At 68.5% G+C, this 86,980-nt stretch carries 74 protein-coding genes; 31 read left to right on the forward strand and 43 right to left on the reverse strand.

Annotated features, from left to right (window positions below):
- Positions 1-247 (reverse strand): transposase (locus BUB76_RS14810; protein ID WP_073129576.1); only part of this gene is annotated, 247 nt, incomplete at its 3' end.
- Positions 248-262: 15 nt separating this feature from the next.
- Here BUB76_RS14810 and BUB76_RS17715 point away from each other — a divergent pair.
- Positions 263-580, forward strand: coding sequence for a hypothetical protein (locus BUB76_RS17715; protein WP_139250889.1), 318 nt, complete (start codon positions 263-265; stop codon positions 578-580).
- A gap of 304 nt (positions 581-884) precedes the next feature.
- Here BUB76_RS17715 and BUB76_RS14815 read toward each other — a convergent pair whose 3' ends face one another.
- The 6 genes from BUB76_RS14815 to BUB76_RS14840 all read right to left on the reverse strand — a co-directional run bounded on the left by BUB76_RS14815 (position 885) and on the right by BUB76_RS14840 (position 8,250).
- Positions 885-1,880, reverse strand: a complete 996-nt coding sequence (locus BUB76_RS14815) for an ABC transporter ATP-binding protein (RefSeq protein ID WP_073129577.1) — start codon at positions 1,878-1,880, stop codon at positions 885-887.
- Entirely contained in the window at positions 1,877-2,866 is a 990-nt protein-coding gene (locus BUB76_RS14820) for an ABC transporter ATP-binding protein (protein ID WP_073129578.1), read from the reverse strand. Before BUB76_RS14820 ends, BUB76_RS14815 begins: the two co-directional genes overlap by 4 nt.
- On the reverse strand, positions 2,863-3,840 hold the full coding sequence (locus tag BUB76_RS14825) for an ABC transporter permease (protein ID WP_073129579.1): 978 nt from the start codon (positions 3,838-3,840) through the stop codon (positions 2,863-2,865). The genes BUB76_RS14820 and BUB76_RS14825 overlap by 4 nt, the downstream gene beginning before the upstream one ends.
- A 1-nt stretch (position 3,841) precedes the next feature.
- On the reverse strand, positions 3,842-4,822 hold the full coding sequence (locus tag BUB76_RS14830) for an ABC transporter permease (RefSeq protein WP_073129580.1): 981 nt from the start codon (positions 4,820-4,822) through the stop codon (positions 3,842-3,844).
- A 102-nt stretch (positions 4,823-4,924) separates the two neighbouring features.
- Complete coding sequence (locus tag BUB76_RS14835; protein ID WP_236737932.1) at positions 4,925-6,466, reverse strand: ABC transporter substrate-binding protein; 1,542 nt, start codon at positions 6,464-6,466, stop codon at positions 4,925-4,927.
- 200 nt (positions 6,467-6,666) lie between these two features.
- Positions 6,667-8,250, reverse strand: a complete 1,584-nt coding sequence (locus BUB76_RS14840) for an ABC transporter substrate-binding protein (protein WP_073129582.1) — start codon at positions 8,248-8,250, stop codon at positions 6,667-6,669.
- 232 nt (positions 8,251-8,482) lie between these two features.
- Between BUB76_RS14840 and BUB76_RS14845 the strand changes: the two genes are divergently transcribed.
- From BUB76_RS14845 to xylB, 6 genes are all read left to right on the forward strand, one after another.
- On the forward strand, positions 8,483-9,613 hold the full coding sequence (locus BUB76_RS14845) for an ABC transporter substrate-binding protein (protein ID WP_073129583.1): 1,131 nt from the start codon (positions 8,483-8,485) through the stop codon (positions 9,611-9,613).
- A 48-nt stretch (positions 9,614-9,661) separates the two neighbouring features.
- Positions 9,662-10,588: a branched-chain amino acid ABC transporter permease gene (locus tag BUB76_RS14850; RefSeq protein WP_073129584.1), complete on the forward strand. Its 927-nt coding sequence runs from the start codon at positions 9,662-9,664 to the stop codon at positions 10,586-10,588.
- Positions 10,585-11,568 (forward strand): branched-chain amino acid ABC transporter permease, encoded by a 984-nt coding sequence (locus BUB76_RS14855; protein WP_073129585.1) that lies wholly within the window; start codon positions 10,585-10,587, stop codon positions 11,566-11,568. Before BUB76_RS14850 ends, BUB76_RS14855 begins: the two co-directional genes overlap by 4 nt.
- Positions 11,561-12,307, forward strand: a complete 747-nt coding sequence (locus BUB76_RS14860) for an ABC transporter ATP-binding protein (protein ID WP_073129586.1) — start codon at positions 11,561-11,563, stop codon at positions 12,305-12,307. The genes BUB76_RS14855 and BUB76_RS14860 overlap by 8 nt, the downstream gene beginning before the upstream one ends.
- Complete coding sequence (locus BUB76_RS14865; RefSeq protein ID WP_073129587.1) at positions 12,304-12,990, forward strand: ABC transporter ATP-binding protein; 687 nt, start codon at positions 12,304-12,306, stop codon at positions 12,988-12,990. Before BUB76_RS14860 ends, BUB76_RS14865 begins: the two co-directional genes overlap by 4 nt.
- Positions 12,991-13,057: 67 nt before the next feature.
- Positions 13,058-14,500 carry a xylulokinase gene (gene xylB / locus BUB76_RS14870; RefSeq protein WP_073129588.1) on the forward strand — a complete coding sequence of 481 codons (1,443 nt, stop codon included), beginning with the start codon at positions 13,058-13,060 and terminating at the stop codon, positions 14,498-14,500.
- Here xylB and BUB76_RS14875 read toward each other — a convergent pair.
- Positions 14,494-15,108 (reverse strand): response regulator transcription factor, encoded by a 615-nt coding sequence (locus BUB76_RS14875; protein ID WP_073129589.1) that lies wholly within the window; start codon positions 15,106-15,108, stop codon positions 14,494-14,496. The genes xylB and BUB76_RS14875 overlap by 7 nt on opposite strands.
- 235 nt (positions 15,109-15,343) lie before the next feature.
- Between BUB76_RS14875 and BUB76_RS14880 the strand changes: the two genes are divergently transcribed.
- Both BUB76_RS14880 and BUB76_RS14885 read left to right on the forward strand, forming a co-directional pair.
- Positions 15,344-15,856 (forward strand): putative pterin-binding protein, encoded by a 513-nt coding sequence (locus BUB76_RS14880; protein WP_073129590.1) that lies wholly within the window; start codon positions 15,344-15,346, stop codon positions 15,854-15,856.
- Between the two features lie 62 nt (positions 15,857-15,918).
- Positions 15,919-18,453, forward strand: coding sequence for an ATP-binding protein (locus BUB76_RS14885; RefSeq protein WP_073129591.1), 2,535 nt, complete (start codon positions 15,919-15,921; stop codon positions 18,451-18,453).
- On the opposite strand, the gene BUB76_RS14890 is transcribed toward BUB76_RS14885, so the two are convergent.
- Positions 18,450-19,331: a MurR/RpiR family transcriptional regulator gene (locus BUB76_RS14890; RefSeq protein ID WP_073129592.1), complete on the reverse strand. Its 882-nt coding sequence runs from the start codon at positions 19,329-19,331 to the stop codon at positions 18,450-18,452. The two genes, BUB76_RS14885 and BUB76_RS14890, sit on opposite strands and share 4 nt — an antisense overlap.
- A gap of 115 nt (positions 19,332-19,446) precedes the next feature.
- Here BUB76_RS14890 and BUB76_RS14895 point away from each other — a divergent pair, with 115 nt between their 5' ends.
- From BUB76_RS14895 to BUB76_RS14925, 7 genes are all read left to right on the forward strand, one after another.
- A complete protein-coding gene (locus BUB76_RS14895; protein ID WP_073129593.1) occupies positions 19,447-20,214 on the forward strand; it encodes an N-formylglutamate amidohydrolase in 768 nt (255 codons plus the stop codon).
- Positions 20,211-20,759, forward strand: coding sequence for a TRAP transporter small permease subunit (locus BUB76_RS14900; protein WP_073129594.1), 549 nt, complete (start codon positions 20,211-20,213; stop codon positions 20,757-20,759). Before BUB76_RS14895 ends, BUB76_RS14900 begins: the two co-directional genes overlap by 4 nt.
- Positions 20,749-22,077, forward strand: coding sequence for a TRAP transporter large permease (locus BUB76_RS14905; RefSeq protein ID WP_073129595.1), 1,329 nt, complete (start codon positions 20,749-20,751; stop codon positions 22,075-22,077). The genes BUB76_RS14900 and BUB76_RS14905 overlap by 11 nt, the downstream gene beginning before the upstream one ends.
- Before the next feature lie 70 nt (positions 22,078-22,147).
- Entirely contained in the window at positions 22,148-23,185 is a 1,038-nt protein-coding gene (locus BUB76_RS14910; protein ID WP_073129642.1) for a TRAP transporter substrate-binding protein, read from the forward strand.
- A 68-nt stretch (positions 23,186-23,253) separates the two neighbouring features.
- Positions 23,254-24,618: a glutamine synthetase family protein gene (locus BUB76_RS14915; protein ID WP_073129596.1), complete on the forward strand. Its 1,365-nt coding sequence runs from the start codon at positions 23,254-23,256 to the stop codon at positions 24,616-24,618.
- Positions 24,619-24,628: 10 nt separating this feature from the next.
- On the forward strand, positions 24,629-26,005 hold the full coding sequence (locus tag BUB76_RS14920; protein ID WP_073129597.1) for an aldehyde dehydrogenase family protein: 1,377 nt from the start codon (positions 24,629-24,631) through the stop codon (positions 26,003-26,005).
- 5 nt (positions 26,006-26,010) lie between these two features.
- Positions 26,011-27,156 carry an iron-containing alcohol dehydrogenase gene (locus tag BUB76_RS14925; protein ID WP_073129598.1) on the forward strand — a complete coding sequence of 382 codons (1,146 nt, stop codon included), beginning with the start codon at positions 26,011-26,013 and terminating at the stop codon, positions 27,154-27,156.
- Here BUB76_RS14925 and BUB76_RS14930 read toward each other — a convergent pair.
- From BUB76_RS14930 to BUB76_RS14980, 11 genes are all read right to left on the reverse strand, one after another.
- Positions 27,153-28,565 (reverse strand): serine aminopeptidase domain-containing protein, encoded by a 1,413-nt coding sequence (locus tag BUB76_RS14930; protein WP_073129599.1) that lies wholly within the window; start codon positions 28,563-28,565, stop codon positions 27,153-27,155. The two genes, BUB76_RS14925 and BUB76_RS14930, sit on opposite strands and share 4 nt — an antisense overlap.
- Positions 28,566-28,575: 10 nt before the next feature.
- Entirely contained in the window at positions 28,576-29,574 is a 999-nt protein-coding gene (locus BUB76_RS14935; protein WP_073129600.1) for an aldose epimerase family protein, read from the reverse strand.
- Positions 29,571-31,466, reverse strand: coding sequence for a beta-galactosidase (locus tag BUB76_RS14940; RefSeq protein WP_073129601.1), 1,896 nt, complete (start codon positions 31,464-31,466; stop codon positions 29,571-29,573). Before BUB76_RS14940 ends, BUB76_RS14935 begins: the two co-directional genes overlap by 4 nt.
- Positions 31,467-31,521: 55 nt before the next feature.
- Complete coding sequence (locus BUB76_RS14945; protein WP_073129602.1) at positions 31,522-32,394, reverse strand: SMP-30/gluconolactonase/LRE family protein; 873 nt, start codon at positions 32,392-32,394, stop codon at positions 31,522-31,524.
- A 4-nt stretch (positions 32,395-32,398) separates the two neighbouring features.
- Positions 32,399-33,004 carry a 2-dehydro-3-deoxy-6-phosphogalactonate aldolase gene (locus BUB76_RS14950; RefSeq protein WP_073129603.1) on the reverse strand — a complete coding sequence of 202 codons (606 nt, stop codon included), beginning with the start codon at positions 33,002-33,004 and terminating at the stop codon, positions 32,399-32,401.
- Positions 33,001-33,903 carry a 2-dehydro-3-deoxygalactonokinase gene (locus tag BUB76_RS14955; RefSeq protein WP_084140694.1) on the reverse strand — a complete coding sequence of 301 codons (903 nt, stop codon included), beginning with the start codon at positions 33,901-33,903 and terminating at the stop codon, positions 33,001-33,003. The genes BUB76_RS14950 and BUB76_RS14955 overlap by 4 nt, the downstream gene beginning before the upstream one ends.
- Positions 33,900-35,978 (reverse strand): alpha-galactosidase, encoded by a 2,079-nt coding sequence (locus BUB76_RS14960; protein ID WP_073129604.1) that lies wholly within the window; start codon positions 35,976-35,978, stop codon positions 33,900-33,902. Before BUB76_RS14960 ends, BUB76_RS14955 begins: the two co-directional genes overlap by 4 nt.
- Positions 35,978-36,826 carry a carbohydrate ABC transporter permease gene (locus tag BUB76_RS14965; RefSeq protein ID WP_073129605.1) on the reverse strand — a complete coding sequence of 283 codons (849 nt, stop codon included), beginning with the start codon at positions 36,824-36,826 and terminating at the stop codon, positions 35,978-35,980. The genes BUB76_RS14960 and BUB76_RS14965 overlap by 1 nt, the downstream gene beginning before the upstream one ends.
- The gene (locus tag BUB76_RS14970) at positions 36,826-37,194 is read right to left on the reverse strand and encodes an MmcQ/YjbR family DNA-binding protein (RefSeq protein WP_073129606.1); all 369 of its coding nucleotides are present in this window, start codon (positions 37,192-37,194) and stop codon (positions 36,826-36,828) included. Before BUB76_RS14970 ends, BUB76_RS14965 begins: the two co-directional genes overlap by 1 nt.
- Positions 37,194-38,111, reverse strand: a complete 918-nt coding sequence (locus BUB76_RS14975) for a carbohydrate ABC transporter permease (protein ID WP_073129607.1) — start codon at positions 38,109-38,111, stop codon at positions 37,194-37,196. Before BUB76_RS14975 ends, BUB76_RS14970 begins: the two co-directional genes overlap by 1 nt.
- A gap of 134 nt (positions 38,112-38,245) precedes the next feature.
- Positions 38,246-39,508 (reverse strand): ABC transporter substrate-binding protein, encoded by a 1,263-nt coding sequence (locus BUB76_RS14980; protein ID WP_175550321.1) that lies wholly within the window; start codon positions 39,506-39,508, stop codon positions 38,246-38,248.
- A gap of 134 nt (positions 39,509-39,642) precedes the next feature.
- Here BUB76_RS14980 and BUB76_RS14985 point away from each other — a divergent pair, with 134 nt between their 5' ends.
- On the forward strand, positions 39,643-40,446 hold the full coding sequence (locus tag BUB76_RS14985) for an IclR family transcriptional regulator (protein ID WP_073129608.1): 804 nt from the start codon (positions 39,643-39,645) through the stop codon (positions 40,444-40,446).
- 22 nt (positions 40,447-40,468) lie between these two features.
- Positions 40,469-41,524: an ABC transporter ATP-binding protein gene (locus BUB76_RS14990; RefSeq protein ID WP_073129609.1), complete on the forward strand. Its 1,056-nt coding sequence runs from the start codon at positions 40,469-40,471 to the stop codon at positions 41,522-41,524.
- 72 nt (positions 41,525-41,596) lie between these two features.
- Here BUB76_RS14990 and BUB76_RS14995 read toward each other — a convergent pair whose 3' ends face one another.
- The 8 genes from BUB76_RS14995 to BUB76_RS15030 all read right to left on the reverse strand — a co-directional run bounded on the left by BUB76_RS14995 (position 41,597) and on the right by BUB76_RS15030 (position 53,111).
- Complete coding sequence (locus BUB76_RS14995) at positions 41,597-42,472, reverse strand: dimethyl sulfoxide reductase anchor subunit family protein (protein WP_073129610.1); 876 nt, start codon at positions 42,470-42,472, stop codon at positions 41,597-41,599.
- A gap of 1 nt (position 42,473) precedes the next feature.
- Positions 42,474-43,211, reverse strand: a complete 738-nt coding sequence (locus tag BUB76_RS15000) for a 4Fe-4S dicluster domain-containing protein (RefSeq protein WP_073129611.1) — start codon at positions 43,209-43,211, stop codon at positions 42,474-42,476.
- Positions 43,208-46,045: a molybdopterin oxidoreductase family protein gene (locus BUB76_RS15005; protein WP_073129612.1), complete on the reverse strand. Its 2,838-nt coding sequence runs from the start codon at positions 46,043-46,045 to the stop codon at positions 43,208-43,210. Before BUB76_RS15005 ends, BUB76_RS15000 begins: the two co-directional genes overlap by 4 nt.
- 9 nt (positions 46,046-46,054) lie before the next feature.
- Entirely contained in the window at positions 46,055-47,107 is a 1,053-nt protein-coding gene (locus BUB76_RS15010) for an acetate/propionate family kinase (protein ID WP_073129613.1), read from the reverse strand.
- A gap of 74 nt (positions 47,108-47,181) precedes the next feature.
- Positions 47,182-48,945: a sulfoacetaldehyde acetyltransferase gene (gene xsc / locus BUB76_RS15015; RefSeq protein ID WP_073129614.1), complete on the reverse strand. Its 1,764-nt coding sequence runs from the start codon at positions 48,943-48,945 to the stop codon at positions 47,182-47,184.
- Between the two features lie 183 nt (positions 48,946-49,128).
- A complete protein-coding gene (gene pdxR, locus BUB76_RS15020; protein ID WP_073129615.1) occupies positions 49,129-50,592 on the reverse strand; it encodes a MocR-like pyridoxine biosynthesis transcription factor PdxR in 1,464 nt (487 codons plus the stop codon).
- Positions 50,593-50,650: 58 nt separating this feature from the next.
- Positions 50,651-51,583 carry an HNH endonuclease gene (locus tag BUB76_RS15025; protein WP_073129645.1) on the reverse strand — a complete coding sequence of 311 codons (933 nt, stop codon included), beginning with the start codon at positions 51,581-51,583 and terminating at the stop codon, positions 50,651-50,653.
- Between the two features lie 124 nt (positions 51,584-51,707).
- Positions 51,708-53,111 carry an aminotransferase family protein gene (locus BUB76_RS15030; protein WP_073129616.1) on the reverse strand — a complete coding sequence of 468 codons (1,404 nt, stop codon included), beginning with the start codon at positions 53,109-53,111 and terminating at the stop codon, positions 51,708-51,710.
- Between the two features lie 268 nt (positions 53,112-53,379).
- Here BUB76_RS15030 and BUB76_RS15035 point away from each other — a divergent pair, with 268 nt between their 5' ends.
- The 3 genes from BUB76_RS15035 (at position 53,380) to BUB76_RS15045 (ending at position 56,652) form a co-directional block, all read left to right on the forward strand.
- The gene (locus BUB76_RS15035; RefSeq protein WP_073129617.1) at positions 53,380-54,387 is read left to right on the forward strand and encodes a taurine ABC transporter substrate-binding protein; all 1,008 of its coding nucleotides are present in this window, start codon (positions 53,380-53,382) and stop codon (positions 54,385-54,387) included.
- Positions 54,388-54,514: 127 nt separating this feature from the next.
- On the forward strand, positions 54,515-55,315 hold the full coding sequence (locus BUB76_RS15040) for a taurine ABC transporter ATP-binding protein (RefSeq protein ID WP_073129618.1): 801 nt from the start codon (positions 54,515-54,517) through the stop codon (positions 55,313-55,315).
- Positions 55,312-56,652 (forward strand): ABC transporter permease, encoded by a 1,341-nt coding sequence (locus BUB76_RS15045; protein WP_084140696.1) that lies wholly within the window; start codon positions 55,312-55,314, stop codon positions 56,650-56,652. Before BUB76_RS15040 ends, BUB76_RS15045 begins: the two co-directional genes overlap by 4 nt.
- A 10-nt stretch (positions 56,653-56,662) precedes the next feature.
- Here BUB76_RS15045 and BUB76_RS15050 read toward each other — a convergent pair whose 3' ends face one another.
- On the reverse strand, positions 56,663-57,985 hold the full coding sequence (locus BUB76_RS15050; RefSeq protein WP_073129619.1) for a sulfatase-like hydrolase/transferase: 1,323 nt from the start codon (positions 57,983-57,985) through the stop codon (positions 56,663-56,665).
- Positions 57,986-58,132: 147 nt separating this feature from the next.
- Between BUB76_RS15050 and BUB76_RS15055 the strand changes: the two genes are divergently transcribed.
- The 4 genes from BUB76_RS15055 to BUB76_RS15070 all read left to right on the forward strand — a co-directional run bounded on the left by BUB76_RS15055 (position 58,133) and on the right by BUB76_RS15070 (position 63,261).
- Positions 58,133-59,068, forward strand: coding sequence for a formylglycine-generating enzyme family protein (locus BUB76_RS15055; protein ID WP_084140697.1), 936 nt, complete (start codon positions 58,133-58,135; stop codon positions 59,066-59,068).
- Positions 59,069-59,182: 114 nt separating this feature from the next.
- Positions 59,183-61,714, forward strand: coding sequence for a GcvT family protein (locus BUB76_RS15060; RefSeq protein ID WP_073129621.1), 2,532 nt, complete (start codon positions 59,183-59,185; stop codon positions 61,712-61,714).
- Positions 61,677-62,525, forward strand: coding sequence for a hypothetical protein (locus tag BUB76_RS15065; RefSeq protein ID WP_073129622.1), 849 nt, complete (start codon positions 61,677-61,679; stop codon positions 62,523-62,525). The genes BUB76_RS15060 and BUB76_RS15065 overlap by 38 nt, the downstream gene beginning before the upstream one ends.
- Positions 62,526-62,634: 109 nt before the next feature.
- Positions 62,635-63,261 (forward strand): Hint domain-containing protein, encoded by a 627-nt coding sequence (locus BUB76_RS15070; protein ID WP_073129623.1) that lies wholly within the window; start codon positions 62,635-62,637, stop codon positions 63,259-63,261.
- A 27-nt stretch (positions 63,262-63,288) separates the two neighbouring features.
- On the opposite strand, the gene BUB76_RS15075 is transcribed toward BUB76_RS15070, so the two are convergent.
- The 3 genes from BUB76_RS15075 to BUB76_RS15085 are packed head-to-tail and all read right to left on the reverse strand — an operon-like array spanning position 63,289 to position 65,770.
- Entirely contained in the window at positions 63,289-63,747 is a 459-nt protein-coding gene (locus tag BUB76_RS15075) for a hypothetical protein (protein WP_073129624.1), read from the reverse strand.
- Between the two features lie 14 nt (positions 63,748-63,761).
- Entirely contained in the window at positions 63,762-64,841 is a 1,080-nt protein-coding gene (locus BUB76_RS15080; protein ID WP_073129625.1) for an NAD(P)/FAD-dependent oxidoreductase, read from the reverse strand.
- Positions 64,838-65,770, reverse strand: a complete 933-nt coding sequence (locus BUB76_RS15085; protein WP_073129626.1) for an aldo/keto reductase — start codon at positions 65,768-65,770, stop codon at positions 64,838-64,840. The genes BUB76_RS15080 and BUB76_RS15085 overlap by 4 nt, the downstream gene beginning before the upstream one ends.
- 105 nt (positions 65,771-65,875) lie before the next feature.
- On the opposite strand from BUB76_RS15085, the gene BUB76_RS15090 reads away from it, so the two are divergent.
- On the forward strand, positions 65,876-66,589 hold the full coding sequence (locus tag BUB76_RS15090; protein WP_073129627.1) for a vWA domain-containing protein: 714 nt from the start codon (positions 65,876-65,878) through the stop codon (positions 66,587-66,589).
- A 36-nt stretch (positions 66,590-66,625) separates the two neighbouring features.
- On the opposite strand, the gene BUB76_RS15095 is transcribed toward BUB76_RS15090, so the two are convergent.
- From BUB76_RS15095 to xdhA, 8 genes are all read right to left on the reverse strand, one after another.
- Positions 66,626-67,714 (reverse strand): BMP family ABC transporter substrate-binding protein, encoded by a 1,089-nt coding sequence (locus BUB76_RS15095; RefSeq protein WP_073129628.1) that lies wholly within the window; start codon positions 67,712-67,714, stop codon positions 66,626-66,628.
- 140 nt (positions 67,715-67,854) lie between these two features.
- The gene (locus BUB76_RS15100) at positions 67,855-68,787 is read right to left on the reverse strand and encodes an ABC transporter permease (RefSeq protein WP_073129629.1); all 933 of its coding nucleotides are present in this window, start codon (positions 68,785-68,787) and stop codon (positions 67,855-67,857) included.
- 25 nt (positions 68,788-68,812) lie between these two features.
- Positions 68,813-69,106 carry a hypothetical protein gene (locus BUB76_RS15105; protein WP_073129630.1) on the reverse strand — a complete coding sequence of 98 codons (294 nt, stop codon included), beginning with the start codon at positions 69,104-69,106 and terminating at the stop codon, positions 68,813-68,815.
- Entirely contained in the window at positions 69,103-70,191 is a 1,089-nt protein-coding gene (locus BUB76_RS15110) for an ABC transporter permease (RefSeq protein ID WP_073129631.1), read from the reverse strand. The genes BUB76_RS15105 and BUB76_RS15110 overlap by 4 nt, the downstream gene beginning before the upstream one ends.
- The gene (locus tag BUB76_RS15115; protein WP_073129632.1) at positions 70,188-71,702 is read right to left on the reverse strand and encodes an ABC transporter ATP-binding protein; all 1,515 of its coding nucleotides are present in this window, start codon (positions 71,700-71,702) and stop codon (positions 70,188-70,190) included. Before BUB76_RS15115 ends, BUB76_RS15110 begins: the two co-directional genes overlap by 4 nt.
- A complete protein-coding gene (xdhC, locus tag BUB76_RS15120; RefSeq protein WP_073129633.1) occupies positions 71,699-72,460 on the reverse strand; it encodes a xanthine dehydrogenase accessory protein XdhC in 762 nt (253 codons plus the stop codon). Before xdhC ends, BUB76_RS15115 begins: the two co-directional genes overlap by 4 nt.
- Positions 72,457-74,913 (reverse strand): xanthine dehydrogenase molybdopterin binding subunit, encoded by a 2,457-nt coding sequence (locus BUB76_RS15125; RefSeq protein WP_073129634.1) that lies wholly within the window; start codon positions 74,911-74,913, stop codon positions 72,457-72,459. Before BUB76_RS15125 ends, xdhC begins: the two co-directional genes overlap by 4 nt.
- On the reverse strand, positions 74,910-76,385 hold the full coding sequence (gene xdhA, locus BUB76_RS15130) for a xanthine dehydrogenase small subunit (protein WP_073129635.1): 1,476 nt from the start codon (positions 76,383-76,385) through the stop codon (positions 74,910-74,912). The genes BUB76_RS15125 and xdhA overlap by 4 nt, the downstream gene beginning before the upstream one ends.
- A 197-nt stretch (positions 76,386-76,582) precedes the next feature.
- Here xdhA and dnaE point away from each other — a divergent pair, with 197 nt between their 5' ends.
- A complete protein-coding gene (dnaE, locus tag BUB76_RS15135; protein WP_073129636.1) occupies positions 76,583-80,179 on the forward strand; it encodes a DNA polymerase III subunit alpha in 3,597 nt (1,198 codons plus the stop codon).
- A 16-nt stretch (positions 80,180-80,195) separates the two neighbouring features.
- Here dnaE and BUB76_RS15140 read toward each other — a convergent pair whose 3' ends face one another.
- Positions 80,196-80,390, reverse strand: coding sequence for a SlyX family protein (locus BUB76_RS15140; protein WP_073129647.1), 195 nt, complete (start codon positions 80,388-80,390; stop codon positions 80,196-80,198).
- Positions 80,391-80,499: 109 nt separating this feature from the next.
- On the opposite strand from BUB76_RS15140, the gene hisS reads away from it, so the two are divergent.
- From hisS to hisG, 3 genes are read left to right on the forward strand one after another with little or no spacing between them, the layout of a single operon-like run.
- Positions 80,500-81,966: a histidine--tRNA ligase gene (gene hisS, locus BUB76_RS15145; RefSeq protein WP_073129637.1), complete on the forward strand. Its 1,467-nt coding sequence runs from the start codon at positions 80,500-80,502 to the stop codon at positions 81,964-81,966.
- Positions 81,963-83,042 (forward strand): ATP phosphoribosyltransferase regulatory subunit, encoded by a 1,080-nt coding sequence (locus tag BUB76_RS15150; protein ID WP_073129638.1) that lies wholly within the window; start codon positions 81,963-81,965, stop codon positions 83,040-83,042. The genes hisS and BUB76_RS15150 overlap by 4 nt, the downstream gene beginning before the upstream one ends.
- A complete protein-coding gene (gene hisG, locus BUB76_RS15155) occupies positions 83,039-83,725 on the forward strand; it encodes an ATP phosphoribosyltransferase (RefSeq protein WP_073129639.1) in 687 nt (228 codons plus the stop codon). The genes BUB76_RS15150 and hisG overlap by 4 nt, the downstream gene beginning before the upstream one ends.
- Positions 83,726-83,732: 7 nt before the next feature.
- Here hisG and BUB76_RS15160 read toward each other — a convergent pair whose 3' ends face one another.
- Positions 83,733-84,146: a DUF1489 family protein gene (locus tag BUB76_RS15160; RefSeq protein WP_236737934.1), complete on the reverse strand. Its 414-nt coding sequence runs from the start codon at positions 84,144-84,146 to the stop codon at positions 83,733-83,735.
- Positions 84,147-84,290: 144 nt separating this feature from the next.
- Between BUB76_RS15160 and BUB76_RS15165 the strand changes: the two genes are divergently transcribed.
- Positions 84,291-86,561 carry an adenosylcobalamin-dependent ribonucleoside-diphosphate reductase gene (locus BUB76_RS15165; protein WP_073129641.1) on the forward strand — a complete coding sequence of 757 codons (2,271 nt, stop codon included), beginning with the start codon at positions 84,291-84,293 and terminating at the stop codon, positions 86,559-86,561.
- 117 nt (positions 86,562-86,678) lie between these two features.
- On the opposite strand, the gene BUB76_RS15170 is transcribed toward BUB76_RS15165, so the two are convergent.
- Positions 86,679-86,980, reverse strand: a 302-nt coding sequence (locus BUB76_RS15170; RefSeq protein WP_139250892.1) for an integrase core domain-containing protein, incomplete at its 5' end; no start/stop codon positions are given.

Consider the following 86,980-nt stretch of genomic DNA (forward strand, 5'->3'; position numbering starts at 1 on the left):
TCATCTTGTCGAGGGTCAGGTCGGAGACAGCACGCCGGAGCCGCTGGTTCTCTGTCTCGAGCTCCTTGAGTCGCTTCAGCTGATCGCGGCTCATGCCGCCATACTGCCTGCGCCACCGGTAGTAGCTCTGCTGCGTGATGCCGACCTGGCGCACCGCATCACCGACCGACAGCCCTTGGCCTTGCAGCACCTCAACCTGCCGCAGCTTCAGAACGATGTCTTCGGGCTTCTCTCGCTTCCCAGCCATTCTCTGGTCCTCTCCATGACGGGATCATTCTATCCCAGTGGGCGGACCACTTCAGAGGGGGCATTTCACCCGACAAAGCTCACCTCCAATATTACACTTGTTGAAGCGTGGTCGGAGAGGTTCGAACTTGTCATGGTGTTTGACGTCGACACTTACGGACCGGGGATTCCGAGGGAATTCGTCAACGAGGTTGCCGACTACTGCGCAAATCCTGTTTCTCGTCTCTTCCTCGACAGAGGCGCGACTATTACCACCATCTATCGAAATAATTACGGCATGGACATGTGGTCGAACTCGGTTGACGGCATGAAGTGTCCTCTGACAACAAAATGACGCGCTACCCGCCTGCGTCAGCAGGCCGCTTTGTGCCAATATTTGTGCCAATACCTGTACCAAGCCTCATAGCGCAGATCATTAATTATCGTTATATTTCAGATACTTATGAGGCGTTGGTGTAGGTTCTGGAGATTTCAAATCTCTCCGGCAGCACCATCGGATTACCGGAAACCCAGGTTAACAGCCTTCGTGACGGCGAGGACACGCAGCGGCGTTGTCCTGAGCACGCGGTATTAACGTCCGGTCAGGGCGGTATTTTTCTTTCCAGCGTTAGTTTGTGCCGCTGCCGCCCGCGCGCCGCTCAGGACGCCTTTTCCATCCGCGCCACCACTTCTTCCGCGCGGTGGCAGGCGACGCGGCCCGTGCCGAAGGGGCGCAGTTGCGGACGTTCCTCGCGGCAGCGATCCACCACGAAAGGGCAGCGCGGGTTGTACGCACAGCCGGGCGGCGGGTTGATCGGGTCGGGGATCTCGCCCTTCGGCGGATCGACCTCGCGCCCGAACCCGTCCAGCTGCGGCGCGGCCTCGAGCAGCATCTGCGTGTAAGGATGCGCGGGCCGCGCGTTCAGGTCCCCGGGGGCGGCTTCCTCGACAAGGCGTCCCAGGTATAGCACGCCCACCGTGTCGGCCATGTGGCTGACCACCGTCAGGTCGTGGCTGATGAAAAGGTAGGTCAGCCCGTAATCGTCCTTCAGGTCCGACATCAGGTTCAGCACCTGCGCCTGAACGCTCACATCCAGCGCCGAGGTCGGCTCGTCGCAGACGATGAATTTCGGCTCGGACGCCAGCGCACGCGCGATGCAGATGCGCTGCCGCTGCCCGCCCGAGAACTCGTGCGGGAACTTTCCCGCGTCGTCGGCCGACAGGCCCACCTGTTTCAGAAGCCGCTCGGCCAGGCCTTGCGTCTTGCCGCCGCGCGCAGCCACCGGTTCGGCGATGATGTCGCGCACCTTCCAGCGGGGGTTCAGGCTGGCATAGGGATCCTGGAAGATCATCTGGATGTCGCTGCGGACCTTGTCGATCCGCGCGCGATCCGTCTCGGTATCCAGGTTCACGCCCTCGATCTCGACGGCGCCCTCGGACGGGTCCAGCAGGCCCACCAGCATCTTGCCGATGGTCGATTTGCCCGAGCCGCTTTCACCCACGAGCGCGTAGGTCGTGCCTTCTTCGATCTCGAAGGACACGTCGGACACGGCGACCAGCTTGCGCTTGGGCAGGCGTTCGATCACCCGGTTCAGCCAGGGTTTCGAGACGTCGAAACGGCGGGTCAGGTTCTTGACGGTGACAATGGCGGTCATTCGGCGGCCTCGGATTCGGGGCTGTTGACGGGGTGCCAGCAGGCGGCCCGCCCGTTGCAGGCGGCCAGGGTCGGCGCCGGGTCGGCGCGGCAATCGTCCTGCGCCTTGGGGCAGCGCGGATGGAAGGGGCAGCCGGGTGGAAGGTGGCCCAGCCGCGGCATGGAGCCGGGGATCTGGTGCAGCCGTGCGCGCCCCGCGCTGGCCGCGGGGGTCGAGCCCATCAGGCCTTCCGTGTAGGGATGGCGGGGGCGGCCCAGCACCTCGGCCACGGGGCCCAGCTCGGCCAGGCGGCCGGCATAGACCACCGCGACCCGGTCGGCCGTTTCGGCGATCACGCCCATGTCGTGGGTAATCAGCATCACCGACGTGTCCCGCTCACGACAGAGCCGCCGCAGCAGCGCGATGATCTGCGCCTGCACGCTCACGTCCAGCGCGGTGGTCGGCTCGTCCGCGATGACCAGCGACGGCTCGGCACAAAGCGCAAGGGCGATGACCACCCGCTGGCGCATGCCGCCCGAGAATTCGTGCGGATAGCTGTCGATGCGATCCGCCGCGCCGGGGATGCCGACCTCGTCCAGCGCTGCGATGGCGCGCTTGCGCGCCTCGGCCTGCGAGATGCCCAGGTGCTCGATCATCGTCTCCGAAAGCTGGTCGCCGATGGTCAGAAGCGGGTTCAGCGACGTCAGCGGATCCTGGAACACCATGCCGATCTCGGCCCCGCGCAGCTTGCGCATCCTGGCGTAGGGCAGGTTGTCGATCCGCTGGCCCTTCAGCAGGATCTCTCCGCCCGAGATATGGGCGGGCCGGTCCAGCAGGCCGATCACGGCGTTGCCGGTCATGGACTTGCCGGCGCCGGATTCGCCCACCACGCCCAGGATCTCGCCCGGCGCGATGTCGAAGCTGACGCCGTCCACGGGCTTCAGCACCGCGTGGCGGGTGGGAATCTCGACCACCAGGTCGCGGACGGACAGGACGGCGTCGGTCATTTCAGCCTCGGGTTCAGGGCGTCGCGCAGCCAGTCGCCCAGCAGGTTCACGGACAGTGCCAGGGCCAGCAGCGTCAGGGCGGGGAAGAACAGGATCCACCACTCGCCCGAGAACAGGAAACCCTGGCCGATGCGGATGAGCGTGCCCAGCGACGGCTGCGTCGGCGGCGCGCCCACGCCCAGGAAACTCAGCGTCGCCTCGGCGATGATGGCGAGCGCCAGGCTGATGGTGGCGATCACCAGAACCGGGCTCAGCACGTTGGGCAGGATGTGGCGCAGCATGATGGCGGGGCCCTTGCGCCCGATCAGCCGCGCCGCCTGGACGTATTCGCGCCCTGCCTGCACCAGCGTGGCGCCCCGCACCACCCGCGCGAACTGCACCCAGTCCGACAGGCCGATCGCAAGGATCAGCACCCAGATCGCCATCTGGTCACGGTATCCCACCGGGGTCACGCCCTTGGCGATCCCGAAGATCAGCATGGCCACCAGGATCGACGGGAAGGTCAGCTGGATGTCGGCGATGCGCATGATGATCGTGTCGACCCAGCCCCCGACATATCCCGCGATAAGCCCGAGCGTCACGCCCAGCACCATCGCGAACAGCACCGCCGAGACGCCGACGAACAGCGAGATGCGCAGCCCGTAGAGGATCGTCGAGAAGACGTCGCGCCCCTGGTCGTCGGTGCCCAGCAGGAATGTCTCGTTGGTGAAGGCGTTGGGCGTGCCGGGCGGGGTGAACCCGTTCATCAGGTTCAGCGCGCCGGGATCGAACGGATCCACCGGCGCGATGAGCGGCGCGAAGATCGCGGCCAGCACGATCAGCAACGCGACGGCGCTGGCGATGATCGCCACCGGCGAATGGCGGAACTTCCAGGCGAAGTCCGACTCCCACGCCCGGCCGAAGCGCGATCTGGGGGTCGGCTTCTCGGCGCTGGCATCGGTGTGGCGGCTGGCGCCCTGGCTCGCGTCGCTCATGTCAGTGTCCCTTGCCGCGGCCCGCCCGCAGGCGCGGGTCGATGGCGAAATAAAGAAGATCCACGATCAGGTTGATGCCCACGAACATGACCGAGATCAGCATGAGGTAGGCGGCCATGACCGGGATATCGACGAACTGGATGGCGTTGATGAACAGAAGGCCCACGCCCGGCCACTGGAACACCGTCTCGGTGATGATGGCGAAGGCGATGATCGCGCCCAGCTGCAGGCCCGTGACGGTGATGACCGGCACCAGCGTGTTCTTCAGCGCGTGGCGGAAGTTGACGGCGCGCTCGCGCAGCCCGCGGGCCCGGGCGAACCGGATGTAGTCCTGGCGCAGCACCTCCAGCATTTCCGACCGCACCAGCCGCATGATCAGCGTCATCTGGTACAGCCCCAGCGTGATCGCCGGCAGGATCAGCGCCTTCAGCCCCGAAGACGTCAGGAAGCCCGTGGACCAGCCGCCCACCTGCACCACCTCGCCCCGCCCGAAGGATGGCAGCCACGAAAGCTCGACCGCGAAGACCCAGATCAGCAGGATGCCGATCAGGAAGGTCGGCAGCGACACCCCGATCAGCGAGATCGACATGATCAGGTTCGAGGCCACGCCGTCGCGCCGGATGGCGGTGAAGACCCCCAGGCCGATGCCCAGCGCCATGGCGAAGAGCGCCGAGACCGCCGCCAGCTCCAGCGTCGCTGGCGCGCGTTCCAGCAGGATCTCGGATACCGGGCGGCCCTGCCGGTAGGACACGCCGAAATTGCCCTGCGCGGCGTTCTGCAGGAAATTCCAGTACTGCACGACGAAGGGCTGATCGAGCCCAAGCTGCTGGCGCAGCCGCTCGATATCGGCCTGGGTGCGTTCCTGCCCCAGCATGTTGTCGATGGGGTCGCCCACGAAGGTGAACATGGAAAACGCCACCAGCCCCACCACCAGCAGGACGATGATCGACTGGAACACCCGGCGCAGCACGAAAGCCAGCATCTCAGGCGGCCCCCGCCATCGGCGTGATCGTCGGGAAAATCGGCATCGGCTTCATCTTTCCAGAAATACCTCCGGGGGTCCGGGGGCTGGCCCCCGGCCGTTTCAGTTCACGCGCACCCAGCGCAGGATGAAGAAATCGTCGGGCCGCTGGACCAGCTCGATGCTCTCGCGCGCGCCCCAGACCAGCGGCTGCACGTAGAGCGGCACGTAGGCCACTTCGTCCTGGATGATCGCGGCGGCCTCGTCCAGCAGCTCCTGGCGGCGGGTGTCGTCGATCTCGGACTGGATCATCGGCAGGATCTCGTCGATCCGGTCGTTCGAGAAGCCGCCGAAGTTCCAGGTGCCCAGGTTGCCCTCGGGCGTGGCGACCAGGAACCGGATCGGGTGCTCGGCGTCGAAGGTGCCGGGCGACCAGCCCAGCAGGAACATGTCGAACGCGTCGTCGCGCAGCTCGGGCCAGTAGTTGCGCACCGGCATGGTTTCCAGCTCGGCCTCGAGTCCGACCTGCGCCAGCATCGACACGATGGCCTGGCAGACGGCTTCGTCGTTCAGGTAGCGGTCGTTGGGGCATTTCAGGCCGAACGAGAACCCGTCGCCGTAGCCGGCCTCGTCCAGCAGGGCGCGGGCTGACTCGACATCCTGGGTGACGCCTTCGGCGTTCGGCTCGGAAAAGCCGCGCATGGCGGGGCTGACCAGCTGGCTGGCCGGTTCGGCATTGCCGCGCATGATCGTCTGCAGGATCGCGGGGACGGAGATCGCCTGCGCCACCGCGCGGCGCACGCGCACGTCCTGGAACGGGTTCGGCGCACCGGCATCGGCGCCGAATTTCAGCTGCGCGTGGTCGTGGCCCACGCCCAGCATGATGACGCGCGCCTCGATCCCCTTGATGACCTTCACGCCCTCGCGGGCGTCCAGCCGCTCGGCGTCCTGGATGGGCACGGGGTTGATCATGTCCACGTCCCCCGAGATCAGCGCGGCCACGGCCGTCGCCGGGTTCTGGATCGGGGTGAAGATCGCCTCGGTGATGTTGTGCTCGGCCTCGCCCCACCAATCGTCGAAAGGCGCCAGCGTGGTCTCCAGACCCGGCTCGCGCCCGGTCACCCTGAAGGCGCCCGTGCCGTTGGCGTTCAGCGTCGCGTGGTTTCCCTGCTCCTTGTCGGGGCGGGCGGTGTTGTTCTCCTCGGCCCAGCCACTGTCCATCATCATCCAGTTTGCGATGCTGTCGGGAAAGATCGGGTTGGGCGCCGAGGTGAAGATGTCGACGGTGTACTGGTCCACCTTCTCGACGCGCGAGACGGGGGCGAACCACGACGACACGTCGGATTGCTCGGACGATGCACGCTCGTAGCTGAAGATCACGTCGTCGGCGTCGAAGGTCGCGCCGTCGTGGAACGTGACGCCCTCGCGCAGGGTGAACCGCCAGCCTTCGCCATCGCCGATGGGCTCCCATCCGGTGGCGAGCGCGGGTTCGATCGTCATGTCCTGCCCGCGCCGGACGAGGCCCTCGTAGACATTGTTCAGGAAGCCCAGCACGGGCGTCGAGCTGACCGCGTGCGGGTCGAGCGTCTGCGGGTCGGTCTGCCCCGCCCAGCGGAAGGTCTCGGCCGCGGCGGGCGCGCCGAGCGCGAGGGCGGTGAGGGTCATCGTTAGGAATCGCATGGCGGCAGCCTTTCGCATGGGGAACGGACGCGGTCGAGGGTAACGCCTTTGGCCAATCTGTCACGCATCTTGCGTCTACGCGTGTCGGGGCCCGGCCGTCGCATCGGCGCGAAACGCGCCCGATGGAAAAACGCGGGGGCGGCCGATCGTGGCGGCCGCCCCCGGAACTTCAGTCCCCGAGGGGATCAGTTCATGCTGAAGTACTTGAACTTCGGCTGGTCTTCCGGCTGGACTTCGGTGTCGACCGAACCCGACAGACCCCAGTTCAGCACCTGGTGGTGGACCGGCAGGTACAGCGTTTCCGACTGCACGGTGTCCCAGATCTCGGCGATGGTCGCGTTGCGCGCGTCCAGGTCGGTGGTCGAGGCCAGGCTCACGATCTTCTCGTCAAGCTCGGGGTTGGAATAGCCGGTGGCGTTCCAGGACCCCAGCTCGTCGCCACGGGTGTGCACGAGGAAGTTGAAGACGTATTCCGAATCGAAGGTCGGAACGCCCCAGCCCAGCATGTAGAAATCCGTGGTCCCGTTCGAGATCAGCGGGAAGTGCTGCGCCTTGGGCTTGCTGTCCAGGTTCACGGTGATGCCGGCCTGGGCCATCATGCCCACGACCGCCTGGCAGATCGCTTCGTCGTTGATGTAGCGGTCGTTGGGGCAGTCCAGCTGGATCGAGAACCCGTCGGGATAGCCCGCGTCGGCCAGCAGTTGCTTGGCGGCTTCCATGTCGCCTTCCGGCACGGCGTCCAGCTCTTCGGTCCAGCCGTTCACGAAGGGCGGCATGATGACGCCGGTGGGCTGGCTCTGGCCGCGCATGACGACCTGCTGGATGGCGTCGCGGTTGATCGCCATGTTCATGGCTTCACGCACGCGCACGTCCGACAGCGGGTTCGCGCCCTCGACATCGTCGTTCTCGATGTCGTCGGCGCCCACGTTCATGCCGAAGAAGATCGTCCGGTTCTGCGGCGCGTTCTTCACCTGCAGGCCGTCCGAGCTGTCCACGCGCTCGAGGTCCTGGACGGGCACGTCCTGGATGAAGTCGACTTCACCCGACAGCAGGGCGGCCACGCGGGTGGCGGCGTTCTGGATCGGGGTGAACTCGATCCGGGTCACGTCCATGGGGAATTCGTCCATGCCCCAGTAGTCCTCGTTCTGGACCAGCACGGTGCGGACGTCCGCCTCGCGGCTTTCCAGCATGTACGGGCCGGTGCCGTTGGCATTCGCCGCGGCAAAGGTGGTCTCGCCGCCTTCGTAGTCCTGCACGTCCACGGCGCCGTTGGCCTCGGCCCAGCCCTTGTCCATCATGAACAGGTTGGTGAGGTTGGACGGCAGGATCGGGTTCGGACCGTCGGTCACGAATTCCACGGTGTTGCCTTCGCCGGCGCGCACTTCGACGATCGAGTTCAGCAGCTCCTTCATGTCGCTGTCGGGCGACTTGGCGCGCTCGATCGAGAAGATCACGTCCTCGGCGTCGAAGGTCTCGCCGCCGTGGAAGGTTACGCCTTCGCGCAGGGTGAAGATCCAGACATTGGGATCGTCTTCGCTCACGGCCCAGTCGGTGGCCAGCGCGCCTTCCAACTCGCCCGCGGTGTCGCGCAGCAGCAGCGGCTCGTAGATCTGGTGGGCCAGCGTGTGGGTCGGGCCCTCGTTCTGGGCGTGCGGATCCAGCGTCAGGCTGTCGCCCGCGCGCGCCCAGCGCAGCGTTTCGGCCGAGGCGGCGCCGGCAAGAATGCCCAGCGCAGTCGTGGCCAGCAAAGCGGTTTTGGTGAGTTTCACTTGAGGTCTCCCTGGTTTGTTTTCCGGGGAAGGTAATCGGCGCGTGGCGCGAATGGCAAGCCTGCCACGCTTCACGTTGCGGCAACCGGCGGTCGGGCCGCGCCGCGTCGATGAAATCCCGCGCGCCCTGCGCCCTGCGCGGGCAAGGCGCGTCCCGTGTCGGGCTTTGGCGTTGCATATCCCGCGCGCCTGTCGAAAAGTCCGCCCCGGGACAAACACCGGGGAGACGAAGATGAAACACCTTCTGCTTGCGACGGCGGCCTGCGCGATCGGCGCCACGGCGGCGATGGCCGACGTGAAGGTCGGCATGATCACGACGCTGTCGGGCGGCGGCGCCGGCCTGGGCATCGACGTGCGCGACGGCTTCATGCTGGCCATCGAGCAATCGGGCCGCGACGACATCGAGGTCGTGATCGAGGACGACCAGCGCAAGCCCGACATCGCCGTGCAATTGGCCGACCGGATGATCCAGTCCGAAGAGGTCGACGTGCTGACCGGCATCATCTGGTCCAACCTCGCCATGGCGGTGGTGCCGTCGGCCACCGCGCAGGGCAAGTTCTACCTGTCGCCCAACGCGGGGCCGTCGCAGCTGGCCGGGCGGGGCTGCCACCCGAACTATTTCAACGTGGCCTGGCAGAACGACAACCTGCACGAGGCCGCTGGCGCATATGCGTCCGAGGTCGGCTATTCCAACAGCTTCATCCTCGCGCCGAACTACCCGGCCGGGCAGGACGCGCTGACCGGCTACAAGCGCCTGTTCGAGGGCGACATCGCGCAGGAGACCTTCACCCAGCTGGGCCAGACCGACTATGCCGCCGAGATCGCGGCCATCCGCGCCTCGGACGCGGACTCGGTCTATTTCTTCCTGCCCGGTGGCATGGGGATCTCGTTCCTCAAGCAATATGCGGACAGCGGCGTGGACAAGCCGGTGATCGGCCCCGCGTTCAGCTTCGACCAGGGTATCCTGCAAGCCGTGGGCGACGCCGCGCTGGGCGTCACCAACACGTCGCAGTGGTCGAAGGACCTGGACAACGCGGCCAACCAGGCCTTCGTCGAAAGCTTCGTCGCGGAATACGACCGGCTGCCGTCGCTTTACGCCAGCCAGGGCTTCGACACCGCGAACCTGCTGATCTCGGCCATGGAAAAGGCGGACGTGTCCGACCAGGACGCCTTCCGCGCCGCGCTGGAAGAGGCCGATTTCGATAGCGTCCGGGGCGATTTCCGCTTCGGCTCGAACCACCACCCGATCCAGACGATCTATGCCCGCGAGGTGATCGAGGAAGACGGTGTCTACACCAACCGCATCATCGGTACCGCGCTGGAAGACCACGCCGACGTCTACGCGGCCGAGTGCAACATGTAATGCGACCGCCCCGGCCCTGAGCCGGGGCGTGCCCACCCGAAAGACCCCATGTCCGCCATCCTACTGATCGAGCAGGTCCTGAACGGGCTGCAATTCGGCGTCATGCTGTTTCTCATGGCGGCCGGGCTGACGCTGATTTTCGGGGTGATGGGCCTGATCAACCTGGCCCACGGCTCGCTTTACATGGTGGGCGCCTTCGCGGCCGCCGCCGCGGCGGCCGCAACCGGGTCCTTCGCGCTGGCGCTGGTCGCCGCGCTGTCGGCCGCAGCGCTGGCCGGGGTGCTGATCGAGGTCGCGGTGATCCGCAGGCTCTACGACGCGCCGCATCTGGACCAGGTGCTGGCGACCTTCGCGCTGATCCTGGTCTTTTCCGAGGGCACGCGCTGGGTCTTCGGCTCGTTTCCCCTGTATCTCGACATTCCCGACGCGTTGTCGGGGCCGGTGACGCTGCCCGGCGGGATCCAGTATCCACTCTACCGCCTGGCGCTGATCGGCGTGGGGCTGGTGGTGGCGGCGGGATTGTGGTGGCTGACCCAGCGCACGCGGCTGGGCATGCAGATCCGCGCGGGCAAGGACGACCGCGAGATGATCGCGGCGCTGGGCGTCGACATCTCGAAGCTCTACACGCTGGTCTTCGCGCTGGGCGCCGCCCTTGCCGGTCTGGCCGGCGCGCTGGTGGGCGCGATCCAGTCGGTGCAGGTCGGCATGGGCGAGCCGGTCCTGATCCTGGCCTTCGTCACCATCGTCATCGGCGGCATCGGGTCCATCAAGGGCGCCTTCATCGGCGCGCTGCTGGTGGGGCTGACGGATACGCTTGGCGGCATCTTCCTGCCGCTGATCCTGACGGTCGCCATGGCGCCCGAGGCCGCCGCCCAGACCGGCGCGGCGCTGGCGTCGATGCTGATCTACATCCTCATGGGCGCCGTGCTGGTCTGGAAGCCCACGGGCCTGTTCGGCGGCGCGCGGCCCGCATGATCCCCGAGCGTCTGGTCACCATCGGCGCCGTCGCCGGGCTTTTGGCCGTCGCCCTGGGCGCGTGGGCGCTGGGTGAGATATTCACCATCACGCTGGCCACGCGCGCGGCGATCCTCGCGCTGGCCGCCACGGGCCTGAATATCGCGCTTGGGTACGGCGGGCTGGTCAGCCTGGGCCACGCGGCCTTCTTCGGCCTTGGCGGCTATGCCATGGGAATCCTCGCCTTCCACGCGCAGAGCTACACGCCGCTGGAGCTGGGGTCGCTGACCATCGAGGGCACCAAGTCCATGCCGGTCATCTGGCTGGTGGCCGTCTGCGTCTCGGCCCTTGCGGCCTGGGTGATCGGGCTTCTGTCGCTGCGCACGGGCGGGGTCTACTTCATCATGATCACGCTCGCCTTCGGGCAGATGTTCTACTATTTCGCGATCTCCTGGTCGGCCTACGGGGGCGAGGACGGCCTGCCGATCTACCTGCGCAACAGCTTTCCCGGCGTCGACACGCTGGTGCCGGTGCAGTTCTTCGGCCTGTGCTTCGCGGCGCTGGTGCTGGCGCTTCTGCTGTCGGCGCGGCTGCGATCGGCGCCGCTGGGTCTGGCGCTGAACGCCGCACGCCAAAGCCCGGCGCGGGTGGCGGCCGTGGGGATCTCGCCCACGCGGGTCAAGCTGGTTGCCTTCGTCATCTCGGGCGCGATCACCGGGCTGGCCGGTGCGCTGTACGCCGATCTGAACCGCTTCGTGTCGCCCGCGATGTTCAGCTGGCAGCTGTCGGGCGAGCTGATCGTTCTGGTGATCCTCGGCGGTGTCGGGCGGCTGGCGGGGCCGGTGATCGGCGCGTGCCTGTTCGTGACGCTGGAGCATTGGCTGGGGGGGCTGACTGATTTCTGGCACGTCTGGCTGGGCGCGATCCTGCTGGGCGTCGTGCTGTTCGCGCGCGGTGGTATCGTCGGGCTGCTGACCGGCAAGGCAGGGCCCCATGTCTGACGCGGTGCTCAGCACCCACGGGCTGCGCAAGTCCTTCGGCGCGCTGCTGGCCACCGACGGCGTGTCGCTGGATCTCCGGCCCGGCGAAATCCACGCCGTGATCGGGCCGAACGGCGCCGGCAAATCCACCCTGATCGCCCAGATCTGCGGCAGCCTCGCCCCAGATGCGGGGCAGGTGCGGCTGGACGGGATCGACGTGACCGCCGCAAAGCCGGCCCAGCGGGCGCGCCGGGGGCTGGCGCGGACCTTCCAGGTCTCGGCCCTGGCGATGGAAGATACGGTGCTGGAGAACGTGACGCTGGGCGCCACCGGGCGCGACGGCGGCGGGTATGGTCTGCTCCGCCGGGCGTTGGGGCGGGGCGACCGGCACGACCGCGCGCTGGCGGCCATCGACCGCGTCGGGCTGGGCGGCGTCGCCGACATGCCGGCCGCGGCGCTGTCCCACGGCCAGCGCCGCCTGCTCGAGGTCGCCATCGCGCTCAGCCTCGCGCCCCGGGCCTTCGTCATGGATGAACCCATGGCGGGGCTCGGAGGCGAAGGCTCGGCCGAGCTGACCCGATTGCTCGATGCCTTGCGGACCGAGGCGCCGATCCTGCTGGTGGAGCACGACATGGACGCGGTCTTTGCCCTTGCCGACCGGATCAGCGTGCTCGTGGCGGGCCGGGTCATCGCGTCGGGCCGCGTGGACGAGGTGCGCGCCGACCGCCAGGTGCGCCGCGCCTACCTGGGGGACCTGTGAGCCGGCTTCTGCATATCGAGGGCCTGCAGGCGGGCTATGGCGCGGTGCCGGTGCTGTTCGACGTGTCGCTGGACCTCGCGCCGGGGCAGGTGCTGGCGCTGATGGGCCGCAACGGCATGGGCAAGTCGACCACGATCAAGTCGATCTGCCGGATGATCCCGTCGCAGGGCACGCTGCGCTTCGACGGCCGCGACCTGCACGCGCTGCCCAGCCACCGCGCGGCGCGGCTGGGGCTGGGCCTTGTGCCCGAGGGGCGGCGCTGCTTCGCCGGCCTCACGGTGCTGGAAAACCTCGCCGCCGCCGCGCGGCCGGGACCCTGGAGCCGCGCCGCCGTGGGCCGCCTGTTCCCGCGCCTGACCGAGCGTGGCACCCAGTTGGCCGCTTCGCTGTCGGGCGGCGAGCAGCAGATGCTGGCGATCGGCCGCGCGCTGATGACCAACCCGCGGCTTCTGATCCTCGACGAGGCGACCGAGGGTCTGGCCCCGCTGGTCCGGGCCGAGATCTGGGATGCGATCGCCGAGCTGAAGGGGGCGGGCCAGTCGATCCTGATCGTCGACAAGTCCCTGCGCGACCTGCGCAAGCTGGCCGACAGCGCGGTGATCCTCGAACGGGGCCGCAGCGTCTGGTCCGGGCCGATGCGCGGGCTTGACGACGACACGGCGCACCGGCTGCTGGGGGTCTAGGCGACCGCTTGCATGCCCCGCGCTTTCCCCTGATCTTGGCGCTAACATGAAATGGGAAGGACGGCACATGTATCTGGGCATCGATCTTGGAACCTCGGGGGTGAAGACCCTGCTCATCGACGAGGCGGGCGCGCCGGTCGGCCAGGCCGACTCCGCCCTCACGGTGGAGCGGCCCCATGACGGGTGGTCCGAGCAGGACCCCGCCCAGTGGATCGGCGCGACCGAGGATTGCCTGTCGCAGCTTTCCCGGACCCACGACCTGTCGCGGGTGGCGGGGATCGGGCTGTCGGGCCAGATGCACGGTGCGGTTTGCCTCGACGCCGCCGATGCCGTCCTGCGCCCCGCGATCCTCTGGAACGACACCCGCGCCCACGCCGAGGCCGCGCGCATGGATGCCGAGGGGCCGTTCCGCGCGGTGACCGGCAACATCGTCTTCCCGGGCTTCACCGCGCCCAAGCTGGCCTGGATGCGCACCCACGAGACCGAGCTGTTCGACCGCACCGACTGCGTGTTGCTGCCCAAGGACTACCTGCGCCTGTGGCTGACGGGCGAGCGGGTGTCCGAGATGTCGGATGCCGCCGGGACCAGCTGGCTGGACATGGCCGCGCGCGACTGGTCCGACGCGTGCCTGAGCGCCACCGGCCTGTCACGCGATCACATGCCGCGCCTTGTCGAAGGCGCCGCGCGGGCGGGCGACCTGCGCGCCGACCTGGCAAGCCGCTTCGGCCTGCGGGCGGGGATCCCCGTCGCGGGCGGGGCAGGGGACAACGCCGCCACCGCCGTGGGCATGGGCGTTCTGGGCGAAGGCCAGGGCTTCGTGTCGCTGGGCACCTCGGGCGTGCTGTTCGCCGCGACCGAGGGGTATCGCCCCAACGCCGACAGCGCGGTGCACACCTTCTGCCACGCGCTGCCCGAGACGTGGCACCAGATGGGCGTGATGCTGTCGGCGGCCTCGGCGCTCGACTGGCTGGCCGGCATCCTCGGCGCGACGCCCGGCGACCTGGTGGCCGAGCTGGGCGACACGCCCGCGGCGCCCGGCCCCGTCACCTTCCTGCCCTACCTGTCGGGCGAGCGGACGCCGCACAACGACGCAAGCCTGCGCGGCCTGTTCCACGGGCTGGGGCACGCGACCGGCCGGGCGGACCTGACGCGCGCGGTGCTCGAGGGCGTGGCGCTGGGCCTGGGGGAATCGTCGGCCGCGCTCGCGGCGGCGGGCACCAAGCTGGACCGGATCGCGGCCACCGGGGGCGGCGCCCGGTCGCAGCACTGGCTGAAGATCATCGCATCGGCACTTGAGGTGGAAATCGACCTGCCGGAGGCGGGGGATCACGGCGCGGCGCTGGGGGCGGCGCGGCTTGGCGCCATGGCCGCCGGAGAGGACTCGGACGCGTTCCGCAGCCAGCCCACCGTCGCCAGCACCGTTTCGCCCGATGCCGCGCTGACAAGCGCGCTGCGTGAACGGGCCGAACGGTTTGCCGGTCTGCGCGACGCGGCGCGGCTGGATCAGTAAAGTCCGGCCTCGCGCGCGATCAGCGCCGCCTGGGTGCGGTTCGCCACGCCCAGCTTGCGGTAAAGCGTTTTCATGTGAAGCTTGACCGTCGGTTCCTGCACGTCGAGATCGCGCGCGATCTCCTTGTTGGCCTTGCCTTCGGTCAGGCCGCGCAGGACCTGCTGCTCGCGCTTGGTCAGGTTCCGGGTCAGCGGGTGGGTCGCCGCGCTGTCCATGGCGTTCAGGAACTCGACCGGGGCGTAGATCTCACCCAGGGCCATGAACTTGACCGCGTTGACCATGGACTTCGCCGACATGGTCTTTGGCACGACACCCGCCGCGCCAAGCTCGATCGCGCGTTCCGCGGTTTCGCGCGTGCAGCTGCCCGACATCAAGGCCACGCGCTGCCCGCCACGCGCGCCCAGCATCCGGGTCAGGCCGTTCAGCCCGTCCATCCCGGGCATCTTCAGGTCCAGAAGGATCAGGTCGAAGGGCGCGCTGCTTTCGACGAGAGCAAGGGCCGTGTCGAGGTCGCCCGCGCAGTCCACCTCGAATCCGCCCTGGCTTTGAAGATATTCCACCAGTGTGTCGCGCAGCAGATCGTGATCGTCCGCGATCAAGACTCTCATAAGCATAGTCCTTGGCCCACTCGCCATTTTACACACCGCATACGTGTGCAGAACCCGAAAAATGATAAATGATACTGTGCGGAGCGAACATAACACTTCGTGAAGGTTGGGTGAGTATGCATAATCCGCGGCATCGGCAAGGGCCTACCCGATCGGGCCCGACCCTATCCCTTTGCCCGAGGTGACCGCTCCCGGGTTTCGGATTTAGCAATTGATTGGCGTTATGGCGGTTTGAATGGTGCATCTATCGAAGAAAGTCGGTCTCGCCGCCCTGGGGGTCCTGCTGGCGTCGTCGCTTTGCGCGCAAGAGATCGACCAGGACGCCGACGACGTGATCCTCACCGTCACCGGCGCCCTGCACTCCGAAGATGGCGACGATATCGCGCGCTTCGATCTGGAGCGGCTGCGCGAGCTGGACGAGACCAGGATCGAGACATCCACGATCTGGACCGAAGGCACCCACGAGTTTCACGGCACCTCGCTCGCCGCGTTCGTCGAAGAGTTCGACATCACGGACGGGATCCTGAGGGCGCGTGCCATCAACGATTACGCCATCGACATCCCGGTCAGTGACGCGGTCGAGGGCGGCCCGATCATGGCCTGGCACCTGGACGGCGCGCCCATGTCGCTGCGGGAGAAGGGGCCGCTCTGGGTGATCTACCCCTACGACTCGGCACCGGAATACCGGTCGGAGCTGATCTATTCCCGGTCGATCTGGCAACTCGACCGAATCGAGGTCATCCGCTAACCCTTCACCGGCGGGCGCACGTCCCTGGTGCGGTCGCTTCATCTGCTGAAGGTCGGATAAAGGTGAAGCCCCTGAACCCCCTGCAATTGGCCCGGATCGCCATCGGGGCGTCGGTTTTCGCGGTGCTGGTGCTGATCCTGGGCGCGCTGACCCTGAATGTCCTGCGCGATCTGCAGGATCAACGCAGCGCCCGGCTGGACAACGTGCAATGGACCCTGTCGCAGGTCGAGATCGATTTCTTGCGGCTGCAACTGGCCGCCAATGCCCTGTCGCCGGGCGGCGCGAATCTGGGCGACGTCGAGCAGGTCACCCAGGCTTTCGACATCTTCTACAGCCGTGTGGATCTGCTGGGAAACGGGTCGGCCTATGCGCCCGTGCGCGACCTCGATGAGTTCGACTACGCCATGTCGCGGGTCGTGTCCTTCCTCGACGACACCGTGCCGCTGATCGACGGCCCCCCCGAGGACCTGCTGCAAGCGGCGCCCGCGCTCCAGGCCCGGATCGAGACGCTGCGGCCGGCGGTGCGGCAGCTCTCGGGAGCCGGGATCACCTTCTTTTCCCGCCTGAGCGATGAACGCCGCGCCGAGGTTCTGCGCACCCTGGTCCAGCTTGCGACGGTGGCGGGGGGACTGCTTCTTGCGCTGGTTCTGCTGGCCATTCGCCTCGGCTGGCTCAACGCCCAGAGCATGCGCCGCCGAGCCGAGGTCGCCGCCGCCTACGAACGGGTGCGCGTGGTGTCCGAAACCTCCCTCGACGCCGTGATCCTGAGTGACGAGACCGGGAAGATCCTCAGCTTCAATGCCGCGGCGGAACGCACGTTCGGTGTCTTCGCCGCCCAGGCTATCGGCAAGAACCTTTCGGAAGTGATCGTGCCGGAACACCTGCAGGACTGGCACCAGGAGGAGATGCGGACCTTCGAACGGACCGGCAAGCACGCCATCCTGGGAAAGGGCCGCGTCAAGGGCGTCGCCAGCCGGGCGGACGGCACCGTCTTCCCGGTGGAACTGTCGGTCCAGCGCGCGACCACCGTTGAGGGCGACATCTACGTGCTGGTCCTGCGCGACATCTCGCACCGCGTTCAGGCCGAGCGGGACCTGGTCGCCGCCCGCGACCGCGCGCTGGCCAGCGAACGCGCCAAGAGCGATTTTCTGGCCACCATGAGCCACGAGATCCGCACGCCGCTGAACGGTCTCATGGGCAACCTTGGCCTGCTGAGCGAAACGGTCCTGTCGGAACGCCAGCGCGACTACGTGCGCAACATGGAGACGTCCGGCCGGATGCTCCTGCGGCACGTGACCGACGTGCTGGACATCACCCGCTACGACGCGGGCAAACTGCGGCTGCGGGAACGTCCGATGCATGTCGGCCGGATGATCCAGGATATCGTCGACAACCAGAGCGGTGCGGCCCGCGCCAACGACACGCGGCTGTCCTGGGCGTGGGAGGGCGACAGGGTCGACTGGATCCTGGCCGACCGCGACCGGATCGAGGGCATCCTGCTGAACATCGTCGGCAACGCGGTGAAGTTCACCCATGGCGGTCAAATCGACATCACCGCGACGGTCGAGCCGGGGGCGGATCCGTCCGGCGACGACCGGCCCGAGCTGCACGTTGCCGTGCGCGACACGGGCGCGGGCATTGCGGAGGACATGCAGGCACGGATCTTCGAGGATTTCACCACAGGCGACACGACCTACGACCGGCAGGCCGGTGGCACGGGCCTTGGCCTGGGGCTCGCCCGCCGCTTCGCCGAGGCGCTGGGCGGCACCATAACCCTCAAAAGCGCGCCTGGACGCGGCAGCACGTTCTGCGTCCGCCTCCCGGTCGTGCCGACGGAGCCGCAGGAGGACGAGACGCCGCAAGCTGCCATCCAGCCCGTCGCGCCGGTGCGGCCGGCCCGCGTCTTGCTGGTCGAGGACAATGTCATCAACCGCACCATCGCGCGCGAAACGCTTGGGCGGGCCGGTCACGACGTGACCGAGGCCACCGACGGGGCCGAAGCGGTGCGCCTGGCTGCGCGCAGCCGGTTCGACGTGGTTCTCATGGACGTCCGCATGCCGAAGATGGACGGCCGCAAGGCCACGCGCCTGATCCGCGGGGGCAACGGCGCGTCGTCCGACGTGCCGATCATCGCGCTGACGGCGAACGCGCAGGCGGAAGAGCAGGCGGCTTTCCTGGCCGACGGCATGAACGACGTGATGGTCAAGCCCGTGCTGGGGGATGCCCTGCTGTGTGTCGTCGATCGATGGACATCGGGCGAAGGCAATCGCCCCGCCGATCCCGTCGAGGCCGAGCCGCTGGCCGATCTGCGCCAGGCACTGGGTCCCGAGCGGGTCGACGACCTTCTGGGCCGCTTCGCGCGCGAGGTGGATACGCTGATCTCGAAGGGCCCCGATGCAGACCCCGCCATCATCGCCGACGAGGCTCATCGCTCGGCCGGCAGCGCGGCGATGTTCGGGGCGACCGCGTTGCAGGGCGCGCTGGGCGCGCTGGAGCAGGCGGCGCGGGACGACCTGCGGGGCGGCGCGGATCTGACCGCCGCCCACCACGTCGCGCGGGCCGAGTGGGCGCGCAGCCGGACCGCGCTGGGGCTCTAGTCGGCCGCGCCCTGTCCCGAGCGGAAAATCCGGCTTTCCCCGATCATGTCTTCGAGCGCGGCGATGCGCTGGGCGCTGCTGTCGGAGCGCCGGGCCTGCACCTCGGCGATCAGCGCCTCGATCAGCAGGTTCAGCGCCAGGGTGCTGTCCCAGGCCGACGGCACCTCGACCATGGCGCGGAAGGTGTGGTCGGCGTGCCGTTCGATGGGCGATCCCCAGATGTCGGTGAACAGCACGATCTCGGCCCCCTGGCCGCGGGCGAGCGTGGCGAGCTTCTCCAGCCCCTTCTCGTAGCGGCGGATGTCGAAAACGATCAGCACCGCGCCGCCATCGATGTCCAGCAGCGCCTGCGGCCACACGCTGGGCGCGCTGTCCAGCAGCGTGACGCCGGGGCGGATGATCTGCAGGTGGTTGAAGAAATACGCCGCGTTCGACCGGGTGATGCGCCCGCCCAGCAGGTGCAGCCGCCGCGACGGGTCGGCCAGAACCCCGGCCACGCGGTCGAAGGCGGCGGTGTCCAGCCGTTCCAGCGTGCGGTTGATGTTGTCCGACACCGCCGTCACGAAGCGCGACAGCATGTGGTCGCCCCCCGGCATCGGCCCGCCGGGGTCGAGCTTGGCCAGCGGCTGCTTCATGGCGTCGGCCACGTCGCTGCGGATCGCGTCCTGCAGGTCGTTGAACCCGTCGAAGCCCAGCTTGCGGGCCAGCCGCACGATGGTGGGGGTCGAGACCTCGGCGCTTTCGGCCAGCTTGGTGATGGATTGCAGCCCCGGGACAAGCTGCCCGTCCTGCAGCACGGCGGCCAGCTTGCGCTCGGACGCGGTCAGGTCGGCCTGCTTTTCCCGCAGGAGATCGCGGACCAGCTTGCGTCTGCCCATGATCGTTCCTTTTCCTACAGCGCCCATCGGGCTGAAACAAAGATTACAGAAAAATCCTTGACTTGCCATCGGAATCCAGCGTCACTCGATCCCATCTGGCAAGGGGAAGTCCGGCTTGGACGATGATTGGCAAACGGTCGAGGTGATCGGGGCAGGGCGCGGCGCGCCGCTGGTCGTGGTCTGCGAACATGCCGCCAGTCACATTCCCGCCTCGCTGGACGGCCTGGGTCTGGACGCCGCGGCGCGCGCATCGCACGCGGCCTGGGATATCGGCGCGCTGGACGTTGCGGCGCCCCTGGCCCGGGCATTGGACGCGCCACTGGTCGCCGCCCGGATCTCGCGCCTGGTCTATGACCTGAACCGCCCGCTGGAGGCCGCAAGCGCCATCCCCGATCGGTCCGAGGTGTTCGACGTGCCCGGAAACCGCGGGCTGGACGCCGCCGCCCGGCAGGAGCGCCACGACCGCGTCGCGCAGCCCTTCCACGATCGCCTGGCCGAGGTCATGGCCGCGCAGGAGCGGCAGGCCGGGACCCCCGTCACCCTGCTGACCATCCACAGCTTCACGCCGGTCTTCGACGGCCAGCCCCGTGCCGTCGAACTGGGATTCCTGCACAACGCGGATGGCAACCTCGCCCGGTGCGCCTGCGCCATCGAGGCCGCGCGCGGCACCTACGACGCGCGGGTGAACGAACCCTACGGCCCGGCCGACGGGGTGGGCCACATGCTGAAGGTCCATGGCGACGACCACGGACGGCCCGCCCTGATGCTGGAGATCCGCAACGACCTGATCGACACGCCCGACCGCGCGGCCGCCATGGCCGACCACCTTCTGCCGATGCTGCGGCAGGCGCTGGCGGGACCTGACGCGAAGGCCGCCGAATGAACGTCTTGCGCCGCTATGTCAGGCTGGTGGACGGCTTCAACTACGGCCTCGGCCGGGTGATGATGTTCGGCATCTTCGTGCTGATGGGCATCCTGCTCTATTCCAGCATGAACAAGGCGTTCTTCACCCCCCGGCTCTGGACGCTGGAAATGGCGCAGTTCGTCATGGTCGGCTACTACATCCTCGGCGGCCCCTACGCGATGCAGATGGGGGCCAACGTGCGGATGGACCTGTTCTACGGCGAATGGTCCATGCGCAAGAAATCGTGGATCGACTGCTTCACGGTCTTCTTCCTGATCGTCTACCTCGTGATCCTGCTCTGGGGCGGGATCGAAAGCACGTCCTACAGCTTCAAGTACGGGGGCGAGCGCAGTTCCAGCCCGTGGCGGCCCTACATGTGGCCGATCAAGGTGACCATGTGCGTCGGCATCGCGCTGATGCTGCTGCAGGCGCTCAGCGAGCTGGCGAAGGACATCATCTTCCTGCGCACCGGCGAAAAGGTCGGGCGCTTCCATCACGGCGAAAGGCAGGGCGATGCCTTATGAGATGATCGCCCTTCTCATGTTCTCGTCGATGATGCTGCTGCTTCTCACCGGGCAGCGGGTCTTCGGCGCCATCGGCTTCGTCGCGGTGGTGGCGGCCGTCCTGCTCTGGGGCGACCGGGGCGGCTACGACATCGGATTCGCGGCGGCGATCAAGCTCATGCGCTGGTACCCGCTGCTGACGCTGCCGATGTTCATCTTCATGGGCTACGTCCTGTCCGATAGCAAAATCGCCGACGACCTCTATCGCATGTTCCACGTCTGGATGGGCGGTTTGCGCGGGGGGCTGGCCATCGGAACCATCGGGCTGATGGTGCTGATCTCGGCCATGAACGGGTTGTCGGTGGCGGGCATGGCGATCGGCGCGACCATCGCGCTGCCCGAGCTGTTGAAACGCAACTACGACAAGCTGATGGTCACGGGGGTGATCCAGGCGGGCTCGTCCCTTGGCATCCTCGTCCCGCCCTCGGTGGTGCTGGTGCTCTACGCGATGATCGCGCGGCAGCCGGTGGGCCAGCTCTGGCTCGCGGGGGCGGTGCCGGGGCTGATGATGGCGGCGCTGTTCATCATCTACATCGCCATCCGCTGCCGGATCTCGCCGAACCTGGGCCCGACCATCGACCGCAGCGAGCTGGACCAGATCACACGGGGTGAGAAATACCGCCTGCTGCTGGCGGGGCTTCTGCCCGTGGGCATCTTCGCGGTGATGATGGTGCCCTTCGTGAACGGCTGGACGTCGCTGGTGGAAAGCTCGGCCATCGGCGCGCTGGCGGCCTTTTTCGCCGCCGTCGCCAAGGGCCGGATGACCCGGCAGGTGTTCGAGACCTCGATCCGCCAGACCCTGGCCATCACCTGCATGTTCATGTGGATCATCCTGGCCGCGCTGGCCTTCGGCGCGGTGTTCGACGGGCTGGGCGCGGTGAAGGCGATCGAGAACCTGTTCACCACGCAATGGGGGCTGAACCCCTGGGTGATCCTGATCCTGATGCAGCTGTCGTTCCTTCTGATGGGCACGTTCCTGGACGATACCGCCATGCTGGTGATCGTCGCGCCGCTTTACGTGCCGCTGGTGGGCGCGCTGGGGTTCGACTTGATCTGGTACGGCGTGCTTTACACGATCACCTGCCAGATCGCCTACATGACGCCGCCCTTCGGCTATAACCTGTTCCTGATGCGGGCCATGGCGCCGCCCGAGATCACCATCACCGACATCTATCGCTCGATCATTCCCTTCGTGGGCGTGATGATCGTGGCGCTGATCCTGGTCATGGTGTTCCCGCAGATCGCGCTTTGGCTGCCGGGGCTGATCTACGATTACTGACATTCGCGCATAACCAAAGCGGGCGGCCCGAACCGCCCCGCCCTTTCCAACCAACAAGGAGTTCATGACCATGACCACGAGACGCAAGTTCTTGCAGGGTGCCGCCGTTGCCGCGCCCGCCACGCTCGCCGCGCCCGCCGTCCTGCACGCGCAGGAGCCCATCCGCTGGCGGTTCCAGACCTATGCCGGCGCCGCGCTGGGCGAGCAGGTGACCAAGCCCATCATCGACTACATCAACACCAACGCGAACGGAGAGCTCGAGATCGAGCTGTTCTACGCCGACCAGATCGTCCCCACGGGCGAGCTGTTCCAGGCGCTGCAGCGGGGCACCATCGACGGCGTCCACTCGGACGACGACTCCATGGCGTCGCCCACGCCCATGCGCGTCTTCGGCGGGTATTTCCCCTTTGCCACCAAGTCGATCCTCGACGTGCCGGTGCTGTTCAACCAGTACGGCCTGGCCGACATCTGGCGCGAGGAATATCAGAAGGTCGGCGTGCAGTGGCTGTCGGCGGCGGGGCAGGACCCGTGCAACTTCAACACCACGAAGGAAATCACGTCGGTCGCCGACCTCGACGGCCTGAAGCTCTATACCTTCCCCACGGCCGGGCGCTTCCTCACGCAGTTCGGCGTGGTGCCGGTGAACATCCCCTACGAGGATGCCGAGGTCGCGGTGCAGACCGGCGAGCTGGACGGCATGGCGTGGTCCGGCATCACCGAGGACTATACCGTGGGCTGGGCGGACGTGACCGACTACTTCCTGACCAACAACATCTCGGGCGCGTGGATCGGATCGTTCTTCGTGAACCAGGAACGCTGGGCCGACCTGCCGGATCACCTGAAATCCATCGTCATGGCGGGGATCGAGGCCGGTCACTTCTACCGCAACCAGTGGTACTGGGGCGGCGAGGCGCGGCTGCGCGCCCGCGGTGACAAGCTGGCCCTGCGCGAGGTGCCCGCCTCGGAATGGGCCGAGGTCGAGCAGGCCGCCGTGGCCTTCTGGGACGAGATCGCGCAGGAATCCGAGACGCACCAGCGCGTCGTCGACATCTTCCGCGAGTACAACCAGGTCATCAACACCGCAGGCGCACCCTACACCTTCGGCTGAGACCAACGCGCGGGGCGGCGCCTGTCCGGTGCCGCCCCGTTTTCACGAACGCAACAAGGACCGCACCCATGGCTGGCAATCTCTCGCTCGACACGCTCACCGAACTGGCCGCCACGGGTGAGATCGACACCGTCCTGGTGGCGCTTGTCGACATGCAGGGCCGGCTCCAGGGCAAGCGGTTCCACGTGCGCGACTTCCTCGACAACGCGATCGAGGAAACCCACTGCTGCAACTACCTGCTGGCCACCGACCTGATGATGGCGACGCCCGACGGCTACCGCGCCACCAGCTGGGAGGGCGGCTATGGCGATTATACCCTGCGCCCCGACCTGACCACGTTGCGCCATGTGCCGTGGCTGGAAAAGACCGCGCTGGTGCTGGGCGACGTGCTGGATCACCACAGCCACGAACCCGTGGCCCACAGCCCCCGCCAGATGCTGAAGCGGCAGGTCGCGCGGCTGGCCGACCTTGGCCTCGACGCCGCCATGGCGACCGAGCTTGAATTTTTCCTGTTCGAGGGCGCGCTGCGCAACCTTCAGAAATCCGGCTATCGCGACCTCGTGCCGCTGAACGGCTTCAACGAGGATTACGCGCTGTTCCAGACGACCAAGGAGGAAGGCCTGCTGCGGCCCCTGCGCAACCACCTCTACGCTGCGGGCATCCCCGTGGAGTGCACCAAGGGCGAGGCCGAGACCGGCCAGCAGGAGCTGAACATCCGCTACGCCGGTGCGCTGGACTGCGCCGATCACCACACCATCGGAAAGCACGCGGTGAAGGAGATCGCTTGGCAGCACGGCGTGTCGGCCTCGTTCCTGCCCAAGTGGCGCGCCGACAAGGTCGGGTCGTCCAGCCACGTCCACATGTCGCTGTGGCAGAACGGCGATCCGGCCTTCTTCGACGACAGCAACGAGCTGGGCATGTCCGAGCTGATGCAGAACTTCCTTGCCGGGCTGATCCACTACGCCCGCGACATCACCTTCTTCCTCGCGCCCTACGTCAACAGCTACAAGCGCTTCGCCAAGGGCACCTTCGCGCCGACGCGCACCGTGTGGTCGGTGGACAACCGAACCGCCGGGTTCCGCCTGTGCGGCGCGGGCACCAAGGGCGTGCGGGTCGAGTGCCGGATCGGCGGATCGGACCTGAATCCCTATCTGGCTCAGGCGGCCCTGCTGGCCGCGGGGCTGCGCGGCATCACCGACGAGATGGAGCTTCAGGCCCCGACCAGCGGCGATGTCTACGAATCCGCGGACACGCCCGAGATCCCCCGCACCCTGCGCGAGGCGACCGAGACCCTGCGCGAGAGCGACATGCTCCGCGCCGCCATGGGGGACGAGGTGGTCGACCACTACACCCGCGCCGCCGAGTGGGAGCAGGAAGAATACGACCGCGCCGTGACCGACTGGGAAATCGCCCGCGGGTTCGAGCAGGCCTGAAGGAACCACCATGACCAAGACCCTGAAATGCATCTCGCCCATCGACGGCTCGGTGTACCTGGAACGTGAGACCCTGGATATCGATGCCGCACGCTCCGCCTGCGACCGCGCCCGCGCCGCACAGGCAGACTGGGCCGCGCGCCCGCTGGAGGACCGCATCGCGCTGGTCCGCGCCGGCGTGGCCGAGGTGGGCAGGACCACCGACCGCATGGCGGTGGAGCTCGCCCACCAGATGGGCCGCCCGGTGCGCTATGGCGGCGAGTTCGGCGGCTTCGACGAGCGCGCCAGCCACATGGCCGACATCGCCAAGGACGCTCTGGCCCCCATGGTGGTCGAAGACAGCGACAAGGCGCTGCGCCAGATCACGCGCGAGCCGCGCGGCGTCGTGCTGGTCGTGGCGCCGTGGAACTATCCCTACATGACCGCGATCAACACCTTGGCCCCCGCGCTCATCGCCGGGAACACCGTGATGCTGAAGCACGCCACCCAGACACTGCAGGTGGGCGAGCGGCTGGCCGAGGCGTTCCACGCGGCGGGCGTGCCCGAGGACGTGTTCCAGAACGTCTTCCTCGACCACGACACGACCGCCCAGCTGATCGCCGAGCGCCGCTTCGGCTTCGTGAACTTCACTGGCTCGGTCGGTGGCGGCAAGGCGATGGAGATCGCGGCGGCCGGCACCTTCACCCCCGTGGCGACCGAGCTGGGCGGCAAGGATCCGGGCTATGTCCGCGCCGATGCCGATGTCGACGCCGCCGTCGACGGGCTGATGGACGGCGCGATCTTCAACGCGGGCCAGTGCTGCTGCGGGATCGAGCGGATCTACGTGCACGAAAGCCTGTACGACGCGTTCGTCGAGCGGGCCGTGGCGTGGGTCAAGGCGCTGAAGCTCGGCAACCCGCTGGACCCCGAGACCACCCTGGGCCCCATGGCGAACGTGCGCTTCGCCGACGAGGTTCGCGCCCAGACCCGCGAGGCGGTGGCGCAGGGCGCCCGCGCGCTGATCGAAACCGACCCGGCCGACGACGGGGGCGCTTACCTCACGCCGCAGATCCTGGTGGACGTGACCCACGACATGCGCGTGATGCGGGACGAGACCTTCGGCCCGCTGGTCTGCATCATGACGGTGAAGGACGACGAGGACGCCATCGCCAGGATGAACGACAGCCAGTTCGGCCTGACCGCCGCGATCTTCACCCGCGATATCGACGCGGCGCAGGCCATCGCCGCGCGGCTGGAAACCGGTACCGTCTTCATGAACCGCTGCGACTATCTCGACCCCGCGCTGTGCTGGACCGGCTGCAAGGATACCGGCCTTGGCGCGGGGCTGTCGGTGCTGGGCTACCACGCGCTGACCCGCCCGAAATCCTACCACCTGAAGAAAGCCTGACGCCCATGTCGATGACCGCCAACTGGTCCTATCCCACCGCCATCCGCTTCGGCGCGGGCCGCATCGACGAGATCGGCGCCGCCTGCATCGCCGCGGGCATCAGCAAGCCGCTGCTGGTCACCGACCGCGGCCTCGCGGCCATGGACATCACCCGCCGCACGCTGGACCTGATCGAGACCGCGGGGCTCGGCCGCGCGATCTTTTCCGACGTGGACCCCAACCCGAACGAGCGCAATCTCGAGGCCGGGCTGAAGGTCTACCGCGAGAACGACCATGACGGGGTGATCGCCTTCGGCGGCGGCTCGGGGCTGGACCTGGGGAAAATGATCGCCTTCATGGCTGGCCAGGTGCGCCCGGTCTGGGATTTCGAGGATATCGGCGACTGGTGGACCCGCGCCGACGCCGACGCCATCGCGCCGATCGTGGCGGTGCCGACCACCGCCGGGACGGGGTCCGAAGTGGGGCGGGCGTCGGTCATCACCGATTCCGAGACCCACGTGAAGAAGATCATCTTCCACCCCAAGGTGCTGCCGAGCGTGGTGATCTGCGATCCCGAGCTGACGGTGGGCATGCCGAAATCGATCACCGCCGGCACGGGCCTCGACGCCTTCGCCCATTGCGTCGAGGCGTTCTCGTCGCCCCATTATCACCCCATGAGCCAGGGCATCGCGCTGGAAGGCATGCGGCTGGTGATCGACAACCTGCCGCGCGCCTACGACGACGGCAGCGATATCGAAGCGCGCGCCAACATGATGAGCGCGGGGGCCATGGGCGCCGTGGCCTTCCAGAAGGGGCTGGGTGCGATCCACGCGCTGAGCCACCCGGTGGGCGCGGTCTACGGCACCCATCACGGCACGACGAACGCCGTCTGCATGCCCGCCGTGCTGGACCTGAACGCAAGCGCGATCCGCGACCGGTTCGACCGCGCGGCGTCCTACCTGGGCGTCGATGGCGGCTTCGACGGGTTCCGCGCCTTCGTGCAGGACTTCAACGACCGCTTCGACATCCCCCGCAAGCTCGGCGCCATGGGCGTGGGCGATGACCGCGTGGAAGAACTGGTCGAGATGGCGCTGAAAGACCCCAGCTGCGGTGGCAACCCGGTGGAGCTGACGAAGGACAACGTGCGCGGGCTGTTCGAAACCCTGATCTAGGCTGAGAAGAGCGGCGTGGACGCGGCGATGGACCATGCCAGCGCCGCGCCCAGTCCCAGACCCGCCGCCCCCGGTCGGCGACGGGCGATGGGGCGCGCGACCGTGCCGAAAACCAGCCAGAACAGCACCAGCACCGGCAGCACTGTGAAGGTCAGGCCGATCCGGGCGGGGGCTGCGAACATGAGCCCGCCCAGCAGCGCCAGCACCGCCAGGCGCAGGGCGACCCGCCGGACGATCCCGCTGCTCGCCAGCAGGACGGCCTCGCCCAGGGCATAGGCCAGCGTCGCCGGCAGCAGCGCGAGGGCCAGCGCGACGCGCGGCCCGGTGGGCAGGAACGACGCGCCGTAGCGGTCCAGCAGCAGGGCGAAGGCGAGCGACCAGAGAGCGAACAGCGCCAGCCCCGCGCCGGGCCTCCCCAGCCGAGACCATCCCACCACCAGCCACGCCATGCCGGGCACGGCCAGCGCAAGACCCAGCGGCGCGAAGCCCGCCATGCCGAACAGCGCCGCGTCCGATACCGCCAGCGCGCCGAGGCCGGCCAGCGGCAGTGGCAGAAGCCCGGCAAGCCAGAAGCTGCGGGCGGGCAGGGCCGGTGCCAGGTCGCCCTTGGCGGCCCAGCCGGTGGCGATCCGGCCCGCCGCCAGCATCGATCCCAGCAGAAGGACGATCCACGGCCCGGTCAGCGCGGGCGGCGTGGCGGCGCCGGTCAGCCAGTTGCGGGCGGCCCGCGCGGTGGTCGGCGACCACAGCACCCCGACGTGCCCCACCCAGGGCGCGACGGCGGTGCGGCGCCGGACCTCGCCTTCTTCCGCTGTCTCGCCCTCGAGAACGTCGGCCTCGACCATCCGTGCGGCGTCCAGCGCCACGTCCCTCAGTCGCGATTCCCACTGGCCCGAGACCACCAGCAGGGCGGGGGGCCAATCGGGCGACAGGGTCTCGGAATACATCGAGATGGCGACCAGCTGCCCGATCCCGGCCGCGCGCCCGGCGCGCAGGATGATGTCGGTCGCCATAGAATGCCCCAGCAGCGCCACGACCGGGCCGGGCGCTGCCGCGATCACCGGGCCCATCTGGTCGACCAGTTGCGCCGTGGTGCCTTCGATCCGCGTCACGTCAGGCGACAGCACCCCCGGATGTCGTCCGTGGCCGATGCTGTCGATGCTGATCACGCCCAGCCCCGTGCGCGCCAGGCTCAGCGACAGCGCGTGCATCATCTGCCGCGACCCGGCGAACCCGTGCGAGACGATGACCCAGCCCTCGGGCGTGCGACCGGTGCGGGTGAGGAACGTGGCGGGCGTGTCGCCAAGGCGGTCGTGACGGATGTCGAGCCCGCCCTCGGCCCGTTCCAGCTGCCACGCAGACAGCAGGAGCAAGCCCACGGCCAGCAGGAGGGACAGCACACGCACCATGTGCGGCAATTTAGCGCGCGGCGCGGTCGAAGCGATACTCGGTGGTCTGGGAATAGACGGCGCCCGGGCGCAGCTCGACCGAGGGGAAGCCGGGGTTGTTTGGCGCGTCGGGCCAGTGCTGCGGCTCGAACGCCATGGCGGCGCGGCGGGGGTAGGGCTGTCTGTGGTTCGTCTCTTCCTCCACCGCGAATTTATGCATGTCGAAGACCTGCATCCCCGGCGCGGTGGTCGCAATTTCCAGGGAGGGACCGTCCGGCGCCGACAGGCGCAGCGCCGGGGTCAGCGCGCGCGGCGCATCGGCGAGGCAGAAGTTGTGATCCAGCCGCGGTGTCGTGTCGAGGTCCAGCGTCACGCCCTCGCGGAAGTCGTAGGGCGTGCCCGCGACCTCGGCGATCTCGCCCGTGGGCAGGTCGTCGCCATCGGTCGGCAGATAGCGGTCGGCCAGCACCTGCAAAAGCTGGCCGCCCCACCCCGCGGGCGGCTGCATGGTCCAGTAACCGTGGCTGGCGAGGTTCATCCAGGTGGGCGCATCCGTTGCGCCGCGGAAGGTGACGCGCAGGGTCGCGCCATCCAAAGCGTATTCCACCTCGATCCGCCGGTTGCCGGGAAAGCCGCCCGCGCCGTCGGGCAGGCTGAGCGCAAGGGTCGCTTCGGTGTCGTCCTGGTCAACGACTTCCCAGACCTGCGTGTGGGTCGCCGCCGCGCCGCCGTGCAGCGTGTGCCGGTCGTCCTGGTTGGCGTCGAGCTGGTATTCCGTGCCGTCCAGCGTGGCTTTGGCCCCGCCGATCCGGTTGGCGACCGGCCCCATCACTGCCCCGAAATGGGTGCAGATGCGGGTGTATGCGGACAGGTCTGGGCTGCCCAGGGTCAGGGAGAAATCGACGCCCGCCAGCCGCACGTCCTGGATCAGCGCGCCCAATGTCAGGATCTGCACGGTCAGCGCGTCGTTGCGAAGGGTGATGCGCTCGACCGTGCGGCCGTCGGGCAGGGTTCCGAAGCGTTCGATCATGGTCGATCCTCCCAAAGGACGCCCGCCGCCGGGATCTCGCGGCCCGCGAAGCGGACCGGCTCGGGCGCGTAATTGAACCAGAAACGGTGGGTGTCGGTGTCGCGCAGGCGCAGCCCGTCCGGAAGGTCGAGCGTTTCGATCCCCTCCGCCGCGCAGGCCCGCCGCAGGATCCGGTCGAGCGCCTGGGCATCCGGCCAGCCGCCCAGGTAGTGAAGCTTGCCCGCAGCCACCAGTGCCGGCGCGCCGTCTGCGGTTGTCTCGACCGCTTCGGCACTGCCCTCCAGCACCTCGATCCAGTGCTGCAACGTGCCGCCTCGTGCCAATGGCACAGCGCCCGAGGCTGGAACCGTCTCCACCCGCGCGACCACGGTATCGAGGCCGGGCAGCGCCGGGGGCAGCGGGACGGGGATCGCCATCTCGGCCGTTTTGGCGTTCGTGCGCGGCCCGAGGATCGCCGTGCCCGTCAGCCCGTCGCAGAATCCCTCCGGCAGGGTGGCGAGCCCGGGGGACAGCACCAGCGCATGGCCGGACAGGTCGGCGTCGGGGGGCAGGATGTCGACGTTCAGGCCCAGCCGCCGAAGGCCGGAGTAGACGGCGAAGCAGATCGCGAAATGGTCGAACTCGACACCCTGCGGCTGCACGTCCCACGCCCATGCCGAGGCATAGTCGAAGACCAGCGCCACGTCGCCGCGCGCGGTTCCGGCCTCGGGGGCCTCGGACAGTTCGCCGGCCACCTGCGCGCATTCCTCCAGCCCCGGCGCAGGCGCGCTGTCGGGGCGCAGCAGGCCCGCGTGGTGCTGTTCCTGCGCGAAGGGCAACTGCCGCCAGCGGAAATAGCAGACCGCCTCGGCCCCGTGGGCAAAAGCCTCCCACGCCCAGAGCCGCGCCATGCCCGGAAGCGGCGCGGGGTTGTGCGCGGCCCAGTTCACCGGACCGGGCTGCTGTTCGATGACCCACCAGCGGCCGCGCCCGACCGCGCGGTAAAGGTCATGGTGAAACGCCTGCATGTCCGGGTGCCCCTGCCGCAGGAAGCGCGCGCGCTCGGCCTCGGTCGCGGGCGTGCGATCCTCGAGAAAGCCAATCGGGTAGCTGTCCCAGGTGGCGATATCCAGGTCGGCGCCCACGGCGAAATGGTCGAAGGCGACCTCGCGACCCATGTAGTTGTGCAGGATCGGCGCGTCGGTGCGCGCCCGCAGGATCTCGACCTGCACCCGGTTGAACCGCACCACCTGGTCCGAGCAGAAGCGCCGGAAGGCCAGGGCGTGGGCCGGGTTGGGTTCCGTCACGGTCAGGTTGGGCAGGCCGATCTGCCCGAAGCTGTCATACTCCATCGACCAGAAGACGTTGCCCCAGGCCCGGTTCAGCGCGTCCGGCGACTGGTAGCGCTGCGCGCACCAGTCCTGGAAGGCCCGCCGCGCGGCGTCGGAATAGCTGACGACCGTGTCGTGACAGCCGTACTCGTTATCGGTCTGCCAGGCGTGGATATGCGGATTGCGGCCATAGCGGTCGGCGACCTTCGTGACGATGCGGCGGCATTCGTCGAGATAGCCCTCGTGCGAGAAGCAGTAGTGCCGCCGCGACCCGAAACCGCGCGGGCGGCCCTGCGCGTCCAGCGCGAACATGTCGGGATGCCTGTCCACGACCCAGGCCGGCGGCGTTGCGGTGGGGGTGCCCAGCACGACCTTCAGCCCCGCGTCGCCCAGCGTTTCGATGGCCCGGTCGAGCCAGCCCCAGTCGAACTGTCCCGGCTGCGGCTCGATCCGGGACCAGGCGAACTCGCCGATGCGGACCCAGGTCAGCCCGGCCTCGACCATGCGCCGCGCGTCCTCGACCCAGGTCTCCTCGGGCCAGTGTTCGGGGTAGTAGCAGGTGCCGAGGGTTCTGGCGGGCATGGCGGGGCCTGACTTGAGGTGAGGATTTGCGGACAGATGGAAACCGGGGGAAGGGCTAGAGAAGGATGCGGTGCTCCGCCTGACCCGTGGCGTTGGTCTCGACCCGGAAGGTGCGGCCGTGGCCGTCCTCGGTCGCGATGATCGGCTCATCGATGCCGACGGCGGCCGAGGTGACGAACAGCGTCGACAGGTCGGGCCCGCCGAAGGCCGGGCAGGTCGTCTGCAACGCGGGCAGGTTCACGACGTGCAACTGGGTCGCGTCCGGGCCGTAGACCGCCACGCGGCTGTTGCCCCACTGAGCCGACCACAGGTTGCCGTCGGCGTCGCAGACCGCGCCGTCGGGATGGTAGGGCGTGCCGCGCAAATCGAGCCATGTTTCGGCCTGCCCCACCGGCCACCCGTCACCGTCCAGCCGCCACTGCATGATCATCTGCGCCGGCGTGTCGGCGAAAAAGGCGGTGGTGCCGTCGGGGGTGAAACAGATCGCGTTGGCGATGGACATGCCGCCCTTCAGCTTTCGCAGCTCGCCCTTGTAGAACCGGTAGAGCGCGCCGTCGCCCACGCCCTTTTCCAGCCCCATGGTCGAGATCCAGAACCCCCCCTGCGGGTCGGCGCGCCCGTCATTGGGGCGGTTGGCAGGCTTGTCGGCCTCGAGATCGCACAGGTGGGTGTGGCTGCCGGTTTCGATATTCAGCAGCATCAGGTCGGTGTCGGTCGCCACCAGCAGCGTGTCGTGGTCGACCCACCCCATGCAGGAGACGTGCCGGTCGAAGGTCCAGTCGCGAAGCGCCCCGTCGATCCGGCTGAGCACCCTTTTCGACAGGATATCGCACCAGAAAAGCTGCCCGCGCTGGGGGTGGAAGAACGCGCCTTCGCCCAGCAGGCAGCGCGTCGTGTCATAGGTTTGCGGCTCTCCGGTCTCGATCATCGTTTCACCCTTCTGCCGCGTCGTAGGCGGCGACCATGTCGCGGGCGCGGGCCGAGATCTCGTCCACCGCGTCGCCCGGACGGTAGAGCGCCGACCCGATGCCGAAGCCCGACGCGCCCGCGCGCAGCCAGTCGCCGAAATTCTCGGGGCCCACGCCGCCGACCATGTAGACCTGCGTCTCGGTGGGCAGCACGGCGCGCAGGGCCTTCAGCCCCTCGGTCCCCATCTGGAAGGCCGGGAATACCTTTAGCCCCGTGGCGCCCGCGTGCAGCGCGGCGAAGCATTCGGTGGGGCTGAGCACGCCCGGGAAGCTGTCCATCCCGGCCGCGCGCGTGGCCGCGACCACCGCGGGATCGAAGCAGGGCGACACGACCAGTTGCCCGCCCGCGTCGTGCACCTGAGACACCTGCGCGGGCGTCAGCACGGTGCCGGCACCGATCTGCGCGTTCTGACCGTGGGCCTTCACCATGGCCGCGATGCTGTCGAACGGCGAGGGCGAGTTCAGCGGCACCTCGATGCGGGTGATCCCCGCCTCGATCAGCGCTGCCGCCACGTCCACCGCCTCGGACGGGTCGATGCCGCGCAGGATGGCGATGAGGGGTCTGGTCATGAAGGCTCCTTGCTCAATCCGCGCCACGCCGCCGTCAGGCCCTGCAGCGTCAGCGTGTCGCCGCGCGTGCGGATCACCTGCACGCCCTGCATGGCCAGTGCCGTGGCGTAATGTTGGGTCAGTCCCGCCGCGCCGATCAGCGCCACGGGCAGTCCAAGCCAATAGGGCTTGGCGGCGGCAAGTTCCGCACCGATCAGCAGACCCGACAGCGCGGCGGTGGATTCGGCGGTGCCGCGATTGTTCAAAAGCGCTTCGGCCCGGATCGAGAACAGGCGCGCGGCCAGTTGCTCGGGGCGGCTGAGGCTTTGCGACAGCGCGTCGGCGAAGGCGTCATCGTCCCAGCCGTCCGGCGCGACCGAGTGGCGTAGCACCGAGTGGTGGGCCAGCGCCGCGAACAGCTCGCCTGTCATCATGGTGCGGAACGACACGACCTCGCCCGCGCTGATCTGCACCCACTTGGAATGGCTGCCGGGCAGGCAGATGGCGCCGTCGAAATCCGGGTTCAGCGCAAGGAAACCGGCGATCTGCGTCTCCTCGCCGCGCATGACGTCGGCGGGGTTGGTCTGTTTCAGGCCCGGCACGATATGGACCGCCAGCCGCGCGTCGTCCGTGGGCACGGGCACCAGCCTGTCGGACAGCGGCGTGGCCGGCACCTTGCGATAGCCCGCGTCGCGCCAGCCCTGCGCGGCGCCCGCCATGCCGCAGGCGATCACGGGGGTGCCCGGCGCGATGTCCCATCCGTCGGTCATGCGCAGCAGCGCAGGCTCGAACCCGTCCGACGCGAGGCCCCCCATGCCGGGGCCGCCCGGCGCGGTGTCCAGCACCTCGGCCCCCGCCATGGCCCAGGCGCGGGCGTTGGTGGTGCCCCAGTCGACGGCGATCCAGTCGGGACGGGTCAAAGGCGCTCCCCCTCGATCACCCACATCGTGGCGGGCCACGCCCAGGGCAGCGAAAGCCCCATTCCCATCAGCGCCGCACCGCTGAGCGTCACGGGGCCGTCCTTCAATGCGACCGGGCCGCGGCTTTGCGGCGGAATGTCCGAAGGGTTCACCAGCCGCACGCGGTACCGCGCCTCCGGGTCGAGCCCGGCCAGCCGCAGCGGGCGGGGCAGGGCCTGTGGAGAGGTCTCGGTCTGGGCGACGAAGGCGACGAAGCGGTGGCCGTCGGCCGCGCGCTGCAGTTCGGCCCGCACGGCCGGATCGGCGCAGTCCAGGGGCAGGATGTCGCCCGCGTGCATCCAGACCCGGTTGTCCTTGTACCATTTCGTGATCCCGCGCAGCGTTTCGGCATCCTCGGCCGGCAGGCTGCGCGGATCCATCTCGAACCCCATGTGCCGCTGGGCGGCGACCCAGGCGCGGAAAGCCATGGGCAACCGCCGCCCCGAGGTGTGCGACGGGTCGGGGCCCACGTGGCTGCCCGTCACCGCCGAGGGCAAAAGCAGGGACGCGGCATGCTGGATGCGCACCCGTTCCAGCGCGTCGTTGCTGTCCGACAACCAGACGCGGTGGGTGCGCGACAGGATGCCCGCGTCGATCCGCCCGCCGCCCGACGCGCAGCTTTCGATCTCGACCCCGGGATGGGCCGCGCGCAGCCGGTCGAGCAACGCGTAGATCCCGTCGGTCTGCGCTGCGTCGCCGATGGGCAGCAGCCGGTTATGGTCCCATTTCAGGTAGTCGACCGGGTGGTCCTTCAGGATCGCGTGCAGCGCATCGAACAGGTGGTCGCGCACGTCGGCGCGGCCCAGGTCCAGCACCAGCTGCTGCCGCCCACGCGGTTGGTCGGGCGGGCCCAGGACCCAGCCCGGGTGCAGTCGGTAGAGATCGCTGTTTTCGTTCACCATCTCGGGCTCGACCCACAGCCCGAAGGCCATGCCGCAGGCATGCACATGCTCGATCAGGGGCATCAGCCCGTCGGGATACTTGCGCGTGTCGATCCACCAGTCGCCCAGCGACGTGGTGTCGTCGACGCGCTGCCCGAACCAGCCATCGTCGAGCACGAAGCGCTCGGCGCCGAGGTCGGCGGCGGCGCTGGCGATGTCCTTCAGCGCGTCGAGGCTGTGATCGAAATAGATCGCTTCCCAGCAATTGTAGTGAACGGGGCGCGGGCGGGACTTGTCGGGCCAGTTGATCCCCATGTCGCGGATGTGCCGCTGGAACAGCACGCCAGTGCCGCCCGTGCCCTCGGTGCTAAGCCCGGCCAGCAGCGTGCCGGTGCTGAACCGCGTCGCCGCGCCCTGCCAGGCGCCCGGGCTGTGGCCCATCTGCAGCTGGCGGCGGCCATCGGGCAGTTCCTCGGCAACCATGCGGTGGCCGCCGGACCAGGCGTAATGCAGGGCTAACGCCTGTCCGCGGGTCTTGGTCGTGCCGCGCGCCGGGAAGACCGCGTGCGGCGGGTGTTCGTGGCCGGACCGGCCTTGCCGCCCGTCGCGCACCCGCTGCCCCGGCTGCCAGGGCGTCTCGACCGCGCGCCATTCGCTGATCCAGCCGCCGTGAATGTCGATCATCGGGGCCGCGTCCTGCGGTCCGGGCAACACCGGGGCGGCCAGCCAGTCGCAGATCACGGGCGCGTCGGCGTCGAGATCGGCGCGCAGCGCGACGAGCCCGGTTGGCAGGATCTCGATCACCGCGCTGTAGCGCAGGCCGACGCCGCGATTGCGCGCCGTGACGCGGAAGGCGGTGTCGGTCGCCTCGACCCGGGCCCCCTCGAACGCCAGCGTCAGGGGCAGCCCGTCGCTGTCGCGCAGCATGGCGCCGGGATGGCCGCCGAAACCGCGCCCCGGCTCGGGGCAGAGGCTGATGGGGGCGACCACGTCCAGCGTGCCGCCGCCCAGGTCCATCGCCTGCGCGCGGGCGAGTTCTTCGAGGTCCTCGTCCCGCGGCAGGGGCGTGCCGAAATAGATCACCGCCGGAAGGGCGTCGCCCTCGGCCGCCATCACCAGCGTCTGTCGTCCGTCGTCGAGGCGCCACTGCGGCATTATTTCACCGCGCCAAGGGTCAGGCCGGCGATGAAGTGCTTCTGCATCAGGAAGAACATCGCGACCGGCGGCAGGGCGGCGACGATGCTGCCCGCGCTCATCAGGTGATAGGCCGCACGGTACTGCGCGTTGAAGCTGGTGATGCCCGCCGTCACCGGCTGGCTTTCGGCGCCCTGGGTCAGCACCACGGCCCAGAAATAGTCGTTCCAGATGAAGGTGAAGACCAGCACCGACAGCGCCGCCAGCGCGGGCTTCATCAGCGGCAGAACCACGAACCAGAAGATCCGCCACTCGGCCACGCCCTCGACCCGGGCGGCCTCGATCAGCTCGAAGGGCAGTTGGCGGATGAAGTTGCGCATGAACAGCGTGCAAAACCCCGTCTGGAAGGCGATGTGAAACAGGACGAGCCCGGTCTTGGTATTATAAAGCCCCAGGTCCAGCGTGAGGTCCCGCACCGGCACCATCAGGATCTGGAACGGCACGAAATTGCCCGCCACGAACATGAAGAAGATCCACAGGTTCGCGCGGAAGCGATAGATCCCCAGCGCGAAGCCGGTCATGGCCGACAGGGCGATGCAGCCGATGACGGTGGGCACCGTGATCAGGACCGAGTTCAGAAGGTAGCGCGGCATCTGGGATTCCAGGAACACCTTGCCGTAGTTCGTGAATCCTTCGAAGCTGGATGGCCAGCCCCAGTAATTCGCGTTGCCGAAATCCGCGCCGGGCTTGATCGAGAAGATCATCACGGCAATGAGCGGCAGCAGCCACAGGAGCAGCGCCAGCGGGAGAAACGCCTGGTAGGTCAGCTGCGCCGCGCGGGGCTGTTTCTCGATCGGGGTGGGAAACATCAGCGATCCTCCTCGCGCGGGGGCAGGGCGGCCTGCGCCTTCTTCGTCAGGCCGGCGCGCACCGTGTCGTAAGACACCGCGATCCGGTGCCGCGCCTCGTCGGGGTCCAGGTCGGGCAGGTCCAGGTGCAGCCACGCGCCGCGGAAATAGGCGGGTTTGCGCCCCACGCCCGCGTCGATCAGCATCCGGGCGCTGTCACTGTCCGAACAGCGCAGGACGACGTGCCCGGTGTTCCGGTCGCGGGTTTCGGTGTGACTGAAACAGGCGAACATCTTGCCGCCGATCTTCCACGCGTCGAGTTCACCGGGGCCCGACAGCACGGCGCCGGGCAGGCGGGCGGCAATGGTGTCGATCTCGCCCCGGGTCATCAGCGCCGCTCCTCGCGGTACATGGAGAACAGGAAGTAGGCGATGAAGCACAGCATGATAAGGAACAGCACCACCGCGATCGCAGCGCCATAGCCCATGCGGAACCCGTATTCCGACAACGCGACCTCGAACATGTAGAAGCTCAGCACGCGGCTCGACCCGAAAGGACCGCCCTGCGTCATGATCGAGATCAGGTCGAAACTGCGCAGCGCCCCGATGATGGTGACGACGAAGGCGATGAAGGTCGCGGGCTTCAGCTGCGGCAGAACGATGTGCCACAGCATCCGCCAGCCCTTGGCGTTGTCCAGCCGCCCGGCCTCGATCTGCTCGGGGTTCACGGCATTCAGGCCGGTGAGATACAGGATCATGCAATAGGCCGTCTGCGGCCAGAGACCGGCCAGGATGATCCCGAAGGTCACGTAGCGGGGGTCGCCCAGCACGTTGATGGGCCCCGCGCCGAACCATCCCAGCATCACGTTCAGCAGCCCGAAGGCGGGATCGTAGAACCAGGTGAAGACCAGGCCCACGACGACCTGGCTGATGACGAAGGGAAAGAAGAACAGCGACTTGTAGATGCGGATACCCGTCACCGTCTGGTTCAGGAACAGCGCGATTCCCAGCCCCGCGGGGATGGCCAGCAGGTAGAGCAGCAGCCACCAGACATTGTTCTTCAGCGAGGTGTAGAAGGCCGGGTCATTGCCCAGCTCGCGGTAGTTCTCGAAGCCGACATAGGTCGGCTGACCAAGCCCGTCCCAGTCCTGCAGCGAGATGCCGAAGCTCTGGAAGATCGGGATGATGACGTAGACCGCGAAGAACAGGACGCCCGGCGCCAGGAACAGGTAGGGCGTGATGGCGATCTGGTTGCGACGCCACCAAGACTTCCGGACGGTCGATTGCGGCAGGGCGGCTTGGGTCATCGGGGGCACCTCGGTCGGACGGGCGGCAGGGCGTCGGGGACACCCTGGAGGAGATTATCCGCGATAATCTCCGGATTTTCATCCCGGATGAAAATGGCGCGGGGCGGGAGCCGTGACCCCCGCCCCGCCACGCGTCACTTGTCGTAGATCCGGCCGGTGGCCTGCTCGAGCCGCTGGAGGATGTTGTCCAGCTGGTCCGGCTGCACCATGAACTGCTGGAAGCCTTCCATGGCGACCTTTGCCATCTCGGCCGGGGCGTCGCGGTCGAAGAACTGCGCCACGCCGCCCGGCGCGTTGGACGACAGCACCTCGAAGCCCTGTTGCAGGAACTTGTCGTCGCCCACCGACGCCTGGCTGTTTATCGGCAGCTGGCCCAGCGCGTCGCTGGCGTTGATCCGGGTCTGCACCTCGGGCGAGGTCACGTATTTCAGGAAGGCCTTGCCCGCCTCGGGGTTGCTGGCCTGCGCGGGCACGTGGAACGTGTCGGTCGGCGCGTCCTCGGCCAGCTCCACGTCCGGGTTGATGGCCGGGAACTGGTAGTAGTCCAGCTGGTCGTCCGACAGCCCGGCCTCGCGCAGCGGCGCCACGGCGAAGTTGCCCATCAGGTAGGCGGCCGCTTCTCCGTTGACCATGAAGGGCAGCGCCTCCTGCCAGGAATAGGCGGTGTGGTTGTCCACGAAGGCGCCCATGTCGATGAGCTCGCGCCAGTTGGCGAAGGTCTGGCGCACGCCGTCATCGGTCCACGGGATCTCGCCCGCGGTCAGCTGCATGTGGTAGTCGTAGCCGTTGGTGCGCATGTTGAGGTAGTCGAACCAGCCGCCGGCGGTCCACAAGAACTTGGTGCCGATGGTGAAGCACTTGATGCCGTTATCCAGCAGCGTCTGGCAGTTGGACTTCAGCGTTTCCCAGTCCTGCGGCTCTTCCAGCCCGTACTCGTCATACAGGTCCGCGCGGTAATAGACGCCCCACTGGTAATAGGTGTAGGGCACGCCCCACTGCTTGTCGTCCATGGTCATGGCCGACTTGGTCGAGGCGAGGTTCTCGCTCATCTCGCCTTCCCAGATGTCGCTGACGTCCATGAACAGGCCCGCGTCCACGTAGGGGGCCATGCGGTTGCCGGCGTACCAGTTGGCCACGTCGGGGGCGTTCGCGGTCAGGAAGTTGCGGATCTGCGTCTTGTAGGCCTCGCGGTCGATGACCGTGAGCTCGATGTTCAGGTCCGGATGCATCTCGCCGAACTCGGCCACGAGGCCTTCCATGACCGCGCGCGGCGCCGGGTTCGACATGTCGGAAAAGATGACCAGATCGCCCGAGAGCGATTCGTGTTCGGCGGCGAACGCATGGCCGCCGGCGACGAGTCCCGCCACCGCGACCGAGGCCTTCAGTGTCTTCAGCATGTTAAGAATTCCTCCCGAAAACGGTTTCATTATTTGAAACCTTGTTTTGCATATTGAAAACTGTGCGGCAGCCGGATTACGTTGTCAACAGCCCGATCCGCCCGAGCGGGGCGGTGCCGATGACGGGGAGGAACATGGCCGAAGCGCGCGACGGAACGGTAGGCAAGGCGCTGGACGTGCTCGACCGGGTGGCGGCCGCGGGCGGCCCGGTGCGGTTTTCGGACCTGCTCGAGGATGGGCCCTATCCCAAGGCGACGCTGTATCGGCTTCTGCAGACGCTGACCTCGCAGGGGATGCTGAGCCACGATGCCGAGCTGGGGACCTACACGCTGGGCGTGCGGCTGGTGCGCCTGGCCCACAAGGCGTGGTCGCAGGCGTCGCTGGCACCGGTGGCGCATGAATGGCTCGACCGGCTGTCGCGCGAAACCGGCGAGGCGGTGCACCTGGCGCAGCTGGACGGCGCGCAGGTGCTTTACGTCGACAAGGTCAACACCGCGCTGCGGGTCGACATGTTCTCGGCCACGGGCCGGGTGGGGCCGTCCTATTGCACCGGGTTGGGCAAGGCGATGCTGGCCTTCCTGCCCGACGCCGAACTGGACCAGGCGCTGGGCCAGCAGAGTTATCACCGCTTCACCGACGCAACGCTGACGTCGCCCGAAGCGCTAAGGGCCGAGCTCGCCCACATCCGCGAGGCCGGTGTCGCCTACGATCGCGAGGAGCACGAGCCCGGGATCATCTGCATCGCGACGCCGATCCTCAGCCGCGGGGGCCGCATCCTGGGCGGCCTGTCGATCACGTCGACCACCGCGCGCCGCAGCCTCGACGACCTGTCGCAGCTTGCGCCGCTGCTGCTGGACACCCGCGCCAAGATCGAAAGCGACATCCACGCCTGGCGTTTTCCCGAGGACGGCCCGCGGCTGCGGACCGTGCCAACCTGAACCACCAACGAGAGGGGTCGCCATGTCCGGCGTCGAGCTGAGCAACGTCATCAAGAAATACGGTGAGACCCAGGTCATCCACGGGATCGACCTGGCCATCGGCGACGGCGAGTTCGCCGTGTTCGTCGGACCGTCGGGCTGCGGCAAGTCCACGCTCCTGCGGATGATCGCGGGGCTCGAGGAGACCACGTCCGGCCGGATCGATATCGGCGGCGCCGACGTGACCCGGGCGGACCCGGCCGATCGCGGCGTGGCGATGGTGTTCCAGACGTACGCGCTCTACCCGCACATGACCGTGCGCGAGAACATGGGCTTCGGCCTGCGCATGACCGGCCATCCCAAGCCCGAGATCGACAGCAAGGTGGACGAGGCCGCGCGCATCCTGCAACTGGACGAGTTGCTGGACCGAAAACCGGCGGCCCTGTCGGGCGGCCAGCGTCAGCGCGTGGCCATCGGCCGCGCCATCACCCGCGGCCCCGAGGTGTTCCTGTTCGACGAGCCGCTGTCGAACCTCGACGCCGAGCTTCGGGTCGAGATGCGGGTCGAGATCGCGCGGCTGCACAAGGAAATCGGCGCCACGATGATCTACGTCACCCACGACCAGGTCGAGGCCATGACGCTGGCCGACAAGATCGTGGTGCTGCGCAAGGGTCGGATCGAGCAGGTGGGCGCGCCGCTCGACCTTTACCGAGATCCCGACAACCGCTTCGTGGCGGGCTTCATCGGCAGCCCGTCGATGAACTTCCTCGATGCGACCGCCCGCGACGGCGCGCTGCATGTCCCGGCTCTGGGCGGCACGCTGGACGTCCCGCAGACCCTGCCCGGGGACGGCCGCGCCCTGTCGCTGGGCCTGCGGCCCGAGCACCTGTGGCTCGAGGACGGCGACACCTTCACCGTGGACCTGACCGAGGCGCTGGGCGGCGTGTCCTATGCCTATCTCAAGGCCGCCGATGGCACGCGACTGATCGTCGAGGAACGCGGCGATACCCGCGCGAAGATCGGCGACCGGGTGGCGCTGGGGGTCGATCCGGCGAAGACGATGCTGTTCGACGCCGAGACCGAGCTGCGCATCCGCTGAAAGCGCGACGACGCCCGATCCCGGGCTGGCCGCTTCGCGGGGCGCCTTGAAGGGCCACGGGCGTCCGGCGCGTCAGGCGGCGGATTGACCGTAGTATAGGCCAACCACGTGTTCGGCCTCGGCAAAGAACAGCCAGCGTTGCGCCAGCATCCCGACGACATGGCTGATCACCGCGACCGCGGCGAGCCAATGGCTGAACGGCAGCAGAAGCAACAGGGCGGGCAGGGCGAAGGCGAGGACCAGGACCAGCGTCCGCAACGTCACCCGGTGCTTGCGCCCGACACGGAACACCATTTCGCGCGTCAGGTAGTTGCCCCCGGTATGGGGCGGCTCGAACAGGCGGACCCGGCCACGGCCGCCCAGCCCGGTCGCGGTGCCAATGGTCGTGCCCGACTTGGCCAGCGCCGCGTCGCCCCGCCTCCACGCCAGCATCTGCAGCGCGGCCATGACGATCAGCAGGACCACGGTCCAGCTGACGCGGCCCGACAGCAACGCCCCGGCCGTGATGGCATAGCCCAGGAACAGCAGCGGGGTCGTCGGCTGGTGCCAGCGCGGCACGGTCTTCAGCTGCGCGTAGATCATCGCGGTCGATCCGACGGTGCCCAGGCACAGCACCGCGCCCAGCCAGCCCAGGGGTGCGAGCCTGAGGCCGGGCATCGCCAGCAGCGCGTAAAGCCCCATGACCGCCAGGGCGGCCACGGCGACCCACGCCTCGCGGCTCAGCCACGATGTGCGCCACTGGGTGAACGCCTTCAGCGCGCGTTCCGGGTGGCCCAGGTGCAGGGTCGACGACAGCAGGCCCGCGCCGGTCAGCGCGAAGGCCAGGGCGAAGAAGATCAGCCCGGTCAGCCCTTCCGTCGGCGCAAGTCCGAGGCCCAAGAAGGCCAGCAAGCCCAGGCCAAGCCCTGACAGGGTCGAGAAGAAGATCAGCGACGGCGCGGGATGCATGTCAGAGCCGCTCCAAGGCGCGGTCGAGCCAGCCGAGGAAACCTTTCGGCCCCTCGTCCACACGCTCGAGGAAGGGGGCCAGCACGTCGATCTCGTCCCGCGGGCGGGGGGTCAGGTACTTGTTCACCGGCTTCGTCTCCTGCTCGGGCATCAGGTCCATGCCGCCGCGCGCCGCGACCAGCTGGCTCACGTCGCTGTCGGGATCGGCGAGGTCGCCGAAATGGCGCGCCCCGGCGGGACAGGTGCGCACGCAGGCGGGCACGCGATCCTCTTCCGGAAGCGCCTCGTTGTAGATCCGGTCGACGCAGAGCGTGCATTTCTTCATCACGCCTTCGATCGGGTCCATCTCGCGCGCGCCGTAGGGGCAGGCCCAGGCGCAGAGGCCGCAACCGATGCAGTCGGTCTCGTTCACCAGGACGATGCCGTCCTCGACCCGTTTGTAGGACGCACCCGTAGGACAGACGGTAACGCAGGGCGCGTCGTCGCAATGCAGGCAGGACTTGGGGAAATGCACGGTCTGGGCCGCGCCCTCGTCCGGCTGCACTTCGAAGCTGTGGATGCGGTTCAGGAACGCGCCCGACGGCGCCGCGCCGTAAGCGTCGTCATCGCCCAAGGGGGCGCCGTAGTTCTGGGTGTTCCAGCCCTTGCAGGCCGTGACGCAGGCATGGCAGCCGACACAGGTGTCGAGGTCGATCACCAGGCCCAGCTTGCGCTCGGTCGTCTCGGGCAGCGCGGTCATGGCTTCACCTGCTGCGCCACGCGGTGCGGGCCGCGGCCCACCGGGCTGCCCTGACGGCCCGTGTCGGGATAGGACTGCTTCGGCGCCGGCACCTTCTCGACCTTCACCCGCAGGTCGAACCAGGCCGCCTGGCCCGTCACCGGATCGCTGTTCGACCAGCGCAGACCGTCGCCCTTCGGCGGCAGCAACTCGTGAATCAGGTGGTTCAGCAGGAAGCCATTCTTCGCCTCGGGCGCGTCGTCGTCCAGCGCCCATGCCCCGCGCCGCTTGCCGATGGCGTTCCAGGTCCAGATCGTGTTGCGGTTCAGAGCCGCCTGGTGCGCCACGGGAACGGTGATCTCGCCATGCTGCGAGGTGACGCGCGCCCAGTCGCCTGCTTGGAAACCGTGTTTCTCCCACAATTCCGTGGGCAGATACATGGGATTATGCCCGTGGATTTGCCGCAGCCAGGCGTTCTGGCTGCCCCAGCTGTGATACATGGCGGCCGGGCGCTGGGTCAGGGCATGGATCGGGTATTCGACCGGGTCGGCGTGGCCGTCCTCCAGCGGCGGATACCAGATCGGCAACGGATCGAGCGTGGTCTTGATGCGTGCCCGCAGGTGATCGGGGGGCTGGCGATGGCCATGCCCCTCGGCCGCCAGTTGGAACCGGCGCAACGGCTCGGACCAGAGCGAGAAGAGGTAGGGCGTCGCCTTGTCGAACAGCCCGATATCGACCGCCCATTCCTGGTAGGCCATGTTCCACGGTTTGAAATACTGCGCGTTTTCGGGGACGTGCTCCATCCAGAAGCCGCCATTGGCGATATAGGCGTCGATCTGCCCCGCGTTGGGCGTGCCGCGCCCGTGGGTCAGACCCTTTTCGCCCACGCGCCACCCGGCCAGCGGCCCCACCCCGGGCCGCCGTTCGTGGTTCACCATGTAATCGGCGTAGTCCTGGAATTTCGCGCTACCGTCGTCGTTCACGAACCCCGGCAGGCCCAGCCGGGCGCCCAGGTCCACGAGGACCGACTGGAAACCGCGCACGTCGCGGTCGGGCGCGACCACGGGCCAGCGGATCGCGTCGGCGACGGCGTCGGCCTCGCAGATCGGCCGGTCCAGCAGCGAGATGCAGTCGTGCCGTTCCAGGTAGGTGGTGTCCGGCAGCACCAGGTCGGCATAGGCCACCATCTCGGACGAATAGGCGTCCGAGTAGATGATGTTGGGGATGACGTAGTCGCCGTTCTCGTCGGTGTCGGTCAGCAACTCCATGACGCGCCCGGTGCTCATGGACGAGTTCCACGCCATGTTCGCCATGTATAGAAACAGCGTGTCGATCGGGTAGGGGTCGCCCGCATGCGCGTTCGAGATGACCATGTGCATCATGCCATGCGCGCTCATGGGATTTTCCCAGGTAAACGCCTTGTCGATGCGCGCCGGGCTGCCGTCCTCCTTCAGGCACAGGTCGTCGGGCCCCTGCACGAAGCCCAGGTGCGGTCCGTCCAGCGGCTGACCCGGTGTCACTCCGCAGTGCGGTTTCGGGTGCGCGGTCGCGGGCTTGGGGTAGGGCGGTTTGAACCGGAAGCCGCCGGGCGCCTCGACGCTGCCCAGCAGGATCTGGAGAAGATGCAGCGCGCGGGCGGTCTGGAACCCGTTGGAATGGGCGCTGATGCCGCGCATGGCGTGAAAGCTCACGGGCCGCGCGCGCATGCTCCGGTGGGTCTCGCCGCGGAAGTCCGTCCACGCGCGATCCAGTTCGAACGACTTGTCGAAGGCGGCATGGGCCAGTTCGGCGGCGATGGCCTCGATCCGCTCGGGCGCGATGCCGCAGGAGGGGCCCACCACCTCGGGCGCGTAGGCATGGTCGAGATAGCGCTCGGCGATGTGCTGGAACACGCTGCGGTGGGTCAGCCCCGCGCGGCGCAGCTTGCCGGCAAGGTCCGGGTGCACCCCCTTCGCGTCGAACGACGCTGGTTTGCCGGTGGCGCGATCCATGACCAGCGCCCGCCCGTTGTCGTCCGTCAGCAAGAGCCCGTGCTCGGGCGATTTCGGATCCTCGTTCACCAGCACCGGCGCGTTGGTGAACCGCGCGAGGTAGTCGAGGTCGATCTTGCCCGCACGCAGCAGGCAGTGGATCAGCGACAGGATGAACAGCCCGTCGGTGCCCGGCGTGATGCCCACCCACTCGTCGGCCACGGCATTGTAGCCCGTGCGCACCGGGTTCACGCCGATGACCTTCACGCCGCGGGCCTTCAGCCGGCCAAGGCCCATCTTGATCGGGTTGCTGTCGTGATCCTCGGCCACGCCGAAGATCATGAACAGCTCGGTCCGCTCCCAGTCGGGCTGGCCGAATTCCCAGAACGCCCCGCCCATGGTGTAGATGCCGGCGGCCGCCATGTTGACGCTGCAAAAGCCACCATGTGCGGCGTAGTTGGGCGTGCCGTAGGCCTGCGCCCAGAAGCTGGTGAAGCTCTGCGACTGGTCGCGCCCGGTGAAGAAGGCCAGCTTCTCCGGTGCCGTCTTGCGTAGTGGCCCGAGCCGGTCGGTCACCATCTGCAGCGCCTCGTCCCAGCCGATTTCCTCGAACTGGCCCGAACCGCGCGGGCCCGTGCGCTTCAGCGGCGCGCGGAGCCGGGCGGGCGACAGGTGCTGCATGATCCCCGCGCTGCCCTTGGCGCACAGCACGCCGCGGTTCACCGGGTGGTCGCGGTTGCCCTCGATATAGGCGACCCGCTCGGTGCCCTCGGCGTCCTTTTTCAGGTGGACGTCGATGCCGCAGCGGCAGGCGCACATGTAGCAGGTGGTCTTGGCGACCCGGTCGCCGGGCTTCGGGTGCAGGTCGATCTTGGGCGTTGTCATGGCGTCACCCTAGTGTGCCGCCCCGCCGGGCGTCATCCCCAAAATCCCGGCCGCCTCGCGCGCGATCGTGCCTTCCTCGTCGGCGGGCACCACGTGGACGGGCACGTCTCCGGCAAAGGCCAGCCCGGCGACGATACCCTCGCGGATGGCGGCATCGTTCTCGCCGATGCCGCCGGTGAAGGCGATGGCGTCGATGCCGCCCATGGTGGCGACGAGCCCCCCGGCCTGCCGCACGGCCCAGTGCACGAAGTGTCGCCGGGCAAGACCGCCTGCGGGCAGGGACCGCATGTCGCTGGTGCCCCCCAGCGCGCGCAGGCCGCTGTCGTTGTTCAGCAGGCGGCGCGCGGCGTCGAGACCGATCTCGCCGGCGATCCGCAGGACGGCGTTGGCGTCGATCTCGCCCACGCGGCTGCCCATGGTCAGGCCCGAAACCGGCGAATAGCCCATGGAGGTCGCCACCGACCGCCCGTCGCGAATGGCGCAGATCGACGCGCCGTTGCCCAGGTGACAGGCCAGCAAGCGGCGCGGCAGCGGATCGAGCGCGCCCACCAGCCCGGCATAGCTCAGGCCGTGGAAGCCATAGCGCCGCACGCCCGCCGCGTGCCACCGGTCGGGCAGGGCATAGCGCAGGGCGACGTCCTCCTGTCCGGCGTGGAAGGCGGTGTCGAAACTGGCGACCTGCGGCACACCGGGGGCCATTTCCGCCAGCGCGTCGATGCAGGCCAGGGCGACCGGGTTGTGCAACGGCGCCAGTGTCCCCAGCGCGTCGATCCGGGCGCGCACCGTGGCGTCTATGCGCCGGGGGCCGTCCATCTCCGCCCCGCCATGCACGACCCGGTGCGCGGTGCCCGCCAGTGTGTCGGGCGCCAGGTCCAGAGCCTCCAGCACGGCGACCAGAGCGGTTCCGTGATCGGCCAACGCGGCCGCGCGCCGCCCGCCATTCACGATAACGGCCGAGCGCCCCCCGATCTCGACGACCTGCGCGTCGGCCACGCGGGCAAGGTCGCGCGCGAACACCGCGCATTTCAACGAGGAGGATCCAGCATTCACCACCAGAATCATGCGCCGCGCCCCTTCACATCACTGGTCCGGAAATACCTCCGGGGGTCCGGGGGCAGCGCCCCCGGCCTCGCCATCTATTCCGCAGCCATGTCCGACGCGCTGACGCCCGCCACGCGCACCGGCTTCTTCATGGCATCGCGGCGGAACGGCTCGCCCAGTTCCTGGTTCAGGATCACCTCGATCAGCGTGGTCTCGTTGTCTTCCATCTGCGCGCGCACGGCCTCGGCCAGCATCTCGGTCAGCTCGTCCATGCCGCGCGCCTGCACGCCCTTCAGGCCGCAGGCCTGGGCGATGCCGGCATAGCTCACCTTCAGGTCCAGCTCGGTGCCCACGAAATTGTCGTCGAACCACAGGGTCGAGTTCCGCTTCTCCGCGCCCCACTGGTAGTTGCGGAAGACGACCATGGTGATGGCGGGCCACTCGTCCCGGCCGATGGCGGTCAGCTCGGTCACCGCGATGCCGAAGGCGCCGTCGCCCGCGAACCCCACCACCGGCACGGAGGGTTGCCCGATCTTGGCGCCCACGATGGACGGCAGGCCGTATCCGCAGGGTCCGAACAGGCCGGGCGCCAGGTATTTCCGGCCCGCCTCGAAGGACGGGTAGGCGTTGCCGATGGCGCAGTTGTTGCCGATGTCGCTGCTGATGATGGCGTCCTTGGGCAGCGCCGACTGGATCGCGCGCCATGCCATGCGCGGGCTCATCCGGTCGGGATGGGCCGCGCGGGCGCGCTCGTTCCAGCTGGTGCCGGGGTCGTCCTCCTCGTGGTCCATGGACGACAGCTCCTGCGCCCAGCGGGACTTCGTCTCGGCGATCAGGTTCAGCCGCTCCTTGGCGGGCGCGTCCTTGTCGCCCAGCCGCTCCAGGAGCCCCTGCGCGACCTTCTTCGCGTCGCCCACGATCCCGACGGTGACGGGCTTGGTCAGACCGATCCGGTCGGGGTTGATGTCAACCTGGATCACCTTGGCGTCCTTGGGCCAGTAATCGATCCCGTATCCCGGCAGGGTCGAGAACGGGTTCAACCGCGTGCCGAGGCACAGAACCACGTCGGCCCGCGCGATCAGCTCCATCCCCGCCTTGGACCCGTTGTAGCCCAGCGGCCCCGCGTGCAGCGGGTGCGAGCCGGGAAAGGCATCGTTGTGCTGGTAGCCGCAGCAGACCGGCGCATCCAGACGCTCGGCCAGGTCGACCGTATCGCCGATCGCCCCGGCCAGAACCACGCCGGCGCCGTTCAGGATCACCGGGAAATCGGCGCTTTTCAACAGCGCGGCGGCCCGATCCAGGGATGCGGCCCCCGGCGTCGGCGCCTCGAACTCCACCGGATCCGGCAGGGCGATATCGACCACCTGGGTCCACATGTCCCGCGGCACGTTGATCTGCGCGGGTGCGCTCATGCGGTGCGCCTTGGCGATGACCCGGGCCAGCACCTCGGCGATGCGCGAGGGGTCACGCACCTCTTCCTGGTAGGCGACCATGTCCTCGAACAGCTTCATCTGCTCGACTTCCTGGAAGCCGCCCTGTCCGATGGTCTTGTTGGCCGCCTGCGGCGTGACCAGCAGAAGCGGGGTGTGGTTCCAGTAGGCGGTCTTCACGGCGGTCACGAAATTGGTGATGCCGGGGCCGTTCTGGGCGATCATCATGGACATCTCGCCGGTGGCGCGGGTGTAGCCATCGGCCATCATGCCCGCGCTGCCTTCATGGGCGCAGTCCCAGAAGGTGATGCCGGCGGTGGGGAAAAGGTCCGAAATCGGCATCATGGCCGATCCGATGATCCCGAAGGCATGGCGGATTCCGTGGCGCTGCAACACCTTCACGAAGGCTTCTTCGGTGGTCATCTTCATGGCGTGTCTCCCTCCGCTGGTCCCGGCCTTCTTGGGCGCGGCGGCGCCGCTTCTGTAGGGCCAGTTGGTTCGGCAGGATAGGGCCAGACGGCGATTCGATTTGCCGCCGGCGATGGGGGCTCTGCCCCCGTCGCTGCGCGACTCCCCCGGAGGTACTTGTGGAAAGATGAAGCGCGTGGAGGATCAGGGTCCATGCCGCCGCGCGTCGATGGCGGCGGCGATGCGCGCGACGCCTTCGGCGATGCGGTCCTCGGGGATCGAGGAATAGGCCAATCGGTAGGTCTCGCGCCCCTGCGCGGGTTCCGCGAAGAAGGGCGCGCCCGGTTCGATCAGCACCGACCTGTCGCGCAGGTCGGCCGCCAGCGCCGCGGCGTCGAGGCCCGGCGCGCGCATCCAAAGCGACGACCCGCCGAAGCTGCCCCGCCCGGCGACATCCAGCCCGTGATGCGCCACGGCGGCATCCATCACCTCGCGCCGGCGACGGTAGGCGCGCCCCATCCGCTTGATGAGCGCGTCGTAATGCCCGAGCTCGAGGAAATAGGCCGCGGTCCGCTGGATCTGCCCGGGCGGGTGGCGCAGCGTGGTCGACCTGAGCGCGCGCGCGGCGTCGATGAAGGGCTTGCTGCCCACGAGATAGCCCAGCCGCAGCCCCGGAAAAAGCGACTTGGAAAAGCTGCCCACGTGGATCACGCGCCCGTCCCGGTCGAGCGACTTGAGCGCGGGGGCCGGGGGGCCGAGGAACGACATCTCGAACTCGTAATCGTCCTCGACCACCAGCATGTCGTGGCGCGCGGCGTGATCGAGCAGGGCCCGCCGACGTGCCAGCGGCAGGGTGGCCGAGGTCGGGCAGTGGTGGCTGGGCGTGACGAAGGCCACGTCGGCCAACGGCAGGTCCTCGACCGGCAGGCCCTGCGCGTCCACCGGTACGGGGCGGACCCGCGCGCCGGACTGGTGCAGGATCTCGCGCAGGGGCGGGTAGGCCGGGTCTTCGATCAGCGCGTGGCGGTCCGGCCCCAGCAGCACCTGCGCGGTCAACCACAGGGCATTTTGCGCGCCCATGGTCACCAGGATCTCGTCCTCACCGGCCAGGATACCGCGCCGGGGCAGTGAATGGCGCGCGATGAAATCCACCAGCCTCGGGTCGTCCCGTTCGTAGTGATCCGCCGTCATCGCTTCGAAATCGCGCTGCCCCAGCGTCCGCAGCGCGCAGAGCCGCCAGTTGGCGTGATCGAACAGGGTCGGGTCGGTCTGGCCGTAGATGAAGGGAAAGCGGTAGCGGCGCCAGTCGGCCGGACGCTCCACCCGCGGGGCGGGCACCGGGATTGGCTGAAGGGCGTGCTGCCAGTCCACGCGGTCCTCGCGCGGGGCCGGGACGTGGCCCGAGGGCTGCGGCGCCGTGTCGGAGACGAAATACCCCGACCGCCCGCGCGCGATCAGGTAGTCGTCGGCCACCAGGTCGGTATAGGCCAGCGTCACCGTCATGCGGCTGACGCCCAGGTGACGGGCCAGCGCGCGAGAGGACGGCATCCGCTCGCCCGGGCGGAAGCGCCCCGACAGGATCCCCTGCGCGACCATTGCCTGGATCCGCGCCTGAAGCGTTCCCGCGGCATCGGGGTCGAGGAAGAAGGTTTCGGTGGCAAGGCCCATGATCTGGACATATCGCGCGCCGTCCACTGGACCAATAGCCGAGGCGCCCCGATCAGATTTAGCCGGACGTCTCCCAAGGCGCCGGATCGCCCGAAAGGGCACGTCCGAAGACGTTCTCACGATGCCAGCGCAAGTTGTCTCTGTGCGGCGCATCGCGCGGATCTGCCGGTCTGACCAGCTTGCCGTCCGGCGCAAGAAGCCGCCCGACCACGTCCCGCGGCACCTTGTTGTGCGATACGAGGATCGTCTCGCAATCCTCCGCGACCGAGATCAGCCCGCGATCGAACATCCAGTGCAGCGTCCCCGACAACGCCAGCCCGTTGCGGACCGAGTCGCTGCCCCTGTCCGCGACGGGCTTGATATGCGCCGCCTGCACCTCGGGCCGCCCACCACCGTTGCGCAGCATCAGGCCCGACATGGCGCAGCGATATCCATAGGCCTCACGCACCTTCCGGCGGAACGCGACATCGCGGTAGGGCCGGCGGGTGAGCCGCTCAAGCACCGGGCGTTCGAAGCTCTTGCTTTCATCATCAACCTCGTCCCTCTGAGGGTCATAGCGCGTCGCCTCCATTCGCTCCAGATCCTGCGGCAAGCCCAGGTCGACGATGCGGGCGAAGTCCGCCTCGGGCAGACGCCGGACGGCAAGCTGGATCGCACCACCCTTCTTCGGAGTCCCGTCCGGTCCGGTCAGCGCGCTTTCCAGCGGGCGGCCAGAAATCAACCGCGGCACCTCGCGGTCGAATGGCAGGAAGCTGCCCGGTTCGATCATGGCCAGAAAGCGGCCCTCCGCGCCCGGCTTCGGGATCACCCGATCGATCTTCGCCACCGCGAAGTAGCCGCGCGGCCCGGCCTTCACCGGCTCGTAGTAGACGATCCAGTCGCAGACGGCCTCATCGACCGCTTTCAGGTAGGAGCGCGGGAAGTCGTAAACGATGTCCGGCTCGTCCTCGTAGATCGAATCCGCCTTGTGCAGGAGAACCAGCTTTCCCATGCGCCCCAGGAAAGCCGTCTCGGCCCGGGATGCAACGGTGTCCTGCCGTCCCACCCTTCATCTTTCCCCAAATACCTCGGGGGAGTCCGCGACAGCGGACGGGGGCAGAGCCCCCTCCCGGCGATCAGCCGAAGACGCGGGTCAGGGCACCGTCGACGGCGTCGGTGATGTGGTCGATCTCGTCCGCCGTGGCGATCAGCGCGGGGCTGAAGCACAGGGTGTTGTTGTAGCCCGGGACCGAGCGGTTGGTCGCGCCGATGATGACACCCTGGGCCATGCAGTCCTTGACCACCGCCTGCACGTGCGCCTCGGGCATGACCTCCTTGGTCTCGCGGTCGGTGACCAGCTCGGCGCCCAGGAACAGGCCCTTGCCGCGCACGTCGCCGATGACGGCGTGCTTCTCGGCCAGGCGGTGCAGGTTGCCGATCATCCGCTCGGACATCCGGTCGACATTCGACAGGAGATCCTCGTCCTCGATGATCGCCATGTTCTCCAGCGCCGCGGCCGGTCCGGCGGTGCAGCCGCCGAAGGTGCTGATATCGCGGAAATAATTCAACGGGTCGGCCTCGTCGTCGCTGAACATCTCGAACACGCGCTCGGAGGTGACGCAGCAGGAAATCGCGGCATAGCCCGAGGCGACGCCCTTCGCCATCGTCACCAGGTCCGGCTCGACCCCGTATTGCTGGTAGCCGAACCAGGTGCCGGTGCGGCCCAGGCCGCAGACGACCTCGTCGATATGCAGCAGCACGTCGTACTTGCGGCAGATCTCCTGCACGCGGTCCCAGTAAGCTTCGGGCGGGGGGATCACGCCGCCGCCGGCCGTCACCGGCTCGAGGCAGAGCGCGCCCACGGTGTCGGGACCCTCGCGCAGGATCACCTTCTCGATCTCGTTGGCGACGGCGATGCCATAATCGGCGCCCGAGAGGTGTCCCAGACCCTGCTCGTGCTTGCGGTACTCGAGGCAGTGGGGCACCTCGACGAAGCCGGGGGCGAAGGGGCCGTACTGGGCGTTACGCTCCTGCTGGCCGCCGGCCGAGAGGCAGCCGATGGTGGTGCCGTGATAATCGCGGTCGCGGAACAGGATCTTGTGCTTCTTGCCGCCGTACCGCTTGTGGGCGATCTGCCGGACGATCTTGAACGCCTTCTCGTTCGCCTCGGAGCCCGAGTTGGCATAATAGACGCGGCTGAGACCCGGCATCTTCTCGATCAGCCGCTCGGCGAAGCGGGCGCCGGGAATGGATCCCAGCGACCCGCCGAAGAAGTTCATCTTCACCAGCTGGTCGCGCACCGCGTCGGCGATGCGTTCACGGCCATAGCCCACGTTCACGGTCCATACACCGCCCGAAACGGCGTCGATATGTTCTTTGCCGGTGATGTCCCACAGCTTCAGACCCTTGCCCTCGACGATGATGCGCGGGTCGATCTCGGACCGCAGGTAAGCCGCGTGCTGGCTCAGGTGATGCCAGACGTGGTTGCGGTCGGCCTCGATCACCGCGCGCGGGTCGTTCATCTGCAGCGGAAGGGTCATGGGTCGGCTCCGAACAAGGATCGATCGTTTCATTCTGACCAGAACGCCTGTCGCGGCAAGAGTGATAGGGCCAGATCACGCCACCCCATCTGTCCAGCGGCGCGGTGGGCGGACCGGGGCCGAGTTTATCATTGACGCTGCGAAACCGGCCCGCTTTGCTGGTTGGGTCCATGACACAGTTCGGCCCGGAGGCTGAAAAGGACCGGGAGTCCTCGGCGCGGCCGGGCGCAAACAATTATAAAACAACGATATCAACCGGGAGAAAGCGATGAAACTGAAGGCAATTCTGATGGGCGCCGCAGCGGGCGCCGTCTCCATGACGACATTCGCGGCCCACGCGGCCGAGCATTCCGAAGGCATCACCGTGGCCTACTTCCTCGAGTGGCCGATGCCTTTCCAGTACGCGAAGGAAATGGGCACCTACGAGGAAGAAATGGGCGTGCCGATCAACTGGGTCAGCTTCGACACCGGAACGGCGATGTCCGCCGCCATGGCGTCGGGCGACGTGCAGATCTCGGTCAGCCAGGGTGTGCCCCCCTTCGTCGTCGCGGCGAGCGCGGGCCAGGACATCCAGATCATCGACGTGGCCGTCAGCTATTCCGACAACGACAACTGCGTGGTCGCCACGGCACTGGAAATCGACAAGGACACCGCCGGTGACCTGGAGGGCAAGAAGGTGGCCGTGCCGCTGGGCACCGCCGCGCATTACGGCTTCCTCAAGCAGATGGACCATTTCGGCGTCGATCCCGCCTCGATGGAGATCGTCGACATGGCCCCCGCCGAGGGCGCGGCCGCGCTCGCGCAGGGCAGCCTCGACATGGCCTGCGGCTGGGGCGGTGCGCTGCGCCGCATGAAGGAGTCGGGCAATGTGCTGCTGACCGGCGCCGAGAAGGAAGAGCTGGGCATCCTCGTTTTCGACGTGACCAGCGCGCCCGCCGATTTCGTGGCCGAGAACCCGGACATGGTGGCGTCCTTCCTCAAGGTGACGGCCGATGCCAACGCCATGTGGAACGCCGGCGAGAACCGCGAGGAGATGCTGGAAGTCATCGCCCGCGACTCGGGCATGGACGTGACCGCCACGGACGAGACGATTTCCACCTTCGTCTTCCCGCCGGTCGACGAGCAGCTGAGCCAGAAATGGCTGGGCGGCGGCGCGCAGGAGTTCATGAACGGCGTGGCCGAAGTGTTCCTGGAAGCCGGCGCCATCGACGAGAAGCGCGACAGCTATGCCAACGCCGTGGCCACCGGGCCGCTGGAAGCCGCGCAAGGCATGTGAGCCTGCGGCGGGCCGGGGGCGAGATCGTGCCCGGCCCGCTTTGCCGAGTATTCAGCGACGGGTCACGTTCAGCCGCGCGCACCCGTCCGGGCCATTTCCCGGCCCGACACTCAAGCCCGGAGCCGCCATGTCCGACCTTGTGATCGACGATGTCTCGATGCGCTTCGATCTGCCCGACGGTGGATCGGTGCAGGCCCTCAAGAACGTGTCCCTGACCCTGAAGCAGGGTGAGATCATGTCCGTTCTCGGCCCGTCGGGCTGCGGCAAGACCACGCTTTTGAACATCCTCGCGGGCTTTCTTGCCCCCACCGAGGGCAAGGTCGTCCTGGGCGACAAGCGCGTGAAGGGCCCGGGGGCGGAACGCGGCATGGTCTTCCAGCAGGGCGCGCTGTTCGAGTGGATGAGCGTGCGCGAGAACGTGGGCTTCGGTCCGGCGATGAAGGGCATGCCCAAGGGTGAGAAACGCGAGATCGTCGATCACCTGCTTGGCGTCGTCGGCCTGGCGCAGTTCAAGGAAAAGGCCGTCTACGAGCTGTCGGGCGGGATGCAGCAGCGCGTGGCCCTGGCCCGTTGCCTGGCGAACGAGCCCGAGGTCATCCTCATGGACGAACCGCTGGGCGCGCTCGACGCGCTGACCCGCGAGAAGATGCAGGGCCTCGTCCTGAAGCTGTGGAAGGAGACCGGCAAGACCGTGATCCTCATCACCCACTCGGTCGAGGAGGCGCTGCTTCTGGGCGAACGGCTGCTGGTCATGGCGCCGCGCCCGGGGCGGATCCACCGTGAATACCGTCTGCCCTTCGCCGATGCGGGCGTCGGCCAGGACCTGCGCGAGGTGAAGAAGATGCCCGAGTTCGGCCAGCGCCGGGAAGAGATCCTGTCGATGATCTGGGAAATGGAAGAAGAGATCATGGGAGGGGCCGCGCAATGACCGCCCTCATCATCGCCGATCTCTGGGGCGAACTGGTGGCGGTCCTGTCCACCCTGTTCTTCGCGCTGCCCTATATCGCGGGCTATATCGGGATCATCCTGCTGACGCTTCTGATCTGGACCGGGATCAAGAAGGTGCTGCGCCCGGCCTCGGACTACACGTCGCTCAAGACCGTGACCTTCGGGGACGAGTCGACCGTCGTGTCGAACTCGGTCGCGTCGGTCGTGTCGGTCGTGCTGATCTTCGTGCTCTGGGCGTCCTTCACCGGCTCGTCCCTGCTGCCGGGGTTCCTGCACGCGCCGGGCCCCTTCGTGGGCACCGGCACCTTCACCTATACGGTCACCACGCCGGACGGCCGCAGCGACGACGCCGAGGTGACGGTGCTCGTCTATCCCCGCGACGACGAGGCGCCGGCCCCCGAGGTGCCGCCCGGCGACGGGTTCGCCAAGAACGACTCGATCGCCATCGCCGAGTATCGCAGCGACCTTTTGCGCGTGGACCAGAACGACGAGATCGGGCGCGACGAAGAGGCCGTCGTCACCCATATCGACGGCAAGGAAATCGCGCCGGGCGAGACGGTGCGCGTGGATTTCGGGACCGTGGCGCTGTCGGGGCGGGGCACACCCAATATCCGTCCTTCGGCTGGTCTGCAGATGGAGCCGATCTGGCTGCCATCGCCCGAAGCGGTCTGGTCCCGCCTGACCGAGATCGCGACGACCGGCTATCGCAACTCGACCCTGGTCGAGCATCTGGGCTACTCGCTCTTCCGGGTGATCGTGGGCTTCACGCTGGGGGCCATGGTCGGCATCCCGCTGGGCTATGCCATGGGCCTGTCGGACTGGTTCCGTGGCTGGTTCGACCCGATCGTCGAGTTCATGCGCCCGGTTCCGCCGCTGGCCCTGATCCCGCTGGTCATCATCTGGGCGGGCATCGGCGAGGTGGGCAAGATCATCCTGCTGTTCCTGGCCGCATTGTGGATCATGGCCATCGGCGCGCGATCCGGCGTGTCGGGCGTGAAGATCAGCAAGGTCCACGCGGCCTATTCGCTGGGGGCGAGCAAGTGGCAGGTTCTGCGCCACGTCATCATCCCCAACTCGCTGCCCGAAATCTTCACCGCGGCCCGCGTCGCCATGGGCGTGTGCTGGGGCACCGTGGTCGCGGCCGAGCTGGTCGCAGCCGAAAAGGGCGCGGGCATGATGATCATGGTGGCCTCCAAGTTCCAGTCCACCGACATCGTCATCATGGGGATCATCCTGATCGGCATCATCGGCTTCGGTATCGACATGCTGATGCGCGCGGCCGAGCGATTCCTCGTCCCATGGAAGGGCCGCGGCTGAGCGTCGTGGCTCAGCCCGTCCCGTCCGTGGCGCCGATCTCGAACCCCTGCGCCCGACAGACCCGGCGCAATTCCGCGTCGAGCGGCGCAAACGCGGGATCGTCGCGTCCCAGGTCGTGTTGCTGCCACAGGTCGCTTTCGACATCGAAAAGCTGAACGCTGCCATCGTGGTAGCGGATCAGCCGGTGGCGGTCCTGCCGGACGGTCGCCCCGTCGTTCGAGAAGCTCGTGATCGCCCGATCCGGATCGCCCGCGCCGCGCAGATAGGGCAGGAGCGACCGGCCATCGCAGCCCTCGATCGGGGCGAGGCCCGCGTAATCGAGGATCGTTGGCCCCACGTCCAGCAACGCCACCGGATCGTCCACCGTGCGCGGCGTGGGGTCGGCTGGATCGAACACGATCAGCGGCACCGCGAGCGATTGCTCGAACAGCGTGAACTTCGAGAACCGGTTGCGGTCGCCCAGGTGATAACCGTGATCCGATAGCACGACCACCAATGTCGAGCCGGCATGCGGCGACGCTTCCAGCGCGTCGAGCACGCGGCCCAGGTGGTAGTCCCCGTGACTGACGGCCGAGAAATAATTGCGAAGGCTCTGCTGCCACCACCCGGTGTTGCCGGCTTCCAGTTGCGGGTTGGGCGGCACGCGGTCCCGGATGAAGGGCTCATCCGGAAATCCGTTCCGGTCCCAGGTCTCGGGGCGCTGGAACCTGTCGGGGTCGTAGAGTTCGCGGAACCGCGCGGGCGTATAGAAGGGGCCGTGGGGGCTGTAGAAGCCGACCTCGCGGTAGAACGGCTGCGCGGCGTCGAACCCCGCCAGGAACGTCGCCGCCGAGGTCGACACCTCGTGGTCGTAGAAACGGTGGTCGTCGGCCGGATCGGTGGCCGCCCAGCCGCCGCGATGACCGCCGAACTTCTGTTTCTCGACGCCCTGCGGGAAATGCATGTCCGGGTCGAACCGTTTCTGGTTGTCGTGGTACAGCGTTTTGTGGTGGCGCCTTCGCAGGGCGCCGTACCCGTGGTGCACCTTGCCGCCGGACGAGTTGAAGTAGCCCGCTTCCTTCAGGCGGAAGGGCCAGAGCGCGCGGTCCGGAACGCGGTCGAAGATACTGGTGCGGTTGTCGAAGATCCCGGTTGTCGCGGGCGACAGTCCCGACATGAAACTGGCCCGCGACGGCCCGCAGATCGGCGCCTGGGCGTACGCGTTGCGGAACACGGTCGCGCGCGCGCACAGCCGGTCGAGGTTCGGGACCTGCAACGGTTCGCCGAAGACATCCCGATAGCGCCAGTAGGCCAGGAGGTCGTCGAACGAGACGAGGAGAACGTTCTTCTTCATGTCCGTCACGTGCGCTGTCTCTCTCTCCCGGACTAAGCAAGATTGATAACCGGGCGGTCGGAGTAAATCCGTCCCGGCGCCGTTGGCTTGCACGGGTCCCGCGCGCTGCTATTCTGCAACGATCCCACGATGCGCGGAACACTCGGAATGACAGGATCCTGCTGCGGCATGGCGGCGGTGAAAAAGCCCCGCGGCAACGGGGCGGCGACGTCCCCGGTCCAGCCCGCGGACGCCGCAACGCGCGCCGCGCTCGCCAAAAAACTAGTCGCGATCCCCGGCGGTTTTTTCGACATGGGGGCGAGACAGTCCCGTTTCCCCGGCGACCACGACGCCCCCCGCCGCCGGGTGAAGCTCGCGCCGTTCCGCATCTCGCATGTGGCCTGCAGCAATGCCCAGTTCGCCCGGTTCGTCGCCGCCACCGGCCATGTCACGCTGGCCGAGGCCGAAGGCTGGTCGTCGGTCTTCGCGGGGCTTCTGGATCGGCCCGACGACTGGCCGCAATCGCCACCCGGCCTGCCGTGGTGGCGGCGCGTGGAGGGGGCGTGCTGGCGCGCACCGCGGGGGCCGGGAAGCGTCGCGCTGGACGATCACCCGGTGGTGCATGTGACGTGGCACGACGCGCAGGCCTATTGCCGCTGGGCCGGGCTTTGCCTGCCGACCGAGGCACAGTGGGAACGCGCGGCGCGCGGCGGGCTCGACCGCCGCAAGTTCCCCTGGGGATCGGAGATGCGCCCCGGCGGCCGTATCGCGATGAACGTTTTCGAGGGGGCATTTCCCGTGCCGGGCCCCGCGGATACCGGCACGGTCCCGGTGACCGCTTTCGCGCCGAACGGCTACGGGCTCTACAATACCTGCGGCAATGTCTGGGAATGGGTGGCCGACCGTTTTGCCGATGCAGCTTTGCCAAAGGGTCCGCTGAGCGATCCGACCGGACCCGACACCGGCCCCGGCCGGGTGCAGCGCGGGGGCTCGTACCTTTGCCACGCGAGCTATTGCGACCGCTACTTCGTTCATTCCCGCACGGCGAACGACCCCGGCAGCCCGACGGGCAACGCGGGGTTTCGGGTCGCGGCCCCGGCCTGAGCCCGCGCTATCGCGTCGCTCTGTCGTTTTCCCGACGCGACCCGTCGAAACCGCGCCTTGGTGCCGGTCCCGACGACGATACGGAGGGCCAAGTATCGTTGAAGGGGCGCTGCCATGAAAACCCACGTGAAAGCACTTGTTGTCGGGGGCGGCGCCGTCGGCGCCTCGATCGCCTATCACCTCGCGAAATACGGCTGGAGCGACGTCGTCCTGCTGGAGCGCGACGAACTGACCAGCGGCTCGACCTGGCACGCGGCGGGCCTGCTGCCCTATTTCAACATGTCCTACGCCACCACGTGGATCCACGACTATTCCATCAAGTTCTACAAGACGCTCGAGGAAGAGACGGGGCTGAACGCGGGCTTCTACGTCGTGGGCAACCTGCGCATGGCGCAAAGCCAGGCGCGCATGGACGAGTACATGCTCTACGCCTCGACGGCCGAGACCGTGGGCGTGCCGTTCGAGTGGATGACGCCCGGCGACATCAAGGACCGCTTCCCCCTGGTCCATACCGACGACCTGGTGGGCGCGATCTATCACCCGACCGACGGCTACATTAACCCCGCCGATGTCACCATGGCGATGGCCAAGGGCGCGCGCCAGCGCGGCGTCACGATCGAGCGGCGCTGGCAGGCCGATGCCTACGAATGGACCGGCAGCGAATGGCGCGTCACCCTGACCAAGATGGTCGAAAAGGGCGGCAACCTGATCCCGTCCGACGAACAGCAGGTCATCACCGCCGAGCACGTGGTCACCGCCACCGGCAACCACGCCCAGCACACGGCGAAACTGCTGGGCATCAAGACCCCGGCCATCCCGGTCGAGCACCAGTTCATCGTGACCGAGCCCGACCCGGCGCTGGTCGCCTGGCGCAAGGAAAACGGCGAGCACCCGGTGCTGCGCGACGCCGACGCCAAGTGGTACGTCCGCGAGGAGCGTGGCGGCTGGATCCTCGGCCCCTACGAGCATGGCGCCCCCGCGCGGTTCAAGTACGGGGTGCCCGACAGCTTCCGCGCCGACCTGTTCCCGCTGGACCTGGAGCGGATCGAGGAGGAATACATGTCCTTCATCCACCGCATCCCCTCCAGCGAAGAGGTCGGTCTGAAGGACGATTTCAACGGCCCCATCTGCTATACCCCCGACGGCAACCCGCTGATCGGTCCGGCGCCGGGTCTGCGCAACATGTGGCTGGCCGAGGGCTTCAGCTTCGGGATCACCGCCGCGGGGGGCGCGGGCAATTACCTCGCGCAGATGATGGTTGAGGGCGAGGCCGAGATCGACATGGCGTCGCTGGATCCCAAGCGCTACGGCGACTGGATGACGACGGAATACGCGGCGGCGAAGAACGAAGAGGCCTATGCCCACGTCTACATCCTCCACCACCCCGACGAGGAGCGCGAGGTCGCGCGGCCGCTGCGCACCGCCCCAAGCTATGACCGGATGGCGGCGCGCGGCGCCCAGTTCGGGCAGGTCGGCGGTTGGGAGCGTCCCAACTACTTCGCCATCGACCCCGAGAGCGGCGAGGTCGCGCGAGACGCGCGGTCGGTCGTCGACTTCTCGGACCACGATGCACGCAGCTTCCGCCGCGGGCGCTGGTGGGATTACGCCCGCGCCGAGGCGCAGGGCCTGCGCGAAGCGGCGGGCCTGATCGACGCCAGCGCCTTCGCCAAGCACGTCGTGCACGGGCCCGGCGCGGCGGCCTTCCTCGACTGGTTCACCACCAACGCGCTGCCCAAGGTGGGCCGGATCAACCTGACCTACGCGCTGACCGCGCACGGCACCACGCGGACCGAGTACACGATCCTGCGCGAGGCGCCCGACCGCTTCACGCTGATCTCGGCCGGGGCCTGGGCCGCCTATGACGGCGACTACCTTATGAAGGCGGTCGAGGATAACGAGGCGCGGTTCGGCCGCATATCGGTCGAGGACTGGACGACGCGCACCGGTGTCTTCGCGCTGGCCGGTCCCAGGTCCCGCGACATCATGCGGGCGCTGATCGCCGATGCCGATCCGGACACGGCCCTGTCGAACAAGCGTTTCCCGTGGCTGTCCCATCGCCGGATCGAACTTGGGATGGTCCCGCTCACCGCCGTGCGCGTGGCCTACACGGGCGAGCTGGGATGGGAGCTGCACCACCCGATCGAGATGCAGAACCACCTGTTCGACCGGCTCATGGACGCGGGCGCCGATCACGGCCTGAAGCTGGTGGGCGCGCGGGCGCAGAACTGGCTGCGGCAGGAGAAGTCCTACCGTGCCTTCGGCAACGAACTCGGCCGCGACGCCACGCCGCTCGAGGCCGGGCTGGACCGCTTCGTCGACCTGTCCAAGGAGTTTCACGGCAAGGACGCCATGGTCGAGACGGGCATCCGCACCAAGTGCGTCACGCTGCTGATCGACGGGCCCGGCGATGCCGACCCGTGGGGGCGCGAGGCGCTGCTGCATGACGGCACCAAGGTGGGGCGCCTGACCTCGGGCGGCTATTCGGTGGCTTTCGGAAAATCCATCGGCATGGGATACGTGCCCGAGGCGCTCGCGACGCCCGGCACCCGTCTGAAGGTCCGGATGTTCCGCGAGCTGTGGGACGCCGAAGTGACCGAGGACAGCCCCTATGACCCCAGCAACGCCCGCATCCGGCAGGACGGCTAGACGGACGGGACTGGCCGCGCTTTTCCTGGCGCTGGCCCTGGTCTCGGCGGGGCTGAGCTGGGGCTGGCGCGACAGCCCGGTGACGTCACGGGCGCAGGACTATGCCCAATCCGTCGCCACCGGGTTGGCGGCGACATACGTCACCTTGCGGGGGCTCAACGCGTTCCTGTCGACAGCGCAGGAGGTCGAGGTCGGCGGATCGCTGTTCGTGCAGGGCACGGTTCAGCCGCTTAAGGTGCTCGAGCCCATCGACGACACGGTCGAACGCATCGCCGGCGTGGTTTTCGCGGTGATGCTCGCGACCGGTGTGCTGGCCGTCGCGCTGGGCCCGGTGGGCGGTGTCGGCCTTGGCATGGTGGCGCTGGCCTGCGCGGTGGCAGGGATTCAGGCCGCCACCCGGCGCGGCGGCGCGGTGCCCCTGCCGGCGCGGGGCTTGCTGACCTACGGGCTGTTCCTTTCGCTGGCGCTGCCGCTGACCTTCGTGGGCGCCGACCTGATGGCCGACGCGATGACGGCCGGCGTCTGGGAGGATCACCAGCGAATCATCGCGGAGATCACCGGCGGGGTCGCCGACCTTGCCGATGCCGAGGCCGCCACCGACCCCGGCTTCCTCGAAAGCCTCACGGCGCCCATGACCTCGATCGCCGATTACCGCGACTTCGCTGCCCGCATCTACGACAACGCCGACCAGCTTCTGGGCAGCTACGTGATGATCCTGGCCGTCTTCGCCTTCAAGATCTTCGTCCTGCCGGCCACCCTGCTGGGCGCGATGTTCCTGGTGGCGCGGCGGGCGGCGCGCAGTGGCGTGTGACGGGCGCGCCATTGCTCGAGAATTGATCGCCTTTCACCACAATTTCCCCTCGCCCTCGCCCATGTCCTTTGCTCTCAATACGACCATGGGTTGTATCCGGGGGCGTAAAATGTCGCGTATCGAGCCGCTTGCCATCACTGAAACCGCACCGCTGACGGGCGTTGCCGGCACCTCCATGCTGCGCACGCCCACGGGCGAACGGCGGGCCGAGAACGTCCAGATCGGCGATCTGATCGTGACACGGCACCACGGGTTGCAACCCGTCAGGTTCATATGGAAACGCACGCTGGCCGAGGCCGTGGGCAAAGACCCTGCCGCCGCGCCCATCCGGATCGCCAAGCGCGCGGTCGGCCCGATGATGCCCAGCGGCCCGCTGGTGCTGGCGCCGGACCAGCCGGTGGTCGTGCCGTCCTACCTTCTGTCGGGGATCGATGGTGTGGGCGGTCTGCTGAAGGCCCGCGCGCTGGCCGGGCACAGCGACGATGTCTGGGTGGACCGCACCATGGACAACGCGACCTTCTACGATTTCGGCTTCGACCGGCACGAGGTGATCTGCGTGTCGGGCCTGCCGGTGGCCAGCTTCCGGCCCGTGGCCGACCGGCTGGCGGTGTTCGACGCCGACATGCGCGACCGCCTGGTGCGGCGGTATCCGCAACTGCGCGAAAAGCGCGATCCGTTCCCGTGCTGCGGCTATGACGAGGCGGGCGAAGACGCCTACATGCCGCGCGCCCACTAGGGGCACGCCCGCGCGACTGCGAGCCCGTCAGTTGCCCTGGGATTGCATCTGCGCCTGCATCATCGCGTTCATCAGGCCCGACTCCTGCATCTTCTGCATCTGCAGGTCGACCATGCCGCAGCTGCGGTTGATCTCGATCGCCCGCTCTTCGGGGAGGGGGGCGGCGAAATTGCTCATCTGCTCTTCCATGGCGGCCATGTCGGCGGCCGGCTGGGCGATGATCTCTTCCATCTGGTCGAAGACTGCCTCCAGGTCCTCTTCCGAGCTTTCGGCCACGTAGGCATCCAGCACGCATTCCGCGCTGGCGCGCATCTCGTCGTCCCAGGCCACGGCCGAGGCCACGTCGAAGTCGGTGCCTTGCAGCATCGCCGAGAACATCTTGACCTGCATCGCTTCGGACAGGCGCTCCATCCGCTCGAGCTGGGTTTCGGCCAGGGCCGGGGTCGCGAGGGTCAGGGACAGGGCGGCAAGAGGAATGAGGCGCATGGACCTTTCTGTGATCAAATCAGACGCTCTACGCCTAACGCGGTCACCGTCTCGCTGTCCAGATCCGGGGTCCGGCCCTGCATCTGCGCAGCCAGCAGACGCGACACGGCCGGTGCCGTCTGGAAGCCGTAGCCGGCCTGTCCCGCCGACCACCAGACGCCCGCCATGCGCGGGTCGGGGCCCACGACCAGCGTGCGGTCGGGCGCGATGGTGCGCAGGCCCGCCCAGGTGGTCAGCGGCTTCGTCACCTCGACCGTCACCGCGTCCTGGTAGCGTGCCAACCCTTCGGCCAGCACCATGTCGTCGGCCCACGCGTCGCCCGGATCGACCGGATCCTCGTCGGCGGGCGACACGATCCAGCGGCCCGCGTCGGGGCGGGCGTACCAGCTTTCGTCCACCTCCTCGACGAAGGGCCAGTCCGTTACGTCCCGCTCGCCCGGCGCGGCCAGCTGCGCCATGGAGCGGCGGTGCGGCTGCAGGCCCAGCGGCGCGAGCCCGGCCATGGCGGCCACCGGGTCGGCCCAGGCCCCGGCGGCGTTCACCACCTCGGGCGCGCGCGCGTCCCCGCCCTGCCAGCTCACGTGCCAGGTGCCGTCGGTGCGGGTCATCCCGTCCACGCGCGCGGCGGTCTCGATCTGCCCGCCATTGGCCAGCAGCCGCCGGCGGTAGTTCTGGATCAGAAGATCGGTATCCAGCTCCCACGCCTGGTTGGTGGTGGCCGCGGCCACCAGCCAGTCGGCATCGAGGATCGGCAGCAGCTTCAGCGCGTCCTCGGGGGCCATGGGCGTCAGGCCCAGCTCGGCCGTGGCGCGGTCCAGGTGATCGGTCTTGGCCTCGGGCGCGACCGACAGGAACGGGCGCGGGCGCAGGACGCCGCCATCGGCGTTCATGTGGTGATCGGCGCTGGCCTCGTTCAGATTCCGCACGACCCGGTTGCCGTAGAAGGGCAGGAACATCGCCGCCGACCGGCCCGAGGCGTGGTAGGCCAGCGACCGTTCGGCCTCGAGCAGCAGGACGCTCGCCTCTCCGGACAGTTCGGCCGCGACCGAGACGCCGGCGATGCCGCCCCCGATGACGATGATGTCGTAGCTCACGCCTCCTCCAGCCGGTCGGTGGCGGGGGGCGGGGTGGGCGACAGCGAACTGATCCGTGCGTAAAGCGCATCGTCCATCTCGAAGGACTTGGCGGCCAGCGACGGTTGCAACTGGTCGACGTCGCGCGCGCTGATGATCGGCGCGGTGACGCCGGGATGCCGGGCGGCCCATGCGACGGCCAGGGTCGCGGGATCCATCCGCATCTGCAACGCGAGCGTGTTCAGGTCGGCGGCGGTGTTGTGCATCCAGTCCTGCGAATAGCGCTTGGAATACATCTCGGACTCGGTGATCCGGCCTTCGCCGCCCGCGCGGTACTTGCCGGTCAGCAGCCCGCCGCCCAGGGGCGAATAGGGCGCGGCGGCGATGCCCTCGGACTGGCACATGGGCAGAAGCTCGACCTCGGCCTGCCGCTTCACCAGGTTGTACATGGGCTGGATCATGTCGATGCGCGTGCCGCAGTCCTTCGCGACGGCCTGCGCCTTCATCACCTGCCACGCGGCGAAGTTGGACACGGCCACGTGCCGGATCTTGCCCGCCTTCTGGATTTCGGCCAGCGCGGCGAAGCTTTCCTCCAGCGGCGTGTCGCCGTCCCAGCGGTGCAGGTAGTAGACGTCGATCATGTCCATCTTCAGCCGCGACAGGGAGTCGTCCACGCTTTTGAGGATGTTGTCGCGCCCCGCGCCGCCCGGGTAGTTGGCCTTGGACGCGATGACCAGCTTGTCCCGTTCCGAGGCGGCGAATTCGCCCAGCCAGGTCTCGGACGTGCCGTCGGTATAGACATGGGCGGTGTCGAAGAAGTTGATGCCAGCCTCGCGGCAGGCCAGGTACATCGCGTGGCTGGCGTCGTGGTCTGCCTTGCCGCCGAACTGCATGGCGCCGAAGCAGAAGGATGAGAGCGGGGTGCCGTCGGGCGCGGTAATATCGGTCATGGCCGCAGAGTGCCAAAGCCCCGTGCCCACGAAAAGCCGAGATCGCGCCCATCAGCCGTTTTTTGCGAACTGGACAGGGCCATGGCGGGGTGCCACGCTCGGGACATGAAATGGGTGGCCCTCGCGGCGATGGTCCTGGCGGTGCAACCCGCCGCAGCCTCGCAGGATTGCACCGAAGACGCGATCATCGTCTTCGATGGCTCGGGCTCCATGTCCGAGATGGGGTTCAACCGGCTCGACACGCCGCGGATCTTCGAGGCGCGCGAGGCCCTGCACCGCATCATTCCGCGGATCGAGCGTCTGCGCCGGCTGGGCCTGACCGTCTATGGCCCCGGCGCGGCGCGCGACGCGTGCGAGAGCGTCACCCACCATTTCCCGCCGACCGCCAGCGCGGGCGCGCGCATCCTGTCGGTGATCGACGAACTGGCCCCGGCGGGCCCCACGCCCCTGACCCGGGCCGTGGCCGAGGCGGCCGAGGCGCTGGACTACACGCGGCGCCCCGCCACGGTCGTTCTGGTGACCGACGGCAAGGAGACCTGCGGCGGCGCCACCTGCCAGTTGGCGGCACACCTGGCGCACGAGGGCGTGGACCTGACCGTGCACGTGATCGGCTTCAAGGTCCGGGCCGAGCATTTCGACTGGGGCAGGGGCGTGAACGTGGGGGCCGAGACCGCCGCGTCGTGCCTGGCCGAGACCACCGGCGGGCAGTACGTGCCGGCCGAAACCGTGGACGACCTGGTCGCCGCCCTGTCGCTGACGCTGGGCTGCCCTGTCTATGGCGCCTCTGGTCCGCTGCAAAGAAAAACCCCGCCCGGGTAAGGGGCGGGGTCGGATCCGTCGCGCGGGGGCGGTGGATCAGTTCGGGATCTCGCCGGTCAGGCCCTCGACGTAGAAATCCATGCCCAGCAGGGTGCCGTCATCCGCAGTTTCACCTTCTTCCAGCCAGACCGAGCCGTCCTGCCGGTTGATCGGGCCGGTGAAGGGATGCATCTCGCCCGCGGCGATGGCGTCGCGGATCTCCAGCGCGCCGGCCTTCACGTCTTCCGGCACCGCGTCCGAGATCTCGCCGATCCCGACCATGCCTTCGGCGATGCCGTGCCAGACCGACTGGCTTTCCCAGGTGCCGTCCATGACCGCGCCCACGCGCTCGATATAGTAGGGCGCCCAGTTGTCGATGATCGAACTCACGCGCGGGAGCGGGGCGTATTCGCTCATGTCCGAGGCCTGGCCGAAGGTGATGATCTGGGTGCCATCGGTGCTGGCCTCGGCGGCGGCGGCCTGCGGCGCGGTCGAGTCGGTGTGCTGCAGGATCACGTCGGCGCCCTGTTCGATCAGCGCCTTGGCGGCATCGGCTTCCTTGGCGGGGTCGAACCAGGTGAAGGCCCAGACGATGTTGAACTCGACCTCGGGGTTAACCTTCTTCGCCGCCAGGTAGGCCGCGTTGATCCCGCGGATGACCTCGGGGATCGGGAAGGACGCGATGTAGCCGATCTTGTTGGTCTCGGTCATGTTGCCGGCGATAAAGCCCTGCACCGCGCGGCCCTCGTAGAAGCGGGCCGAGTAGTTGGCGACGTTCTCGGCCGTCTTGTAGCCGGTCGCGTGCTCGAACTTCACGTCCGGGAACTTCTCGGCCACGTTCATGGTCGGGTCCATGTAGCCGAAGGAGGTGGTGAAGATCAGGTCCGCGCCCGACAGGGCCATCTGGGTCATCACGCGTTCGGCGTCGGCGCCTTCCGGCACGCTTTCCTGGAACACGGTCTCGACCTGGTCGCCGTATTCCTCGACCACGGCCAGGCGGCCCTGCTCGTGTTCGTAGGTCCAGCCGCCATCGCCGACGGGGCCCACGTAGACGAAGCCGACCTTGGTCTTGTCGTCCTGCGCGAAGGCGCCCGTCGTCATCACCAGCGCGGTGGCGGCGGCGCCCAGAAGTGTTCTGCGAAGCATGTCGTTCTCCCTGATGCTTTTTCAGGGCACTTTGATAAAGACCGGGGGCCGAGGCAAGCCATCCGCCGGGGAAACCGGGGCGTTCGCGCCCGATTGCTGCGCAGATGGCGCGAAATTACGCGCCGTGCGAAGCGGCGGGATCAGTGGACGGCGTGGAACTGTTTGCCCAGGTCCGCCGGCGCGCCCAGGCTGCGCCGCGTCCCCCGCGCCGACATGACCACCAGCACCGCGATGGTGATGAGGTAGGGCGACATCGACAGATACTCGACCGGGAGTGCCACACCGGCGGCCTGCAGGTTCAGCTGCAACACGGTGACGCCGCCGAACAGGTAGGCGCCGACCAGCACGCGGCCCGCGCGCCAACTGGCGAAGACCACGATGGCCAGCGCGATCCAGCCCGCGCCCGCCGTCATGCCTTCGGTCCATTGCGGCACGCGCACGAGGCTCAGGTAAGCACCGCCCAGCCCCGCCATCGCGCCGCCGAAGGCGATGGCGGCCAGCCGGATCGCGCGCACCTTCAGCCCCATGGCGTGGGCGGCGTCGTGGCTTTCGCCCACCGCGCGCAGCTTCAGCCCCGCGCGGGTGCGCCGCAGGAAATACCAGATCGCCACGCACAGGATCAGGCTGAGATACACGACCCAGTCGTGACCGAAGACGACGCGCCCGACGAAGGGCAGGTCGCTGAGCGGTCCCAGGTCCAGCCGCGGCGTCGACGGCGGCTTGATGCCCACGTAACCCTGCCCCAGAAGCGATGAAAGCCCCAGCCCGAACAGCGTCAGCGCCAGGCCCGTCGCCACCTGGTTCGACAGGAAGAACTGCGTCAGCACGCCGAAGATCATCGACAACAGCGCCCCGCCCAGCGCGGCGGCGAAGAAGCCCACCACCGGGTTCCCGGTCTCCACCGCGACGGCGAAGCCGCAGATGGCGCCGGTGATCATCATCCCCTCGACACCCAGGTTCAGCACGCCGGATTTCTCGACCACCAGCTCACCCAGGGCGGCCAGCAGGATCGGGGTGGCCGCCACCATCAGCGACGCGACCAGCAGGGTGGGGGAAATGGCGCTCAGGTCCATGGCGTGCTCCGTTGGGTATGGGCGGTCATGGGGCGCTGCCTGCCATCACCGGCGGCGCCAGCGAGCCGAGCGCCAGCCCGGCGATCACGGCCAGAACGACCTGCGCCCAGCCCCGGCGGACCTGCAGAAGCGCCACCGCGATGACCGCCAGCAGCACTCCCAGGATCGCGATGGATTGCGCGTCGCCGGTCTGGATGTTCGCCAGAAGGCCGCTCAGCGCCGCCGGCACCATGGGCGTGGTCAGCGCGCCCAGGAACATGGACACGACGAAGGCAACGGCGGCCACGATAGCCAAGGCGGTGCGGGTGTTCGCGCTCATGCCGACGCCTCCCGACGGCCCAGCCGCACGCGGTAGTTCGTCAGCACGTCCACGGCCAGCAGGAAGAACAGCAGCATCCCCTGGAAGGCCTGGATCGCCGCCGCCGGGATGCCCAGCATGAAGGACGCGAGCTCGCCGCCGATATAGGTCAGCGCCATCAGAAGCCCCGCCAGCGCGATCCCGATGGGGTGCAGCCGGCCCAGGAAGGCCACGATGATCGCGGTGAACCCGTAGCCCACGTTGAAATCGATGCTGATCTGTCCCGCCGGTCCCGTCACCTCGAAAATCCCGGCAAGCCCCGCCAGCGCGCCCGAGATGCCGAGGCACAGCACCACCAGCCGTGTCGGCTCGACCCCGGCGAAGCGGGCGGCGCGCGGCGCCTGTCCCGCCAGGCGGATGTGGAACCCGGTCAGGTGCCGGTTCAGCAGGATGTAGGCGAAGATCACCGCGATGAAGGCCGCGACGACGCCCCAGTGCATCCCGGTATTGGCGATCAGCTCGGGGTTCGCGGCCGAGTCCCACTGGCTCAGGTTTCGCGAGCCCGGAAAGCCGCCGCCCTCGGGGTTCCTGAGCCGCCCCACCGCCATCGAGGCCAGCAGGTTCTCGGCCACGTAGACCAGCAGAAGCGACACGAGGATCTCGTTGGTGTTGAACCGCGTCTTCAGGATCGCCGGGATCATCGCCCAGGCCCAGCCGCCCAGCGCGCCCACGATGACCATCAGCGGGAAGATCATCCGCGTGTCGGCGGGATAGAGCGCCAGCCCCACCGCCGCGCCCGTCAACGCGCCGATGATGTATTGCCCCTCTGCCCCGATATTCCAGACCCCCGCGCGGAACCCCAGCGCCAGGCCGGTGGCGATCAGGATCAGTGGCCCCGCCTTCACCAGCAGTTGCGGGCGCGAATAGGCCGCGAATTGCGGATCGAACAGCGGGTCGTAGAAGATCGTGCGGATGGCCGCGACCGGGTCCTTGCCCAGCGCGGCGAACATCAGCCCGCCCGCGATCACGGTCAGCGCCACCGCCAGGAACGGCGTGGCATAGGTCCAGACCCGCGACGGGGTGGGCCGTTTTTCCAGGCTGATCATTCCGCGGCCTCCATGTCGTGGGCCCCGCCCAGCATCAGGCCGATCCGCTTCACGTCCAGCGTCGCGGCGGGGACAGGCGCGCTCAGCCGTCCCTCGTTCAGGGCCGCGAACCGGTCCGAGATTTCCATCAGCTCGTCCAGGTCCTGGCTGATGACGATGACGCCCGCGCCGGCCTCGGCCAGGTCCAGCAGCGCCTGCCGGATCGCGGCGGCGGCGGCGGCGTCGACCCCCCAGGTGGGCTGGTTCACGACCAGCACGGTGGGGCCTTGCAGCACCTCGCGCCCGATGACGAATTTCTGCAGGTTGCCGCCCGACAGTGCCCGCGCCGCGGTGCCTTCGCCGGGGGTGCGCACGTCGAAGGCGGCGATGATGTCGCGCGCGAAGCCCGCCGCCCCGCGCCAGTCGATGAAGCCGCGCCCGGTCAGGCCCTTGCGGCCGTGCCCGGTCAGCAGCGCGTTTTCCGTCAGGCTCATGTCGGGCGCCGCGGCGTGGCCCAACCGCTCCTCGGGCGCCGACAAAAGGCCGGCCTTGCGCCGCGCCTCGGGACCCGCGCGCGACAGGTCGCTGCCGTCCAGCGTCACGGTGCCGCGCGGGCTCAGTCGTTCGCCCGACAGTGCGGCCAGCAATTCGTCCTGCCCGTTGCCCGCGACCCCGCCGATGCCCAGAACCTCGCCGCGGGCCAGCGTGATCTGGATGTCGCGCAACGGCGTGCCGAAGGCATGGGCGGGCGGCAGGCTCAGGTTCTCGACCGTCAGCAGCGTGTCGCCCGGGGTGTGTGCGGGGCGCGCGGGGCTGGACAGGGTGCTGCCCACCATCTGCTCGGCCAGTTCGCGCGCCGAGGTCTCGCGCGGGTCGCAGCGGCCCACCACCTTGCCCAGGCGAAGGATCGTGGCGGCGTCGCACAGGCTGCGGATCTCTTCCAGCTTGTGGCTGATATACAGGATCGCGGTGCCCTCGGCCGCCAGCTTGCGCAGGGTGGCGAACAGGATCTCGACCTCCTGCGGGGTCAGGACGGACGTGGGTTCGTCCATGATCAGAAGGCGCGGATCCTGCAGCAGGCAGCGCACGATCTCGACCCGCTGCCGCTCGCCTGCGCTCAGGTCGCCCACGATCCGGTCGGGGTCCAGCGGCAGGCCGTAGGCATCGCTCACCTCGCGGATGCGGGCGGCCAGGTCGCGCATGGGCGGCGGGTCGGTCATGCCCAGCGCGATGTTCTCGGCCACGTCCAGCGCATCGAACAGGCTGAAATGCTGGAACACCATGGCGACGCCGGCATCGCGGGCCTGCAGCGGGGTGGCCGGCGCGTGTGGCTGTCCCGCGATCTCCATCCGGCCCGAGTCGGGCGTGACGAGACCGTAGATCATCTTCACCAGCGTCGACTTGCCCGCGCCGTTCTCGCCCAGCAGGGCATGGATCTGCCCCTTGCCGATCTCGAAGGACACGTCGTCATTGGCGACCACGCCGGGATAGGCCTTGGTCAGCCCCTGTATCGACAACAGCGGCGCGGTCACGACGCGGCCCGGATGTCGCGGTATGCCAGCAATGCGTCGACGGTGCCTCGGGCGATGTCCATGGGCGCCTTTCCCAGAGATTTGTCACCAATCGGGCAGGTGATCGCGCCGGGGTCAAGCCCCATGCTGCGCAGCCGTTTCGAGAAGCGCGCCCACTTGGTGTCCGACCCGATCAGCCCGATCCCAGCCGCGCCCCGCCGCAGCAGCGCGGCGCAGAGCGCAAGGTCGATGTCGTGGCTGTAGGTGAAGACCAGGTGCCGCGCCGACCGCGGGGCGCGAACCGCCAGCCGCGGCATGTCCGCCGCCGGGACCACGTCGACGTGGCGCGGTGCGGGATCGGGGAAGCGGGACCTGTCGGCATCGATCCAGGTGACGTCGAAGGCCGCCGGGGGCAGGGCGGCCACCACCGCGCGGCCCACGTGCCCCGCGCCCCAGATCCACAGCGCGGGCGCCCCGGCGGCGGGTGCGGCGCGCTCGGGGAAGACCGGCACCGGGTCCACGGGCCGCGGCGCGCGGCCGAAGCCCAGAGTGACGGCGCCGCCGCAGCATTGCCCCAGCCCCGGGCCCAGCGGGAAGGTCCGCGTCGCGGTGTCGGTGCCGTCGCGCAGCATGTCGCGCGCGATGGCGATGGCGCGGTGCTCCAGCGTGCCGCCGCCGATCGTGCCCTCGGCCCCGGTCTCGGTCACGCGCATGGCGGCGCCCGCGTCGCGCGGCGCCGAGCCACTGGCGCGCAGGACCTCGACCCAGACGGCGCTCATCCGCGGGCCCTCCGAACGGCGGCCAGCACGCGCTCGGCCGTCGCCGGCGCGTCCAGCGCGGGGTAGTGCGGGCCGCACGCCGCAACGGCGTCCGACAGCGCGAGGAACGGTGCGATGCCCAGCATGAAGGGCGGCTCGCCCACGGCCTTCGAGCGATAGATCGTCGGCGCGGCATTGGCACCGTCCCACAGTGCGACGTTGAAGATCTCGGGCCGGTCCGAGGCGGCGGGAATCTTGTAGGTGGCGGGCGCGTGGGTGCGCAGCCGGCCGTGATCGTCCCAGACCAGCTCCTCGGTGGTCAGCCACCCGGCCCCCTGCACGAAGCCGCCCTCGATCTGGCCGATGTCGATGGCCGGGTTCAGCGACCGCCCCGCGTCATGCAGGATATCGACACGCAGGATGCGGTTCTCGCCCGTGCGGGTGTCGATCACCACCTCGGCCACCGCCGCGCCATGGGCGAAATAGTAGAAGGGCCGCCCGCGCCCGCGAATGCGGTCCCACTCGATATCGGGCGTCTTGTAGAACCCCGTGGCCGACAGGCTGACGCGGCCCTGGTAGGCCAACTGAACCGCCTTGGCGAAGGTCAGCCGCTCGGCGCCGACCTGCACGTGTCCATCCTCGAACACGACCGCCGCGGCCGAGCACTGGTGCAGGTCCGACAGGAAGCCCGCGATTCGGTCGCGGATCGTGTCGCAGGCCACCTTGACCGCCATCCCGTTCAGGTCGGCCCCCGAAGACGCGGCGGTGGCTGAGGTATTGGGTACCTTCCCGGTATCCGTCGCGGTGATCTTCACCTGGTCCAGCGCGATCCCGAACCGGTCGGCCGCGACCTGCGCCACCTTCTGGTAAAGCCCCTGTCCCATCTCGGTGCCGCCATGGTTCAGGTGGACCGAGCCGTCCTGGTAGACATGCACCAGCGCGCCGGCCTGGTTCAGGTGCGTCAGCGTGAACGAGATCCCGAATTTCACGGGGGTGAACGCGATCCCCTTCTTCAGGACGTCGTGGGCCGCGTTCCAGTCGGCCACCGCCGCGCGGCGCGCGTGGTACTCGGCCTCGTCCAACAGCCTCTCGGTCATGCGGCCGAGGATGAAGTCGGTGACCGGCATGTGATAGGGCGTCGTCTGGTCGCCCGGCGCCGCGCGGCCCGCCACTGGCGCGGTCATTGCCACGTCCGCGCCCCGGCTGGCCGCATCGCCATCACCGCGGATCGGCACCTCGCCCGCCAGCGCGCTGTCCCCCGTCTTCATCTTTCCCGAAATACCTCCGGGGGGTCCGGGGGGCTGGCCCCCCGGTCTTGCGCCTTCGACCGGCGCATCGGCGTAGTAGTTCGCCCGACGGACCCGCAGCGGGTCGATCCCCAGATGATGGGCGATGTGATCCATCACCCGCTCGATCCCGAGCATGCCCTGCGGCCCGCCGAAGCCGCGAAAGGCCGTGGCGCTCTGGGTGTTGGTCTTCAGCCGGTGCGAGGTGATGGTCACGTCGCGCAGGTGATAGGCGTTGTCGGCGTGCAGCATGGCGCGGTCGGCCACCGGCAGGGACAGGTCCTGTGCCCAGCCGCAGCGCGCGTATTGCGTGAAGTCCAGCCCGTCGATCACGCCATGATCGTCGAAGCCTACCTCGTAATCGATGCGGAAATCGTGGCGCTTGCCGGTGATGATCATGTCGTCGTCGCGGTCGTAACGCATCTTGCAGGGCCGCCCGGTGGCGGCGGCGGCCACGGCCGCGGCCACGGCCAGCGCGTTGCCCTGGCTTTCCTTGCCACCGAAACCGCCGCCCATGCGCCGCACCTCGCAGCGCACGGCGGCCATGGGCAGACCCAGCGCCTCGGCCACCTTGTGCTGGATCTCGGTCGGGTGCTGCGACGACGACTGGACCACCATGTCGCCGCCCTCGCCGGGGATCGCCAGGGCGGCCTGCCCCTCGAGGTAGAAATGCTCCTGCCCGCCCATCTCGATCCGGCCGGTCAGGCGGTGGGCCGCCCGCGACAGGGCCGCCCCACTGTCGCCCTTGGCGTAGATGCGGGGCCCGTCCTCGAACCGGCTGCCGGCGGCCAGCGCGTCCTCGAAGGTAAGCAGCGCGGGCCGCGCCGCGATCTCGACCCGGCCCAGCCGCGCGGCCTTGCGGGCGGCCAGGTGGCTGGTGGCGGCGACGGCGAAGATCGGCTGACCCACGTAATGCACGGTGCCGGCGGCCAGCAGCGGCTCGTCATGGGCGGCGGGCGCCACGTCGTTGGCGAAGGGCAGGTCGGCGGCGGTCAGCACCGCGACCACGCCGGGGGCCGCGCGCACGGCGTCGAGATCCATGGCGGTGATCTCGCCATGGGCGGTGTCCGACAGCCCGAACGCCAGGTGCAGGCAGTTCGCGGGCGTCGGGATGTCGTCGATGTATCGCGCGGCGCCGGTGACGTGCTGCCGCGCGCTGTCGTGGGGCAGGGGCTTCGCGACGCTCATGCCCGCACCTCCAGCACCGAGCCTTGCCGCGCGTCGGACCCGTCGAGTCTCGCGAGAAGGCCGCGCGCGGCCTCTAGCCTGTAGGCCGCCGAGGCGCGCATGTCAGACATGGGCGTGAAATCCTGTTCCAGCGCGTCCTGCGCGGCGGCGATCCCGTCGGAGATCAGCGCCGCCTCGGCCCGCGCCGCCCGCCTGGGCGTGCCGGCCATCCCGCCGAAGGCCAGCCGCGCGGTCGTGATCCGCGCGCCGTCGCGTTCGATGTAGAAACACCCGCAGACCGCCGAGATGTCCTGGTCGAACCGCTTGGAAATCTTGTGGAACTGCGCCGCGCCCGGCCCGCGCGGGACGGTGACGGCCTCGACGAATTCGCCGGGGGCGCGGTCCTGCTTGCCGTAGTCGAGGAAGAAATCCTGAAGCGCGATCTCGCGCCGCACGTCCCCCTTGCGCAGGTGCAGCCGCGCGCCCAGCGCGATCAGCGCGGGCGAGCCGTCGCCGATGGGCGAGCCGTTGGCGATGTTGCCGCCGATGGTCGCGGCATTGCGAACCTGCTGCGAGCCGTAGCGGCGCAGAAGCTCGCCCAGGCCGGGCCAGATCGGCGCCAGCGCCTCGCGCATCGCGGCGATGGTCACGCCGGCGCCCAGCCGCACGGCGTCGTCGGTGATCTCGATTCGCTGCATCTCGCCGATGCCGTTCAGAAACGCCACCGGGCCGAGGTCGCGCAGGCCCTTGGTCACCCACAGCCCCACGTCGGTGGCCCCGGCGACGAGCGTCGCTTCGGGGGTCTCGGCGTACCATTCGGCGAGCTCGTCCAGTGTCGACGGGCGGACGCCCTCCTGCGCCCATCCCGCGTCGCCCGCGCCCGAGGCGCCGGTTGCGGCCAGGGCCGCGGTATGGCCCCAGGCCGCGCCGACGGCGGCGTGGGAGCGGGGGCTCCGCCCCCCGCCGCCCGTGGCGGCGTCCCCCGAGGTACTTGGGGAAAGATGAAGGGGAGTGTCGCGCATGTGATCGGGGACCGGCGCGGTTTCGGCCGCGCGGGCGGCGCGCAGGATCGGGGCGTAGCCGGTGCAGCGGCAGAGATTGCCCGCCAGCTGGTCGTCGTGGTCGGTGGCGCCGGTCAGGTGGGCGCAGGCCATGGCGGTCACGAAGCCGGGCGTGCAGAAGCCGCATTGCGACCCGTGATGGTCGATCATCGCCTGCTGCACCGGGTGCAGCGTGCCGTCCGGCGCGCTCAGCCCCTCGACCGTGCGGACCGCCGCGCCGTCCAGCTGACCCATGAAGAGGATGCAGGCATTCAGCGTGCGCGGCCCGTCGGCATCCGTGACGATGACCGTGCATGCGCCGCAGTCGCCTTCGTTGCAGCCCTCTTTCGTGCCGGTCAGCCCGCGACCGTCGCGCAGCCAGTCCAGCAGGGTGGTGGTCGGGGCCGTGTCGACCGTGACCGCGTCTCCGTTCAGGCGGAAGGAGATATTCATGTGATGTGTCCGCCGCGTTACCGTCCTACCTGGCGCGAAAGCCCCCTTTCGATGCGGCGTAGAAAGCGGGCGGCCCTGTCGCGCCCGAGGCTAGGCGGATCGGGCGGGCCTTGGCAAGACCGGCCCGGGACGGTTCCGCAAGGGAAGTGTGCCGCGGGGCCTTCCCCCGGTGGCGGCGCCCATTTATCGTGCGGCCCATGGCCGATCCCACCTTCATTCACCTGCGCGTCCACACCGAATATTCCCTGCTCGAGGGGGCGGTGCGGCTGAAGAAACTGCTCGGCCTCGTCGCCGGCCACGGCATGCCGGCGGTGGCGGTGACGGACACCGACAACATGTTCGCCGCGCTGGAATTTTCCGTGGCGGCCATGGAGGCGGGCGTGCAGCCCATCGTCGGCTGCCAGGTCTCGGTGCTCGACTTCGGCGAGGCGGTACAGGGCCGCCAGATCCCGCGCCCCGCGCCGCTGGTCCTGCTGGCGCAGTCCGAGACGGGATACGAGAACCTGATGAAGCTGAACTCGGCGCTCTACCTGCGCGAGGGCGGTGACCTGCCGCACGTGACCCCGGGCAATCTGGCGGGCCATGGTGAGGGGCTCATCTGCCTGACGGGCGGTCCGGACGGCCCGGTGGGCCGCCTGTTGCAGCAGGGCGCCCGCGACAAGGCCGAGGCGCTGATGGCCGAGCTGGCCGCGATCTATCCCGACCGCCTGTATGTCGAGCTTCAGCGCCACCCGGGCGAGGGCGGCGCGCTGCCAGAGGCCGAGGCCCGGACCGAGCGCGGGCTGGTGGAAATGGCCTACGCCATGGACCTGCCGCTGGTCGCGACCAACGACGTCTATTTCCCGAAATCCGAGATGTACGAGGCGCATGACGCGCTGATCTGCATCGCCGACGGCGCCTACGTGGACCAGAACGAACCGCGCCGCCGCCTGACGCCGCAGCATTACCTGAAGTCGCCGGCCGAGATGGCGACGCTGTTCGCCGACCTGCCCGAGGCCATCGAGAACACGGTCGAGATCGCGCGCCGCTGCGCCTTCGCCGCCTACAGGCGCGACCCGATCCTGCCGAGATTCGCCGATGACGAGGTCGAGGAACTGCGCCGCCAGGCGGTCGAGGGCCTGAAGGCCCGTCTCGCGGTCATCCCGCACGCCGCCCCCGTCGAGGAGTACGAGAAGCGGCTGGAGTTCGAGCTGGGAATCATCGAGGGGATGGGCTTTCCCGGCTACTTCCTGATCGTGGCGGACTTCATCAAGTGGGCCAAGGACCACGACATTCCCGTGGGTCCCGGCCGCGGTTCGGGCGCGGGCAGCCTCGTGGCCTACGCGCTGACCATCACCGACCTCGACCCCTTGCGCTATTCGCTGCTGTTCGAGCGGTTCCTGAACCCCGAGCGGGTCAGCATGCCCGACTTCGACATCGACTTCTGCATGGACCGCCGCGAAGAGGTGATCCGCTACGTCCAGGAGAAATACGGCCGCGACAAGGTGGGCCAGATCATCACCTTCGGCGCGCTTCTGTCCAAGGCCGCCGTGCGCGACGTGGGCCGGGTGCTCCAGATGCCCTACGGGCAGGTGGACCGGCTGTCGAAGATGATCCCGGTCGAGGGCGTCAAGCCCGTGAGCATCGAGAAGGCGCTGGCCGACGAGCCGCGCCTGCGCGAGGAGGCCAAGAACGAGGAGGTCGTCGCCCGCCTTCTGGACTATGGCCAGCAGGTCGAGGGGCTGCTGCGCAATGCCTCGACCCATGCCGCCGGTGTCGTGATCGGCGACCGGCCGCTGGACGCGCTGGTGCCGCTGTACCGCGACCCGAAATCGGACATGCCGGCCACCCAGTTCAACATGAAGTGGGTCGAACAGGCGGGGCTGGTGAAGTTCGACTTCCTGGGCCTGAAGACGCTGACGGTCATCCAGAACGCCGTGGACCTCATCAACCAGACCCGGCCCATCCACATCGCCGCCGATGGAACCGAGCTCTATGCCCCGGCCCCCGGCGCCGAGAACCAGATGAACCTGATCCCGCTGGACGACGAAAGGTCCTACGCGCTTTACGCCAAGGCCAAGACCGTCGCGGTGTTCCAGGTGGAATCCACGGGCATGATGGACGCGCTGCGGCGCATGAAGCCCACCTGCATCGAGGATATCGTCGCGCTGGTCGCGCTCTACCGGCCCGGCCCGATGGAGAACATCCCGAAATACTGCGAGGTGAAGAACGGCCTGTCGGAGCGCGACACGCTGCACCCATCGGTCGATCACATCCTCGACGAGACGCAGGGCATCATCGTCTACCAGGAGCAGGTGATGCAGATCGCGCAGGAAATGGCGGGCTATTCGCTGGGCGGCGCCGACCTGCTGCGCCGCGCCATGGGCAAGAAGATCCAGGCCGCCATGGACGCCGAGAAGCCCAAGTTCCTGGCGGGGGCCAAGAAGAACGGGGTCGACGAGAAGACGGCGCAGGAGACCTGGGCGCTGCTCGACAAGTTCGCCAACTACGGCTTCAACAAGTCCCACGCCGCGGCCTACGCGGTCGTCAGCTACCAGACCGCGTGGCTGAAGGCGAACCACCCGGTCGAGTTCATGGCCGGCGTCATGAACTGCGATATCCACCTGACCGACAAGCTGGCCGTCTACGCCGAAGAGGTGCGCCGCGGGCTCGATATCGAGATCGTGCCGCCCTGCGTGAACCGCTCGGCCGCGGCATTCTCGGTCAAGGACGGCGCGGTGGTCTACGGTCTCGGCGCGCTGAAGAACGTCGGCCTCGACGCCATGCAGCTGATCGTGGCCGGTCGGCGCGACCAGGACGACTCGGCGGCAGAACAGGTGCGTGGCGCGGCGGGCGCGGATGGCGAGGTCATGGCGACGAAGCTGGCCGCGCAGGACAGCGGCACCGACCGGCCCTTCGCCACGCTCTACGACCTGGCGCGACGGGTGGACCTGAAGCGTGTCGGGAAGCGACCGATGGAGATGCTGGCCCGCGCTGGTGCCTTTGACCAGCTGGACCCGAACCGCCGGCGGGTGTTCGAAAGCCTGGACGCGCTGGTGGCGTACTCGGCCGCGATCCACGAGCAGAAGGCCAGCGCGCAGGTGTCGCTGTTCGGCGAGGCGGGCGAGGACCTGCCCGAGCCGCGGCTGTCCCCCGTGGATGACTGGCTGCCCGCCGAACGGCTGGCCGAGGAGCACAAGGCCATCGGCTTCTACCTGTCGGGCCACCCGCTGGACGACTACATGCCCGCGCTGAAGCGCAAGGGCGTGATGACCTTCGAGGCGCTGGGGCAGGAGGCGCAGGCCGGTCCCAAGGCCGCCAAGATCGCCGCCACCGTCTCGGGCCGGCAGGAGCGCAAGTCGGCCAAGGGCAACCGCTTTGCCTTCGTGCAGGCGAGCGACCCGACGGGCCTGTTCGAGACGATGGTCTTCTCGGACACGCTGGAGGCGTCGCGCGACCTGCTGGAGCCGGGATCGAACGTGCTCATGCAGGTCGAGGCCACGGTCGAGGCCGAGCAGTTGAAACTGCTCTGCCGGTCGGTTCAGCCCATCGATCAGGCCATCGAGGACGCGGCCGGCGGGGGCCTTCTGGTCTTCATCTCGTCGGACGAGGCCATCGGCCCGGTGGCGGCCGTGCTGGACCGTGCCAAGGCCGAATCGCGCATCCGTGCGCGCGGGCCGGTGAACCTGTGCCTGATGGATCCGGACCTGCCGGGCGAGGTCGAGGTCACGCTGGGCGATGCCTTCCCGGTGACGCCGCAGATCAAGGGCGCGCTGAAGTCGCTGCAGGGGGTCGTCACGGTGGACGACATCTGACGGGCGGGCGCGCGGCCTACCAGTGCGGCGGGCGCTGGTCCCCCAGGGGGATGCTGCCGCCCTGGTCGTATTCGCGCCCGGCCTCGCGCTCCATCAGCATCGCCACGCGCCGCTCCAGCAGCGCGATGCGGTCGTCCTGCCGCGCCACGGTATCCGACAGGTCGTCGTTCACCCGCTCCAGGTGCGCCAGCCGTTCTTCGATCGCCGTCATGTCCATGCGCGGCCCTTACCATGCGGGCTTGCCACGGGCCAGCTTCCTTGCACGCCCGGTGGCGCTGGGCTAGACGAGCCGCGTCCGATTGACCGCCCGGAAGGGACCCATGGCGAAGCAGAAAAAACAGCCGCGCCCCAAGGCCGTGACGCCGAAGGGCTTTCGCGATTATTTCGGCGCCGAGGTGACGCGCCGGGCCGACATGCTGGCCCGGATCGCGCGGATCTACCATCGCTATGGTTTCGACGCGCTCGAGACGTCTGGCGTCGAGACGGTCGAGGCGCTGGGCAAGTTCCTGCCCGACGTGGATCGCCCGAACGAGGGCGTCTTCGCGTGGGAGGAAGACGGCGACTGGCTGGCCCTGCGCTATGACATGACGGCCCCGCTGGCCCGCGTCGCCGCGCAGTATCGCAACGATCTCCCGTCGCCCTATCGCCGCTATGCCATGGGGCCGGTCTGGCGCAACGAAAAGCCCGGGCCGGGGCGATTCCGCCAGTTCTATCAATGTGATGCCGACACGGTGGGCAGCGCGTCCATGGCCGCCGACGCCGAGATCTGCGCCATGCTGTCGGACGTGTTCGAGGATCTGGGCCTTGGCGGCGACTACATCATTCGGGTGAACAACCGGAAGGTCTTGAACGGCGTGATGGAGGTCGCGGGCATCGGCGGCCCCGAGCACGAGGCCGAGCGCGGCATCGTGCTGCGCGCCATCGACAAGCTCGATCGGCTGGGCGAGGACGGCGTGCGCGCGCTGCTGGGCGAGGGCCGCAAGGACGACAGCGGCGATTTCACCAAGGGCGCGGGGCTGGGCGATGAACAGGCCGACGTGGTGATGGGGTTCATGGGCGCGCTTGGCTCGGACGGGGCCGCGACGCTGGCGAACCTCGACGGCCTGGTCGCGGACTCCGAGGTCGGCCGCGAGGGCGTGGATGAACTCCGCCAGATCGCCGACCTTCTTGCAGCCCAGGGCTACGGCCCCGACCGCATCGTCATCGACCCGTCGGTGGTGCGCGGCCTCGGATATTACACCGGCCCGGTCTACGAGGCCGAGCTGACCTTCGAAGTGACGGATGAGAAGGGCCGCCCGCGCCAGTTCGGCAGCGTGGCGGGCGGCGGGCGCTACGACGATCTGGTCAAGCGCTTCACGGGGCAGGAGGTGCCGGCCACCGGCGTCAGCATCGGCGTCGATCGCCTGCTGGCCGCGCTGACCATGAAGGGCCGCTTCGACGACGCCGAGGACGGCCCGGTCGTCGTTACCGTGATGGATAAATCGCGCCTCGCGGCCTACCAGGCGATGGTGTCGGATCTGCGGAAGGCCGACATCCGGGCCGAGCTCTACCTCGGGAACCCCAAGAATTTCGGCAACCAGCTGAAGTATTGCGACAAGCGCGGCGCCCCCTTCGCCATCATCCAGGGCGAGGACGAGGCGGCGCGCGGCGTGGTGCAGATCAAGGACCTGAAGCTGGGCGCGCGCCTGGCCTCCGAGCTTAGCCACGAGGAATGGCGCGACCAGCCCGCGCAGTTCGAATGCCGGCTCGAGGACATGGTGTCCGAGATCAAGGCGCGGCTGGGATGACATTGCCCCCCAAGGCCACCGAGCGGGCCGAGGCCGAGCGGCTGCTGGCGCTGTTCCTCGACCACGGCGCCGAGCGGGTCGAGCCGGATCTCCTGCTGCCCGCCGACACGCTGCTTGATCTCTACGGCGAGGACATCCGCGCGCGCGCCTTCGTCACCCCCGGCCCCGACGGGGGCGAGGCGATGCTGCGTCCGGACTTCACGGTGCCGGTGGTGCAGTGGCACATGGCCCGCCGCGGCGATCCCGCGCGCTATGCCTATGCCGGATCGATCTTCCGCCGCCAGCCCGACCCGTCGCGCCCGCATGAATACCTGCAGGCGGGGTTCGAGCTGTTCGGTCACGACGCGGCCGAGGCCGATGCCGAGGTCTTCGACCTGATCCACGCGCAGGTGGCCCATCTGCGTCCGCGCATCGTGACCGGTGACACCGGGATCCTGACCGCCGCGGTCATGGGGCTCGAGACCACCGCCGACCGGCGCAACGCCTTGCTGCGCCATATCTGGCGGCCGCTGCGGTTCCGCGCCCTGCTGGACCGGTTCTCGGGAAAGACACCTGTTGCCCCGGCGCGCGCGGACCTGCTGGCGGCGGCGGACCCCTTCGCCGAGGCCGGCCCCGAGATCGGGCTGCGAAGCCGGACCGAGGTCGAGACGCGCCTGGCCGCCCTGCGCGCCGATGCCGCCGCGCCCCCGTTGGCCGCCCGCGACGTGGCGCTGATCGACGATATCCTCAGCCTCAGCGCGCCCAGTGACGCGGCGCTGGAACGATTGCGCGACATCGCCGTGGACCTGCCCGCGATCACGCCCGCGACCGACGGGCTGGCCCGCCGGCTGGATGCGCTGGACGCGCGCGGGATCGCGCCCGCGCGGCTCAGGTTCGAAGGCAGCCATGGCCGCAGCACCATGGAATATTACGACGGGTTCGTCTTCACGCTCAGCCTGCCGGACCGTCCCGACCTGCCGCCCGTCGCCACCGGCGGCCGCTACGACGCGCTGACCCGCGCGCTGGGCGGCGGCGACGGCATGCGGGCCGTGGGCGGCGTGATCCGCCCCGGCGTGATCCTGGAGGGCACCGCATGATCAAGCTCGGCGTGCCGTCCAAGGGACGGCTGATGGAGAAGACGTTCCAGTGGTTCGCCGAACGCGGCATCACCATGGAAAAGGTCGAGGACCGCGAATACGCCGGTCGCGTCAGCGGGATCGACGGGGTCGAGATGGTCCTGCTGTCTGCGGGCGAGATTCCAAGGGAACTGGCTGCGGGCCGCATCCATCTGGGCGTCACCGGATCCGACCTTGTGCGCGAGAAGCTCGCCGGTTGGGACAGCCGCGTTGAGGAACTGGCGCGCATGGGGTTCGGACACGCCGACCTGGTGATCGCCGTGCCGAATTTCTGGGTCGACGTGGAGACGCTGGACGACCTGGATGCCGCCGCCGCCGCGTTTCGCCGCCGCCATGGCCACCGGCTGCGCATCGCGACCAAGTATCACCGGCTCATGCGCGAATACCTGCGCGGCCACGGGGTTGCCGACTACCAGCTTGTGGACAGCCAGGGCGCGACCGAGGGCACGGTGCGCAACGAGACGGCCGAGGCGATCGCCGACATCACCTCGACCGGTGAGACCCTGCGCGCCAACCACCTGAAGACCCTGTCCGACGGACCCGTGCACGCCAGCCAGGCGACGCTGTTCCGCGCGGTCGACGCACCGTGGGACGACGCGGCGCAAGCCACGCTCGCCGATCTGCGCGGCCGGCTCGGGGTCTGATCCTGGCCTAGCGCACCCCGATCTCGGCCAGCGCGGCCATCAGCTTGGGCGGCAGATCCGATTCGCCCTGCGTGGCGCTGCCCAGGTCGGCGGGGGCGTCCTGCGGTTGCAGGTAACGCCAGCCCTGGAAGGGGCGTTTGGGGGTCGCCTCGGTGCGGATCACCTCGTCCGACAGCAGGATCGCGCAGCGACGGATGCCGTCTTCGCCCCTGAGGTCGTCGAATCCCAGAATCCGCTGGCGCGCCAGGATCACGCCCTGGATCACCCAGTACATCGACCCGCCATCCAGCAACTCGTCGACCCGCTTGGGAAACATGCGCGTGACGTGGTAATACTGCCCGTCGCGCCGCTGTTTCGAGCGGTGCTGCTGCCAGTCGATCAGCTGGTCGATGGATTCGGACCCCACGCTCAACTTCAGCATGTGCAGTTTTGCCGACATCGCGCATTTACCCCCAGACTTATCCACAATCCTGTGGCGGACACCCCGTCCAATACCCTATATAGAGACTCCGTCGCCGCAGGACCATGCGGCGAAGCCATCCCCTGCTGCGAAAGAAGGCCCGCCATGACCCGCTTTGCCGCCCCTATCTCGGAACAGATCTGGGACATGAAATACCGCCTGAAACAGGCGGACGGCACGCCCGTGGACCGCAGCGTCGAGGATACCTGGCGCCGTATCGCCCGGTCGCTGGCGACGGTCGAGGATGACGCGGACGCCTTCGAGGCCGAGTTCTACGCCGCACTGGAGGACTTCAAGTTCCTGCCCGCCGGTCGCATCGTGGCGGGCGCGGGCACCGACCGCAGCGTGACCCTGTTCAACTGCTTCGTCATGGGCACGATCCCCGATTCGATGTCGGGCATCTTCGAGCATCTGCGCGAGGCCGCGCTGACCATGCAGCAGGGCGGCGGCATCGGCTACGACTTCTCGACCATCCGGCCCAAGGGCGCGAACGTGCACGGCGTGGCCGCCGATGCGTCGGGGCCGCTGTCCTTCATGGACGTGTGGGACGCCATGTGCCGCACCATCATGTCGGCGGGCGCGCGGCGCGGCGCGATGATGGCGACCCTGCGCTGCGACCACCCCGATATCGAGGCGTTCATCGAGGCCAAGTCCGACCCGGCCCGCCTGCGTAACTTCAACGTCAGCGTGCTGGTCACCGACGCCTTCATGGAAGCCGTGAAGGCCGACGAGGCGTGGGAGCTGGCCTTCGACGGCAAGGTGATGAAGACGCTGCAGGCGCGCGACCTGTGGAACAAGATCATGCGCGCGACCTACGACTACGCCGAGCCGGGCGTGATCTTCATCGACCGCATCAACAAGGCCAACAACCTCGCCTACTGCGAGACCATCGCGGCGACGAACCCCTGCGGCGAGCAGCCCCTGCCGCCCTACGGCGCGTGCCTGCTGGGCTCGGTGAACCTCGCCCGGCTGGTCGGCGACCCGTTCGGCCCCGATGCCGCGCTGGACGACGCCGCGCTGGAGCGGCTGGTGGCCAGCGCCGTGCGCATGATGGACAACGTGGTCGATGCCTCGCGCTTCCCGCTGGAAGAGCAGGCGCAGGAGGCCGCGGCCAAGCGCCGGATCGGCCTGGGCGTCACCGGGCTGGCCGACGCGCTGGCCATGGTCGGCGTGCGCTACGGGTCCGAGGAGGCGGCGCGTCTGACCGAGGACTGGATGCACCGGATCGCCCGCGCCGCGTACCTGACCTCGGCGCAGCTGGCGGCCGAAAAGGGCGCCTTCCCGCTGTTCGATGCCGACAAGTACCTGGCCTCGGGCGCGCTGGAACACATGGACGACGACGTGAAGGACGCGATCCGCAAGCACGGCATCCGCAACGCGCTGCTGACCAGCGTCGCGCCCACCGGCACCATCAGCCTGTTCGCGGGCAACGTGAGCTCGGGGATCGAGCCGGTCTTCGCGCATGCATACACCCGCAAGGTCCTGCAGAAGGACGGGTCGCGCACCGAGGAAGAGGTCGTGGACTACGCCGTGCAGATGTGGCGCGACCGGAACGGCGACGCCGACCTGCCCGACCATTTCGTGAGCGCGCAGACACTCGATCCGATGGACCACGTGCGGATGCAGGCGGCGGCGCAGAAATGGGTGGATTCGTCGATCTCGAAGACGATCAACTGCCCCGAGGACATCAGCTTCGAAGCCTTCAAGGACGTCTACATGCAGGCCTACGAGACGGGCTGCAAAGGCTGCACGACCTACCGCCCCAACGCGGTGACCGGCAGCGTGCTGAGCGTGAGCGAGACCGCCGACGCCAGCCCCGCCGAGGCGCAGAAAAGCGAGGAAGGCGAGGTCATCTACATGTCCGAGCCGCTGAGCCGTCCGCAGGCGCTGGAAGGGTCGACCTACAAGCTGAAATGGCCCGGTTCGGAGCACGCGCTCTACATCACGGTGAACGACCTGATCCAGAACGGCCACCGGCGCCCCTTCGAGATCTTCGTGAACTCGAAGAACATGGAGCATTTCGCCTGGACCGTGGCGCTGACGCGCATGATCTCGGCCGTGTTCCGCCGCGGCGGCGACGTGAGTTTCGTGGTGGAAGAGCTCAAGGCCGTCTTCGACCCCCGCGGCGGCGCGTGGATGGAGGGCAAGTACATCCCCTCGATCATCGCGGGCATCGGCGGCGTGATCGAGCGGCACATGATCGCCACCGGCTTCCTCGCCGGCGAGGGGCTGGGCCTGAAGTCCGATCCGCAGGCCCAGGTGGTCGCGCTGGGCAGCACGCCCGCCAAGGCCTGCCCCAGCTGCGGCAGCTTCGAGATGCGCATGGTCGAAGGCTGCATGACCTGCGCTGCCTGCGGCCACTCGAAATGCGGGTGAGCGCAGACGCGCGGTAATGTTTGTGCCGCCAATCAAAGTTTGCACATTTGGGCCAGTTTCGCGCACATTTTACAAGATATCCGTGAGCTGCCCCAACCGAGTGGTCCAGGTTGATTGTTAGTGCATCGCTGGTCGCCGGTCGACGGCTATGATGCTCTCCGGCGCCGGAGGCCTGTAGCCCAAGGCGCTGTGGGGCCGGACGGTATTGTAGTGGCGACGCCACCGCTCGATGAGGATCTGGGCCTCACGGAGCGAATAGAAAACCTCTCCGTCGAGCAGCTCGTTGCGGAATCGAGCGTTGAAGCTTTCGCAGTAGCCGTTCTCCCAAGGTGAGCCAGGCTCGATGTAGGCGGTCTTGGCACCGACGGCGCCGATCCAGTCGCGGACCTTCAGAGCAACAAATTCGGCACCGTTGTCGG

The sequence above is a fragment of the Palleronia salina genome, from assembly GCF_900141995.1.
Classification (GTDB): domain Bacteria; phylum Pseudomonadota; class Alphaproteobacteria; order Rhodobacterales; family Rhodobacteraceae; genus Palleronia; species Palleronia salina.

What these genes read in the sequence shown, in the direction of transcription:
- BUB76_RS15140 (WP_073129647.1), bottom strand. Translation starts at nt 80,390, where the DNA reads ATGACGGCGATCGAAGAACGGCTGGCGCACCTGGAGCGGGTGAACGAC.
- BUB76_RS14900 (WP_073129594.1), top strand. Translation starts at nt 20,211, where the DNA reads ATGAACGTCTTGCGCCGCTATGTCAGGCTGGTGGACGGCTTCAACTAC.
- BUB76_RS15125 (WP_073129634.1), bottom strand. Translation starts at nt 74,913, where the DNA reads ATGAGCGTCGCGAAGCCCCTGCCCCACGACAGCGCGCGGCAGCACGTC.
- BUB76_RS14905 (WP_073129595.1), top strand. Translation starts at nt 20,749, where the DNA reads ATGCCTTATGAGATGATCGCCCTTCTCATGTTCTCGTCGATGATGCTG.
- BUB76_RS14920 (WP_073129597.1), top strand. Translation starts at nt 24,629, where the DNA reads ATGACCAAGACCCTGAAATGCATCTCGCCCATCGACGGCTCGGTGTAC.
- BUB76_RS14985 (WP_073129608.1), top strand. Translation starts at nt 39,643, where the DNA reads ATGGCCGAAGCGCGCGACGGAACGGTAGGCAAGGCGCTGGACGTGCTC.
- xylB (WP_073129588.1), top strand. Translation starts at nt 13,058, where the DNA reads ATGTATCTGGGCATCGATCTTGGAACCTCGGGGGTGAAGACCCTGCTC.
- BUB76_RS14890 (WP_073129592.1), bottom strand. Translation starts at nt 19,331, where the DNA reads ATGGGCAGACGCAAGCTGGTCCGCGATCTCCTGCGGGAAAAGCAGGCC.
- BUB76_RS14845 (WP_073129583.1), top strand. Translation starts at nt 8,483, where the DNA reads ATGAAACACCTTCTGCTTGCGACGGCGGCCTGCGCGATCGGCGCCACG.
- BUB76_RS14880 (WP_073129590.1), top strand. Translation starts at nt 15,344, where the DNA reads ATGGTGCATCTATCGAAGAAAGTCGGTCTCGCCGCCCTGGGGGTCCTG.
- hisG (WP_073129639.1), top strand. Translation starts at nt 83,039, where the DNA reads ATGATCAAGCTCGGCGTGCCGTCCAAGGGACGGCTGATGGAGAAGACG.
- BUB76_RS14975 (WP_073129607.1), bottom strand. Translation starts at nt 38,111, where the DNA reads ATGACCCAAGCCGCCCTGCCGCAATCGACCGTCCGGAAGTCTTGGTGG.
- BUB76_RS14990 (WP_073129609.1), top strand. Translation starts at nt 40,469, where the DNA reads ATGTCCGGCGTCGAGCTGAGCAACGTCATCAAGAAATACGGTGAGACC.
- pdxR (WP_073129615.1), bottom strand. Translation starts at nt 50,592, where the DNA reads ATGGGCCTTGCCACCGAAACCTTCTTCCTCGACCCCGATGCCGCGGGA.
- BUB76_RS17715 (WP_139250889.1), top strand. Translation starts at nt 263, where the DNA reads ATGACGGGATCATTCTATCCCAGTGGGCGGACCACTTCAGAGGGGGCA.
- BUB76_RS15000 (WP_073129611.1), bottom strand. Translation starts at nt 43,211, where the DNA reads ATGACCGCGCTGCCCGAGACGACCGAGCGCAAGCTGGGCCTGGTGATC.
- BUB76_RS14960 (WP_073129604.1), bottom strand. Translation starts at nt 35,978, where the DNA reads ATGCCGCAGTGGCGCCTCGACGACGGACGACAGACGCTGGTGATGGCG.
- BUB76_RS15160 (WP_236737934.1), bottom strand. Translation starts at nt 84,146, where the DNA reads ATGCTGAAGTTGAGCGTGGGGTCCGAATCCATCGACCAGCTGATCGAC.
- BUB76_RS14875 (WP_073129589.1), bottom strand. Translation starts at nt 15,108, where the DNA reads ATGAGAGTCTTGATCGCGGACGATCACGATCTGCTGCGCGACACACTG.
- BUB76_RS14940 (WP_073129601.1), bottom strand. Translation starts at nt 31,466, where the DNA reads ATGCCCGCCAGAACCCTCGGCACCTGCTACTACCCCGAACACTGGCCC.
- BUB76_RS15150 (WP_073129638.1), top strand. Translation starts at nt 81,963, where the DNA reads ATGACATTGCCCCCCAAGGCCACCGAGCGGGCCGAGGCCGAGCGGCTG.
- BUB76_RS14995 (WP_073129610.1), bottom strand. Translation starts at nt 42,472, where the DNA reads ATGCATCCCGCGCCGTCGCTGATCTTCTTCTCGACCCTGTCAGGGCTT.
- xdhA (WP_073129635.1), bottom strand. Translation starts at nt 76,385, where the DNA reads ATGAATATCTCCTTCCGCCTGAACGGAGACGCGGTCACGGTCGACACG.
- xsc (WP_073129614.1), bottom strand. Translation starts at nt 48,945, where the DNA reads ATGAAGATGACCACCGAAGAAGCCTTCGTGAAGGTGTTGCAGCGCCAC.
- hisS (WP_073129637.1), top strand. Translation starts at nt 80,500, where the DNA reads ATGGCGAAGCAGAAAAAACAGCCGCGCCCCAAGGCCGTGACGCCGAAG.
- BUB76_RS14945 (WP_073129602.1), bottom strand. Translation starts at nt 32,394, where the DNA reads ATGATCGAGACCGGAGAGCCGCAAACCTATGACACGACGCGCTGCCTG.
- BUB76_RS15105 (WP_073129630.1), bottom strand. Translation starts at nt 69,106, where the DNA reads ATGAGCGCGAACACCCGCACCGCCTTGGCTATCGTGGCCGCCGTTGCC.
- BUB76_RS14820 (WP_073129578.1), bottom strand. Translation starts at nt 2,866, where the DNA reads ATGACCGACGCCGTCCTGTCCGTCCGCGACCTGGTGGTCGAGATTCCC.
- BUB76_RS15095 (WP_073129628.1), bottom strand. Translation starts at nt 67,714, where the DNA reads ATGCTTCGCAGAACACTTCTGGGCGCCGCCGCCACCGCGCTGGTGATG.
- BUB76_RS15060 (WP_073129621.1), top strand. Translation starts at nt 59,183, where the DNA reads ATGAAAACCCACGTGAAAGCACTTGTTGTCGGGGGCGGCGCCGTCGGC.
- BUB76_RS15010 (WP_073129613.1), bottom strand. Translation starts at nt 47,107, where the DNA reads ATGATTCTGGTGGTGAATGCTGGATCCTCCTCGTTGAAATGCGCGGTG.
- BUB76_RS14965 (WP_073129605.1), bottom strand. Translation starts at nt 36,826, where the DNA reads ATGTTTCCCACCCCGATCGAGAAACAGCCCCGCGCGGCGCAGCTGACC.
- BUB76_RS15075 (WP_073129624.1), bottom strand. Translation starts at nt 63,747, where the DNA reads ATGCGCCTCATTCCTCTTGCCGCCCTGTCCCTGACCCTCGCGACCCCG.
- BUB76_RS14855 (WP_073129585.1), top strand. Translation starts at nt 10,585, where the DNA reads ATGATCCCCGAGCGTCTGGTCACCATCGGCGCCGTCGCCGGGCTTTTG.
- xdhC (WP_073129633.1), bottom strand. Translation starts at nt 72,460, where the DNA reads ATGAGCGCCGTCTGGGTCGAGGTCCTGCGCGCCAGTGGCTCGGCGCCG.
- BUB76_RS15085 (WP_073129626.1), bottom strand. Translation starts at nt 65,770, where the DNA reads ATGACCGATATTACCGCGCCCGACGGCACCCCGCTCTCATCCTTCTGC.
- BUB76_RS14830 (WP_073129580.1), bottom strand. Translation starts at nt 4,822, where the DNA reads ATGCTGGCTTTCGTGCTGCGCCGGGTGTTCCAGTCGATCATCGTCCTG.
- BUB76_RS15040 (WP_073129618.1), top strand. Translation starts at nt 54,515, where the DNA reads ATGTCCGACCTTGTGATCGACGATGTCTCGATGCGCTTCGATCTGCCC.
- BUB76_RS14850 (WP_073129584.1), top strand. Translation starts at nt 9,662, where the DNA reads ATGTCCGCCATCCTACTGATCGAGCAGGTCCTGAACGGGCTGCAATTC.
- BUB76_RS15110 (WP_073129631.1), bottom strand. Translation starts at nt 70,191, where the DNA reads ATGATCAGCCTGGAAAAACGGCCCACCCCGTCGCGGGTCTGGACCTAT.
- BUB76_RS15050 (WP_073129619.1), bottom strand. Translation starts at nt 57,985, where the DNA reads ATGAAGAAGAACGTTCTCCTCGTCTCGTTCGACGACCTCCTGGCCTAC.
- BUB76_RS14930 (WP_073129599.1), bottom strand. Translation starts at nt 28,565, where the DNA reads ATGGTGCGTGTGCTGTCCCTCCTGCTGGCCGTGGGCTTGCTCCTGCTG.
- BUB76_RS14915 (WP_073129596.1), top strand. Translation starts at nt 23,254, where the DNA reads ATGGCTGGCAATCTCTCGCTCGACACGCTCACCGAACTGGCCGCCACG.
- BUB76_RS15030 (WP_073129616.1), bottom strand. Translation starts at nt 53,111, where the DNA reads ATGACCCTTCCGCTGCAGATGAACGACCCGCGCGCGGTGATCGAGGCC.
- BUB76_RS14970 (WP_073129606.1), bottom strand. Translation starts at nt 37,194, where the DNA reads ATGACCCGGGGCGAGATCGACACCATTGCCGCCCGCCTGCCCGGCGCC.
- BUB76_RS15065 (WP_073129622.1), top strand. Translation starts at nt 61,677, where the DNA reads ATGACCCCAGCAACGCCCGCATCCGGCAGGACGGCTAGACGGACGGGA.
- BUB76_RS15025 (WP_073129645.1), bottom strand. Translation starts at nt 51,583, where the DNA reads ATGGGAAAGCTGGTTCTCCTGCACAAGGCGGATTCGATCTACGAGGAC.
- BUB76_RS14925 (WP_073129598.1), top strand. Translation starts at nt 26,011, where the DNA reads ATGTCGATGACCGCCAACTGGTCCTATCCCACCGCCATCCGCTTCGGC.
- BUB76_RS14860 (WP_073129586.1), top strand. Translation starts at nt 11,561, where the DNA reads ATGTCTGACGCGGTGCTCAGCACCCACGGGCTGCGCAAGTCCTTCGGC.
- BUB76_RS14835 (WP_236737932.1), bottom strand. Translation starts at nt 6,466, where the DNA reads ATGACCCTCACCGCCCTCGCGCTCGGCGCGCCCGCCGCGGCCGAGACC.
- BUB76_RS14910 (WP_073129642.1), top strand. Translation starts at nt 22,148, where the DNA reads ATGACCACGAGACGCAAGTTCTTGCAGGGTGCCGCCGTTGCCGCGCCC.
- BUB76_RS15045 (WP_084140696.1), top strand. Translation starts at nt 55,312, where the DNA reads ATGACCGCCCTCATCATCGCCGATCTCTGGGGCGAACTGGTGGCGGTC.
- BUB76_RS14950 (WP_073129603.1), bottom strand. Translation starts at nt 33,004, where the DNA reads ATGACCAGACCCCTCATCGCCATCCTGCGCGGCATCGACCCGTCCGAG.
- BUB76_RS15035 (WP_073129617.1), top strand. Translation starts at nt 53,380, where the DNA reads ATGAAACTGAAGGCAATTCTGATGGGCGCCGCAGCGGGCGCCGTCTCC.
- BUB76_RS14825 (WP_073129579.1), bottom strand. Translation starts at nt 3,840, where the DNA reads ATGAGCGACGCGAGCCAGGGCGCCAGCCGCCACACCGATGCCAGCGCC.
- BUB76_RS15100 (WP_073129629.1), bottom strand. Translation starts at nt 68,787, where the DNA reads ATGGACCTGAGCGCCATTTCCCCCACCCTGCTGGTCGCGTCGCTGATG.
- BUB76_RS15005 (WP_073129612.1), bottom strand. Translation starts at nt 46,045, where the DNA reads ATGACAACGCCCAAGATCGACCTGCACCCGAAGCCCGGCGACCGGGTC.
- BUB76_RS15165 (WP_073129641.1), top strand. Translation starts at nt 84,291, where the DNA reads ATGACCCGCTTTGCCGCCCCTATCTCGGAACAGATCTGGGACATGAAA.
- dnaE (WP_073129636.1), top strand. Translation starts at nt 76,583, where the DNA reads ATGGCCGATCCCACCTTCATTCACCTGCGCGTCCACACCGAATATTCC.
- BUB76_RS14935 (WP_073129600.1), bottom strand. Translation starts at nt 29,574, where the DNA reads ATGATCGAACGCTTCGGAACCCTGCCCGACGGCCGCACGGTCGAGCGC.
- BUB76_RS14980 (WP_175550321.1), bottom strand. Translation starts at nt 39,508, where the DNA reads ATGCTGAAGACACTGAAGGCCTCGGTCGCGGTGGCGGGACTCGTCGCC.
- BUB76_RS15090 (WP_073129627.1), top strand. Translation starts at nt 65,876, where the DNA reads ATGAAATGGGTGGCCCTCGCGGCGATGGTCCTGGCGGTGCAACCCGCC.
- BUB76_RS15070 (WP_073129623.1), top strand. Translation starts at nt 62,635, where the DNA reads ATGTCGCGTATCGAGCCGCTTGCCATCACTGAAACCGCACCGCTGACG.
- BUB76_RS14815 (WP_073129577.1), bottom strand. Translation starts at nt 1,880, where the DNA reads ATGACCGCCATTGTCACCGTCAAGAACCTGACCCGCCGTTTCGACGTC.
- BUB76_RS15055 (WP_084140697.1), top strand. Translation starts at nt 58,133, where the DNA reads ATGACAGGATCCTGCTGCGGCATGGCGGCGGTGAAAAAGCCCCGCGGC.